The organism is Dactylosporangium sp. NPDC051541, assembly GCF_044454505.1.
Classification (GTDB): Bacteria; Actinomycetota; Actinomycetes; order Mycobacteriales; family Micromonosporaceae; genus Dactylosporangium.
In genome coordinates this window covers 112,749-226,119 of the sequence record NZ_JBITDU010000004.1, presented here as the reverse complement: position 1 = coordinate 226,119, position 113,371 = coordinate 112,749, and the positions used below count along the sequence as shown (strand labels likewise).

The window sequence follows — 113,371 nt, the reverse complement described above, 5'->3', positions numbered from 1 at the left end:
GGCCGACCCGGCGCAGCAGCAGCGCCTGCTGCATCATCGCGCGGGCCCGGCGCAGCCCGCTGAGCCCGGCAACGGCCCGGCCGATCTCGCGCAGCGCGGCCTTCGGGGCGCCGCGGTCGTCGAGGACCAGCGCGTAGCTCATCCGGCATTCGGCCTCGGCCGTCGGGTCACCGGCCCGCCGGGCCGACCGGATCGCCTGGCGCAGGTGCCCGGCGGCGGTGGTGGTGTCGTGCACGGCGTGCGCGGCCAGCCCGAGCACCCGCCGCGCGGCCGCCGCCGCCGACGGGTCGCCGCGCGCCAGCGCGTCGGCGAGGTTTGCCCCGGCCCGCGCGGCCGCCCGGTGGGGATCGTCCTGGATCGACCGGAGCAGCCGGTCGTCGTCCGGGCCGGTCACGCGGGACTCCGGCAAGTTTTCGGCCGAGCGTGTATCAGGCGGCACCGACGGCCCGTCACAACCGTGGATCCAACCACGACGACGCCAGAGGAGCCAACATGTCACACACCCCGGACCACGCCGCCGGCTGGGAGCGGCGCCGCGCCGCCCGCCTCGCGGCCCTGCCGTGGCTGCACACGGACACCTCGACCGGCCGGCCGGTCCGGCACGTGAAGGACGAGGTCCTGGTGCGCGCCGAGCAGGAGGGTGCGGCCCGGGACGCGCTCGCACGGCTGGGCGTGCCGGCGAGCCGGGTCGGCCGCCGGACCGCCGGCCACGGGTTCGTGCGGCTCAGCGCGCCCGGCGCCGACCCGGTCGCGGTGGCCGCCGCGCTGCCCGAGGGCGCCGCCGCGCCCAACCACGTCTTCGCGGCGAACCCGTTCGAGATGGGCGGCCCGTTCGGCCCGCCGGCCGCCGCCGACGCCCTGGCCCTCGACGGCGGGCCGGCCGCCGACGCGACGATGCGCCTGGCCGTGCTCGACACGGTCGTGTGGTCGGACAGCCCGCTGCCGGCCGCCTGGTACGAGACCGAGGACCTGGACCCCGACGTCGAGGCGGCGGCCGAGCTCGGCCACGCCAACTTCATCATCGGTGTGGTGATGTCCCGCACCGACAACGCGCGCATCCGGGCGATCAAGGTGCTCGACGCCGACGGCCTGTGCACCGAGTCCGACCTGGCCGACGCCCTGGACGCGCTGGGCGACGACGTCGACGTGGTCAACCTGTCGCTCGGCGCGTTCACCCGCAACAACCGGCCGCCGGCGCTGCTCACCGACGCTCTCGGCCGCACCCTGGCCGGCCGTGACCGGGTGGTCGTCGCCGCGGCCGGCAACGACGGCGTGGCCGGCCGGCCCTACTGGCCCGCCGCGTTCGCCGGCACCGCCCTGCCCTTCGCCGGGCAGGTGCTGGCCGTCGCCGCCCACGACGGCTCGGGCGTGTGCGACTGGAGCAACACCGGCGACTGGGTCGGCGTCGCCGCTCCCGGCGCGGACGTCACCAGCACCTACGTCACGCACAAGGATTTCCCGACCGGCTTCGCCAGCTGGAGCGGCACCTCGTTCGCGGCGCCCTACGCGGCCGCCGTGATCGCCGAGAACCACCGGGCCACCAAGTCGGCGACGGCCGCCCTCGCGCTCGTGCGCAAGGAGAGCGCCGACCGGCGCCTGGGCGGCCTGCCCAGCCTTGCATGATCACCATGTGACGGGATGGAGCTGTTATCGTGCCGACCGTGACCGAGTTCGATCCGGCGATCGCGCTGGCCGCCGCCGCGAAGGGCGACGAGGCCGCCTGGAAGAGCATCGTCACGGCGTACGCCGGCCTGATCTGGTCGGTGGCCCGCAGCTTCCGGCTGTCCACCACGGACGCCGGCGACGTGGTGCAGGGGACCTGGCTGCGCCTCGTCGAGCACCTCGACGAGATCCGCGACGCCCGGCGCCTTCCCGCCTGGCTGGCCACCACCACCCGGCGGGAGGCGATCAACCTGCTGCGCCGCTCCGGCCGCGACGTGCCGGTCGAGGACGTGGACGCGTTCGGCCCGGCCCGGGCTCCGGGCGAGGTCGACGAGCGGCTGCTGCACGGCGAGACGCAGCGCGCGCTCGCCCGGGCCGTCACCCAGCTCCCGCACGCCTGCCAGCGGCTGCTGCGGGTGCTGTTCGCCGACCCGCCGCCGACCTACGAGACGGTCAGCGCCGCGCTGGAGATGCCGATCGGCAGCATCGGGCCGACCCGGGCCCGCTGCCTCAGCGGCCTGCGCGCGCTGCTGGCCGACTGAGCGCCGGCCATGGACCAGACCGGGACGGAACGACGATGACCGACGAACCCGCGAACCCCACGCCCGACGAGGCGCTCGGCGCGGCCCTGCGCTCGCTGTGGCACACCGGCGACCCCGTGCCGGAAACGCTGCTGGCGGCCGGATTCGGCGCGCTCGGCTGGCGGGACGTCGACGGCGCGTTCGCCCGGCTGGTCGAGGACACCGGGGCCGAGCACACCCTCGCGCACGTCCGCGGCGGCCACAGCCCGGCCCGCCTGCTCACCTTCGCCGCCGGCGACCTGATGGTCGTGCTCGAGCTGGCCGGCCGCCGCCTGCTCGGGCAGCTCGACCCGGCCGCGCCGGCCACGGTCGCGGTCGAGTCCGCGGCCGGGCCCCACACCGTGCGGGCCGACGACCACGGCCGGTTTCGGGCCGACGACCTGCCCGCCGGCTGGCTGCGGCTGGCGGTCGCCTTCGACGGCGGCGAGCGGCTGCGCACGGCCTGGTTCGGCACCTGAAGCCCCGGTCCGGCACCTTGAGTCCGCCGCGGCGCGGGTGACGGCTTCCCGACGCATCACGGCGCGGCCGCGGCCGTCTCGTCCGGCGACCGATTGCCGGACGACGGGAAGGACACCCCGATGCCGTTCAACACCCTGCTGGACCGCGAGATCAGCTACAGCGAGCTGGTCGACGCCGGCGCTCTGGAGCTCTACCCGGAAGCGGACGTCCGCACGTGGTACGGGCCGGGCGCCCACCGCACCGTCGGCGAGCTGCTGTCCGTGCGCACCCATCCGAGCCGGGTGGTCTGGGCCGTCATGCGCGCGCGGGTCCTGCCGCCCTACGTGCTCTACCGGGTCGCCCTGGACCTGGCCGAGCGGTACCTGCGGCGGGCCCGCCACCGCGGCGTGTACATCGACTTCCGCAGCCGGCGTGGCCTGGCCGCGCTGGGGGACTGGCTGGCCGACGGGGTCAGCCTGGGCGAGCGCATGGTGGCCGCGGTCGCGGCCGGGCGGGCCCGCACCGACGTGGCCGACCTCGGCGACCACGACGCCTCGGCGACGGCCGACATCGTGTGCGCGGCGCTGCTGGACGACGCCGAGGAAGCCTTCCGGGAGACGTTCTACCTGTACATCGCCGGGTACCGCACGGCCGAGGACTTCGCCTGGGTCATCGAGCGGGCCCGCGCCCGCATCGGCGAGGTCGAGCTGGCCGCGGCCGGAGTGTCCGCGGCCGCGATGGCGGCGGGCGGTGCCCGATGAGCGCGGGCGCGCTGCCGGTCGGCACCGTGCTGGCGTTCGCCGGGCCCGTCCCGGGCGACCTGCGACCGGGCTGGCTGCCGTGCGACGGCGCCACCTATCCGGGCGCGGACTGCCCGGAGCTGTACGCGGCCATCGGGTTCGCGTTCGGCAAGACCGGGACCGACCCGGTCGTGTTCAGCGTCCCCGACCTGCGCGGGCTGTTCGTCCGGTGCACGCCGGACGCGGCCGTGCGGGACGCGCGCGACCCCGAGTGGCGCCTGCGCACGGCCCTGCTGCCCGGCGGCCACAGCCGCGAGTGGGTCGGCTCCTACCAGGTGTACGGCACGGCGCCGGCCCGCAACGGCTTCAAGTCGTCGGTCAACAACGCGAGCATCGGCACCATCCGTGACGACGCCGGCTGCGGGCCGATCGTCGCGGCGAAGCCGAACCGGGCCGAGGACGTGCGGCTGCACGGCGGGGACCGGGAGAGCCGGCCGGCGAACAAGAACGTGCACTTCGTCATCAAGGCGCAGCCGCAGGCCGAGGTGCCGATCGGCGCGGTGCTGACGATGGCCGCGAGCCGCGCCGCCCACGACGGTTCCTACCCGTGCGACGGCACCCCGCGCGAGCCGCGGGGGCCCGCGAAGCGGCTGTACGACACGATCGGCACCAGCCACGGCCGCACCGACGACGGCGACTTCCTCCTGCCCGACTATCGCGGCTGGTTCCTGCGCGGCGTGAGCGGGCTCGCCCGCCGCGACCCCGACGGGGACGCGCGCGAGCCGGCCGAGGCCGGTGGCAACGCGGGCAACCAGGTCGGCTCGGCCCAGCCGTGGGCGACCGGCCTGCCGACGAGCCGGGAACGCCCGGCTACCGTCCGGTTCGAGAACCTGCCGGACGGCGACCGGGGCAAGAGCATCGCGGGTGCGATCCGGACCGCGGTGGTGCGCAACGCCGGCGGTCAGACGGTGACCTTCGGCTTGAGCCAGGGCGACCGGGAGACGCGCCCGGCGAACGCGAGCGTCGACTTCCGCGTCGTGTTCCGCCCGCAGATCGTGTCGGCGCCGGTCGGCACGATCATCACCGTCGGCGGACCGGTCCCGGCCGACAGCGGCTGGCTGCCCTGCGACGGCCGGATCCTGCCCGCCGCGGACCACCAGGACCTGCGCGACGCGCTCGGCGGCCAGTGGGGCGGCGACGGGACGAGCACCGTCGCGCTGCCCGACCTGCGCGGGCGGTTCCTGCGCGGCGCCGACCACGGCACCGGCACCGACCCGGACGCCGGCAGCCGAACCCCGCAGGGCACCGGCGGCGCCCGGGACCCGGGCAGCATCCAGGACTACGCGACCGGCGCCCCGCGCACGCCGTTCACGGCCGCGGTGCCGTACCTGCCGACGGACAGTACCCAGATCAGCGGCGAGACCCGCGGTGATGTGGCCGGCCGGGACGGCGCCCGCACCGTCGACGTCTTCAACGGTGGCAACGCCGACAGCCGCCCGGCGAACCTGTACCTGGACGCGTACATCCGGGTCCGCTGACCGACCGCCTTGACGCCTGCCTGTACGGAATGTGATCGGGCCTCGGCGCCGGCCATCGGGCCCGCCGGCCGGGAGGGATCAGGAGCCGAGCAGCGGGGGCAGGGCGAACAGCATCACCGTCGACCAGGTGACGTGGGTCAGGATCGGGGCCAGGATGCCGCCCGACGCCCGCCGCTGCAGGCCCAGGACCGTGCCCAGCACCGCCGCCGCGAAGACCAGCATCGGGTTGGCGGTGGCGATGGTGGCCAGGGCGTAGACGACGGTCGAGATGAGGACCGGGTGGGTGCGGCCGATCGCGGCGAACAGGGCGCCGCGGAAGAAGACCTCCTCGGCCAGGCCGTTGAGCAGGGTGGTGGCGGTGATGGGGACGATCGCGCCGTACTTGGCGTGGTCGAGGACCTCGCCGGCGTAGTCGCGCAGCGGCGGGATGTGCTGGACGACGAGGGCACCGGCGACGAAGACGGCGCCGACGAGCAGGCCCGTGGCGATCGGGGTCAGGATGGGGCGGCGCAGGCGGTCACGGTACAGGATCCGGCCCAGATGCAACGGTCCGGAGAGCAGGCTGCCGGCGACCCAGGTCGCGGCCACGGCCACCGTCATGGCGTAGAACAGCGGGTCGCCGGGGCGGATCGTCAGCGACCAGCCGAGCAGCACCGCGCCGGCGACCAGCGTCGCGGCGACCACGATCCGGCGCCGGCGGACGGCCGCGGTCGTCTGCTCGTGGTCGCGGGGGACCGGCTCGATGAACGCCGCCCGGGCCAGATCCCGCAGGTGCTTCATGCCGGCACGCCGAGCTCGGCCCGCACCGCTTCGACCTCCTTGCGGGCGGCGTCGGCCCGTTCGGCGGCCTCCGCGGCCTCGCGGGTGGTGACGTCGGCCGCGCGCTCGGCCAGGGCCAGGCGGACCGCGTCGTCGTAGGCGAGGGCCGGGGCCGGGTCGAGCTCCTCGACCGGGTGCTCGCGCACGACCGTCTCGGCGCTGAGCGAGTCGACCAGGTTGCGGGCGGTCGCCATGTCGACGTCGGTGACCAGGGACAGCCACATCGACGACAGGCGCGGGGTGAGCAGGGGGACGGTGACGTTCGGCAGGAACTTGCCGCGCCGCTTCGCCACCCGCTGCAGCATGTCGGCGAAGCTGAGCACGTCGGGGCCGCCCACCTCGTAGACGCGGCCGCGCGCCTCCGCGGACTCGCCGGCGGTGACGAGGTACCGCAGCATGTCCGGCAAAGCCACGGGCTGGGTGCGGGTCGTCACCCACTGCGGCGTGATCAGGGCCGGCAGGTGGTCGACGAGCTGGCGGGTGATCTCCCACGAGATGCCGCCGTGCCCGATGATCACCGCCGCCCGCAGCGTCGTGACCGGCACCGGGCCGGCCGCCAGGATCCGCTCGACCTCGCGCCGGGAGCGCAGGTGGTCGGAGAGGGCGTCGCCGTCGGCGCCGAGCCCGCCGAGGTAGACGATCCGTTCGACGCCGGCCTCGGCCGCCGCTTCGGCGAAGTTGCGGGCGGCGACCCGGTCGCGCTCCACGAAGTCGTCCTGGCTGAGCGAGTGCACCAGGTAGTAGGCGACCCGTGTATTTTTCAGCGCCGCGCGGAGGCTGCCCAGGTCCATGACGTCCCCGGCCACCGGCTCGCCTTGTCCCTGGTACTGCTCCGGCCTCCGGGTCATCGCCCGCACCCGGTGCCCGCGTTCCAGCAGGCGGGGCACGAGCCGGGAGCCGACGAACCCGGAGGCTCCGGTCACCAGTACGTCCATGGTCATGTCTTCCTCTTACCACGCGCCGGTACCGTTCACGCCTCACTTGCCCAGGGTTTGATTGGAGGCTATGTTAGCGCTCACATGAACGTCCGTACCGCCACACGGAGGGTTCCATGCGAAAAGTACTTCTGGCCGCCGCGGCCACCGGTGCGCTCGTGGTGAGCGCGCTCGTGGCCGCCGGCACCGCACAGGCGGCGACGTCGCAGCCGTGCGACATCTACGCCTCCGGCGGCACCCCCTGCGTCGCCGCCCACAGCACCACCAGGGCGCTCTACGGCACCTACAGCGGCCCGCTGTACCAGGTCCGCCGCGCCTCCGACAACGCCACGCAGGACATCGCGCCGGTCAGCGCGGGCAGCTACGCCAACGCGGCCGCCCAGGACTCGTTCTGCGCCAACACGTCCTGCGTCATCACGATCATCTACGACCAGACGGGCCGCAACAACCGGCTCACCCAGGCCCCGCCCGGCGGGTTCAACGGCCCGGCGGCCGGCGGCTACGACAACCTCGCCAACGCCACCGCCGCGCCCGTGACGATCGGCGGGCACAAGGTCTACGGCGTGTTCGTCGCCCCCGGCACCGGCTACCGCAACAACAACACCAACGGCATCGCGAAGGGTGACGCGGCCGAGGGCATGTACGCGATCTTCGACGGCACCCACTACAACTCCGGCTGCTGCTTCGACTACGGCAACGCCGAGACGAACAGCCGCGACAACGGCAACGGCACCATGGAGGCGCTGTACTTCGGCAACAACAAGGTCTGGGGCACCGGCGCCGGCAACGGCCCGTGGATCATGGCCGACCTCGAGAACGGCCTGTTCTCCGGGGTCAACCAGAAGAACAACGCCGGTGACCCGACGATCAGCCACCGGTTCCTGACCGCCGTGCTCAAGGGCGAGCCCAACCACTGGTCGATCCGCGGCGGCAACGCCCAGTCCGGCAGCCTCGGCACCTTCTACAACGGGGCCCGGCCCAACGTCGCCGGCTACAACCCGATGAAGAAGGAAGGCGCGATCATCCTCGGCATCGGCGGCGACAACAGCGTCGGCGCCGCCGGGACGTTCTACGAGGGCGTCATGACCTCCGGCTACCCGTCGGACGCGACCGAGAACTCGGTCCAGGCCAACATCGTCGCCGCGAACTACAACACGTCCGGGTCCTCGTCCGGCGGCCTCACCGTGGGCTCCAGCATCTCCCTGCGCGCCACCACGGCGTGCTGCTCGACCCGCTACATCAGCCACTCCGGCGCGACCGTCACCACCCAGGTCGTCGCCGCGTCGAACACCGCCACCGAGAAGGCGAACGCGTCCTGGATCGTGCGGGCCGGGCTCGCCAACAGCTCGTGCTATTCGTTCGAGTCGCGCAACAGTGCCGGGCAGTACCTGCGGCACTACAACTACCAGCTCTCGCTGCAGTCCAGCGACGGCAGCGACATCTTCAAGCAGGACGCCACCTTCTGCACGGAGACCGGCAAGAACGGCCAGGGCACCTCGTTCCGGTCGCTGAACTTCTCGACCCGATACCTGCGCCACTACAACAACAACGTGTACATCGCCAGCAACGGCGGCTCCAACGCCTGGGACTCGGCGTCGCTGTGGGCCGACGACGTCAGCTGGGTTGTGTCGGGGGCCTGGACTCCCTAAGTTCGTCTATATGAGGTCTCGCATCGTCGCGATCGCCCTGGGACTGACCGTGGTGCTGAGTGCCGGGGGCTTCGCCAAGCCCCCGGCACCGTCCTGGAAGCTGCTCGACAGCGGCTCCACCGCACAACTGCGCGGCCTGTCCGCGGTGAGTGACCGGGTCGCGTGGGCGTCCGGCACCGGCGGCACCGTGCTGCGGACCGTCGACGGCGGCCGCAGCTGGCGCTCCGTGGGCCCACCGGACGCCGCCGACCTGCAATTGCGCGACATCGAGGCCTTCGACACCCTCCACGCGGTCATCCTGTCCATCGGTGAAGGGTCGGCTTCCCGGGTGTACCGCACTGAAGACGGCGGCCGCACCTGGACGGAGACGTATCGCAACGCGGACCCGGCCGCCTTCTACGACTGCCTGGCGTTCTCCGACCCCCACCACGGTCTGGCCCTCGGCGACCCCGTCAACGGTCATTTCCAGCTGCTGTCCACCATCGACGGTGGCCGGCACTGGACCGCGTCACCGGTCGCCACCGCGGCCCTCGACGGTGAGTTCGCGTTCGCCGCCAGCGGGACGTGTCTCGTCGCATCGGGCCGCGACGCCTGGTTCGCCACCGGGGGCGGCGCCCAGTCCCGGGTCTTCCACTCCGGCGACTTCGGCCGCCACTGGTCCGTCAGCGCTGCCCCGATGCCGTCGGGGCCCACGGCCGGCATCTACTCCCTGGCCTTCCGCGACCCGCACCACGGCCTGGCCGTCGGGGGCGACTACCGGACGCCGGCCGCCGCACCGGACGGTGCCGCCGTCAGCCGCGACGGTGGCCGGACCTGGACGACGGCCCGCCGGGCCCCGGGCGAATACCGCTCGGGCGTGGCCTGGGGCCCGTCCTTCGCGCTCGCGGTCGGTCCGACCGGCAGCGACATCTCCCGCGACGGCGGCCGGACCTGGACCCGCTTCGACACCGGCAGTTTCGACGCCGTCGCCTGCGCGGACGGGGCGTGCTGGGCCTCGGGGGAGCAGGGCCGCATCGCCCGCCTCCGCTGAACCCGCTGCCGTGTCGTATCCCCGCCGCGAATCTCAGGTGAACCAGAACACCGGCTCCGCCTACGATTCCACGTCGTGGGCCCCAGCGATCACCGACCGGCCGTGACCGAAGCCATCATCACCTACTACACCGACCACTACGACGAGGACGCCCGGCTGGACCGCCGCCCCCAGGCGCGGCTGGAGCGCACCCGCACCCTGGAACTCCTCGCCGCCCACCTGCCCCCGCCACCGGCCACCGTGCTGGACGTGGGTGGCGGCACCGGGTTCTACGCCCGCGTGCTGACGACCGCCGGCTACGCGGTCCGCGTGCTCGACCTGGTCCCGGCCCACGTGGAGCAGGTCCGCGCCGGCACACCCGCCGTGCCGGCCGAGGTCGGCGACGCCCGCGCGCTGCGCTTCCGGGACGCTTCGTATGACGCGACGCTGCTGCTGGGCCCGCTGTACCACCTGCACGACCGCGCCGACCGGGTCGCGGCGCTGCGGGAGGCGGCCCGGGTGACCCGCCCCGGCGGACCGGTGCTGGCCGCGGCGATCTCCCGCTTCGCGGCCCCCCTCGACCTCGGCGCCACGTCACGGCTCGACGCCCGCGCCCTGACCGAAGCCGAGTCCCTACTCACCGACGGCCGCAACGACCCGGCGGTCGGCTTCACCCACGCCTATTTCCACCGCCCCGAGGAGCTCCGCGCCGAGTGCGAGGCCGCCGGCCTGACCGGTGCGGTCCTGCACGGCCTGGAAGGTCCACTCTGGACAGCCGCCGAGGCCGCCGCCGCGGGCCCCAACGCCGAACCGGTCTACACGGCCGCCCTGGACCTGGCCCGCCTCTTCAGCACCGAACCATCACTGACCGCCGCCAGCGGCCACATCCTCGCCGCCACCATCCGCCCCTAGCTCGTCGAGGAGGGCGGAGAAGGCCTTGAAGTCCTCCCGTGGAGGATCTGTCTGGCAGGCTGGTGGGATGGACGCGCAAGCGGCGCGGGCGGTCGGTGCGGCCGCCGAGGGTGGCTCGACGGTGCTCGACCTGGCCGATCTCGGGCTGGCCACGGTGCCGGACGAGGTGTTTGCGCTGGCTGAGCTCGATCACCTCGATCTCAGCGGGAACCGGATCGGGGAGCTGCCGGAGCGGATCGGGGAGCTCGCCGGGCTGGAGTCGCTGTACCTCAACGGTAACCTGCTGACGCGGCTGCCGGACGCCATCGGGTCGCTGCGGAATCTGCGGGAGCTGCGGCTGTTCGGGAACCGGCTGACCGCGCTGCCGGCGGCGGTCGGGGAGCTGGGCGCGCTCACCGAGCTGCAACTGGGCGGGAACATGCTGCTTGCGCTGCCGGTGGAGCTGGGGCGGCTGACCGGGCTGCGCCGCCTGTATGGGCTGGAGGACGAGCCGCTCATGGACCGCGAGTTCCTCTACCGGAATCCGGGCTTCTGGTCCGCCGACGCGCAGAACCTGCTGCGCGTGTACTTCCGGTACGGCTTCAGAGCATAGGCTGCCCGGTGTGGGCTTCGAAGACGACTTCGCGGGTGATGAGCTCGACCGGGCCGTGTGGGTGCCGCATTACCTGCCGCAGTGGAGTTCGCGGGCCGAGAGCGCGGCGACCTACACGGTGGGCGGGTCGCAGCTGCGGTTGTCGATCCCGGCGGGGCAGGGGCGGTGGTGTGCCGGCGAGCACGAGGAGCCGCTGCGGGTGTCCGGGGTGCAGTCCGGTGTGTTCTCCGGGCCGGTCGGCAGCACGGTCGGGCAGCAGCCGTTCCGCGACGGGCTGCGGGTGCGGGAGGCGCAGGCCGTGCAGTGGGGGTGGACGCCGCGGTACGGCCGGCTCGAGGTCCGGGCCCGGATGGAGCTGACGGCCCGGTCGATGGCGTCGGTGTGGATGGTCGGCCTCGAGGACGAGCCGCGGCGGTGCGGGGAGATCTGCGTGTTCGAGGTGTTCGGCGCGGCGGTCGACGGGTCCGGGGCGGCGGTCGGGATGGGCGTGCACCCGTTCCGGGACCCGGCGCTGCACGACGACTTCGCCACGCCGCGGCTGCCGATCGACGTCGCCGAGCCGCACGACTACGCCGCCGACTGGCGGCCGGGGCGGGTCGACTTCTTCGTCGACGGCGCCCACGTCCGCACCGTCGAGCAGGCCCCGGACTACCCGATGCAGATGATGATCGGCGTCTTCGACTTCCCCGCGCACCCGGCCGCCGCCGCCCACGCCGGCCACGTGCCACTCCTCGCCATCGACCGGGTCCGCGGCGGCTGAGGGGGAGGCCGGCGACCTCCCCGTCAGGCCGAATGCGGGCTACTCGAAGTCGCCGAAGTCGCCGCCGCCGTCGTCCTCGAAGACCTCTTCGATGATCTCGCCGGCGACGAGGCCGCCGACGATGCCCGCCGCGCCCGCGGCCACCACCGTGCCCATGCCCATGCCGCCGCCGCGGCGGCCGTGTCCGCCGTGGCCGTAGGCGCCGTGCCCGTAACCACCGTGACCGTGTGACGCGTGGCGGGAGGCGGCCTCGGCCACCCAGCCGTCGACGACCGCGGTCCAGTTGGTGCCGGTGACCTGGTCGTGGCCGATACTGAAGCGGCTGTAGGCGTCCTGGCCGCCGCCCTGGAACGTCCCGCCGCGCTTGTCGAACTCCACGATGACCTCGACACCGTGCGGGTTGGTGAGGAAGGTGAGCTCGACCTCGTTGATCCGGCCGGCGTACTGCGGCGCGGCCCAGAATTCGATTTCCTGGTAGATCGGCAGCTGTTGCTGTACCCCCCGAATGAAGCCGTGCTCGACGTCGGCCTGCTTGAACCGGAAGCCCAGTTCGGCGAAGCCGTCGAGGATGGCCTGGTGGACCGGGAGGGGCGTGATGGAGACCGGGTCGAGGTCGCCCTTGTCGCGGCCGCCGGCGACTTCGAGCTCGGTGTGCACGCCCATCACCATGCCGCGCAGGTGCTGGCCGTAGACGCTGGTGATCGGCGTCTCCCACGGGACACTCAGCCGGAACGGGACGGATTCGGTGGCGCCGGCGCGGACCGTGAAGTGCTCGGCGGCGCTGGAGCGGCCGAGCTCGACGGCCTGGCCGTGGTCGAGCTGGGTGGCGAGGGCGAGGGTGACGCGCTCGATGCGGGCCTCTTGGTCGCCGCCCTTGATGTGGATCTGGCCGTCGATGAAGCCGCCGGGGCGGGCTTCAGGGGTGTCGAGCACCGTGTCGACACTCGGACCGCCGACCCCGAAGGCGGCGAGCATCTTCTTGAACACCATGGCATCCAACACTATCACGTGGCACTGTACGGTCTCCGTGCGAGCCACTTGAGCGACGCCCGTCCGAGGGACGCCGCGGCCGCGCTCAGGCTGGGGTCCGAGGCCCGCACCGCCAGCCGCACCAGGAACCCGGCGTGTGCGGCGAGGAACCCGTCGACCACCGGCGGCGGAAGGTCCCGGGTCAGCGCATTGCCCGCGAGCAGCGTCTCCGGCGGGACACCACCGCTGCCGGCCATCACCGTCAGCACGTCGCAGTACGCGGGCCCGACCCAGGCGTGCGCCCAGTCCACGATCCACACGCGCTGCGCCGAGACCAGCGCGTTGAACAGGTACAGGTCGCCGTGCAGCAGCGTGTCGCCGGCCCAGTCCTGGGATCGCTCCAGCTCGACCAGGTCGTCGAGGTGCGCGGCCGCCCACGGTGAGCAGCGGGCGACCTGCGGACGGCTGAGGTCCGCGAACCCGCCGAGCCGCGGTGCCGTGGCCGGGCGGGCCGGAGCCGGGGTGAGGGCCGCCGCCATCGCCGTCGCCGCGTCCAGGACCCGCGGCCGGTCGGGCTCCGTGGCCAGTTCGGCCTCGACGAACGCGAAGACCAGCACCACCCACGGGTCGAGGTCAAGGGCGAAGAGCAGCGGCGGCGACGGTACCCCCACAGCGAATGCCGAAGCGATGACGCCCTCGCGCCGATGGAAGTCGCGGACCGCCGGATCCGCGGTGGCTTTGACGAACACGTCCCGCCCGTCGGCCAGGCGCAGCCGGGCCGCCACGCCCTCCGAGAACCCTCCGGCCAGCCGCTCGGCCGCCGTGACCCGGGCCCCGAGGCGCTCCTCGACCGCGTCGCGCACCGGCGCCGGCACCGCCGCCCACGAGATCCGCCGGGTGCCGGTCCACGATTCGATCTCCCCCATGGCCGAACAGTACGTGTCCGCGTTCGCGATCGACGGCGCCGAGGAAGCCGGGTACGGCCGCCAACCGGCAACCCGCGTTATCACTCGCGCCGGGTGGGTACGCACTGGACCATGGCGGAACTGAGCTGGCTCGGTGTGGTGCGGCACGGGCAGAGCGTCGGCAACGTGCGTGCGCAGGCGGCGGAGCAGAGCGGGCTCGAGGTCATCGACCTGGCCGAGCGCGACGCCGACGTGCCGCTCACCGACCTCGGCCGAGAGCAGGCCGAAGCGGTCGGGCGCTGGATCGCCGAGCTGCCGGTGGCGGAGCGGCCCGAGTTCGCGGTCGTGTCGCCGTACCTGCGGACCCGGCAGACGGCGGCCGCCGCGCTCGGCGGGACCGGCATCCCGGTGCGCTACGACGAACGGCTCCGCGACCGCGAGCTCGGCGTGCTCGACCTGCTCACGGCCCGGGGTGTCGCCGCCCGTCGGCCGGCCGAGGCGGCCCGCCGCCGGCACCTCGGCAAGCTCTACTACCGGCCGCCGGGCGGGGAGTCCTGGTCCGACGTGCTGCTGCGGCTGCGCAGCCTGATGCGTGACGTGCGGGCCGACCACCCGGGCGGGCGCGTGCTGCTGGTCGGGCACGAGGCGATCGTGCTGCTGCTGCGGTACCTCGTCGAGGGCCTCGACGAGGAAGCGCTGATGGCCCTGGCCCGGAGCGCGGCGATGGCCAACTGCTCGGTCACCAGCTGGGCGAACGTCGGCGGGGTGCTGCGCCTGCAACAGTTCAACGCCGTCGGGCACCTGCACCGCGACGACACCCCGCCGACCCGACAGGAGGACGTCGGTGCCGAAACGGCCTGAACCCCGCGTCATCACGCCGCACCTGCTGCGCGACTGGCCCCTGCCGGCCGCGACGGGCGGTGACAAGCACGACCGCGGCACGGTCCTGGTGATCGGCGGCTCCCGCAACACGCCCGGCGGGGTCCTCCTGGCCGGCCTCGCGGCGCTGCGGGCCGGGGCCGGGCGGCTGCAGCTCGCGGTCACGGAGAGCACGGCCACGGCGCTGAGCATCGCCGTCCCCGAGGCCAAGGTGCTGGGCCTGCCGGAGACCGGCGCGGGCAGCGTCTCGGCCGCGCTCCCGCCGGAGCTCCTGGAGCTGGTTTCGCAGGCCGATGCGGTCGCGCTCGGTCCGGGCCTCGATAACATCGAAGAAACCCAGAAGATCCTGGATATGGTACTGCCGGCAGTGGGCCCCGGCACCGCCGTCGTCCTCGACGCCTACGCGCTGGGCGCCCTGAGCCGCGGCCCGGCGAAGCTCGGCGCGGCCGTGCTCACCCCCAACCGCACGGAGGCCGCCCACCTGCTCGGCCGCGACGTCGGCCCCGACCTGGCCGCGGAGGCGACGGCCCTCGCCGAGCGGTACGGTGCCGCCGTCACCCTGCACGGCCACATCGCCGACCCGTCCGGTGCGGTGTGGCGGGAGGAGAGCGGCGCCGAGGGGCTTGGCACGTCCGGCAGCGGTGACGTCCTCGCCGGTCTCGCCGCGGGCTTCCTGGCCCGGGGCGCCGAGCCGGCCCAGGCCGCCTGCTGGGCCACCTACGCCCACGCCGTCGCCGGGCAGCGCCTGGCCCCGCGGTTCGGCCGCACCGGCTACCTGGCCCGCGAACTGCTCGACGAGGTGGCGTACACGATCGGCACGGTCTCGCCGTAGCCCCTGTCTCGCTTCAGCATTTATTGACAGCCGTCACCCTTCCGGCATAGTGTCTGGCCACTTACTCGGTTCAGCTCCGCCAGCTGAACCCCGCCGGCCCGGAAGGAGTTTCCGTGCGCAAGGCCCTCACCGCCGCGGTGATCCTGCTCGCAGCGCTCATCGCCAACCCCACCCCCGCCCAGGCGTTCCCCGCATCGACGCGGTCCGCCCTCGTCGGCTACCTGTCCGGCATCTCCGGGCAGTACACGATCACCGGCCAGCACAACCGCGAACCCAACTCGGACCCGACGAAGTGGACCCGTGTCGCCCAGGGCATCACCGGGCAGACCCCGGGCCTGTGGGGCGGCGACTTCCTGTTCGCGAGCGCCGACGTCAACGCCCGCCAGACGATGATCAGCGAGGCCATCCGCCAGTGGCAGGGCGGCTCACTCGTGGCCCTGACCTGGCACATGTGCCCGCCAACGGTCGGCTCGACCTGCGGCTGGGATACCAACGGGGTGCTCAGCCACCTCTCCGACAGCCAGTGGAGCCAGCTCGTCACCGACGGTTCCGCGCTCAACACCGCCTTCAAGAACCGCCTGGCCGAGGCCACGCCCTACCTGCGGCAGCTGCAGAGCGCGGGCGTGCCGGTGCTGTTCCGGCCGGTCCACGAGATGAACGAGGGCTGGTCCTGGTGGGGCGGCCGCCCCGGCGCGAACGGCAGCCGCCGGCTGTTCCAGATCGTCCACGACTACTACGCCGGGCAGGGCCTGTCCAACCTGGTGTGGGTGTGGAACGTCAAGGACGTCAACATGGGCGCGATCGCCGACTACTGGCCGGGTGCGTCCTATGTGGACGTGGCCACCCTCGACATGTGGGTGAAGCTCGCCCCGAGCACGAGCGACTATCAGGCGATGCTCAACGTCGCCGGGGGCAAGCCGATCGCCCTGGCCGAGGTGGGCCAGGTCCCGAGCGTCGCCCTGCTGCAGGCCCAGCCGCGCTGGACCTACTTCATGGTGTGGGCCGAGTATCTGCAGGACCCGGCGTACAACACCAACGCGGCGGTGCAGAACACCTACTTCAGCAACCGGGTGCTGGTCCGCGGCGAGTTCACCGTCCCCGGCGGCACCACGGGCGGCGGCGGCAGCGGCGGCACCGGACCCGTCACCGGGCTGGCCGGGAAGTGCCTGGACGTGGCGGCCGCCGGCACCGCGAACGGGACCAGGATCCAGCTGTACACCTGCAATGGTGGCACCGCCCAGACCTGGACCGCGGGCTCCGACGGCACGTTGCGGGCGCTCGGCAAGTGCGCCGATGTCACCGGCGGTGTCAACGCGGACGGCACCAAGGTGCAGCTGTGGGACTGCAACGGCAACGGCCACCAGCAGTGGACCCGCTCCGGATCGACGCTGGTCAACCCGGAGACCGGCAAGTGCCTGGACGTGACCGGCCAGAGCAGCGCCGACGGCACGCCGATCCAGATCTGGACCTGCAACGGGCAGACCAACCAGCGCTGGACCGGGCCCGCCTGACCCTCGGGCGTGCGTGAGGCCCGGCCGTGTCCGTCGCGGCCGGGCCCGCCGCGGTTCAGCAGCCGATCTGGGCGCCGGGGACGTCGCCGTGGTACTTCTTGCCGACGACGAGGTCGTCGACGCCGGTCATCTTGCCGATCGGGGTGACGCCCTTGCACGTGAACTCGCGGGTCGTGATCTCGGCCTCGAACGACTCCGGCAGGTTCTCCGCGGTCATGGTCTTGAGGGCCTCCGGGTAGTCCTTGAACGTCTCCTGCGCCCGGCTCGCCGCCTCCTCCTTGCTGACGAGCCGCAGGGTGTCGGGGCCGAGCGCCTCCAGGGCCCGCCGGACCGCGGCCTTGTCGCCCTCGCTCACGTCCTGCTTGAAGTAGACGTGGATGGAGTACAGCTCCGCCGCCGGCCGGCCCGCGAGGTAGCCGCCCGCGAACCCGGCCGCGGCCACGATCAGCAGGACGGGGACGGCGACGGCGGTCAGGATCAGCCACCGCCGTCGCTTCGGCGGCGCCGGTGGCACCGGCGCCGCCGGTGGCTCGGCGATCAAGGCTGGCGTGAAGTCCGGTTCTGGCTCAGGCACGGTCACCCATCAGGTATAGCGAATGTCCGGCCCGCCGTGTGCCCCGTGATTCGGTACCGTGATCAGGTGGCGACCGGTGGATTCTCGATACAGCGACTGACGCGACTGCGAGCCCGGCTGGACCGGCTCGTCGAGGCCGGGTTCGTGCCCGGCGCGGTGGCCGTCCTGGCCCGCCACGGCGAGGTCCACGTCGAGGCGGCGGGCACCCTGGCGTTCGACGGGCCGGGCGCCGCCAAGCCGATGGACCCCGGCACCATCTGCCGCCTCGGGTCGATGTCGAAGCCGCTCGTCGCCGCGTGCGCGATGACGCTCGTCGAGGACGGCACCCTCCGCCTCGACGACCCCGTCGACGACCTGCTGCCGGAGCTCGCCGACATGACCGTCCTGGCCGACCCGGCCGGCCCCCTCGACGCGACCGTCCCCGCCGACCGGCCCATCGCCGTGCGGGACCTGCTGACCTACACCCTCGGCACCGGCATGGTGCCGGCCGCACCCGGCACGGTCCCGATCGCGGACGCGCTGCGCGAGGTCGGCGGCGACCTCCCGCCTGACGAGTGGCTGGGGCGCCTCGGTGCGCTGCCGCTCGTGCACCAGCCGGGGGAGCGGTGGATGTACGACACCGCCGCCGACGTGACCGGGGTCCTGATCGCCCGGGCCACCGGGCAGTCGTTCGGCGAGGCGCTGCGCGAGCGGATCTGCGCGCCGCTGCGGATGCCCGACACCGGCTTCAGCGTCCCCGCCGCGCACCTGGGCCGGCTGGCCACGGGCTACGCCGCCGCCGCCGACCGGGTCGTCGACGACCCGCCGGACGGTGCGTTCAGCCGCCCTCCGGCCTTCGAGAGCGGTGGCGGCGGCCTCGTGTCGACCGGCTCCGACTTCCTGCGGTTCGCCATGGCCATGGCCGCCGGTGGCACGCTGGACGGTCAGCGGGTGCTGTCCCGGCCCGCGGTGACGCTGATGACGACCGACCACCTGACGAGCACGCAGAAGGCCGTCTCCGGGTTCGGGCCCGGCTACTTCGACGCGATGGGCTGGGGCTTCGGCCTGTCGGTCCGCACCCGCCGCACCGGCCTGGGCCCGTCGGCCGGCAGCTACGGCTGGCCCGGCTACTGGGGCACGGTCTGGTACAACGACCCGGCCGAGGACCTCACCGCGATCTTCTGCCTGCAGCGGGCCCACGCGGGCGACCAGCGGCAGCCGCTGTGGCACGACCTGTGGACCGCCGTCTACCAGGCCATCGACGACTGACAGCCCACCGGTCAGCCCCGGTGCGGCCGCCCGCCCGCCTCCTGCGCGAGCCGGTCGCCGACCTGGAGCTCCCGCCACAGCTCCCGGTCGACCTTGACCTCGATCGACGAGCCGTCGTCGAGGCGGACCTCCAGCCGCCGATACAGGTTGGAGCCGTCGAACATGGCCCGGGACTTCTTCGCGACGGTACCGCTCCACGCCGCTTCGCTCTTGGTCATGCACTCACGGTAACCATCCGGCGACCGCGCCACCTCCGGCCGGAGACGGGTCTTGCGTCTGCGACTTCCGGATGAGACGGGCCCGGCGCGGGTGGGCAGGCCCGGGCCGGGGTCGCCGAGTGGTGGCAGAATCGCGGGCAGTGGACGAGATCGAGTCGGTGATGCATCAGGTCGGGGCCGCGTTCGCCGCCGGCCTCACCCAGCCCGGCTCGATGGAGGTGTCGCTGATCGCGCACGGTCACCAGAGCCGCACCTACGACACGGCCGGCGACGCCGCGCGCATCGGCCGGTGGGGCGCGCCGGGCGGCCCCGACCTGGACGGGGGCCTGGAGCGGCTGCGGGTGCTCGCCGGGGCCGGCGGGCGGCTCGCCGTGGAGCTCACCGGATCGCCGGGCGGCGACTACGCGGTCAGCTGCTTCGCCGGTGGCGACGGCGGCGGGCAGTTCGGGCTCGAGTCCGTCGTCGTGCTCGACGAGGACTATCGGTTCCCCGGCCATCCGCGGCCCGGTATGCCCCGGCCCGCCGGTGCCGCGCTCGACGACCGGCCCACCGACGCGGCCGTCCTCGCCGACCTGCGGGATCTCGTGGCCGAGTTCGCGGCCGAGCACACCCGCCGGCGGGGGGTGCCGCCGCGGTTCGCACCCGGCCGCTCCGAGGGCGAGATCCGCGCGGCCGAGGAGCGGCTCGGGTTCCGGCTGCCGGAGGACGTCCGGGCGCTGTACCGCACCATCGGCGACGACGACGCCGAGCACGGGCTGCTCGGATGCTGGCACCCGGCGCCCCTCGAGCAGGTCGTCGCCTGGTATCACCAGCAGAGCCCGGGCTCCTACGGCTGGGACGACGGGCTCTTCACCGACACCCCCGTCGTCTACGAGACCGACCCGGCCGGGCACGTGCGGCGAGTGTCCCGCAGCGACTGGTGGGTGACGTTCGCGCCGGACCACGGCCTGAACTACGCCGCCCTCGACCTCGATCCCGGGCCCGCCGGCGCCGCCGGGCAGGTGATCGCCTACGGCCGGGACGTGTACGGCCCCGTCGTGTATGTGGCCGCGTCGGTGCGGCAGCTCATCCGGGACAACCTCGCGTCCATGCGGGCGGCGGCCGGGGACTGGACACCGGAGTGGCCCAGCGCCCCCGAGCACCGGTGGTACGCGGACCTCGGCGACGCCGACCCGGCCGCGCTCGTCGCCGCGATGACCGACCCGGGCGCGGTGCAGTTCGCGCACCTCCGGCGGGTGGATCGGGTGCGCCTCGCCGACCTGGCCGGACTGCCGCGGCTGCGGACGATCAAGGTTCTCGACGTCCGGTCGCCGGCCGCGTACGTGGATCTGCGCCTCGCGCCCGGCCTGCCGGTCGAGCAGGTCGATGTGACCGCCGGGCACTTCGAGCCGGAGCGGCTGGCCGACGCGGCGACCCTGCGGTATGTGCGGCTGGCCGGCAACCGCGAGCCGGTGCGCGTCGCGGCGCTCGCGGGGCGGCCCGATCTGGTCGCGCTCGACCTGGCCGACGCGGTGGTCGGTGACGTCGCCGCGGTGGCCGCGTTCCCGGCGCTGCGGGTCCTCACGCTCAACGCCGGGCAGTGGCGGGAGCTGTTCGCCAGCGGGTGGGAGCCGGCGCGGCTGGCGGGGGCGCGGATGGGCGGGCGGGGTGGTGTCGCCGCGCTCGGCGACTGGCAGCGTGGGCTGCGCCCGGGCGGGGTCCGGGACACATACCGGACGGTTCGGCGGGGGCGGCCGTGATCCGGATCGAGCTGAGCACCGCGACCCTCGCCGCGGCGCGGATCGCGATCAGCCCGATCACCGAGCTCATCGGGGCCCTCGAGCTGCTGCACCGCTACGGGGGCGGGGCCGTGCCGTGGCCCTACACGCAGTGGGCGGAGCGGGCGCGGGGCGTGCTGGCGGCGCGGTCGCCGGACGCGCCGCTGCGGGTGTACGGGCGGCTCCTCGACGTGCGGGCCCGGCAGCGGACACCGGACCTGTTCCACCCGATGGCGGCCGGGCCGGCGCCGGAGCTGGGAGAGGAGCTGGAGCTGCTCCGGCGGACGCCGGCCGAGACGGTCGACGCGCAGCTGGCCGTGCACCATCCCGATGCGGTGCCGGAGTGGCTGTGGGAGTACCAGCGAAATCCGGTCGTCGCCTTTGCGGCGCTCGCCGATGACCTGGCGGCGTTCTGGGACGAGGCGATGCTCGGGGTCTGGCCGCGGATGGCCGGGGCGCTCGACGAGGAGGTGCAGCTGCGGGCCCGGGCGATCGCGACCGGCGGGGCGGCGACGCTGCTCGGCGGGCTGGCCGGGGTGGCGCGGTGGGAGCCGCCGGTGCTGAGCCTGCCGAAGACCAAAGAGTCCTTCATGGGTACCGCCGGCCGCCGCCTGCTGCTCGTGCCCGCCCTCTTCGCCGACCGCAAGGTGGCCTGCTCGACCGACAATCCGGAGGTGCTGCGGCTGACGTACCAGTGCCGGGGCGCGGCCGTGCTCGCCCCCGGCCCCGACCGGGCGCCGGCAACCGACCGGCTGGGGCTGATGCTCGGGGAGCGGCGGGCCCAGGTGCTGCGCGCGCTGACGGTCCCGGCGACGACCTCCGGGCTCGTGGCCGGCCTGGGGCTGCCCGCCAGCACCGTGTCGGAGCAGCTGACAGCGTTGCACGCGGCGGGGGTACTGCACCGGCGGCGCGTCGGCCGCCGCGTCTTCTACGGCCTGGAGCCGGCCGGTCACACGCTGCTGGAGCTGTTCGATTCGGTAGCGGCGAATCAATTCCATCCGCAGTGAGCGCGCCTTTAGCGTCCACCGCATGACGATCGACACGACCGAGGGCACGTGGCAGGCCCTCGACGACTACTTCACCGCCGGACTGCTCACCCGCGACGCCGACCTCGCCGCCGTCGAGGAGGCCGGCCTGGCCGCCGGGCTCCCGCCGATCAGCGTCTCCCCGCTGCAGGGCAAGCTCCTCGCGCTGCTGGCCCGGGCGGCCGGCGCCCGCCGGGTCCTGGAGGTCGGCACGCTCGGCGGCTACAGCGCCGCGTGGATGGCCAGGGCGATCACCGGCCACCTGGTCACCTTCGAGCTCGACCCGCACCACGCCGAGGTCGCCCGGGCCAACCTCGACCGGGCCGGTGTCGGCGACCGCGTCGACATCCGGGTCGGGCCGGCCGCCACCGGGCTGCGGGCGCTCCTGGAGGAGGGCCCGGAGCCGTTCGACTTCGTGTTCATCGACGCCGACAAGGCCTCCAACGCCGTCTACCTGGACTACGCGGTGCGCCTCGGCCGGCCCGGGACGGTCATCGTCGTCGACAACGTGGTCCGCCAGGGCCAGGTGCTGCACGGCACCGACGATGCCTCGGTGGGGGTACGCCACCTCGTCGACGTCCTCGCGGCCCGCACCGACGTCGACGCGACCGCGGTCCAGACCGTCGGCGGCCGCGGCTACGACGGGTTCATCCTGGCCATCGTGCGCTAGGAGGCCCGGCGACCGGCGGTGACCGGGGCCGGGCCGGTGCTGTCCCGCACCACCAGGGTCGCGTTGCCGTAGCGGACGCTGCGGGGCGGGCGGCCGTCGAGGAGCTCGAAGAGCAGGCGGGCGGTGCGCATCCCGTAGTCGGTGATGTTGCGCTGCAGGACCGTGAGCGCCGGGTGGACGAGCTGGCACAGGGGGGAGTCCTCCCACGCCACGATCGACACGTCACCGGGGATCGCGACGTGCATCTCGGCGGCCACGCCCAGCCCGGCCAGGGCCATGAGGTCGTTGTCGTAGATGATCGCCGTCGGCCGGTCCCGCCCGCTCAGCAGCCGGCGGGTGGCCTGGGCGGCGGCCTCGCCCGTGTAGTCGGCCTCCACCGTCACGAACGGCACGGCCGGCAGGGCCCGCAGCGCCTCGGTGCGGGCCGCGGTGTGCGCGAGGCCGGCCGGGCCGCTCACCCGGGCGATGCGCCGGTGGCCCAGCGCCGACAGCAGGCCGGTGATCTTCGTGGCGCCGGCCCGCTCGTCGGTCGACAGGTTGGCCAGGCCGGGCAGCTCGCCCGCGCCGCCGGCGACCACCGCGGGCAGGCCCAGCTCCCGCAGGAACGGCCGCCGGGGGTCCTCGACGCGCAGGTCGCAGAGGATGACGCCGTCGACGCGCCGCTCGGCGTGCCAGCGGCGGTAGAGGGCGATCTCGTCGTCGGGGTGCTCGGCGAACTGCAGGGCCAGGCCGAAGCCGCGGGCGTAGAGCTCCATCTGCAGCCCGGCGATGAACTGCCGGCGGAACACCTCGCCGCGCAGCTCGGCCGACGTGCGGCGCAGGGCCAGGCCGATCACGTCGGCGGCCGCGCCGTGCAGGGCGACCGCGGCCCGGTTGGCGGTGAAGCCCAGCTCCGCGGCGACCTCGCGGACCCGCTCGCGCAGGTCGGCGGAGACGCCGGGGCGGTCGTTGAGAGCGTAGGAGACGGCGACGCGGGACACGCCGACGCGGCGCGCGATGTCGCTCATCGTCGGTCGCCGGCCCGCCATGCACCAGAGCTTAACCGGACGAGCGTAACCGGTTCAGTGCGGCGGCGGCGCGATGCTGTCGCGCAGCAGCAGACGCGGTGTGGCGTCCTGGAAGTCCTCGGCTGAACCGCTTAAGAGCATCCGGGCCGCGTGCGCGCCGTAGGCGTGGATGTCGCGGGCCAGGGCGCTCAGGGCGGGGAAGGCCATCTCGCACAGCTGGGAGTCGTCGCCGGCCACGATCGACAGCCGGCCGGGCACGTCGACGCCCAGCTTGCGGGCCACGTGCAGGCCGGCCGTGGCCATGATGTCGTTGTCGAACAGGACCGCCGTCGGCGGGTCGGCCGCGGTCAGCAGCCGCTCGGTGGCCCAGGCCCCGGCCTCCCACGTGTAGTCGGTGTCGACGACCTCGGCCGCGGCCAGGCCGTGCCGGTCGGCCGCGGCCCGGAACGCCGCGGTGCGGATGCGGGTGTGTGAAAGCGACACGAGGCCGCCGACCCGGGCGATGCGCCGGTGCCCGATGCCGGCCAGGTAGCCGACCGCCTCGCTCAGCGCGGCCGCGTCGTCGCTCCACACGGCGGGGATGGTGGCGCCGGGCGGCCGGACCGACGGGTGCCCGACCAGCACGCCGGGCAGCCCCAGCCGGCTGAGCGCGGCCACCCGCATGTCGTCGACCCACAGGTCGGTCAGGATGGTCGCGTCGATGCGCCGGCCCGCCCACAGCGTGCGCAGCGCCTCGATCGCCCGCTCGTGGCCGCCGACGACCTGCAGGACCAGGGCGGTGCCGGTCGCCGACAGCTCGGTCTCCAGGCCGGCGATGAACTTCATGTAGAACGGCTCCACGCCCAGCGTCGCCGCGTCACGGGCGATGACCAGGCCGACCGCCTCGGCCCGGGCCGCCGACAGGTTGCGGGCGGCGGCGTTGGGCTGCCAGCCCAGCTCGTCGGCGATGGCCCGGATCCGCTCGCGGGTCCGCGCGGACACGCCGGGCCGGTCGTTGAGCGCGAACGACACCGCGCCGATCGAGACACCCGCGGCCTCGGCGATGTCGCTGATCGTCGGCCGTTTCACCAGCACCCCGGTCCGATCACTTGGTGGCTCCGGACGTGAAGCCGTTGTAGATGAAGCGTTGCAGCAGCAGGAACAGGATAAGGGTGGGCAGGATGACGAGGACGGCCCCGGCCGAGATCGTCTCCCAGTGCGCCCCGAACGGCCCCTTGAACCGGAACAGCGACGTGGAGATCGTGCCGAGCCCCTCCGACGGCATGTACAGGAACGGGATGTAGAAGTCGTTGTACACGAAGATGCCCTTGATGATGACGACCGTCGCGATCGCGGGCTTGAGCAGCGGCAGGATGACCGACCGGTAGATCTTGAACGTGGACGCCCCGTCGAGGCGGGCGGCCTCGTCGAGCGAGACCGGGATGCCCCGCATGAACTGCATGAAGATGTAGATGGCGACGATGTCGGTGCCCATGTACAGCAGGATCGGCGCCCACCGCGAGTCGAACAGCCCCAGCGAGTCGACGACCCGGAACGTCGCCACCTGCGTCGTCACCCCCGGCACGAGCGTCGCGACCAGGAACGCGGCGACGACGACGCGCTTGAACCGGAAGCGGAACCGGTCGAGCGCGTAGGCGGCCAGGGTGCCGGCCAGGACCGTACCCCCGACGGAAACCAGCAGAATGATGCCCGTGTTGAGGAACCCCGTCAGCATGTTGCCGGAGTTGAACGCGGTGACGTAATTCTGGAAATTGAACCAGTTGTGCGGCAGCGCCAGCGTGTCCCCGCCGGCCATCTCCGCCGGCGTCTTCAGCGACGTCAGAAATACGGTGACGAGGGGCAGGAGAACAACGACAGAAGCCAGGATCAGCATGGTGTACCGCATGATCTGTGCCCTCACACCAGATCGGTCCTCTCATCCGGGACGAGCCACCGCTGGACCCACGTGACCAGCAGCACGACGAGCAGCAACACGACCGCCGCGGCCGACGCGAGCCCCGTCTTGCCGAACTGGAACGCCAGCTTGACCGTCTGAATCACGAACGTCTTGCTCTCGCCCGCACCGCCCGTCATCACGAACGGGATCTCGAACACGGCGAGGGACCCGGACACGGCCAGGATCACGCTCAGGCTGATGATCGGGCGGATGCCGGGGGCCACGATGTGCCGGAAGATCTCCCAGCGCCCGGCCCCGTCGAGCTCCGCCGCCTCATAGAGTTCGCCGGGGATAGCTTGGATCGCGCCGAGGAACAACACGAACGTCAGACCCGTGAACCGCCACACCGACACCCCCGACAGGGACCAGTTGACGAGGTCGGGGTCGCCGAGCCAGAGTTTGTCGGGGTGTGCGCCGAAGAGGGCGAGGACCGAGTCGAGCGTGCCGTGCGGGCGGAAGAAGTACAGGAAAACGAACGACACGGCGACACCGTTGATGAGGTACGGGAAGAACAGAATCCCCTTGAACAGGTTGCGCAGCCGCAGCTTGAAACTGAGCATGAACGCGAAGTAGAGGGCCAGGCCGATCTGCACGGCCGCCGCGGCGAGATAATACAGACTGACGAAGAACACCTGGAACAATTCCGGCCGCGTGAACAACTCGACGTAGTTGTCCGCGCCCACGAACGCCGGATCGGTCAGCCCGTCCCAGTCCGTGAAGCTGTAGCCGACCATGCTCGCGACCGGCACGTAGGTGAACACCACGAGCAATGCGAGCGCGGGCAGCAGATACAGCCAGGGCATGGCTTTTCTGATCGGACACCTCCTGAATCCGGGCGGGCCGGCGCCAGGGTGGCCGACCCGCCGATCTCAATCCTTCGAACACTCCACGCCGCGTCCTTCTCCACGCACTCCGCGCCGCGACTTTCTCCGTGCACTCCGCGCGGGGCTTCAAAGAGCCGGAGCTCGGTGCCGCGTCTCTTTCCGTGGACCCCGCGCAGGTCCGATAAAGTCGCCCCTCCGTTTGCGCCGCGCTGTTCGTTTGCGCTGCGCTCGTCGCTCGCCTTTTACGCGGCCCACGTTGTTGACGCCCCGACTGTTGACGCGCTCCGCGACTCTCTCGGCACTCCGTGCGGATCACGAAAAGTCGGGCGCTCCGCGCCGCGACTTTTCGGACTTTTCGCCTGACAGGCGATAAATGCGGATATGTCGCGGTACGAAGTGCCCGACATATCGTTCAAAGCGCTATATGTCAGCCGATTGTTTTGGCGGCCTCGGTCCAGCGTTTGGACAGGTCGGTGAAGATGCCCTGCAGGTCGCCGGGCGCTGCGCCGCGGGCCGTGTCGACGATCTTCTGGCGGTAGTCGGGCTTGCTGATGCCGACCTCGGACGCGTTGTCGATCTTCGTCAGCTTCGCCGCCTCGGCCTGGGCCAGCTCGATGAACTGCACGCCGGCCGCGGTGAACGGCTGCAGCGCGGGCGGTAGCGGGGCGCCCTTGACCGCGGAGACGGCCTGGTTCACCGCGGCCGCGTCGGACTTGTCGATGAACCAGTCGAACCAGGCCCGGGCGGCCGCCTTGTGCTTCGAGTGGCTGTTGATCGCGTACTGGTAGTCGGGGGCCACGACCGAGCAGAACTTCCCGCCGACCTGCTTCGGGAACGGCAGGTAGCCGATGCTGTCCGGGCTCTTGCCGGCCTTCTTCGCCGCGTCCTGCATCTGCGCGATCGCCCACGAGCCGAGCCACATCGTCGCGATCTTGCCGTTGGCCAGCGCGCCCTTCGAGTCCTCCCAGTTGGTGGTGGTCGGGTCGGCCTCGGCGAGCTTGTTCTTCACGATGTCGTAGAGCAGGGTGTCGCCGACGTTGAAGTCGCTGCCGGCCGCCCACGGGTCGGTGGCCGGTAGCTTGTCGTTGGCCTTCGGGTCGCAGCTCACCGAGCCGATGACGCTGGACCAGGAGCTCAGCGGCCAGCCGTCGTGGTAGTTGGTGTAGTACGGCGTCGCGCCGGTCTTCGACTTGATCGCCTGCAGCGCGGCCAGGAACTCCTCCGGCGTCGTCGGCCACTTCGACTGGCCGGCCTGGGCCCAGACGTCCTTGTTGTAGACGAAGCCGTTGACGTACGCGAAGCCGGCGACCCCGTACACCTTGTCGCCGACCTTGGCCTTGTCGGTGAAGCTGTACTTGTTCGCCAGGTCGGTCGCGGCGCCGAGCGGTGCGAAGAACTTCGGATAGTCCTCTGTGGACACCGTGTTGGGGATGAGCAGGACGTCACCGTAGTTCTCGGTGTTCATCCGGATCTTCACTTCGCCCTCGTAGTCGGTGACGCCCTCGAACTTGACGTTCACCTTCGGGTACAGCTGCTTGAACTGGTCGGCGTAGCGCTGCATGGTCCCGTCGGTGACCAGGTCGGTGCGGTTGGTCAGCACGGTGATGTCGCCGGAGACGGCCGCGGGGTCGGCCGGTGACGTGGCCTCCTCCGACGAACCGGACTTGCTCGAACCGCCGCACGCGGCCACGGCGAGGGCGGTGGCGGCCAGCACGGCGACGAATGAACGTCTGAACATGTGGGGTGTGCTCCATTCGGCCTAAAGCGTTTTAGTGAAGCGGACGCAGCTTGGCACCGCCCCCGGCCGTCGGTAAAGGGGCTTTACTAAACCGTTATATCAGCGCAAAAGCGCTATCTCGGTCACGACAAAAGCCCCGCTCACCGGCGGGGTAAAGCGAGTCCCCGGGTCCAGGTCCGGTCGGGGTTCGAGTCTCAGTCAGGGTCGGGGACGGGTCCCCGTCCCCGTCCGCGTCCGCGTCCGCGTCCGGGGAAGGGGCCTATGGGATCAGGCGGGCGGTGCTGCCTCTGGGGCTCAGGTGGGCGGGCTCGCCCTCAGTGCTGGTGACGGGCCGACCGGCGATCGCGGCCAGCAGCAGGTGCGCGGCCCGGACCCCGTGTGCGCCGATGTCCCGGCTCAGGGCGGTCAGCGGCGGGTGCAGCAGGCGGCAGACGGGCGAGTCGTCCCAGGCGATGATGGACAGCTGCGCGGGCACCACCACCCCGAGCTCCCGAGCGACCGTCAGCCCGGCCACCGCCATGATGTCGTTGTCGTAGATGATCGCCGTCGGCCGCTCGGCGCCGGCCAGCAGCCGCCGGGTGGCCCGGGCCCCGGACTCGCCGGTGTAGTCGGCCGCGACCGTGACCCCGGTGGCCAACCCCAGCCGGGCGCAGACCCCGGTGAACGCCTCGGTGCGGATCGCGGTGTGCGCGAACTCCGCGATGCCGCCGACCCGGGCGATGCGCCGATGCCCGAGCGCGGCCAGGTACTCCACCGCCTCCACCATCGACTGCGCGTCGTCCGACCACACGCTCGGCAGCGCCCCGCTGGCCCCCGGCGGCCCGATCACGATCGCCGGCAGCCCCAGCTCCTCCAGGGCCGCCACCCGCGGGTCACCGGTGCGCACGTCGCAGACCAGCACGCCGTCGACCCGGGCCTCGCTGTGCCAGCGCCGGTAGAGGGCCAGCTCCTCGTCGCGGCCGGCCGCCAGCTGCAGCAGCAGCGCGTAGGAGTGCCGGGACAGCTCCAGCTCCAGGCCGCTGATCAGCTCCATGAAGAACGGCTCGACACCGAGCGTGCTCGGCGGTCGCTGCAGGGTCAGGCCGACGACCCGGGCCTGGGCTCCGGCCAGGGCACGGGCGTTGCTGTCGGCGTGGAAGTTGAGCCGGCCGGCCACCTCGAGGATGCGGTCCCGGGTGGCCGGTGAGACGCCCGGGCGGCCGTTGAGCGCGTAGGACACCGCGCCCTTCGAGACCCCGGCCTCGCGGGCGATGTCGGCGATGGTCGGTCGCTTCACCTCGGCCCCTTTCTCGGTTCAGGAGATGCTACTGCCAAGCCGCCCCGTTGTCGCTACCACGCCATTGACACCCGGGAGGGGTCTGGCTACGTTGAGCGTACTTACTCGGTTCACAAGCACAAATCAGGGGCCGCAGATGTACCGCACGCTGCACGAAGGCTGGACCATGAGTGCGACCGGCACCACGTCCGGTGACCACCCGCGCTGGGTCCGCCCGCCGCGCCTGGACGTCATCCCGGCCACGGTGCCCGGCAGCGTGCACACCGACCTGCTCGCCGCCGGCCTCATCCCCGACCCGTACGTGGACGACCACGAGCTCGAGCTCGGCTGGATCGGGCGCACGCACTGGCAGTACACGACGCGCTTCGACTGGCAGGACGACGGGTCCGAGCGGGTCGACCTGGTGTGCGACGGCCTCGACACGGTCGCTGTGGTCGAGGTCAATGGGCATCGAGTCGGATCGACGGCCAACATGCACCGCCGCTACCGTTTCGACGTCCGTGAGCACCTTCGTGCGGGGGTGAACGAGCTGGCCATCGCCTTCGTCGCCCCGTACGAGTACGCGGAGGAGCAGGTCCGGCGGCTCGGCGACCGGCCCGGGCCGTACGACGAGCCGTATCCGTTCATCCGCAAGATGGCCTGCAACTTCGGGTGGGACTGGGGGCCGACCCTGGTCACCGCCGGGATCTGGCGCCCGATCGGGCTGCACTCGTGGTCCGGGGCCCGCATCGCCGAGGTGCGGCCGAGCTCGCGACCCGACGGCGTCGACGTCACGGTGGTGGTGGAGCGAGCGTCGCCCGCGGCGGTCCCGGTCGAAGTCTCGGTCACCGTCGGCGACGTGTGCGTCGAGGGCAAGGCCGCCGCCGAGCGGGACGAGATCACCCTGCGCGTCGACGTGCCCGAGCCGCGGCTGTGGTGGCCGCGCGGGCACGGCGAGCAGCACCTCTACGACCTGGCCGTCACCGCCGCCGACGACACGTGGTCGGGCCGGGTCGGGCTGCGCCGCGTGGAGCTGGACCCGGACGCGTTCCGGCTGATCGTCAACGGTGAGCCGGTGTTCGTGCGCGGCTTCAACTGGATCCCCGACGACCCGTTCCCGGCCCGGACCGGCCCGGCCGAGCTGCGCGAACGCTTCGGTCAGGCGGTCGGCGCGGGGGCGAACGCGCTGCGGGTGTGGGGTGGCGGCGTGTACGAGTCCGACGCCTTCTACGACCTCGCCGACGAGCTCGGCCTGCTGGTGTGGCAGGACTTCCCGTTCGCGTGCGCGGCGTACCCGGAGGAGGGGCCGTTCCCGGCCGAGGTCGAGGCCGAGGCGCGGGACAACATCGCCCGGCTCATGGGCCATCCGAGCCTGGTCCTGTGGTGCGGCAACAACGAGAACGTCGAGGGCCACCAGCACTGGGGCTGGCCCGCCGAGCTCGACGGCCGCACGTGGGGCGCCGGCTACTACCACGACCTGCTGCCGCGGCTGGTCGCCGAGCTCGACCCGGGCCGCCCGTACTGGCCCGGCACCCCCTACTCGGGCACCCCCGACGGCGACGTCCACGACCCGTCGACCGGAACCGTGCACATCTGGACCGTGTGGGGCAGCGCCGACTACACGCACTACGCCGACTACACGCCGCGGTTCGTGGCCGAGTTCGGCTTCCAGGGCCCGCCGACCTACGCGACCCTGCGCGCCGCGGTGAGCGACGACCCGCTGACACCCGACTCGCCGGGCGTGCGCCACCACCAGAAGGCGGCCGACGGCAACCGGAAGCTGCTGACCGGCCTCGGCGACCACCTGCCGCGGCCGTCGACGTTCGACGACTGGCACTACTGGACCCAGCTCAACCAGGCCCGCGCGATGGCGTTCGGCGTCCGGCGCTTCCGCGCTTTGATGCCGTACTGCATGGGCACGGTCGTCTGGCAGCTCAACGACTGCTGGCCGGTGACGTCCTGGGCCGCCGTCGACGGCGGCCGCCGGTGCAAACCGCTGTGGTACGCCCTGCGCCGCGCCTACGCCCCGCGCCTGCTGACGTTCCACGAGGACGGGATCGCGGTCGTCAACGACACCGCCGAGCCTTGGACCGCCACCCTCACCCTGACCCTGCGCAACCTGGACGGCTCCGTGGTGGACCGCGCCGAACTGCCGCTGACCGCCGCTCCCCGCGCCGTCGCCGTCTCCGGCGTGCCGTTGCGGGGCTCACCCGCGCAGGTCCTGGAGGCGACCTTCGACGGCCACCGCGACCTGCGGTTCTTCGCCGAGGACCCGCGGGTCCCGTTTCCGCCGGCCGAGTTCGACGCCCACGTCACCGACGTCCCCGGCGGCCACGAGGTCCACATCACCGCGCGCACGATCCTGCGGGAGCTGGCCCTGTTCCCGGACCGCCTCCACCCCTCGGCCACGGTGGACGACCAGCTGGTCACGCTCCTGCCCGGGGAGTCCGTCGTGTTCACCGTCCACAGCGACGTGCCACTGCGGCCCGGCGCTCTGCTGTCGCATCCCGTGCTCCGTTGCGTCAACGAAAGGAGTCCCCATGCGTAAGACCGTGGCCGGCGCGGCGATCCTGTTCGCCGCGCTCGCCTCCACCGCCGCGCCCGCCAGTGCGGCCCCCACGCCGAGCGGCACCGCCACCGCCGCCGACGTCGTCAACTACCTGCGGTCCATCACCGGACACTCGATCATCGCCGGGCAGCAGGACGGCCCGAGCTCGGCCCCGAACACCTGGCAGCAGAAGGTGCACGACATCACCGGCGTGTATCCGGGGGAGTGGGCCGGTGACTTCGCCTTCGAGCAGGCCGACATCAACGCCCGGCCCACCGTCGTCGCCCAGGCCAAGGCGGTGTGGGCGGCCGGCACCATCCCGGCCCTGGTGTGGCACATGTGCCCGCCGACGGTCGGGCCGTCCTGCCACTGGGACTACGGCACCGGGGCCATCGAGAGCACGCTCAGCGACAGCCAGTGGAGCGAGCTCGTCACCGACGGCACCGCGCTGAACACCGCGTTCAAGCGGCGCCTGGACGAGGCGGTACCGTACCTGCAGGACCTGAGGAACAGCGGCATTCCGGTGCTGTTCCGGCCCCAGCACGAGATGAACGAGGGCTGGTCCTGGTGGGGCGGGCGGCCGGGGGCAAACGGCAGCCGGAAGCTGTACCAGATCACGCACGACTATCTCGCCGGCACGAAAGGGCTCAGCAACCTCGTCTGGGTCTGGAACCTCAAGGACGTGGCCGGCGGCGAGAGCCACGTCGCCGACTACTGGCCGGGCGCGTCCTATGTGGACGTGGCCACCCTCGACGCGTGGGTGAACCAGCAGCCGACACAGGCCTGGTACAACGCCATGCTCGGGATCGCCGGCGGCAAGCCGATCGCCCTGTCCGAAGTGGGCAGCGTTCCGACGCCGGAGACGATCACGGCGCAGCCGCGGTGGACGTTCTTCAGCGTCTGGATCGGCTGGCTCACCGACCCGGCCTGGAACACCGACGCCGCCGTCAAACGCACCTACTACGACCCCCGCGTCCTGCACCGCGGTGACATCCACTTCGGCGGCGGCACCACCCCCGGCGGCGTCGGACCCGTCACGGGCCTGGGCGGGAAGTGCCTCGACGTGGCGGCCGCGGCCGTCGCGAACGGGACCAGGATCCAGCTGTACACCTGCAACGGCTCTCCTGCTCAGTCCTGGACGGTCGGTGCCGACGGGACCCTGCGCGCGCTCGGCAAGTGCGCCGACGTGGCCGGAGGTGTCAACGCCAACGGCACCAAGGTGCAGTTGTGGGACTGCAACGGCAACGGTCACCAGCGGTGGGCGCGCACCGGAGCGACGCTGGTCAACCCGGACACCGGCAAGTGCCTCGACGTGACCGGGCAGAGCAGCGCCGACAGTACCCAGATCCAGATCTGGACCTGCAACGGCCAGACGAACCAGAGCTGGGTGCTGCCGTAACGGGGGTCCGCTCAGCGGCCCGGGCGGCGGTGCGCGATCGTGCCGCCCGCGGCCGCGAGGAGGGCGACCCCGGCGAGCAGCCCGGCGGCGACCCACGCCCCGCCGCCGCTGCCGCGGTCCTCGCCCGCCGCCCGCACCGGAGCCGCGGCCGCCGGTCCGCTGGACGCGGTGACCGGCGCGCGTGCGGCGGGCGGGTCGACGCGGCCGATGGTGCCGGTCTTGGCGTCGGCGTAGTACAGGGCGCCGCCGGCGGCGGCCAGGGCGGCGGCGCAGATCGGCGGGACCGGGCCGGTCGGGTAGCGGCGGACCGTGCAGCCGTCGCTGAGGAACAGGTCGCCGTCGGCCGCCAGGGCCCGGGCCGGGCTGGTCGCGACCTGGGTCCGGGTGCCGTCCGGGGCGATCCGCACAACCTGGGTGCCGGTGGCCACGAAGAGCGAGCCGGCCGGCCCGGGGGCGAGCGCGCTCGGGCGTGGGGCCGTCGTGAAGCGGGTGACCTCGCCGGCCGGGGTCGCCTTCCACACGGTGGTGGCGTCGGCCCAGTAGAGATCGCCGGCGGCGTCGATGGTCAGGGTCAGGACAGGGCTCTTGCCGGTGGCGAAGACCGAGCGGGCGCCGTCCGGGGTGAAACGCAGGATCCGGCCGTACTGTGTGCCGACGTACACATTGTCCAGGGCGTCCACGGCGAGCCCGGCCGGACTGGCGAGCTGCTCGGCGAACACCGCGGGCGCACCGTCCCTCACCGCGACGATGCGGTGCCGGGCGGGGTCGGTGACATAGACGGTACCGTGGCGGTCGGCGCCGATGTCGTGCGCGCCGGGGACGGTCGCGACCAGCGTGACGACGTCCGCCGCCACGGCCGGCGCGGGTGCGACCGGCAGCGCCGCCAGCAGCCCGATCCCGGCGCCGACCAGTGCCGCCCGCAGTCCGTTCATCGCCGTCGCCCCTCGTCCCGTGTGTGGCCGTACCAGGGACCAACGACTGACTGATATTTCGGACATGTCGGATACGAGGTCGGGTCGACGAGCCTCGTCGGGCTCGCCGCCGCGGGCGTGGCCGAAGCGGTGATCCGGCCGCCTATCCGGCGGCGGCCGCGGACCAGCCGGTCCAGGTCGAGACGTCGATGGCGATCAGGCCGCCGCGGAGTTCGAAGGCCGGGTAGCGGGTGCGGAGCCGGTCCAGAGCCAGGCGGCCCTCCGGGGTGTCCGGGTCGACGGTGCGAGCGGAGCCGTCGGCGCGGGCCCACCACAGGGCTGACCAGTCGTCGTCGTAGTGGTCGGCCAGGACCGCGGCCCTCGGGTTGGCGGCGAGGTTGGCCAGGCGGCGCAGGGCCGGGTGGCGCTTCGGTTTGGCGTCCACGCCGTGGTAGATGGTGTCGGCGTCCAGGGCGAAGACGATCGGGACCACGTGGGGGCGGCCGTCGGGGGTGGCGGTGGCGAGGTGGGCGACGCGCGCGTCGGCGAACCGGCGGCGGGCCTCATCCGGGTCGAGTGACGTCACGTCGCCTCCCCCGCGAAGACGGCGATGGCGTGCTCCCACCGGTCCAGGGCGCGCTCCACGGTGGAGCGGGGACCCGACGGCATCCGGCCGGCCGCCGGCCCGCCCTGCTCAACCAACCGCGCGAGCGCGCCGGGCGGGGTGGCGTTGTGCGTCGGGAAGTACCCGATTCCGAAGTCCATGACGCCATCCATACCCGGCCCGTCCCGGCACCAACGCGACCCCGCGGCCAGCACCGGGTGGTCTGCGACGCCGCCACGTTCAGGGCCCGGTGTGCGGCACATCCTGGGACAGCCGACGTCCATGGTGACCCCATGGGCTGATTGGGCGGTCCTCCCGAGTGACTTCGGCTCCTGACACCTTTGCTCGCGGTGCGGCCGGGGGTTGGGTCACTGGCGTGAGATGCGACGAACTGCTCGGAGAAAGCCGGCGTCTCGTTGATCTGTTCAGGTCGACCGGCGACCGCCGCGACATCGACCAGGCCGTCGAGCATGCGAGGGCTGCGATCGATTGTCTCCCGGCGGAGGCCCGACCTTCAGCGTACTTTCAACTCGGGGTGGCGACGGGCACCCGGCAGATGGTCGGCAACGATCCGGCCGACGCCGACGCCGCGGTGCGCGCATTCGACGCGGCGGTGTCGATCCTGCCGGCGGGCGCGCCGGAGCTGCCGAGCTACCTCTTCCAGCTGGCCATTGCCCTCATGTCGCGCTTCGAGACCACGAATCGGCCGGCCGATCGCACCGCTTCGATCGAGATGTATCGCGAAGGCATCCGGCTGGGCGCCGGTCATCCGAGGGTGAACGAATATCGCAGTCAGCTGGCCGGTGTCCTGCTTGACGCCTACAACGACACCGCTGAGCCGGCCGCATTGCGGGAGTGCGCCGAGGTCATGTGGGATGCGGCCCAGTCCATGCGCCATACTGCCGATGCCGTGCCATATCTTGAACGTGCGCTCAAAGTGGCATGGATGCGTTTCCAGCTCGACCAGACCTCCATCGACTCGATGATCGATGTGCTGCGTCCGGTGGCTCATGATGACGGCTGTTCCTCGCTCGAGCAGCAGTGGCTGGCGCGGCTTCCGGCTCTGCTGCACATGCGGTACGAGCAACGGAGATCGGCCGCCGACGCGGACGAGGGCGTGACGCTCTACCAGAAGGTCCTGGCCCGGAACATCCCCGGCCAGTTCACGAGGGTTCAGATCAGCGACAACCTATTGACGCTCGCGCTGCGCAGCTTCGTGGACGTCGAGTTGCCGGCCGGCCGCACCGAGCGGGCCGAGAACACGCTACAGCTGATCCGTCAGACCCCGCGTGAGTCCGGCAAGGCCCTGCTGTTCGCCGAGCTCGGCAGCGCTTTGTTGCGGACGTTCAACAACTCCGGCGATCTCGCGCTCGCGCCGTTGGCCGTTGCCGCACTGCAGGACGGCGCCGCGCTGCTTGCTGCCACCGATGGAAACTTCCAGAAAGTCCTTGCGCAGTTGGCGCTCGCCTACTTCCGGCGGTACGACCTGATCGGTTCGGCCGAGGACCTGGACCGTGCCCTGGATGTCGTTCACGCGGCCCTGGTGCCGGGCGCGGATACCTCGCCGCTCGAACGGATTCAGGCCATGGTCCTGGACCGGCGATTCGACCATTTCGGCGATCCGGCCGACCTTGAACAGGCCGCGGCCGCCGCCCGGCGGGCGTTCACGGCCGCCGCCGATGAGCGGGACCGCCAGGAGGCACTCGTCTGCCAGGGCACCATCGCTGAGCGCGCATACCGTGCGTGGGGGCGCGACCACGACGCCGTGGAGGCCGTCCGGCTGTACCGCCACGCGCTCGGCCTGGCCGCGACCGCCGTTGATCGGGCGAATGCGCTTGGGTACCTGGGCTGCATGCTGGTCGCGTGCGCGGATGGCCGGCCCGCGATGCTGCACGAAGGGGTCCAGCACCTCACCGAGTCGGCCGCCCGGACCCCTGCCGGTGACGAAGAGCATGCCGCTCGCGTCCGGCAGCTCGGGCTCGCCCTCTACCGCCGATTCGAGGCCGAAGGCGACCACGCGATCCTGGCGGAGGCGATCAGGTTGCTCCGCACGACTGTGGTCGACGATCCGCGCGGACGATTGGGCCATGCCGACAGCCGCAACGATCTCGCACTCGCGCTCAAAGCCCGATATCAGAGCACCGGGCGGCGCGATGATCTCGATGAGTCGATCGCCCTGCTCCGGAACAGTGCTGAACTGGCTCGAAACTACCGGGCCGCCGCGGCCACGCCGCTGTCGAACCTGGCGCTCGTCCTGCACCTGAGGTACGGACGCGACGCCGACCGGGACGCCTTGCGCGAGGAGATCGATGTCCTCGAGCACGTGCTGGCATTGCTTCCGCCGCTGGACTCCAGGCGTCCGCTCGCGCAGTCACAGCTTGGACTGGCGTTGCGTTGGCGAGCGCAGCATGAAGACTCCGAAGCTGATAGGCAGCGATCGCTGGCGCTGCAGCGTGAGGCGGCGGCGAACGCTTCGGCCGACTCATCGGCCCGGGCTGTATGCCTGACGAATCTGAGCCTGCGGCTGCTTTCGGCGGACGACGCTCTCGACGAAGCCGTCGCCGCCGCTCGCGAAGCCTTGTCAATCGCGCGGATGAGCGACGCCGAACGGACCTCGGCGTTCGGTGCTCTCGGCATGAGTCTCGAACGGCGCTATCGGCGGCTCGGCGATCAGCATGACCTCGTCGCCGCATTCGCCGCGTACCGTGACTCCACGTGCCGGGCCGGCGTCAACGGAGCCGGCCAGTTGCACGTGCTCAGGCTGGCCGGCGACCTCGCTGCGCGCGTGGGCAACTTCGCCGACGCTGTGACCGCCTACACCGCTGCGGTCGATCTGCTGCCGACGCTGTCCTGGCACGGCCTGGCCCGTCACGAACGGGAGGCACAGCTCGAAGCGGCCCGCGACCTGCCAGGTGAGGCGACCGCCGCAGCGATCGAGGCGGGCGACCAGCGACGTGCGCTGGAGCTGTTCGAGCGGGCACGGTCCGTGCTCTGGTCGGAGCGGTTCCGCTCACCCGGCCCGATCGCAACCCTGCGGGCCGGTCAGCCCGAAGTCGCAGACCGGCTCGAACGCCTTCGCGTGGCCCTCGCCTTGGCCGACGCGGGCATCGAGGTGCTGAGCACCGACGAACACGATCGGCTCGCCAGGGAGTGGGACGGCACGCTCGCCTCCGTCCGGGCGATGCCGGGCCACGAGTCCTTCCTGCGGGTGCCGACGGTCGACGAACTGCTGGCCGGGACCGGCTCCACGCCCCTGATCGTGCTCAACGTGTCCGCGTTGCGCTGTGACGCCCTCGTCGTGCGTGATGGCGCCGTGTCGGTCTGCCCGCTTTCCGGCCTCGACGCGGGCGAGGCGACGGTCCGGATGCGCACCTATCAGCTGGCACTGCTCGGTCACGTCGAGCATCGCGACAGCGCCACCGCCGGCCGCGAGGCCACCGTTCGCGATCTCTCGGCTGGCACCGGCAGGCCGACCGACGTGATCACCTCCACGATCTCGTGGGTGTGGGATGCCATCGCCGAGCCGATCCTGTCCCACCTCGGCCTGTCCGGGCCACCCCAGGCCGGCGCCGCGTGGCCGCGGCTGGTCTGGTGCGTCGGCGGGATCGCGACCCAGCTGCCCGTCCATGCGGCCGGGCGGCCGGAGGCCGGCTCCGGACACAGCGTTCTCGACCGGGTCATCAGCTCGTACGTGCCGACGGTCTCCGCCGCGGCACGCCGGATGGCGACGTCAGGCGAGCCCGGTGATGATCGGATGCTGATCGTCGATGTGGCCGGCGACGATCAGCCTCTCAAGTGGGTCGAGGATGAGGTCGCCCACGTCATCCGCTGTGTCGGTCCGGAGCGCTCCGTCCGCTTGTCGGCGCCTACCAGACAGGACGTCATGACGGCGCTCGGCGGGCACCTCCGGTTGCACTTCGCCGGGCACGGCACCCAGGACCTGCTGGCTCCCGCGGACGGCGGGCTCGAGCTGACGGACGGCCGCCTGCGGATGGCCGACCTGATCGGCCGGATCGACCGACCGGGAGGCTTCGCGTTTCTGAACGCCTGCAAGACGGCCACGGTCGGCCTCGAACTGCCCGATGAGGCGATCGGGCTTGCGCAGGCCCTGTCCTGGCTCGGATTCGACCATGTGATCGCCACCCAATGGGCGGTGCCCGACGAGGCCTGCCTGCTGCTGGCCAAGCTCTTCTACCAGAATGCCTGCGACCGCGGCCGCTTCCACCCGGACCGGTGCGCCGAAGCGCTCCACCACGCTGTGCGGAGCCTGCGAGCCACTTACCCCGACAACCCGGCTCAATGGGCGTTCTTCGTGCATATGGGCGTGTAGAACGCTCCGTGACGATCCGGCGCCGGTGACGATCCGCGCGGTACGCCGGCTGGGCGCGTTCAGGTCAGGTCGGCGTGCAGGTCGGCGGGGCATTCCCAGAGTTCGCGGGGCAGGCGGGTGTTGCTGGCGGTCCAGATCATGCGCAGGCGGGGAGCGCCGTCGTGGGTGTCCAGGGCCACCATCGGCTTCGACTGCTGGTTGAGGCCCTTCAAGCCGAACAGCGCGACCGGCTCGCGGTCGGGGCGGCGGACGGCTCGGCGCTCCTCCTGGTGGACGGCGTACGCGGCCGCCAGGCGCCACGGGGCGGAGCGTTGCAGCTGGTCGTAGAGGCGCTTCACCCACGTGTCGGTGTGCCGGGCCAGGCCGTAGCCGATCGGGTAGCCGTGCAGCAGGGCGGTCAGGTCGTCGTCGACGTGGACGCCGCAGCCGGTCAGGGCCTCGGCCACGGCGTAGGAGTCGAGGAGGTCGACCACGGCCCGGGCGCGTTCGAGGTCGTCGAGCTGCCACCGTACCGACGCCGGGGGTTGATCTTTGTTCCACAACCACGGCAGGCGGTCCCAGCGGTGGTCCTGGTTGGCGCCGATGAGGCCCTCGACCCGGACGACCAGGGCGTCGCCGTCGGCTCGGGCGGCCAGCCACGGTGCCCGGCGGCTCAGGGCCGGGCCGTCGCCGGCCAGGGCCACGACGGCGGTCTTCACATACTTGCCGCTGCGGTCGCGCGGGAAGTGAAACGCCAGGCGGGCGTCGTCCAGGCCGTCCAGGTGGGCGCGCAGCGGCGGCGGCACGTCGGCGGGGCGGCGGACCACGGGCGCGGCGGCGGCGGTGCGGCGGGCGGTGGCGAGGCGGGCCCGGGCGGATCGGCGGCGGGCCGCGGTCGGCTTCGGCGGGGTGGCGCGGAGCATCTCCCGGTACCCGTGCCAGAGTCGGACCGCGTCGACGACGGCCTCCTCCTCGCGGACCAGCCGCCGCGGGGCCCACATCGCGCCGGACGCCTCGGCCGGGCCTTCGAGGAGCGTCACCTCGAAGACGAGCGCGGCGCCGTCGGGCAGGTCGTGTTCGATGTCGACGTCGCGGGTCCACACGTGCCCGTCGGCGGACAGGCCGCCCTCGCCCGGCGGCACGAGCCGCTCGGCGGTGACGACGGTGACCTGCATGCGGCCGGTGCCGTGCGGTTCGTCGACGGTGAGGCCGGTCAGGTTGGCGGGGACTTTGCCGTAGAAGTCGTAATACTGGGTGAGCGCGCCGAACGCGGGCTCGATGCCGACCTCGCGGAGCCGGGCCGACACCCCGGCGAGCGCCCGCCGGCGCCGCGCCTCGTGCCGGTCGAGGGCCTCTGCCACGCCGTCATCTTTCCATAAAGTCGTTAGGCTTCCGCGGTGGGTGATCGCGATGTCGCAGCGTGGCTGCCCGGGGAGCGGATCGTCCACCGGTCGGTGCTCACCGGCGGCTACAGCAACCACAATGAACTCCTGGTGACCGACCCGCGCCCGCCCGGCTTCACCGCGGCCTTCACCGCCGGGTTCACGGCGGTGACCTGCCGGCGGACTGGCGCGAGCTCGGCCGGGCCTTGGACCTGTTCGCCGTCGCCGACTTCCTGACCCGCCCCGTCGAACACCGCCACTTCGGCCGCGCGGTCGCGTACATTTGCGCCCTTCACTGACCGAAAAGCTTTCGGCATTCTGGCTCGTCATCGCCCGCAATCAACCGTTGACACGTCTATAATCACGGATCAGAATTCCCGAAAAGGTTTTCGGCTTCTCCTCCATGTGAACGTTCACTTGAGAGAGGAAACAATATGCATCCCAGGAGGCCCTTGCGGGCCACGGTGGCCGCGCTGGTGGTGATGGGAGCCGTCGGTGTGCCGTCCGCCGCCTACGCCGCCGGACCCGTGCGGCCCGGCAACGAGAGCGACGTCGGGGTCTACACCAACGGGCAGAACCACTCGATGGAGATCGGCGACCCCACCTACACCAACCTCGCCGAGGTCGCCGCCAAGCTCGAGCCGGGCGTGGCCTACACGGCCGGCAACATGCACCAGTCGATCTTCGACAAGGATCTCGCGGCCGGCGGCACCGACTACTACCTGGACCGGATCCTCGGCGTCAGCGGTACCCTCGGCACCCCGATTCTGCAGACCAGGGGTCGTTCGCTCTACATGCGCGGCGTCGACAACAACAACTTCGCCGTGATGGGCTTCGCCGGCGGCGCCTTCGTCGGCGGCCCCAACAACCTGGGCAACCTCTACACCGTCACGGTGCCGGGGCAGACCGTCACCGAGGTGAGCGCCAACCGGTTCAACGCCCCCAGCCACGCCAAGGACCGCTACACCATCGGCACGACGGGTGTCACCGCCGACACCACGAAGTTCATCACTTACGACAACGTCGCCGTCACCGCCATCACGTTCACGAACCCGGGCGCCGCCGCGGCCACCTTCACCGTGCGGGCCGCCTCCCCGCTGGCGACCCAGGCCGGGAGCGGTACCGCCGAACTGACCGGCACCCGGGTCATCACCAGCGGCGCCAACAACGGGCTCGTCGACACCCCCTGGAACACCGTCAGGATCGAGCTCACCGGGGCCGGCTTCACCCGCACCGGCACCAACCTCGACCGCGCCGTCACCGTCCCGGCCGGCCAGACGGTGTCGCTGTCCGTGGTCGCCGCCGTGTCCTCGGACTCGCTGCCGCAGACGGTCGCCGGCTACCAGCAGTACGCCGGGCTGTCACCGGCCGACGCGGTCCGCACCGGCATCACCGACTTCAACCGCCGCTGGGCGCAGGACGTGCCGTACATCGACGTGCCCGACCCGGCCCTGGAGAAGGCCATCGTCTACCGGTGGTGGGGTGAGCGCTACAACACGCTCGACTCCAACACGCCGGGTTACGTCTATCAGTACCCGACAACGGTCGAAGGTTCGAACCTCTACCAGAACTCGATCGCGCTGACCCAGCCGATGCACCTGCAGGACACCAAGTGGCTGCGCACGCCGTACCTGCCGTACGGGCAGATCCTCAACATCGGAGAGCTCTCCGGCTCCTCGGCGTTCCTGGACAGCCCCGGCCACACGAGCTGGAACAACCACTACTCGCAGTACATCGGCACCGCCGGCGCCGAGGCCTACTACGTGCACGGCGGCGGCCCCGAGCTCGCGAACAAGTTCGCCGGCTACTTCGAGGGCGACGGCACCGGCCAGCTCGAGCACTACGACGGCAACGACAACAACCTCATCGCCTACGACGCCAACTACATGCCCGGCAACGACGCCGACGCGATCTCGTTCGGCTACCCGAAGGCGAACGGCACCGCGCCGGGGGCCCGCACGATCGAGCGGCCCGAGTCGGCGTACGTGTGGGGCGCGTTCGACGCCGCCGGCCGGCTGTATCAGATCGCCGGGGCCGACCCGGCCAAGGTGAGCCAGATGAACGCCTCGGCCGACGCGATCCGGGCGGCGATCCTGGGCCGGATGTGGAGCCCGGACACCCGGATGTTCCTGGCCGGCACGTCCTACGGGGCCACGTCGGCGGCGACGTCGAACGGCCGGGCCAACCCGCTGCCGGCCGGCGCGCGGGACCTGATCCCGGCGAAGGAGTCGAACCTCTACGACATCTACGCCGAGAACCTGATCCCGTTCGACCAGTGGCAGACCTATGTGGACGGTTACCGGTTCCTGACCTACGGTGACAACTTCCCGATCTTCCCGTTCTACACCGCGAACCAGTACGACCGGGCCGCGTACGGGGTCGGCGGCAGCAACAACTTCTCGAACATCAACTTCACCGTGCAGTACCGCGGCGTCCGTTCGGCATTGCGCCACTACGACCCGCAGCAGGAGTACGTCACCCCGGCCTACGCGAAGCGGCTGCTGGACTGGATGGCGTGGAGCATCTACCCGGGCGGGGACGCGCGGGTGGCCAACCAGGCCGAGTACTACTCCGGCTGGAACGCGACCACGAAGACGTACCAGCGCAACAACCCGTATCACGTGATGCTCGGCAACATGAACTACGTGTTCGTCGAGGACATGGCCGGCCTGCAGCCGCGCGCCGACGACAAGCTGGAGCTGTGGCCGATCCAGTTCGGCTACGACCACTTCATGGTCGACAACGTGCGGTACCACGACCAGGACGTCACCGTCGTATGGGACAAGGACGGCACCAAGTACGGCCTGGGTACCGGCTACAGCCTGTTCCTCAACGGGCAGAAGAAGTTCACCCTCGACAAGCCGGGCCGGGTCACCTACGACCCGAACACCAACCAGGTCACGGCCGAGGCCGGTGTGACGGTCACCTACACCGCCGCGACGGGTGCGAGCTTCCCGACCGCCGTCGACACGCGGATCCAGGACGACCGGGTGGTGAGCTACCTCAAGACCGCCGGCATCGACCTGACCTCCGCCAAGCCGAACCTGGCCACGGGGGCCACGCTCAGCTCGTCCGCCACCCAGCAGGGCCCGCGGCCGGCGCCGTGGAAGCAGTTCCACACACCCGGCTGGAGCACCAGTACCCCCAACTACACCCCCGGCGCGACGAAAGAGCTGGAGAAACCGGTCTCCCTGGCCGCGGTGACCGACGGTAACACCGCCAACGAGCCGTACTGGGGCAACTACGGCACCACCGACAAGAACGGCTACATCGAGCTCGACCTCGGCGCGGCCAAGTCGTTCGACAACGTCAAGGTGACCTTCGTCAGCGACCGTCAGGCCGGCGGCTACCACGAACCGGCCCGATGGTGGGTCCAGGTGCCGGACGGCAGCGGCGGCTGGAAGGAGGTGCCGAACCAGTTCAAGAACCCGGCGTTGCCAACCGCCAAATTCAATGAAGCCCTCTTCGGTACCGTCACCGCGAACAAGATCCGCATAGCGTTCACGAACAGCCCGACCTCCTTCACCGCGATCGCCGAGATCCAGGTGTTCGACTCGGGCCGGGCCGTGCCGCCGGTGTCCAACCAGGCACCGGTCGTCACCGCCGCCCGCGACGCCTCGGCCGACGGCAACCTGTCGACGAAGCTCACCGGGACCGCGACCGACGACGGCATCCCGTACGACAAGCAGCTCACCTTCGGCTGGGAGACCGTGTCGAAGCCGGCCGGGGCGGGGGTCATCTTCGCCGACGCCAAGGCGCTGTCCACCCGGGTGACCGGGACCGTGGCCGGTGACTACGTGTTCAAGCTCGTCGCCGACGACGGGGAGAAGCGCACCGAGGCGACCGTCGCGGTGACGCTCAGCGCCAAGGCGGTCACGGCCGAGTTCGGCTCCTCGGCGACGATCACGACCAGCGGCAGCGCGTCGTGGGAGAACCCGCTGCGGGTCAACGAGGCCACCACCCCGGCCGGCTCCAATCCGGGCGCCGGCAACGGGTGGGGCAACTGGGGCACGACCCAGAACGGCACCAGCGCCGACAAGGCGGCCTGGATCCAGTACCAGTGGGTGTCACCCGTGCGGCTCTCGTCGACGGACATCTATTGGTATGACGACAACGGCGGGACCCGCCGCCCGAACGCCGGCACCTACGTCATCGAGTCCTCCACCGACGGCACCACGTGGAACCCGGTCACTTTGAACAACGGTTCCACGTATGCAACCGGTCTCAATGTGAACTCGTACAACCATTTCAGCTTCGAACCCATCACCACGAGCCGATTGCGGATCCGGATCTTCGGGGTGCAAGGGACAGGAGCGGGCACGGGGGTACTGCGCTGGCGGGCCAACGGCGAGACGGTGAGCTCGGTGCGCCAGCCGGTCCTGGTCCGCACCACCGTCGGGAAGGTGCCGACACTGCCGGCCGAGATCGACGGCGTCTACGCCAGCGGTGAGCGTGAGCTGGTCGGCGTGCAGTGGCAGACGATCACACCGGCGATGGTGGCGGAGCCGAACGCGGACCCGTTCGTCGTCTACGGCACCAACGACGGCTACGGCCTGATCGTCGAGGCACGCGTGTATGTGCGGGCGGAGACGGGTACCGGCGGCATCTCGATCCAGAACGCCGAGACGTTCCAGCAGACGGTGGCCGTGAACGAGCTGCCGTACCTGCCGGACAAGGTCGAGGTCTCCTACAACGACGGCTCCCGGGACAACCAGGCGATCGGCGTCCAGTGGGCCTTCGACCCCAACTCGGTGCGGCAGCCGGGCCGGGTCACGGTCCAGGGCACCCTGGTCCTGCCCGACTACGTCAGCACGGCCGGCACCACGAAGACCACCCTGGCCCTCACCGTCGGCGACGGCGGCCCGGCGTGGCAGGTGCAGGCGACGGCCCGCACGCAGTGCATCGCGGGCAAGGCCTACGTCGCCGTCGACGCCCGCAACAACGACACGGCGCCGCTGACGATCGAGCTGATCACCCCGTACGGTTCGCGCACGGTCACGGCGACGGCCCCGGGCAAGAACGCGTACCAGTCGTTCCCGGCCCGCCTGGCGGCGGTCCCGGCCGGCGCGGCCACCGTGAAGGTCACGGGCACCGTGAACGGCCAGCCGGTGACGACGCAGACGGAGGTGCCGTACCCGGCGATCAGCTGTAGCTGACCGGCGATGGACCACCGCCGGGCTGTTTTCGAGCAGCCCGGCGGTGGCTTCCGCCATCCCGCTCCATGATCACCGGGGTCAGCGCTGTTCGTCCCGGAAGCTCAGCCCGGCCGCCGCCAACGCCACCCGCAGGCGCTGCAACGCGTAGGGCCCGACCCCGCGCAGCGCCCCGACCTCCCCCTCGCTGAAGGCGGCCACCTGCTCGAGCCGGACGACACCGGCCCCGGTGAGCGCCCGGGTCGCACCCGCACCGAGATGCGGCAGCGGCACACCCGGCTCCGGCGCCGCCCGCACCGCCCGCGGATGCCCCTCATGGTCCAGCACGGCGGCACCGCGCGGCGACAGCCGATACCCGATGTCGAGCGACTCGGTGAGCCCCCGCTCCTTGAGCTTGCGCACGTCCAGCTTGAACGACGGCGTATCCCGCCCCAGCCGCTGCGCGAGATCAGGTGCCCGGGTCGCCGGCAGCTCGTCGATCAGCCGCAGCGTCACCCGGGTCCAGGCCCCGACCGGCGAGGCCCGGTCGAGCCGGTCGAGGGCCGCGCCGATCGCGTCGAGCTCCGCCCCGTCCGGCACCGACGCCCGCAGCTCCTGCCGCGGATCCTCGCCCGCGAACCGCAGCCCGACCCGGTACACCGGCCGCTCCGGGTGGACCCGATCGAGGCCCTGCCGCAGCGCCACGAGGGACGCCGCCCCGGCCCGCCGAGCGTCCGCCGCCGACAACGAGCTCACCGCCACCCGCTCGACGGACGTGATCTCGACCAGCCCGACCGCGGTCCGCATCCGCGTCCCGACCTTCACCCGCGGCCGCTCCCACCGCCGGAACGCCACATCGACAGTCCCGGCCCGGATCGCCGCCAACTCCGCCGGACGCATCTGCACACACCCAGTCCACCACACCCGCCGCCCGTGCGACCCGCCGCCGCGTCGTCACGCGCGCGAAGCGCCCGGTCGGGCCGTCATGCCAGCGCTGATCGGGCCTCGGCCAGGATGGTCGGTGCGGTGGCACTGGCCAGGACGTGTTGCAGGGCCAGCCGGTAGGCGACGTCGAACGCCTCCTGAGCGGCGACGGCCACGTCGGGCTTGACGCCGGTGCCTTCCCAGTTGCCGCCGGTGACCGGGTTGACGGAGCGGGCCACCGGAACCGTGATCTCGAAGGTCGGTGTGATCGGGAAGCGGTCCGTCGGGTGGGCACCGCCCTTGGTCGTCTCGCCGACCAGGACCGCTCGTCCCTGCGCCTGTAGGTTGTAGCAGATCTCCTCACCGCCCGAGAAGGTGGCTTCGCTGGTCAGCAGGTATACGGGCCGGTCGAGGTACCGCTCGCCGGGCAGCCACGCGTGGCTCCAGAACTGCCGGGTCTGACCGGTCGCACCTTCGTAGATGTCGTTGAGGTGGGTTTCCCCGTCCGGGAAGAAGTAGCTCGTCCAGAACACGGCGCCGTCGGGTGCGCCGCCGCGGTTGCGGCGAAGGTCGATGATCAGTGCGTGCGTCTGTGACACCAGGTCCATGGCCGCGGCGATCGCGCGCCCACCGACGTCGGCCGAGGTGACGAACCGCAGATCCAGCAGCCCGACGTTGCCGTCCAGCCGCTCCACCCGGGCGATGCCGTAGCCGGACAGCCGCTGCTGCTCCCGCCAGACCGCCTCCAGCTCGGGCTTGGTGAGCGCCTCGCGCTCGTCCTCCGCTCGGGTCCGTACCCGCAAATGCTTGTCCTGACAGACTTCGAACAGCTCCGCCGTCAGGCGCTCGCCGAGGGCTTCCTCGTCCAACCCGTCATACTCACCGGCGGCCAGTCGCCGGCGGATGCCCTCAGCCGCCGCCTGGGCCCGGTCGGCAAAAATGTAATTGCCGCACAACAACTCCAGTGCCTTCTCCACAAGATGCGCCGACATCGACGCACCATATCGAAGATCCACCCCGGCCGAGGTCCCGTCCGTCCCGATGATGCCGCATGATCGCGGTACGTCGATGACGGGCTCGTGGTCGACGGGTCAAACGGGTCGATGCCCGGATCTTGTCGTATTCGGAGTGATGGCTGATGGCAACGTTGTCGGTGAGCACGGTGCTCGGTGAGTTCCGGCGCCCGGGTGAAGGCGCCGTGTTCGAAGGGCAGCTCGGTGACGTGGCGGTCGGGCTCGACGTGGACGACGAGCACGCGGCGGCGGCGCTCGCGCAGCGCGTGAGCACGACGGTCGGCGAACTCGCCGGTTTCGCCCGCCGGGTCGCGGTCGAACTGGCGGACGCCTTCGCCCCGGAGGGGCCGGACGAGGTGGAGGTCTGGGAGCACGGCGAGACCGTCATCAGCGCCGCCGAGTTCGCCCGCCGGCTCCGTCTGGATCGCATCGCAGCGGCGAGCGAAGGCGACATCGAGCTCTCCTTCGACGACGACGGCATGTTCGGCGGGCACAGCATCCGCGCCTGGGTCGATGCGGCCGGCACGGTGACCGACGCCCAGATCGCCGGCTAGAGCCCTGACCGGCGCCTTGTCCATCACCCGCGCTAGGTCGCGGCGGGGAACAGCGCGCGCAGGTCGTCGATCGGGGCGGCGCCGGCGAGGGCTCGGCCCAGCGCGGTCAGCCGCGGATCGACGACCGCGGGATTGTCGACCAGGCAGCGGGTCATGAGGGCTGACCACAGCCGGCGGGTGGTGGCGGAGTCGGTGTCGCGGCGGGTGAACAGCGGCGACCGGGGACGTCGGCGCCACGGTAGCTCCGGGTCGGTCAGGGCCGCGTCCAACTCCTCGGCCAGGAGGGCGGCCAATGCGGCCGAAGCCGCCGTCTCCGCCGACAGCAGCAGCACCGCGAGGGTCAGGAACATCGGCGACGACGGGTCGTCGCGCCAGTCGCCCGGAAGGTTGAGCCGGCACCAGGCCAGAAAGCGCACCGCGGCGTCGCGGGCCGGCTCGCCGAGCGCCCAGGCCGAGTCCACCAGCGGGGCCAGGGAGTCGACCGGGCTGCCGTCGGCGGTCACGGCCCGGACCAGCAGCGTGCACGCGAACAGCCGCTGGAGATGGCCGCCCCGGCCGGCCGGCGTCGTCCACCGGGTCAGGGCCAGGACCTCGCCGGGGTTGCCGACCAGGTTGTCGGGCAGCCAGGGGCTGTGCACCAACTCGGTCAACGCCCGCCGATACTCCGGCACGTCGACGCCGTAGTCGGCCCCGGCGATCTCCTCGATCGCGGCCGCGTCCAGCTGCGGTGCCACCCAGGCCAGCAGCGCCCGTTCGTCCGGGCCGAAGGAAGCGAACAGGTCACGGTCGGAGCCGGTCACCGGACGATGATGCGGCCTCGAACCCGTCGCCGTCCATGCCATATGCGCCGCAACGATCAGCCGGCGGGGGCATCGCGGGCAAGCTGGTGAGAGGGGATAGCCTAGCTTCCTAGGAAAGCGAACGCAACGTGCGACAGGACACGACTGAAGTGCGGCTTGCGGCGAGGCGCGCGTGCGGGAAGTGCGGCTTGCGGTGGCGCGCGGGTGCGGGTGCGGGAAGTGCGGCTTGCGGTGGGACGTGAGGCGCGGCAACGGCGCGGCGGGCGGCAGGACATAGGCGCGGCTTCGGGCGATAGGCGCGGTTAGCGGTGGTGAGAGGAGTGGGTGCGTCGACAAACGGCGGCGGTAGGACAGTGCGGGGTGTGGCGGGAGAAGGGGGGGAGCTGGTGGCGGGGAAGCGGGGCGGGGTGGCGGGTAGAACTGGGTGGCGGGGGGACGTGGTGGCGGGAGAACGGGGAACTGGTGGCGGGGAAACGGGGCTAGGCGGCCGGAGGACGGGGTGGCCGGGGGGACGTGGCGGCGGGGTGCGGTGAGGTGGAGAGCGGCCGGGTTTGGGGGGACGTAGAGTGCGGATCATGACCGACTTCTCCCCGGAGTATCAGCGGCTGGTTGACGCCGTGGTGGTGCCGGATGGTGGGCGCATTGTGGAAACCGTTGTTGCGTACGCGCATGATGGGCAGGCCTTGGAAGGGTTCTCGGTGCATGACGAGGCCGTCGGCGGGCCCAAGCCGGCGGTGTTGGTTGTGCATGACTGGACCGGGCTGCGGGAGAATCCCAAGGCGCGGGCCAACATGCTGGCGCGGCTTGGGTATTTCGCGTTCTGTGTCGACGTGTACGGGACCGGGCGGCGGTTTGACAACCATGAGGATTCCGCGGCTGAGGCGGGGAAGTACTACGGCGATCTCGAGCTGCTGCGGGGCCGGGTCCGGGCCGCCTACGACGAGCTCGTGCGGCATCCGGCGGTCGACAAAGAACGAATCGCCGTCATGGGGTACTGCTTCGGCGGCTCCGCGGCCCTGGAGTTCGCGCGGACCGGGGCGCCGCTGAAGGGCACGGTGTCGTTCCATGGGCGGCTGGTCACGCACGAGCCCGCCGACGTCGCCGACATCACCGGTTCGCTGCTGGTGCTGACCGGTGGCGCGGACCCGGTCGTGCCGGACTCGGCGGTGGCGGCGTTCCAGGACGAGCTGCGGACCCGGCCGGAGCTCGACTGGCAGGTGACCACGTACGCGGGGGCCGAGCACGGGTACACGCTGCCGGGGGAGGCCTACGACGAGACAGCCGACCGGCGCAGCTGGCTCGCGTTGACGAACTTCCTGGCCGAGATCTTCTGAACGCGACCGACAACAGGTGCGGCGCCGCGAGCGAGCCGCAACGCCGTAAGTGAGCCGCGGCGCCGCAATGCAGCTGCGACGCCGCGGTCAGAGCGGCTGAACGGTCGCTCTACGCGGCGGTGGGTAGGAGGCCCAGGCGGCCGTGGTATTCGCCGCCGATCTGGTCCGTGTCCGAGCCGACCAGGAGGCCGGCCGGGCATGTGACCAGGACGCCGACGCCGACGCCGCGGCTGTGGCCGGGGTTCCAGGGTAGGGCGGCGCCGGTGGCGGGGTCGAGGGCGGCGATGCCGGAGCGGGGTACGGCGCCGGGGCCGCGGCTCTTGTGGCCTTTCGGGTTGTCCATCCACTGCATGTGGCCGCCGACGTAGACGGCGGTGCCGGAGATGGCGACGGACCAGAGGGTGTTGCCGCCGGTGCGGTTGACCCAGACGGGTTTGTGGTTGCCGGCGCCGGTGAGGTCGAAGCGGGCGGCGCTGTCGCACATGCGGGTCGGGCCGGACATGCCGCCGGTGGCGGCGACGGCGAGCCAGGTGCCGTCGGGGGCGATGTCGACGCCGCGCAGGTAGCTGTCGTAGAGGGTGTTGCAGCGGCCGGTGTACGCGTCGCTCGACCAGTCGGTGACCCGCGCGTTCACCACGTCTGCGACGGCGAGCTGCGGGCGGGGCTGGCCGGAGACGGTGTCGAACGCGCCGACGAACGCCAGCGAGCCGGTCGAGACGGCGAGCTGTTCGACCTTGACCAGGCCGCGGTTGCGGCGGGCCAGGCGCAGGTCGAAGGCGGGGTCGGTGGTGCCGGTCGAGGCGTCGACGCGGGCCAGGCCGACCCGGGGGAGGCCGCCGAGCTGGGTGAACGTGCCGCCGAGGTACAGCCACGACCCGCCCGCGGCCAGGGTGCGGATCTGGCCCTTGCCGGCGGTGGCGGTGAACCCGGCGACGGTCGCGCCGGTGGTGGCGTCGAGCTTCACCAGGCCGCTGCGGGCCACCCCGTTGACCTTGGCGAACTTCCCGGCCACGAACACGCCGGTCCCGTCGGGCGCGGCGGCCAGCGCGGTCACGGGCCCGTCCAGGGCGGGCGCGGCGTCGAGGATGCGGCCCGTCCCGAGTTCAAAGACGAAGAGATTTTTCCGGGTGTACGGCGTGTGCGTCGACGGGTCCGCGACGCGGGTGAAGTCGCCGCCGACGACGACCGTGTTCCCGGTGACGGCCATGGCGGTGACGGTGCCGTTGAGGACGTCGGGGGTCCACGCGACGGGCTTCTCGCCGACGACCGCGGGCTGGGCGAAGCCGGCGGCGGCGGGTCCGGCGAGGCCGGCGACGGTCAGCAGCAGGAGGGTGAGGGCGAGCAGGCGGCGCACGGATGTTTAAACGAGAGGGTGTCCCGGTTCGATGTGCACCGCGTGGAGGATCTCGTCGAGCTGGGTGAGCGGGTCCTGGAGCTCGAGCCGGAGGTACTCGTCGTACCAGACCCGGAACGCGGCGATCGTGCATGCGACCAGGAGCCGGCGGTGCCGTTCGGGTGGCCGGGGGTGCAGGGGGCGGGCAGCCCCTTGCCCGGGGCGGGAGCGAAGCGGCTCCGGAATCCTCTGCTGCTGTTGCTTGTGTATGGGCTCTTCGCTTGTCGCCTTTGGGGTTTGCGTTGTTGGGATTTGCGTTCTGGCTCTGAGGAGTTCGGCAATGGCCGCCTCTTCGTCGGGGCGGACGCCGGGCTGGGTGCCGCGCAGGTGGGTGGATTCGCGGGCGACGGTGCGCAGGCCGGTGAGCAGTTCGCGGTGGTCGATGACGAACCGGCCGACGGCGAGCATGGCCCGGCGCAGGACGTCGGCGTCGGGGGTGCCGGGCGGGGCGGCGGTGATGTGGTCGTGGGCGATGGCGGTCATGCGGCGGACGGGTTCGGCGACGACGTCTTCCTTGGCGGCGAAGTATCGGTGGAAGGTCCGCGGTGCGATGTCGGCGGCGGCGCAGATGTCGTGGACGGTGACGTGGTCGTAGCCGTGCGCGATGAACAGGCGCCAGGCGGCTTCGACGGTGGCGGCGCGGTTCTGTTCGCGTTTGCGGTCGCGGAGGGTCTCGATCGGGTGGCTCCTGTCGGTCGCCGGCTGTGAGCGCGGTCTCAGGTCACCGTACGGGTCCCGGTTCGCAACCTTGTCGTGGCAGGCTCTGCCTCGTGGCAGATTGTGCCACATTCCCCCGGGTTGGAGCCCTGTACATGACCACCAACACCGCCGACGATGCCCTGGTGTCGTCGAGGAGTGCCGAGGTCCGGCCGCGCTGGACCGGCGCGCAGCTGATCGTCGTGCTCGTCATCGGCACCGCGGCCCTCATGGTGTCGCTAACCCAGGCGCTGCTGGTGCCGGTCCTGTCGGAGCTGGCCGTCGATCTCAAGGCGGGCGGCGACGGGGTGGCCTGGATCCTGACGTCGACGCTGCTCGTCGGCGCGGTCGCGGTCCCGGCGTTCGGGCGGCTCGGTGACCTGTTCGGCACCCGGCGGATGCTGCTGATCACCATCGGGGCGCTGATCGCGGGGTCGCTGATCTGCGCCCTCGCCCACACCCTGACCATGATGATCATCGGGCGGTCGGTGGTCGGGCTCGCGGTCGCCGCGGTGCCGCTGAGCATCAGCCTGATCGGCGTCACCCTCCCGAAGGCCCACGCGCCGGCCGGGATCGCCCTGATCAGCGCCATGCTCGGGGTCGGTGGCGCGCTCGGGCTGCCGCTGGCCGGGCTGGTCGCGCAGTACGCCGACTACCACTGGCTGTTCTGGATCTGCGTCGCCGGCGGGGTGCTGACCGTGCCCGGGATCGTGCTGCTGGTCAAGGAGCCGAAGCGGGTCGCGAAGGGCCGCATGGACCTCGTCGGCACCGTGCTGCTGGGCGCGGCGATGCTGGCGCTGCTGCTGCCCCTGGCGCAGGGTTCGTCGTGGGGCTGGACCGACCCGTGGACGCTCGGGCTGCTCGCCGCGGCGGTGGTGCTGCTGGTCGTGTTCGTCGTCGTCGAGCTGCGCCTGGCCTCGCCGCTGGTCGACGTGCGCACGACGGCCCGCCCGTCGCTGCTGCTGACCAATGTCGCGTCGCTGTGCGTCGGGTTCGCGCTGTTCGCGACGCTGATCGGGACGGCGTCCTATGTGCAGGCACCGGCCGCGACCGGGTACGGGTTCGGCAAGTCGATCCTCGTCGGCGGCCTGTGCATGCTCCCGGGCGGTATCGCGATGCTGCTGCTGTCGCCGTTCTCGGCCCGGCTGCGCCCGCGGACCGCGCTGATCGTCGGCTCGCTGATCATCGCCGCCGGGTTCGTCACCCGCATCGTCCTCGTCGACTCGCTGTGGCAGGTCGTGGTGGGCGCGACGATCTCCGGTGCCGGCACCGGCATCGCCTACGCGGCCATGCCGGGCCTCATCATCCACGCCGCCCCGCGCGCCGAGCTCGCCGCCGCGAACGGCCTCAACGCCCTGTTCCGCAGCGTCGGCAGCTCCCTGGCCAGCGCGATCGGCGGCGGCATCCTGGCCGCGATGACGATCAGCCTGGCCGGCCACGAACTGCCGTCCCTGACCGGGTACCGCACGCTGTTCGCGATCTGCGCGGGCGCCGCCGTCCTGGCCGCGCTCCTGGCGGTGTTCATCCCGCGGCACGCCCAGTCCACCGACGCCGCGTTCCCCGAGGACTGACGGGTCAGACGCGGAAGCGGTGGTCCGGGTCCGGGTGCGGTCATGCCTTGCGGGCCACGCCGCCGTAGAGGGCGGCCTGGGCGTCGCTCAGTTCGGCCGCCGCGTCCGGGCGCCACTGCAGGATCGGGACCACGCCCGGGTCGACGAGGTCGAGGCCGTCGAAGAAGCGGGTCACCTCGGCCCGGCCGCGCAGCTGGGTGGTGATGCCCTGGGCCCGCATGATCGCCGTGAACTTCGCCCACTCCTCGGGCTGGTAGTCGGCGGTGATGTGCGACAGCACCAGGTAGCTGCCGCTGGGCAGGGCCGCCATCAGCCGGCGGACGATGTCGTAGGGCTCGTCGTCGTCGGGCAGGAAGTGCAGGATCGCATACAGCAGCAGCGCCACCGGCCGGGTCAGGTCGATGTTGTCGCGGAACTCCGGCGCCCGCAGGAGCCCGTCGACGTCCTGCAGGGTCGAGTCGACGTAGGCGGTGCGGCCCTCGGGGGCGCTGGTCAGCAGGGCCCGGGCGTGGGCCAGGACGATCGGGTCGTTGTCGGCGTAGACGATCCGGGCCGCCGGGTCGACGGCCTGGGCGACCTCGTGGACGTTGGGTGAGGTCGGCAGGCCGGTGCCGATGTCCAGGAACTGCCGCACCCCGGCCTCGGCCAGGAACCGCACGGTCCGGGTGAGAAACGCCCGGTTCTGCCGCGGCGCGGTCGCCGCGTTGGGGTTGACCTGCAGGCCGGCCTGGGCCGCGGCCCGGTCGGGGGCGAAGTTGTCCTTGCCGCCGAGCAGGTAGTCGTAGACCCGCGCCGGGTGCGGCCGGTCGGTGTCGAAGGGCGCCGCCATGGGGCTCGCCTCCTGTGTCTGGTAGCGCCTGCTGTACCCCGGTTGGCCAGTGCGCTGCATCGTCAGCCGTCGAAGAGCACCTTAGCGTTTTCCTTGCGCGCACCGACACGGCAACCAGGGAAATGGAGACGAGCGATGACAGTCATGACCGCATCCGCCGCCGCGGTGCGCGTGGAGGGCCTGACCCGCACCTACGGCAGCGGGTCGCAGGCGGTGCACGCCCTCGCCGGCGTCGACGCCGCCTTCGCCCGCGGCACGTTCACCGCCGTGATGGGCCCGTCGGGCTCCGGCAAGAGCACCCTCCTGCAGGCCGCGGCCGGGCTGGACCGCCCCACGTCGGGCCGGGTGTTCATCGGCGACACCGAACTGTCCCGGCTGTCCGAGGCCCGCCTGACCGAGCTGCGCCGCGGCCGGATCGGGTTCGTGTTCCAGGCGTTCAACCTGATCGGCGCCCTGAACGTGGCCGAGAACATCGAACTGCCGCTCCGGATGGCCGGCACCGCCCCCGACCCGGCGTGGCTGGCCCACGTCGTCACCCGGGTCGGCCTGAGCGAGCGGCTGCGGCACCGCCCGGCCGAGCTCTCCGGCGGCCAGCAGCAGCGGGTCGCGATCGCCCGGGCCCTGGTCAGCCGGCCCGACGTGGTGTTCTGCGACGAGCCGACCGGCGCCCTGGACACGAACACGGCCGCGGACGTCCTGGCGCTGCTGCGGGCGATCGTCGACGAGCACGGGCAGACGGTGGTGATGGTGACCCACGACCCGGTCGCCGCCTCCTACGCCGACCGGGTCGTCGTCCTCGCCGACGGCCGTATCGTCCGTGACGTGCCCCAGCCGGGCGTGTCCGCGATCGCCGCGCTGCTCGCGTCGCTGGACCGGCGGGTGACCCATGCTTAGGCTCGCGCTCCGGATGCTGCGCAACCGTCCCGGGACCGCCATCGCGACCATGATCGCGCTGACCGCCGGGGCCGTGATCCTCACCGCGATGGGGGTCCTGGTCGAGTCGGGAGTGCTGTATTCGCCGCCGCCGGGGCGCTACGCCGCGGCCGACATCGTCGTGGCCCGGCCCGAGGTGGTCGTGCTGAGCCGCGACCTGGACGGGTCCGAGCTGCGCAACACCGTGGCCCTGCCGGAGGGCGGCACGGTCCCGGTGTCCCTCGCCGGGCCGCTGGCCGGGGTGCCCGGGGTCGCGTCGGTCGTCGTCGACGACACGGTGCCGGTCGGTGTCGCGGGTCGCCTGGTCGAGGGGCACGGATGGGGCAGTGCCGGGCTCATGCCGTACCCCCTGGAAAGCGGTTCGGCTCCGCGGCAGGACGACGAGGTCGTCGTCGGGGCCGGGTTCGGGGTGCCGGTCGGGTCCACTGTGGACATCGCGGTGGGCGGGGCGCCGGCGAAGTTCCGGGTCAGCGGGGTCGGGGGCGGGGCCGGTGTGTACTTCACCGACGCGCGGATGGCCGCGCTGTCCCCGCATCCCGGACGGGCGGTCGGGATCGCGGTGCGGGTCGCGCCGGGCGCCGACCGGGCCGCGGTGACGGCGGCGGTGCGGCGGCTGGCCGGGGCGGACGCGCAGGTGTACTCCGGGGCCGACCGCGGCGCCGCGCTGCGCTCGGCCGACCGGTCGGCACGGGAGCTGCTGATCGCGGCCGGAGCCGGTTTCGGGGGGTATGTGGTGATGCTGGTGGTGTTCGTGGTCGCCGGTACCGTCGGCTTGTCGGTCCGGCACCGCCGCCGCGACCTGGCGCTGCTGCGGGCGATCGCGGCGACCCCGGGCCAGGCCCGCCGCCTGATCATGGCCGAGGCCGGTGCGATCTCGGTGATCGCGGTCGTGCTGGGCGTGCCGGGCGGTCTGGGCGCGGCCCGGTGGGTGCACGGCGAGCTGGTCGGCCGCGGCTTCCTGCCCGGCTCGTTCCCGATGCGGCCCGGCGCGCTGGCGGCCGCGGCGGTCACGCTGCTGACGGTGGCCTCGGCGGTCCTGGCGGCGCTGATCGCGGCCCGGCGGATCACGCGGGTCCGCCCCGCGGAGGCCCTCGGTGAGGCCGCGGTCGAACCGGCGCGGGGCGGCCGGGCCCGGCTGATCTCGGGTTTCGTGTTCCTGGCCGGTGCGGCGACGTCGAGCTCGTTCACGGTCGCGGCGTCGGGCCCGGCCGCGCTGGCGGGGGCGACGGGGATGCTGTACCTGTTCGTGGCCGCGGTGGCCCTGCTGGCCCCGTGGATCAACGCCTATGCGGCCGGTGTCCTGGCGGGTCCGCTGCGCCGCCTGTTCGGCGCGAGCGGCCGGCTGGCCGCCGCCAACCTGCGAGCCAACGCCCGCGGCGGCGCGGCCGTCCTGACCGCGCTGGTCCTGTCGGTGGGTTTCGGGGGATCTGTCTGGTTCGTCCAGGACAATCTGGAGCGCGGCACGCTGTCGCAGGGTGAGGCGGGGATGCGCGCCGATGTGGCCGTGACCGCCCCCGCGGGCCTGCCTCCGGCCGCGGCCGACGAGATCCGCCGAATCCCCGGCGTCCAGGCCGCGACGGGCGTTTCCCACACCGCCGTGGTGGTCACGTTCATGGGCGACCCGGAGACGGCCCCGGCGCAGGTGGTCGACCCGGCCGGCCTGAGGTCCACAATGGACCTCAAGGTGACCGAGGGCAGCCTGGACGCCCTGGCCGCGGACACCGTGGCGGTCTCGTCGCTGCGCGCGTCGACGCAGGGCTGGCACGCCGGGTCCACGGCCGACATCCGGCTGGGCGACGGCACGCCGGTGAAGCTCAAGGTCGTCGCCGTGTATGACCGGGGCCTCGCATTCGGCGACTTCACCCTGGCCCGGGCCACCGTGGCCGGCCACACCGCGGCCGCCACCGACGAGGCGGTGCTCGTGCGCACCGACCCGGCGGCGGCCGCGACCCCGGCCGCGCTCGCGGCGGTCGCGGCCCGCTACCCCGGTGGCCGGGTCGCCGGCACCGCGGAACTCACCGCGAAGGTCGGCAACGACCTGGCCGTCAGTGCGTGGCTGAACCGGCTGCTGATCGGGGTCATGGTCGGGTACGCGGCGCTGGCGGCGGCCAACGTGATGGTCATGGCGGCGCTGTCGCGGCGGCGGGAGCTGGCGCTGCTGCGGCTGGTCGGGGTGACCCGGCGGCAGGCGGCGCGGATGGTGCGGGCCGAGCAGCTGGGGCTGCTCGGGACGGCGCTGCTGCTGGGGGTGGCGATCGCGGCGGTGACGCTCGTGGCGGTGGTCAGGGGGCTGACCGGGAACCTGGTGCCGTATGTGCCGGCGTTGGGCTGGGCGGTGGTGCTGGGCGGGGCGGCGCTGCTGGCCTTGACGACGACGGTGCTGCCGGTCGGGCGGCTGTTGCGGGCGCCGGTGATGGAGAACATCAGCCTCCGGGAGTGATCACGGGTTGGGGTCCGGCGTGCGGCTATCGGGCGGGCGCGGGCGGTGCCGAGCAGGCAAAGCCAAGCTCAGCCTGACAGCCGGACCCCCAAGCCCGTGCGGCCGGCGACATAGGGTCTCCGAGCTGATACGTTTTGTGTTCGGTGAGAAACCGCGCAGACCCGCGCATTGATCGTGATCGCTCCGCATTGGAGAGCGCATGACGACAGAGCTCCGCCCGGTGCGGGCGTCGACCGCGGTGAGCAAGCGCATGGCGGCATGGGCCCACATGTCCGCCGCCTTCGCCGACGAAGTGTTCGCCGAGCTCGTCGCTCCCTCCGTGCGGGCCGGCGCGCCGGCGGTAGGCGTCGACCTGCTCCTTCTGGCCCGGCACGCCGCTCTGGCCCGGCGGCGTCGTCGCCACCTCAATCTGGCCCTTACCGGGCTGCTCGCGGCAACAGTGCTGCTGCCCATCGCCGGGATCGTCGCCGGGCGTTTCGCCGACCTCTCGGGGCTGGCGCTGCTGGCGCTGGTCGCCTCGTTCGCGCTGGTGGCCTGGTTCGAGTACGGACGCCACGTGATCGTCCGGCACCTGACGAGCTTCGGATTCGACGAGCCAGCCGCCGCGCCCGCGCTCCCCGGCACAGTCGAACGCCGTATCCAGCGGCAGATGACCGCCAACGTGGTGGTGTTCAACGGTGCCGATCGATTCGCCGCGTGGGGCGGGTCCGTGGAGCGCCTCCAGTTCACTGTCGACATCACCAAAGGCGCGATCGTCGCGGGCGGCCACCGCCGGGCCGTTGCCCCGGTACGGGTCGCTGAGCTGTACGGGACCCTTGTCGGCGCGGTCGGCGCGCACGAAGTTCCGCGTCTTCGGGTGCATACGCTGCTCTTCGTCGGTGGTGAGGCGATCGATGAGGTGCCGGGACTCCGGCCCGACCGGACCGGAAGGCCGGACAGTACCGTTGATCCGGAACTGCTGGACCTGGGCGCCGACCGGCCGCGGCCGGAGGTGTGCACGTACGTCTGCATCGAGAAGTCCACGTGGGGCGGAGACATCGTCACCAGCCTCTTCGTGCGGGCCGAGCTCAGAGGCGGTTTGCTCCTCGTCACCTGCGACTTCGCACTGCTGCCGTCGCTGCGAATCGAACTGCCGGCGGTGCAGACGGCGCTGGCCCCCATGGTCGCCCGGATCGCGATCGGCTCCACGCTTCGGCGGATGCTGGTCAGTCCGGGCGTGCTGCTGCGGGAGGCGAGCAGGTGGGTACACGCCCGGCGGGTATCGCACCGGCAGCGCCGGGCTCTCCTCCGCGGGGACCGAACCGATCTGGGGGCCGGGCGGGGCCTCCGGGCGGCCGTGGCCATGGACCGTCTCAGCCCGACTGTTCTGCGCGACGCGGCGAGCGACTTCCGAACGATGCAAAGGTACGCCCGGGATACGATCCGTGGATTTCTGGTGCAACACGGCATCGACACCACTGACTTCGACGCTGGATCGTATGAGGCGAAGATCGGTCTGGCGGTTGCAGCCATCAAGACCCTGAACGCCCATGCGGTCACGTTCGGCGAGAGCAGTGTCGCTTCCCTCGGTACACCTGTGTCCGGCCCGGCACCTGCCGGGCCGGGTGCGTACCGGCCACAGCGCATCTCGTTGCCGACCGCGTCCCCAGCGCCGCCGCCGCACAGCGGTTCCCGTGCATCTCCGAAGCCGTCCGAGCACATCCGCCCGGAACTCGGGAGGCGCTCTGACTGGCGTGGCCGACTCGCGGCCTGGCTGTCCATCCCGGTCACCGATGAAGCCGCCCGGATCGTGGCGTTCGACAACTTCGAACAGAGGATGGCCGCCATCACGACGGCGCTCGGACCTCCTCCGGACGACGGTCGTGAGGAGTCCGACCATGGCTGACACCGTCCCCGGCGGCTCGGTCTGGGAAGGCCTGCCGCACTGGGAGCACGTCAAGCAATGGGATCGGGCCGTACCCGGCGCCGCGGAGACCATCCTGCGGGAGCTCGAGGCCGACGCCCGATGGATCAGGCGCGACGCCGAGCGGCGCCTGAACTTCGCGCTGCTGCTCATGGTCTTGACGATCGTGGCCACGGTGGTGCTCGCGCTGCTGGACAAGACACTGCCGGCGATCTTCTCGTCGTCGGGCGGTGCCATCGGCGTGGCCGGCACCCTCATCGGCGGGCGCTCGCCGGCGTTGCGCCGCCGGAAGCGGGGCGGGGCGCGGTGAGGCGGCTCGCCGGGCGGTGGTGGGCGGCCGCCCGCCCCGGGGGTTGGCCGGGGCGGGCGGGGTCGGTGATCAGACCGAGCAGGTGAGGCTGGGGACGGCGTTCGTGCCGTTCCAGTTGCCGGTGAAGCCGAAGCTCGTGGTGCCGCCGGCGGGGACGTTGCCGTTGTACGACGCGTTCGTCACCGTGATCGCGGAGCCGGACGCGCTCAGGGTGCCGTTCCAGAGCTGGGTGATGGTCTGGCCGTTGGCGAACGTCCACTTGACCGTCCACCGGGACAGGGCCGCGTTGCCGGCCGTCACCGTCACCGAGGCCTGGAAGCCGCCCTGCCACGAGCTGGTGATGGCGTAGCTCGCGGAGCAGGCGCCGCCGCCGGCCGGGGGCGGGCTGTTCGGGGGCTGGGACGTGCCGCCGCCCGGGGTGGTCGGCGGCGGGTTGGTGGCGCCGTCGGGGGCGACGGCCCGGCCGGTCTGCGGGGAGATCATGCCGGAGCACAGGTTCTTGCTGGCGAGGGTCTGCGCGATGCGCGGGATCGCGGCCAGGGTGTTGGCCGGCCACTCGTGCATGAGGATGATCTGGCCGTTGGTCAGCCGGCCGTTCGCGGCGACGATCGCGTCGACGCTGGCGTTGTTCCAGTCCTGGGAGTCGACGTCCCAGATGATCTCCTTCAGGCCGTACTTCGACTCGACCGACTGCAGCGTGCCGTTCGTCTCGCCGTAGGGAGGGCGGAACAGCTTGGGGGTACCGCCGCCGGCGTTCGCGATCGCCTGCTGGGTGCGGGAGATCTCGGAGTCGATCTGGGCCTGGCTCTGCTGGGTCAGGTGCGGGTGCGTGTAGCTGTGGTTGCCGACCCACATCCCGGCCGTGACCTGGGCCCGGACCTGGGCCGGGTAGCTGGCGGCGTACTGGCCCTCGTTGAACATCGTGGCCCGCAGCCCGTTCTGGCGCAGGGCGTTGAGGATGGCCGGGGTGTGGTCGTTCGACGGGCCGTCGTCGAACGTGAGCCCGACATACCCGTTGCAGGTCGCGGCGTTCGCCGGGCCGGCGGCCCCGACGATCGCGGTGGTGAGGGCCGCGGCCGCCGCGACGGCGACGGCGGCGGCGAGCAGACGACTACGCATGCAAATGTTCCCCTTCAAGGGCAGCGTGCGACGACCCGGTGGGGCGAGCCGGGGTTGACGGATGTCGATGGCGCCAGTTTGGGTGCCGCCGGTACCGATGTCAAAGATTTCCGAAATTTCCTGAGCCGGTTAAGCAGCTCCGACGTGCCCTTATGGGTCGATGCGGGCCTGAAACTTCCGGGGTTGGTTCCGGAAAACCGTGCCGTGCGAAAATATCGAAAACCGTTGAGGGGGAAGCTCGTGACGCTCGATGACGCCGGCCGGGTCACCATCACCGCGATCGCGCGGGAGGCCGGCGTGTCCGTGCCCACGGTGTCCCGGGTCCTCAACGGCCGCAGCGACGTCTCGCCGCAGACCCGTGAGCGCGTCGAGGCGATCCTGCGCGAACACGGGTACCGCCGCCGCACCGCCCGCAACAAGCCCGCCGCCAACCTCATCGACCTCGTCTTCAACGACCTCGACAGCCCCTGGGCGGTGGAGATCATCCGCGGGGTCGAGGAGGTCGCCCACGCCACCGGCATCGGCACCGTCGTCTCCGCCATCCACGACAAACCGGCCTCGGCCCGGCAGTGGCTGCAGAACCTCCGGGCCCGCGCCACCGACGGCGTCATCTTCGTGACCTCCGACGTCACCCCGCCCCTGCACGCGGAGCTGCGCCGGCTCGACATCCCCCTCGCCGTCATCGACCCGGCCGGGGTGCCCACGATCGACGTCCCCACCGTCGGCGCCACCAACTGGGCCGGCGGCCTGCGCGCCACCGAGCACCTCCTCGCGCTGGGCCACCGCCGGATCGGCTTCATCGCCGGCCCCAAGCGCCTGCTGTGCAGCCGCGCCCGCCTCGACGGCTACGGCGCCGCCCTGGCCGCGGCCGGCCTGGCCACCGACCCCGACCTGATCCAGCAGGGCGACTTCTACCACGAGTCCGGCTGCAGCGGCGCCGAAGCCCTGCTGCGCCTGCCCGACCCGCCGACCGCCATCTTCGCCTCCAGCGACCAGATGGCCTTCGGCGCCTACGAGGCCGTCCGCCTCCGCGGCCTGCGCGTCCCCGACGACGTGTCGGTGGTCGGCTTCGACGACCTGCCGGAGAGCCGCTGGACGTCACCGCCGCTGACGACGGTCCGCCAGCCCCTGGCCGAGATGGGTCTGCTGGCCGCGCGGACGGTGCTGCGGATGGCGCACGGCGAGACCATCGAGACGCCGCGGGTCGAGCTGGCGACGGAGCTGATCGTCCGCGACAGCTCGGCCCCGGCCCGCGCGGCCTGACCCGCGGCCGCCTATCGGGGCGGGGGCCAGGCGAGGGCCTTCAGGCCGTCGGGGCCGCCGTTCACCACGTCGCGGTCGTGGCTGTGCGCCTCGTCGGGGTTGCCGGGGGCGTACTGCCACAGCGCGAACGTCGTCCAGCCGGCCGGGAGTTTCGGCGGGCCCTTCGTGTAGTTGGCGATGTCCAGGGGGTAGTCGCCGTAGGAAGTGTCGTCGCCGGTGCACGGGTTCCACCAGTAGGTGTTCGTGTAGATCATCGGCTTGCGCCCGACCGCCTGCTCGATGCGGCCGATGAACGCCCCGATCCAGGCCCGCATCTGGGCCGGGGTGAGGTTGTAGCAGGGCCCGGAGTTCACCCCGGCGTAGGGCCACTCGAGGTCGACGAACGGCACCAGGGTCCGGGCGTCGCGGGTGAACCGGGCGTGGCGCAGGAAGTGCTCGGCCTGCCCGACCGGGTCGCCCTTGTCGGGCCGCGCGTAGACGTAGGCCCCGACGTAGCGCCCGGCCGCCTTGGCCGCGGTGTAGTCGGCGGCGAAGTGCGGGTTGACGTACGACGTGCCCTCGGTCGCCTTCACGTAGACGAACTGGCTGCCGGCGGCGACCTCGGTCGGCCAGTGCACGGTGAACTTGCGGTGGTCGTGGCTGGAGATGTCGATCCCGCCGACCTCGAACCCGACCGGCCGCCCGGCTTCGATCTCGGCCACCGCCTCCGGGACGGGCGGCTCCGGCGGCGGCGCCGGGACGAGTGGCACCGGCGGCGCCGAGGCCACACCCCAGACGAACCCGGTGAGCACCAGCAGCACGAACGCGACCAGTCGGCGCTCGTGGGGCGTATTGGCCATACGGCGCAGCCGCCGGCGGACGACCCGCCACACCACCCGCCACTCGACCGCCGCCACCAACCCAGTGTGCCTCGGAAGCGCGACCCCGGCAGCGCGCTGAAATTTTCATCGGCGCGGGCGGCGGGCCGGCCGATCAAGCGACCGGTTGTCGCTGGTAGCACTCACGGAGGGTGATGGGCGCAGACTCCACATCGGGTAGATGCCGCGGCGATGAGAGCGATAACATCTTTTTCGAAATGTGTTTCGACCGATGTTTCCGATGCTTTACACGCCTGGTCCGTTGTGTAAACATTCGCCTCGGCCAGGGGTGCCCGGTCGGTTGCCGACCGCCGGCGCCGGCGTTGCGGGCGAAGGGGAACAGCGGTGACGCAGGGTGAGACCGTGCCGGTGCAGGACACGACCTCGCTGGTGCTGGCCGCGCAAGGCGGCGACGAGAAGGCGCTCGACGCGCTCATCTCGGCCCACCTGCCGCTGGTCTACAACGTCATCGGGCGCGCCCTGCGCCGCCACGCCGACGCCGACGACCTCGTGCAGGAGACGATGATCCAGGTCGTCCGCGGCCTGCCGGGGCTGCGCGAGCCGGGGCGGTTCCGGTCGTGGGTGGTGGCGATCGCCTACCGGCAGATCCAGATGCACCGCCGCGGCGCGACCCGGCGGCACCTGCCGGCCCGGGAGATCCCGGAGGAGCTGGCCGATCCCGGCGGCGACTTCGAGGAGCGCAGCCTCACCGGGCTCATGCTCACCGGGCAGCGCAAGGAGCTCGCCGAGGCGACGCAGTGGCTCGACGACGCCGACCGGCACCTGCTCGCCCTGTGGTGGCAGGAGGCGACGGGGGAGCTGACCCGGGCCGAGCTCGCCGCCGCGATGGGGCTCAAGGCCAGCCACGCCGCCGTGCGGGTCCAGCGGATGCGGGCCCAGCTCGACGCCGCCCGCGGCCTCGTGCGGGCCCTGCACGCGACCCCGCGCTGCCCGGACCTGGCCGAGGTCCTGAAGCCGTGGGACGGCGAAGCCGACGCCCTCTGGCGCAAGCGGGTGACCCGGCACGTGCGCGGCTGCCGCCGCTGTTCGCAGCTCTCGGCCGACCTCCTCGCGCCGGAGAAGCTGCTGCCGGGGATCGCCGCGCTGCCGCTGCCGCTGTTCGTGTTCAAGGGCCTGAAGGTCTCCGCGGCCACCACCGGCGTGCTGACCAACCTGCAGCATTTCGTGCAGACCAAGGCGGCCGCGATCGCCGCCGTCGCGGTGGTCGCCGGGGGCGGGCTCGCGTTCGCGGTCTACGAGACACCGCTGAGCGGGGAGGACCGGCCGGCCGACGTCGCCGCGCCGCCGGCCACCGGGGGTGCGGTCGCCCCCGACCCGCCGGGCGGCACCGCCTCCGCGGCCCCGGGCGGCCAGACCGGCCCGTCGAGCACCGCGGGCCCGATCCGGGCCGAGTACTTCGTCGCCCCCGACGGCGACGACGGCGGGGACGGCAGCATCGAGCACCCGTTCGCGACCGTCACCAAGGCCGCGGCGGTGGTCCGGCCGGGCCAGACGATCGCGCTGCGCGGCGGCACCTACAAGCCGACCGTGCCGATCGTGCTCGACACCAACGGCGACGAGACGCACCGGATCACGCTCAGCGCCTACAAGGACGAGCACCCCGTCATCGACGCGAGCACGCTCCCGGCCGGGAAGTGGGCCATCACCCAGCACGGCAGCTACTGGACCGTGCGGGGCCTCGAGGTCAAGAACTCCGCCAGCCACGCCTACGTGTGCCTGTCCTGCAAACAGAACGTCTTCCAGCGGCTGTCGATGCACGACAACGTCGAGTCGGGCCTCACCCTGCGCGGCGAGGGCACCGTCGGCAACCAGGTCCTCGACAGCGACTTCTACGCCAACCGCGACCCGAGCGACCAGGGCTCGTCCGGCATCGGCATGGCCATCAAGTTCGGCTCCGGCGCCGACAACATCGTGCGCGGCTGCCGCGCGTTCAACAACGCCGACGACGGCTTCGACTTCGGCGACTTCGCCAGCCCGATCGACGTGCAGCACAACTGGGCGTTCGGCAACGGCGTCAACCGCTGGAACGTGGCCGGCTGGAAGAGCAACGGCAACGGCTTCACCTTCGGCGGTGGCAGCCCGCCGGCCGCGGCGAGCCACAGCGTGCGGCACAACGCCGCCTGGGGCAACATCCACAACGGCTTCGCCGACGGCGGCAACCCGGCCGAGCTGCGGCTGTCCAACAACACCGCGTTTCGCAACGGCGCCACCGGCTTCGGCATGCCGACCACCCCGGCGACGCTGCGCTCCAACGTGGCCATCGGCAACGACAACTCGGTGAGCATGAGCGCGGCCGGGCACACCAGCCGCAACACGTGGGACGAGGGCACCTGGGACGCGACGATGTTCCGGTCCACCGACGCCGCGGCCGCCGAGGGCCCGCGCAACGCCGACGGCACGCTGCCGGCCACGAACTTCCTGTCCACCGGCAACGGCATGGGCGCGTCGATGTCCGAGTCGTGAAATTTTCACCGGTACAGCAGCGCTTCCAACAATTGTCCGGAGTTCTCGTTATCGGCGCGGCGTCCCCGTCATCTACAGGGATGGTTCAGCCCCCGCCCTGAGAAGAGGACCACCCATGTCACCACCCCGAACTCTGATCGCGGCCGCCGTCACGGCCGCGGTCTCCGCCACGGTTCTGGCGATCACCGTCTGGCCGTCCGAGGCCGCCACCGCCCCCGTCGGCGGCGGCGTCTACACCCTCGCCGCGGGCGCGTCCGGCAAGTGCATCGACGTCACCGGCGCCTCGGCGGACAACAGCGCGCTGCTGGTCCAGGTCGCCTGCAACACGGCGGCGAAGGACCAGCAGTGGACCGCGACCGCTCGTGCGAACGGTCAGTTCAACCTGGTCAACGGCAACTCCACCCGGTGCATTGATGTACCCAGTGCATCTTCGGTCTCGGGCACGCAATTGCAGCAGTACGGCTGTGGAGACGGTACGAAGACGAACCAGCTGTGGACGTTCACCGCGTCCACCGCCGCGTCGGGCAAGTACCTGGTGAAGTCCGTCGCCACCGGGCTGTGCATCAGCGACAAGGACGGCTCGACGGCCGGCAACAACCCGATCGTCGAGGAGACCTGCTCCGACGTCTCGCGGATGCAGTGGTCGTTCAACTACGTGAGCGGCTCGACAAGTGGACCGACCACACCGGTGGCCACCACCCCGGCCGGCACCAAACCGACCGTGGCCGCCGACGGCAGTGGCACGTACAAGACGGTGCAGGCGGCGATCGACGCGGTGCCCGCGAACAACACCACCCGGCGGGTCATCACGATCAAGGCCGGCACGTACCGCGAGATCGTGACGATCCCGTCGAACAAGCCGTACGTGACGCTGCAGGGCCTCGGCTCCGGCCCGTCGAACACGGTCATCGTCAACAACCACAGCTCGGCCGGCGGCTACGGTACTTCGGGCAGCGCGACGGTCTTCGTGGAGGCGCACGACTTCGCCGCGACCAACCTCACCATGTCCAACGACTACGGCGAGGGCAGCCAGGCCGTCGCGGCCCGGCTCAGCGGCGACCGGTCCGTGTACAGCAACGTGCGGTTCCTCGGCAACCAGGACACGCTGTACATCTACAAGGCCCGCTCCTACATCGTGAACTCCTACGTCGAGGGCACCGTCGACTTCATCTTCGGCGGCGGCACCGCGGTGTTCAACAGCAGCTCGATCTACGAGCGGCGCACGTCCGGCGGCCCGATCACGGCGGCCAACACCGACGCCGGCGTCACCTACGGCCTGCTGTTCTACAAGTGCACGATCACCGGCGCCGTGAACAACACGACGCAGCTGGGCCGGCCGTGGGGCGCCGCCGCGCAGGTCCTGTACCGCGAGTCCAGCCTCAGCGCGACCATCAAGACCTCGCAGCCGTGGACGGACATGTCGGACAACTCGTGGAAGAACGCGCGGTTCTACGAGTACCGGAACACCGGCTCGGGCGCCGGGACGAACAGCAACCGGCCGCAGCTCAGTGACGCGCAGGCGCCGAACTACACCCCGCAGAAGTATCTCGCCGGCACGGACGGATGGAACCCGCTGTGAACAGTCGTCGCAAGCTCGCCCTGCTCGTGGCCGCGGCCACGGTCCCGGTGACGGTGCTGACCGTCGCCGTCTGGCCCTCGGAGGCGGCCACCGCCCCGGTCGGCGGCGGGGTCTACACCCTGGCCGCCGGCGCCAGCGGCAAGTGCATCGACGTCACCGGCGCGTCGGTGGACAACAGCGCGCTGCTGGTCCAGGTCGCCTGCAACACGGCGGCGAAGGACCAGCAGTGGACGGCGACCGCCCGGACCAGCGGCCAGTTCAACCTCGTCAACGGCAACTCCACCCGGTGCATTGATGTACCGAGTGCATCTTCGGTCTCGGGCACCCAGTTGCAGCAGTACGGCTGTGGAGACGGTACGAAAGCGAACCAGCTCTGGACGTTCACCGCGTCCACCGCGGCGTCGGGCAAGTACCTGGTGAAGTCGGTCGCGACCGGGCTCTGCATCAGTGACAAGGACGGGTCGACGGCGGGCAACAACCCGATCGTCGAGGAGACCTGCTCCGATGTCTCGCGGATGCAGTGGTCGTTCAACTATGTGACCGGGTCGACCTCCGGACCGACCACCGGCTCTGGGGGGCGCACCTGGTCGAACAACGCTGACGGGTTCGCCAGCACCGGCGGCGGCACGACCGGCGGCGCCGGCGGCACCACCGTCACCGTGACCACCTACGCGGATCTGCTGAAGTACGCGACGAGCAGCGCGGCGTACGTCATCCGGGTCAACGCCACGATCACGGTGCCGACCTACGGCTACGAGATCCCCGTGACGTCGAACAAGACCATCATCGGCGTCGGCAAGAACGGCCGGATCAAGGCCGGCGGGTTCTTCCTCGGCGCCGGCATCCACAACGTCATCATCCGCAACCTGACGATCGGCGACACCGCGGTCGCCTCCGACGACCCGGACGACAAGGACTTCGACTACGACGGCATCCAGATGGACACCGCCGACCACGTCTGGATCGACCACAACACGTTCACGAACATCAACGACGGCTACATCGACTCGCGCAAGGACACCAGCTACGTCACCGTGTCCTGGAACCAGCTCGGCAACCACAACAAGGTGTTCGGCATCGGCTGGACCGAGAACGTGACGGCCCGGATGACGATCCACCACAACTGGCTGCACGACAACAACCAGCGCAACCCCAGCGCCGACAACCTCGCCTACGCGCACCTGTACAACAACTACCTGGCCAACATCAGCAGCTACGGCAACTACAGCCGGGGCGCCACGAAGATGGTCCTGGAGAACAGCTACTTCGACCACGTCACCAACCCGTACTACCCGGACAGCACCGCACAGCTCAAGCAGTCCGGCTCGATCGTGGTCAACAGCAGTGGCAAGCAGCAGACGTCGGGCTCGGCGTTCGACCCGCACTCGTTCTACTCCTACACGCTCGACTCCGCGGCGGACGTGCCGACCCTGGTCAAGACGTACTCCGGCCCCCAGTCCAACATCGGAGTCTGACCGTGAACCGAAAGCGCAAACTGCGAGTGGCCGGCATCGCCTCCGCGGTGGTGGCGGCGCCCGGCGTGGTCCTGGCCGTGTCGATCTGGCCGTCGGAGGCGGCGGCGACACCGGTCGGCAGCGGGGTGTACACCCTGGCGTCGGGCGCGTCCGGCAAGTGCATCGACGTGACCGGTGCGTCCGTGGACAACAGCGCGCTGCTGGTCCAGGTCGCGTGCGACGCGACCGCGACCCATATGCAGTGGAAGGCGGTGACCCAGGCTGGGAATCAGTTCAACCTGGTGAACGGCAACTCCACCCGGTGCATTGATGTACCGAGTGCGTCTTCGGTCTCGGGCACGCAATTGCAGCAGTACGGTTGTGGCGACGGTACCAAAGCGAACCAGCTCTGGACGTTCACCGCGTCAACCGCGGCCGCCGGCAAGTATCTGGTGAAATCGGTGGCGACCGGGCTCTGCGTCAGTGACAAGGACGGGTCGACGGCCGGGAACAACCCGATCGTCGAGGAGACCTGCTCCGACGTCGCCCGGATGCAGTTCTCGTTCAACTACGTGTCAGGGCCGACGACCGGGCCCACCACCTCGCCCCCGCCCACGGGGACCGGGCGGCAGGCCGAGAAGCTCAACCGCGGCCTGGTCAGCGTGCGGTCCGGCAGCGCCAACTACGTGTCCTGGCGGCTGCTCGGCACCGACCCGGCCGGGGTCGCGTTCAACCTGTACCGGGCCGGCACCAAGGTGAACGCCAGCCCGATCACCAACTCCACCAACTACCTCGACTCCGGTGCCGCCTCCGGGGCCGCCTACACGGTGCGCCCCGTGGTCAACGGCACCGAGCAGAGCGACTCGGAGAACGCGTTCCAGGTCGGCGGCAACGGCTACTTCGACATCCCCATCGGCGCCCCGGCCGGCGGCACCACACCCGACGGTGTCGCCTACACCTACACCGCCAACGACGCCTCCGTCGGTGACCTCGACGGCGACGGCCAGTACGAGATCGTCCTCAAATGGGACCCCACGAACTCGAAGGACAACTCGCAGTCCGGCTACACCGGCAACGTGTTCGTCGACGCCTACCGGCTCAACGGCACCCGCCTGTGGCGCATCGACCTGGGCCGCAACATCCGGGCCGGCGCGCACTACACGCAGTTCCAGGTGTACGACTACGACGGTGACGGCAAGGCCGAGATCGCGATGAAGACGGCCGACGGCACCAAGGACGGCACCGGCGTCGTCATCGGCAGCTCGAGCGCCGACTACCGCAACTCCTCCGGCTACGTCCTGTCCGGCCCCGAGTACCTCACCATGTTCAACGGGCAGACCGGCAAGGCGATGTCGACCGTCAACTACGACGTGCCCCGCGGGACGGTCTCCTCCTGGGGCGACTCGTACGGCAACCGCGTCGACCGGTTCCTGGCCGGCACCGCCTACCTCGACGGGCAGCGGCCGTCGCTGATCGAGTCGCGCGGGTACTACACCCGGACCGTCATCACCGCGTGGGACTTCCGTAACGGCGCCCTGACCGAGCGCTGGAAGTTCGACTCCAACAGCGCCGGCAGCCAGTACGCCGGCCAGGGCAACCACCAGCTCGCCATCGCCGACCTCGACCAGGACGGCAAGGACGAGATCGCGTTCGGCGCGATGGCCGTCAACGACAACGGCACCGCGCTGTGGAACACCACCCAGGGCCACGGGGACGCCTACGACGTCGGCGACCTCGACCCGTCCCACGCCGGCCAGGAAGTCTTCAAGGTCGACGAGGACACGTCGAAGAAGGCCGGCTGGATGGCCGACGGCAAGACCGGTGCCCTGCTGTGGTCGTGGCCGACCTGCGGCTGCGACAACGGCCGCGGCCGCTCCGACGACGTCTACGCGGGCAGCCCCGGCGCCGAGTCGTGGAGCACCGGCACCTCCGGGCTCTACAACACCAAGGGCGTCCAGATCAGCACCCGCCGCCCCGGCGCGGTGAACTTCGTGGTCTGGTGGGACGCCGACCCGGTGCGGGAACTCCTCGACGCCACGCACATCGACAAGTACACGACGAGCGGCGACACCCGCCTGCTCACCGCGAGCGGCGTCCACTCCAACAACAGCACCAAGGCCACCCCGGCGCTGACCGCCGACCTGTTCGGCGACTGGCGCGAGGAGGTCATCTGGGCGACGTCCGACGACAAGGCGCTGCGGGTGTACCTCACCACGGCCGTCACGGACCGCCGGCTCGTGACGCTCATGCACGACATCCAGTACCGCGAGGGTGTCGCCTGGCAGAACACGGCGTACAACCAGCCGCCGCACCCGAGCTTCTTCCTCGGTGACGGCATGAGCACGCCGCCCGCCCCGAAAATCTACACCCCGTAGTGGTTACCGGGACCGGCGCGCGGGTCGGCTGGCACCCCCGCGCGCCGGTTCCTTACCCCGGGTGCTGTTGGCCGTCCGGCCGCGCACGATCCCGATCATCTCCTCGACCAGGTCCGAGTGCCCGTCGATCGGCCAGGCGAGGGCGACCGTCGAGGAAGGGCCGTCGGTGACCGGTTTGTACTGCACGTCCTTGCGGTGATACAGCCGCGCGAGTGACTGCGGCACGACCAGCAGCCCGACCTCGGCCGCGACCCACTCGACGGCCGCCTCCGTCGTCTGCGGCCGCTGCGCCGACGACGGCGGCGAGTCCCAGCTCAGCACGTCGTCGAGGGGCCGCAGCAGCGGCTCCCCGAGATCGGTCAACTCCTGCAGCGTCAGCTCGTCGGCCGCGTGCAGGACATGGTCACGATGGGCAAGGACAACGGCGGTTTCGGTGTACAGCGGGATCGCGTGCTGCTTGTCGCGGTCCACCGGCAGCCGCAGCAGCGCCGCGTCACCGTCGGTGCCGAGGAGTTGCTGAGCGTCGGCGGCGGCCACCTGGACGAGCGACAGGGGCACGGAAGGCCGCCGCTCCGCCCAGGTCTGCCGCCAGCGGTCGATCACGATGCCGGGCACCACGAGCAGGCGGAATGTCACGGCGTAGAACCTTACCGTCTAGCATGTCCGGGTGAGTAAGCCGAAGCAGACCCAGGTGATGAAGCCCGCAACCGCCGCGCAGAAGCTCGACGTGTATCTGCCGGCCACCCCGCGGGAGTTCCAGGACCGCCTGGTGTCCCGCGACGAGCTCGACGAGCTGCGGCGCAACCCGCCACCGTGGCTGGCCGACCTGCGCCGCGACGGCCCCCACCCGCGCAACGTGGTCGCGGCCCGGCTCCGCGTGTCCAACAGCGGCCTGGCCCGCGGCGGCGTGACCGGGGCCCTGACCACCGCCGAGATCGCCGAGCTCAACGCCGACCCGCCGGAGTGGCTGGTCCGTGAGCGCGAGAACCTGGCCGAGGTCAAGCGCGAACAGCGCCGCCTCCAGGAGCGCGGCTCCGCCCATTGACGGGGGTGTGGATGATGGCAGCGTGCGAATCTCCTGGGACCTGCGGGCCCACGATCTCCCGCTGCCGACCGCCTCGATCATCGACGGCTCGCCCGGCGCCACCCCGGTCCGGCTCAACGCGATCGCCCGCGGCGGCGTACGGTTCCGGCCGGTCGCCGTCCCGCTCACCGCCGCCCAGGCCCGCCGGATGCGCCTCTTCCACCGGCTCGTCCCGGTCAGCGCCGCGTTCAGCCTCGCGACCGGGGTCCTCGTGATCATCGCGATCGTCTCCGCGATCACCGGCCCCGCGGAGACCGTGAAGCTGATGTACCCCTTGGCGGCCGGCGGCGCCCTGGCCAACCTGGCGCTGATCGTCGGCACCGGGTTCGTGCGCCCGAAGCAGTACCCGCAGCGCTTGAAGGGCCGTATCGAGCTCGCCGACGTCCACCCGAAGACCGCCCTGGAATGGCGCCGCCTGACCGACGGCGCGGTCGCCGTCGAGCGGTAGGCCGGTGGCGGCGGGTCAGCCCTCGATGACCATGTCGTAGTCGGAGGTGGCGCCGGCCCGGCGGAGGCTGTGGCGGCTGTTCGGGTGCAGCAGGCGCAGGCCGTCGGCGTCCCGGGCGTGGTCACGGGCCCAGGCCTGGCCCAGGCCGGGGACGATGAGCATGAGCGCCCCGAGCACGGCGAAGCCGACCCGGTCGAAGCCGGAGGCCAGGTAGGCGGGCAGGAACAGCAGGGGGACGAGCGCGATCATCAGGAAGCCCACCGCCCGCCACGCCCGGGATCGGCGGCGGGCCCCGGCGGCCGAGGAGATCGAGTAGCTGACGGTGGTGCCGCACTCGGGGCAGGCGAATTCGGCGCGGGTGCGGCCGGTCGGTGGGCGCTCGGCCGGGAGCGGGTGCAGCGCGTAGTGGCTCCATGACCCGCTGGGGCTGGAGTCGGCGTCGGTCAGGTGGGCGAGCAGCCGGGTATCGGTCGCCATCGAACCACGATATGCGGTCGTCAGCAGCTGGGGTAGAACATGGACAGGACGGACAGCAGGGCCAGGACCGCCCACCCGGCGCGCAGCGCGGCCCAGTAGGCCGGTGGGGGCTTGGCCAGGTAGGACACGCCGAACGCGGCCCCGCCCAGGACCAGCTGGGCGATGCCGTAGGTCAGGATCAGCGCGGTCAGCAGCGCGAAGCGGGCGCTGGGGTCCAGCGACGAGCCGCAGCCGAGGCCGCCGCCCCCGTGCGCACGCAGCGTGATGAGCACGGCGATGTCGGCGACGAGGTTGCCGGCAATGGCGACCGCGACGCCGAGTCCGGATTGCAGGATGCGAGGCGACATCGCGCCCGATCTTAGGGGATGCACGTCATCAGCGCTGCAGGCGCTCGCAGGTATGCAGCGCCTGGGTGAGCATCCGGTGGACGGTGGCCAGGTCGCCGGTCTGCAGCACCTGGGGCAGCCGGGCCAGGCGGCGGTGCAGTTCGGTGACCTCCTGGGCCGGATCCGCGGCGCGGGTCACGCCGCCGCGGATCCGGGCCAGTGCGCCGCGCCCGGCCAGGTGGGCCAGGTCGCGGTGCACGGTCGAGGCCGAGGCGCCGGTGGCCGCCTGGATCTCGCCGATGGTGGCGTACTCGCGCTCGGCCACGAGGTCGAGGATCGCCTGGTGACGCTGCGTCGACAGGGTCATGACCGGGCTTGCGGGACGACCAGCACCGCCCGCGGCGCCAGCGCCGAGCCCGGGCCGGCGACCGCGGAGACGTCGACCTCGCGGTCGGTGCGGTTGATCAGGAACCGGTGCGGGCCGCGCACCGCCAGCTCGACCTGGCCGCGCAGCGCCGCCGGCAGCTCGCTGGTGACCCCGGCCCGGGCGGCCAGGCCGGCCAGCAGCGGGATCAGGCCGGCCGGGCCGAGCCGGGTCGACACGTAGCTGGCCGAGCCGGGGCCGGGCGCCCGGCGGGTGATGGCCGCGCGGCCCGCCATCTCGCCGGTCTTGTAGCGGGCGAGGACCTCCACCGCCGGGTCCACGACGTCGATCCGGTCGGTCCACAGGGTGCCGGTCGAGCCGTCGTCGAGCTCGGCCGTCTCGTCGTCGTGCAGCGGCGCGAACTCCTCGATGCGGATGCCGAGCAGGTCCCGCAGCGCCCCCGGATAGCCGCCCAGCCACACGTGCTCGTGCTCGTCGACGATCCCGGAGAAGTAGGTGGTGACCAGGTGCCCGCCCGCGCCGACGTACGCGTGCAGCCGCTGCGACAACGCCGCCGGCATCACGTACAGCACGGGCGCGACGACGAGCTCATAGCGTTCCCAGGCGCCGCCGGCCGGCACGACGTCGGCGCGCAGGCCCAGCTCCAGGAAGGCCGTGTACCAGTCAAGGGCCTCCTGCCGGTAGCGCAGCCGGTCGCTGGGGTGGGAGTCCTGCTCGGCCGCCCACCACGAGTCCCAGTCGAACAGGATCGCGGCCCGGGCCGGCTCCCGCGGTGTCCCGGCCACGGCGGCCAGGTCACGCAGGGTCGCGCCGAGCTCGGTGACGGACCGGAACACGGCGCTGTCCTCGCCGGCGTGCGGGATCATCGCCGAGTGGTACTTCTCGGCCCCGCCGGCCGACTGCCGCCACTGGAAGAAGCAGACCGCGTCGGCGCCGTGGGCCACGTGCGTGAGCGAGTCCCGGGCCAGTTCGCCGGGGAGCTTGGCCTTGTTCACCGGCTGCCAGTTGACGGCACTGGTCGAGTGCTCCATGAGGTACCACGGAAGCCCACCGGCGATGTTGCCTATCAGGTTGGCCGAGAACGACAGCTCGTCGCGGCCCTGCGGCCCGGGCAGGCGGTAGTGGTCGTTGGCGACGAAGTCGAGCTCGGCCGCCCACTCCGGGTAGTTGACGGTGTTGCCGTCGCCCATGAGCAGGAAGTTCGTCGTCACCGGGAGGTCGGGCGTGAGGGCCCGCAGCAGGTCGCGCTCGGCCCGCAGGTGCTCGCGCAGCGCGTCGGAGGAGAAGCGCTTGAAGTCCAGCTGCTGCGTCGGGTTGGGAAACGAGCCGGGTGCGGCCAGCCGCGGCGGGAGGACCTGCTCCCAGTCGCTGAACCGCTGGGACCAGAACGTCGTCGCCCAGGCGTCGTTGAGGCCGTCGACGGTGCCGTACCGCTGCCGCAGCCACAGCCGGAACGCGCGGGCGGCGTCGTCGGAGTAGTCGTAGGCGTTGTGGCAGCCGAGCTCGTTGTTGATGTGCCAGGCGGCCATCGCCGGGTGGGCGCCGTAGCGCTCGGCGAGGGCGCGCACCAGGGCCAGGGCGTGCTCCCGGAACACCGGCGACGTCGGCCGCCAGTGCTGGCGGGCGCCCGGCCAGCGGGTGTGCCCGTCCCGGTCGACGGGCAGGATCTCGGGGTGGGCGGCGGTGAGCCACGGCGGCGGGGACGCCGTCGCCGTGGCCAGGTCGACCGCGATGTCGTGGCCGTGCAGCAGCTCCATGACCTCGTCGAGCCAGTCGAAGTCCCACACGCCGGCGCGGGGCTGGATGCGGGCCCAGGAGAAGATCGCCAGGGAGACGATGTTCACCCCGGCGGTCCGCATGGCCCGCACGTCGTCGCGCCAGACTTCGCGCGGCCACTGCTCCGGGTTGTAGTCGGCGCCGAACGCGAGACGCGGCCGGTCGGGCTCCGACGGCCAGCGCAGCCATCGGTGACGAGGGTGGTGCGACACGACGACGACTCCTTATTTGACGGTGAAGCCCTGCTCCGAGCCGTACTTCACGGACGCGTCCTGCCAGGCCTTGAGCCCGTCCTGCAGGGTCGCCGCGCCCGTGTAGGCCTTGCCCGCGGTGTCGTTGAAGATGCTGTTGGCGTACACCTGGAACGGCAGGTACGACCAGCCGGACGCGACCTGCCCGGCGGCGTCGGAGAGCACCTGGTTGACCTTCTGGCCCCCGAAGTACGGGAACTCCTTGTCCCGGAACGCCGGCGAGTTGAGCTGCGCCGTGGTGGCCGGGAAGGCGCCGTTGTCGGCCCGGCTCTGCGCGCCCGCGTCGACGGTCGCGTACTTCATGAAGGCGTAGGCGAGGTTCTTGTTGCCGCCGAGCTTCGGCATGGCCAGCGAGCTGCCCCCGTTCTCGGAGACGGCCTTGCCGCCGGCCTCCCACTGCGGCATCGGGGCGACCTTCCACTTGCCCTTGGCCGCGGCGACGCCCGACTCCAGGTTGGCCGGCATCCACGCGCCGATGACGAGCGTGGCGATCGTGCCGTCGCCGAGGCCCTTGTACCAGCCGTCGCTCCAGCCGTTGATCGGGGCGAGGAGCTTGCCGTCGATGAGCTTCTGCCACAGGGCGGTGAACTTCTTCGTCCCGGCGTCGGCGAAGTCGACGCCGACGTTGGTGCCGTCCACCTTGTAGGGCCGCCCGCCGGCCTGCCAGATCATGCTGGTCGTGAAGCCGGCGTCACCGGTGTCGCTGGTGATGTACACCTTCGGATCGGCGGTGTGCAGTTTCTGGGCCGCCGCGAAGTATTCGTCCCAGGTCGTCGGCACGGTGACGCCCAGCCGGTCGAAGACCTCCTTGTTGTAGAACAGCGCCATCGGGCCGGAGTCCATCGGCAGGCCGTACAGCGTGCCGCCGGAGTGCACGGCGCCCCACGGCCCGGGCGTGAACGTACCGTCGAGCTTGGAAGAGCCGTAACCGCCGAGGTCGTCGAGCTGCTTGGCCAGGGCGAACTGGGGCAGGGCGTAGTACTCCACCTGGGCCAGGTCGGGCACGCCGCTGCCGGCCTTCATCGCGTTCTGCAGGGCGGTGTACTGCTTGTCGCCGGTGCCGACGTTGTTGAGGTTGACCTTGACCTTCGGGTACTTCGTCTGGAAGTCGGCGACGACCTGCTTGAGGGTCGGCTCCCAGGCCCAGACGGTGAGGGTGCCGCCGGCGTCGAGCGCGGACTGCAGGTCGGCGTCGGACGCGCCGGCGGGCTTGGAGGTGTCCCCGCCACCGTCGTCGTCACCGCAGCCGGCGAGGACGAGGGCGGCGGCGGAGGCGGCGCCGAAGAGGAGGGAACGGCGGCTGATGGCAGTCATCTGCACAATCCTTTCGGGGGTGTCATTCCTTGACGCTTCCGGCGCTCAGGCCGGACTGCCAGAACCGCTGCAGCAGCAGGAACGCCGCGATCAGCGGGACGACGGTGAGCAGGGAGCCGGTGATGACGAGGTTGAAGACCACGTCGCCGCCGACGGTGACGGCCTGCTGGTTCCAGGCGGACAGGCCCAGGGTCAGCGGGTACCAGTCCGGGTTCTTGAGCATGACCAGGGGCAGGAAGTAGTTGTTCCAGGTCGCGACGACGTTGAACAGCAGGACGGTGACGGTCCCCGGGGCCAGCAGCGGCGCCGACACCTTGAAGAACGTGCGGAACTCGCCCGCGCCGTCGACCCGGGCGCTCTCAATGAGCTCGTCCGGGACGGCGTCGGTCGCGAACGTCCACATGAGATAGAGGCCGAACGGCGACACCAGCGACGGGATGATGACCGACCACGGCGTGTTCGTGAGGCCCATTTTCGAGAACATCAGGAAGGTGGGTACCGCCAGCGCCGTCCCCGGCACCGCGACCGCGCCGATGACGACCGCGAACACCGCCCGCCGGCCGGGGAAGTCGAACTTCGCCAGCCCGTAGCCGGCCAGCGCGGCCAGGAGGGTCGCGCCGCCGGCCCCGGCGACCACGTAGAGCAGGGTGTTGAGCAGCCAGCGGGTGAAGACGCCGTCCTGGTAGGTGAACGTGTCGACGATGTTGTCCCAGAGCGCGAAGCCGTGGCCGAACCACAGGCCGAACGTGCTGAGCAGGTCCGGCTGCGTCTTGCTGGCGTTGATGAGCAGCCACACCAGGGGCAGCAGCGCGTAGATGAGCATGATGCTCGACAGGACGGTGAGCGTGATGCTCCGGCGGCTTCTCATGCCTCCGCCCGGCGTAGTCCGCGCAGCTGCACGGCGTAGGCGATGAGCATCGTCAGGACGCCCATCACGATGGCGACGGTGGCCGCGTAGTTGTACTGCTGCCCGCCGAAGGACAGGTAGTACGCGTACAGGTTCGGCGTGAAGAACGTCGTGATCGAGTTGGGGGCCAGGATGCGCAGGATGCTCGGCTCGGAGAAGAGCTGGAAACTGCCGATGATGGAGAAGATCGTGGCGATGAGCAGCGGCCCGCGCAGCGCCGGGAGCTTGATGGCGCGGATGATCCGGAACTGTCCGGCCCCGTCCAGGGCCGCGGCCTCGTAGAGCGCGGGGTTCACGACCCGCAGCGCGGAGTACAGGATCAGCATGTTGTAACCGACGAACTCCCAGGTCACGACGTTGCCGATGGAGGCGAGGATGTAGTCCGGGGCGAGCGGGTCGGGCAGCGTGACCCCGAACCGTTCGTTGATGTTGGCGACCAGGCCGAAGCGGTTGCCGTAGATGAAGCCCCACAGCAGGGTCGCGACGACGGCCGGCACCGCGTAGGGCAGGAAGACCGAGATGCGGAAGAAGCTCGCGCCGTAGAGCCGGCCGCTGTCGATGGCCAGGGCCAGGAACAGGGCCAGCAGCAGCATGATCGGCACCTGGACGGCGAGGAACAGCGCGACCCGGCCGAACGCCGACCAGAACTGCGGGTCGTCGATCGCCTTGGTGTAGTTGTCGATCCCGACGAACGCGGTGCCGCCGATGAGCTTGGTGCGGTACAGGCTCAGGTAGATCGAGTAGCCGATCGGGGCGAGGAAGACGAGCGCGAAGACCGCCATGAACGGCGCCACGAACCGCCACCCCGTCAAAGATCGCCGCTTCCGTGTCGCCACGGCCGCGCTCCTTTCGAAGGTTTGTTTACGTAAACATCTTGCGCCGCAGTTGGCACTTTGTGGGGTGTTGTGGGGATGTTTACGCAAACATTGGTTGCGGTATCGTGGCACTCCCAACATGAACCGTCAAGGAGCGACGCGGTGGATCTGGAGGCGGGCCCGGCCGACCGCGGTGGCTCCGGCGTCCCCGGCGGCCGGCGCAAGCAGCGGGTGTCCATGGCCGACGTCGCGCGCCTGGCCGGCGTCTCCTCGCAGACCGTCTCCCGCGTCTCCAACGGTCACTCGGCGGTCGTCGAGTCGACCCGCCAGCAGGTCCTGGCGGCCATGCACGAGCTCGGCTACCGGCCCAACAGCGCGGCCCGGGCCCTGCGCTACGGGCAGTTCAACACCATCGGCGTGATCCTGTTCGGGCTGTCCTCGACCGGCAACAGCCGCACCGTCGAGGCGATCGCCACGCACGCGGCGGCCGAGGGCTACGCGATCACGCTCATTCCGGTGGGGGTACCGACACAGGACAACGTGCTCGGGGCGTTCACGCGCATGGGCGAGCTGGCCGTCGACGGCGTCGTGGTCATCATCGAGGTGCACCTCCTGGACGCCAGCACCGTCGCCCTCCCGCCGGGCGTGCACGTGGTCGTCGTCGACTCCGACGCCGGCGACCGCTACCCGGTCGTCGACACCGACCAGGCCGACGGCGCCCGCCAGGCCGTCCGCCACCTCCTCGACCTGGGCCATCCGACGGTCCGCCACCTCGCCGGCCCGGCCGAGTCCTACGCCGCCGAGCGCCGCGCCAACGCCTGGCGCGAAGTCCTGCTGGCCGCCGGCCGCCCGGTCCCGCCGATCGAGCACGGCGACTGGTCGGCTCGGTCCGGCTACGAGGCCGGGCTCCGACTGGCCGCCGACCCGTCGTGCACCGCCGTGTTCGCCGCAAATGATCAAATGGCTCTGGGGGTACTGCGAGCCCTCCACGAATCCCGCCGAGCCGTCCCGGCCGAGGTGAGCGTCGTCGGCTTCGACGACATCCCGGACGCGGCCTCCTACCTGCCCCCGCTGACGACCGTCCACCAGGACTTCGCCGAGGTCGGCCGCCGCTGCGTCGCCTCACTGCTGGCCCAGATCCGCGACGAGCCGGCCGGCCCCGGCACCGACCTCGTCCCGACCCGCCTGATCACCCGCGGCAGCACGGCCCCCTACCGGTAGTACTGCTAGCTCGCTCCGCTCGCGGCGGGGAAGGCTCCGCCTCCACCCGCACCCCCGCATGATCTCCGCCATCGCGTCCAGGCCGATGGGGTTGCCCGGCACCGCCCGCTTCGCCGCGGGACTGAGTCGAAAAACGGCACCTCTCTGTGTCAAGGGGTCGGCGACAGAGAGGTTTCCGTGTCTCTGATCATGGTTCGGTAGACGACGTCGGCGAGTCAGCGTTTCAGGCAACGCAGCGCTTCCTTGTGGCTCTTGCCTGCTGTGCGTCTGCCCTGGTGGTAGATGCGTCCGGCGGTGTCGCGGCGGATCTGGGTGATGGCCATGACGTGCAGGGCGTAGTTGAGTTGCCGGTCGCCGGCGCGGGACAGCCGGTGGCGTTTCACGTCGCCGGAAGACACTTCGATCGGTGCCACGCCGGCGAAGGACGCGAACGCGGCCGGGGAGCGGAACCGGGCGATGGCGCCGGTGCGGGACAGGATCTTCGCGGCCAGGAGCTCGCCGATGCCGTAAAGATCCGTGAGGGTGGTGGCTGACGCTGCGACCGCTGCGGCGACGATGTCGGTCGCGTTGGCGATGCGCCGGTCGAGGCGGCGCAGCTCGGTAAGGAGCTCGACAGCGAGTGCCCGCAGGGTTCGGGCCAGCACGGCGCGGGGACGGACGGTGCGCAACGCCGCGGCAGCGGTGTCCGCGGTGAGCTGTCTGGCCACGCCGGCCGGGACGAGGTGCGCGAGGAGCGCATGAAGCCGGTTGACGGTCCGGGTCCGGGCGCGGACCGGGTCGTCGCGGTGCTCGGTCAAGGCTCGCAGCGCGGTGATGGTCTCGTCGGTGTGGGTGCTGTTGAGGCGAGTTGCGGTCAGAGAGGTGCCGTTTTCTTGACGGTCCCTTCGCCGCCGCGCAGTCTCGGGGCCACGGCGGCCCTCGCGGCCGCCCTGTTCGGCGCCGGTGCGTTCATCGCCACCGACCCGCCGCCGGCCGTGCGGGCCGACCCGTCCTACGCGCCGGGGCTGCCCGTCCAGGCGGACGAGGAGGACGGCGGCGGCTGCGGGGGCTGGCGCCGGGCCGGGATCACGGGACGCTGCAGCTGACGGTCAGGTCGTCGCCGTTGATGATCGGGAGGCTGGTGTTGCCGGCTAGGACGAGTCGGATGTAGACGTCGCGCTCCGTCGGGACCCAGGTGCCCGCGCGGATGAGGCGGAAGTCCGCGTGGTACGGGTCGAGCAGGCGTTCGGTGTGGGTCGCCAGGTAGGTCCAGTTCGACGCCTGGAGCACCTCGAGGCTGACCCTGACCGTGTCGAGACCGAAGTGCTCGGCCCGCACGTACATGCTCGCGCCGCACGACGTCGCGCCGGCCGGCAGGCGGATCGGGCGGCCCAGCGCGATCCAGCCGTCCGGGCTCTGTGACGGACCGGAAGTGACCGGGCCGGCCCGGTGAAAGTTACGGCCCGGCCAGCGCCCGGCCGATGGCGGCGTGCTGCGCGTAGAGGAACTCGGCCGTCTGCGGCCAGCGCGGCTCGATGACCAGCACCGGCAGCTGGTCGATCCACAGCTCGAGCAGTGCCCGGATCTCGGCGAGGGCGGCGGTCCACCGCACGCCGTCCGCGCGCCCGGCCGGTCGCGGGTGGCCGAGGACCCGCAGCATGGCCGCCGGCAGCGCCTCCACGGCGGCCCGCGGGTCGGTGAGCCCGTGCACGACCGTGCCGCGCAGCGCCGCGAGGGCCGCTTCGAGCTCGTGCGCGTCGAGGGCGCGACCGGGCACCGGCTCGGGATCGCCGACGAGGAAGACCGGCGCGGGTGTGCTCGGGGCGAAGGTCGCCGGGTCCGGCAGGGCGGCGTGCAGCCACGCGTACGGCGCCGACCGCGGCACCTCCACGCACCACCGCCAGAACGCCGGCCGCCGATCCGGGCCGAGGACCATGACGAACTCGTAGCGGCGCAGCGCCGACTCGATCAGCCGCCGGCGGCGGTGGGAGCCGGGGCCGAGCAGCGCCTGGATCTTGCGCAGGTGCCCGGCGCAGACGTCATGGCGGGCCGGGTCCCGGACGAGGTCGGGCTGCGGGTCGTGGAACAGCGTCAGCAGCTCCGCGTCGAAGGCCGCGAGCGCCGCCGGGGCGTCCGGGCGCCCGGCCTCCAGCGCCACCCGCATGCGGGCCAGGCCGCGGTCGACCTCCCGGGGGGAGAGCAGTCGCAGCTCGGGCCGGCCACGGTCGTCGTACATAGGTGTGCAGACGGAGCAGCCCCCGCCTGGAATACGCACTGTCGTGGTTGCGACACAATCCGGCTTTCGGGCGGCCGGCTCAGGGTCGCGTTAGGGGGAAAGCCCCCGGGTGGATTCGGGGGAGTTCCGGATCGTTTCCTTCGATGTCACGGCCAAGACTCATCGACATGACCGACACGCCGCGCTTCAGCATCGTCATCCCGTGCTACAACGAAGAGGGCTACCTCACCGATGCTCTGCTCTCACTGCGAAAACAGGACTACGGGGGCGACTTCGAGGTCGTGGTCGTCGACAACAACTGCACCGACGACACTGCGGGCGTGGCCCGGGACTTCGGTGCGCGGGTCGTGGTCGAGCCGACACCCGGCGTGTGCAACGCCCGGCAGGCCGGCACGCTCGCCGCCCGCGGCGAGATCATCGTCTCGGCCGACGCCGACACCGTCTACGAGAAGGACTGGCTCAGCCGGATCGACGCCGGGTTCCGCGCCGACGAGCGGATCGTCGCCGTCGTCGGGCCGTGCGCCTACGCCGACGGCCCGCGCTGGGGCCGCCACTTCGGCCGCGGCCTCTTCGGCGCCGTCAACGCCGTCTACAAGGCCACCGGCCGGGCCGTCTACGCCAGCGCCACGAACATCGCCTTCCGCCGCGACGCGTGGACGGGCTACGACACCGGCCTCACCCAGGGCGGCGACGAGCTCGACCAGCTGCGCCGGCTGCGGCAGCAGGGCCGGGTCGTCTACGACCACGCCAACCCGACCTACACCTCGGGGCGGCGCCTCGCCCGCGGCTTCATGTACAACGTGTTCGTGTCACTGGTCGTGCACTACCTGCTGACCTACACCGTCAACCGCATCGCCGGCCGGCGCGTGTTCGGTCAGGCACCGGCGTTCCGGGAGGACTTCCGATGATCGTGCTCGCCGTGCTGGCCGTCGCCGCCGCGCTCGGGGTGTCGTACTGGCTGCTGATGTCCCCGTTCTCGCCGACCTCCAAGGCCTATCCGTATCAGGCGCCCACCGAGGAAAAGGTCGTCGCCATCACGTTCGACGACGGGCCGAACGAGCCGTACACCTCCCAGATCTTGGATGTTCTGGCTTCTCACCACGTCCGGGCGACGTTCTTCCAGGTCGGTGACTGCGTCGAACGGCACCCCGAGGTCGCGCGGCGCGTGCTCGACGAGGGCCACATCATCGGCAACCACTCGATGAGCCACAAGTTCGGCACCTACCTGCGGCCGCGGGCGTTCGAACGCGAGGTCGAGCAGACCCAGCGCGTCCTGACCGGCGTCGCCGGCCGCACCCCGGCGCTGGCCCGCACGCCGTGGCTGTGGCGGCAGCCGGCGCTGCTGCGGATGCTGCACCGCAACGGGCTGAGCCCGGTGGCCGGCGAGTTCTGCCACTCCCTCGAGGTGTTCCAGATCTCCGGCGCGCGGATGGCCCGCAGCGCGATCGCCAAGACCCGCCCCGGGACCATCCTGATCTTCCACGACGGCTTCGACGGCCACGGCGGCAACCGCGCGGAGACGGTCGCGGCCGTGCGCCTGACGGTCGAGGGCCTGCTCGCCGATGGTTACCGGTTCGTCACCGTGGACGAGCTGCTCGGGGTGCCGGCCTACGCACAGACGGCCTGAGCGGTTGCTTGCTACAGCCGGCCGGAGCCGGTGCCGGTGCGGAGCGCGGATGGGAGGGTGGCCGGGCTGTCCAGGGTGTACGCGTAGAAGGTGCTCGGCTCGATGACGGTGCCGCCGGTCTGCGGGACGCCGGAGCGGACGAACACGTTGTTGCGCTGGACCGCCCGGCCCGGGCCGCTGTCCGCGTAGCCGCCGGTGGAGTAGATGGTGTAGGGCACGTCCTCGAAGTAGTTGCCTTCGACGAGTACCCCCGCGTTCTCCGTGGAGGCGACCGCATACAGCTCGTTGCCGAGGAAGTAGTTGTTGTAGACGTGCACCGGGTCGGCGAAGCGCACCCGCGGGTGGCGCTGGCGGCTGTGGTCGAAGAAGTTGTGGTGGATGCTGACCCGCAGGTGCCCGACGTCGGTGCCGGCCGCCCCGTCGGAGTGGCTGATCAGCATCGTCTTGTCGGTGTGGTCGAAGTGGTTCCACGACACCGTCACGAAGTCGGCCCCGCGTACGATGTCGACGGAGCCGTCCTGCGCGCCCGCGAACGTGTTGTGGTCGATCCAGATGTGATGCGACTGCTGCCCGATGTTGACCGAGTCGTCCTCGGCCGCGGTGAACCGCAGGTTGCGCACGATCACGTTGTACGACCGGTAGAAGTCGAACCCGCCCCCGGTGATCTCGGCCGTCGACCCGAGCCCGATGATGGTCTTGTTGGGCCGCACCCCTTGCTTGCTGGTGATGGCGATCCGCCCTTGCACCTGGATGACCAGCGTCTCCAGGCTGTCGATGGCGTCGAGGAGCCCATCGGTGGTGCTCACGGTGACGACCCGTCCCCCGGCACCCCCGGTCGTGCCGTTCTGCCCGAGCGCGTTGACGGCCGCGAACCCGGTCGGTGCCGCTTCGGCGGCAAAAGCATTGGACTGCTGCATGGGTACTGCGACGACGGCGGCGATGACCCCCAGAACGGCGACGCGTCCACCTCGCATGGCGATGCTCCTCGGATACCTGGCAGGGTTGAGGAAAGGCCTTTCCCCGACGCTACGGCCCGGTTTCGCGGATCGTCAACGACATCGATGTGCAGGAATGTTGCAGATCTTCACGGGGTCAGCGCCACCAGCCCGCCCGGTTGGCCTTCGCCGACACCGACCGGCGCCGGCACCGGCTGACGGCGTGGAGGTTGGCACGCACCGGGGTCACCTGCTGGGCTGCAGGCGACCCTGGCGACCGACATGTGCGCGCGGACCGGGCGGGACGTCGGGGTCAGCCGGCCTCCGCCTCGGCGATGGGCTAGCTGTTGGGGCAGGTCGTGCGGAACTCCTGGATCGCGGAGCCGGTGGGGGCGGGGCAGAGGAACTGCTCGTAGCGGGTGTCGTTGTCGATGAAGCGTTTGAGCCACGAGATGCTGTACTTCGCCACCGTCACGTTGGCCGAGGTGGGAGCCGAGTGGCCGGCGTTGTTGAGTTCCAGGTAGGCCTTGTCGGGGGCGGACGTCAGGCTGGTGTAGAACGGCTCGGCGTGGGAGGCGACGGGGGCGGTCGTGTCGTTCTCGGCGCCGATGATGAACGTCGGCACGCGGACCGTCGACCAGGTCTTCGTCGTGTGCCACGGAGTCATCGGGATGGCGGCCCGCAGCGACGGGCGGCTCGCGGCGGCGGCCAGGCTGCCGCCGCCGCCCATCGAGTGGCCCATGACGCCCAGGCGGGTCGCGTCGACCCTGGTGCGGACCGAGCTGGTGCCGGTCAGGTAGTCCAGGGCGGCCAGGAGCTGGCGGCCGCGGCTGGCCGGGTCGTCCAGCGTGGACAGCGTGTCGATGGTGATGACCACGAAGCCCTGTGACGCCAGCCGCGGGCCGAGCCAGGAGACGCTGGACTGGCTGGCGGTGAAGCCGGGCGAGATGGCCACGCCGCCCCAGGTGCCCGCGGCCGTGCTCGTCGGGTAGTAGATGGTGCCGCCGCCGAAGCCGGTCACCGCGCTGCGGGCGACGGTGGTCTGTGCGAAGGCGAACGGGCCGCGGGTCGCTTCGATGCTCGCGGTCGTCGGGGCGGGGCCGCGCTCGTACGGGTTGGCGGCCAGCGCCGGGCTCGCGGTGGCGGACTGGCCGGCGAAGAGGAGCATCAGGCCTAGAGCGGCTACGGACAGGCGTCTGAGCATGGGCATGGCGGGTCCCCTCGACATGGGCGCAAATGAATGCCGGTGCCAGTCTGCTCAGGGCTGCTACCGGTCGGTAATCCCGGCCGGATACGGAGCGCCGAAATATGTCAGGGGGTCGGAGTAGGCTGCGGCCATGTTCGACGAGGAGCATTCGGCGGAGGTCGTCGCGGCGAGTTTCGCCGGCACGCCCGACCCGCGGCTGCGGGAGGTTCTGACGGCGCTGGTGCGGCACGCGCACGCGTTCGTCAAGGACGTCGGGCTCACCGGTGAGGAGTGGGCGGCCGGGATCAAGTTCCTGACCGCGACCGGGCAGCAGTGCGACGACGTGCGGCAGGAGTTCATCCTGCTGTCCGACGTGCTCGGGGTGTCGATGCTCGTCGAGACCATCAACAACCGCGCGGTCGGCGGGAGCACCGAGTCGACGGTGGAGGGGCCGTTCCATCAGGTGGCGTCGCCGGCCCGGGCGCTCGGGGACACCATCGACCTCGTCGGCGACGGGGAGCCCTGCCTGGTGACCGGGCGGGTCGTCGACAGCGCACTGGAGCCGGTGCCGGGCGCGGCCGTCGACGTGTGGCAGGCCGATGCCGAGGGCTTCTACGATGTGCAGCGGCCGGGGGCAGTACCGTCGCGGAATCTTCGAGGTTTGTTCACGGCGGATGCCGAGGGGCGTTTCTGGTTCCGCAGCGTTGTGCCGCGGTTCTACCCGATCCCGACCGACGGGCCGGTGGGGGCGCTGCTCGGGGCGGCCGGCCGGCATCCGTATCGGGCGGCGCACATCCACATCCAGGTGTCGGCGCCCGGCGTGCGCACGCTGACCACGCATCTGTTCGTCGACGGATCGCCATACCTCGATTCCGACGCCGTGTTCGGGGTCAAGGACAGCCTGGTTCGCGCGTTCGCGGCGGTCGATGATCCTGGGCGGGCCGAGCGATATGGGCTGCCGAACCCGTTCCGCGAGGTCGACTTCCAGATCGTTGTGCGGCGGGACGGGGGCGGCTGACGGGCGGGCGGAGAGCGGCTTACGGCGAGGGTGCGCCGGCGGCAGCGGTCGGCGGGGAGGCGGGCACACCGGCGGCGGTCGGTGCTGAGCCGGCCACGCCGGCGGCGGTTGGCGTGAAGGTGGGCACGCTGGCGGCAGCTGGCGGGGAGATGGCGACGCCGGCGGCGGTCAGTGTCGAGCTGGCCACGGTGGCGGCGGCCGGTGGGGAGTCCGGCGTGGCGACGGGCGGGGCGGACGGGGACTCGTCGGCTCGGACCAGGGCGATGCCGGCCAGCACGATGAGGCCGCCGGTGAGCTGCCACGGACCCGGGCGCTGGGCCAGGGCCAGCCACGCGAACAGGACCGCGAAGAGGACCTCGAGCAGGCCGGTGAACGAGGCGACCTTCGCGCCGAGCAGGCGGGACGCGGCGATGCTCGTCGCGTAGGCCAGTGCGCCGGCCACAATGGACAGTCCGGCGATCGGGAGGTACCACGGCAGCGAGCGGTTCAGCAGCGTCACGTCGGCGGTGCTCGTCGCCCACGGCAGCAGGCCGGCCACGTCGAACACGGCCAGGCCGGCCGCGCCGACCGCCATCCCGGACCACGCCAGGGCGATCGGCGGTAGTGCGCCCTCGCCCCGGGCCGCCATGACGAAGTACACGGCCAGTCCGGTGCCGGCCAGGACGCCCCACATGACGCCGGCCGGGTCGACGCCGCCGCCGGCCGGGTTCAGCACCAGCCCGAGGCCGGCCAGCGCGGCCAGGGTGCCGGCCACGGTGAGCCGCCGGGGGCGCTGCCCGTGCCGGATCCAGACCCAAAAGACCACGAGCAGGATTCCGCCGTACTCCAGCAGCAGCGCGACGCCCACATCGAGCCGCTGAACCGCGTTGAAGTAGAACAGCTGGCAGCCGGCGACCGCGACCGCGCCGAACGCCAGCACCTGCCACCACGAGTCGAGCAGCAGCCGGAAGCGCCCGCGCAGCGAGAACAGCGCGAACGGGGTGAGCACGACGGTGGCGATCGCGATGCGGACCGTGACCAGGGCACCCGGCGTCCAGCCGGTGGCCATCAGCGCGTCGGCGAACACGCCGGACGTGCCGAACATGGCCGACGCCAGGACGGCGACCCCGAGACCCGTCAATCCCCGGGCTCGTCCGTCATGGGCAATCCGCGTTATGCTCATGACAGCAACGTAGGCCTTCGCTGCGTAAGGAGTCAAGGAGATTTTTGCTCATGACACCGAGGCCGCGCTGAACGCTACGGTGGCTCTCGTGAACACCGACGCGATCAACGACGGTGAACTGCTGCCCGACCTCGCGGCGCTCGACGCGTTCGTGGACCGGGAGGGGTACACCGGCAAACGACGCCACGACCGCGTGGAGCTCGACGCCGTGCGGGCCCTTCGACCACGGCTGCGGGCCGTCTGGGGGGCGAGCGAGGACGAGGCGGTCGAGCTGGTCAACGCCATGCTCCGCGAGGGGCGGGCCCTCCCGCAGCTGCTGCGCCACGACAACTGGGACTACCACCTGCACGCGACCGACGAGGACGCCGGGCTCGACGTGCGGCTGATGGTCGAGTTCGCGATGGCGATGGTCGACGTGATCCGCATGAAAGAGCTCGACCGGCTGCGCATCTGCGCCGCCCCGGACTGCGACGACGTGCTCGTCGACCTGTCCAAGAACCGTTCCCGCCGCTTCTGCCTGCAGGGCTGCGGCAACCGGCAGAACGTCGCCGCCTACCGGGCCCGCAAGGCCTCCGGCGCCGCGTAGGCCGGCCGCTGGAGCAGGACGACCGACCCGAGGACGAACGCGCCACCGATCAGCTGGAGCTGGGTGAGCGACTCGCCCAGCGTGAGCGCGGCCAACGCGGTGGTGACGACGGGCTCGAACGTGGACAGGATCGCGGCCGTCGACGGGCCGGTGCGCTTGAGGCCGGCGAAGAAGGTCAGCGCGGCCACGACGGTGGAGGCGACCGCGATGCAGGCCAGCCAGAGCCAGGCCACGGGCCGGAAGGACAGGTCCACGCCGCCGGTGAAGGCGGCCAGGAGGCCGAGCGAGCCGGCGGCGCCGGTCATCACCAGCGTCGTCATCAGCACGGGCGGCAGCTGGTGCACGACCCGGTCGGAGACCAGGATGTACCCGGTGTACACGACGGCCGAGCCGAAGCCGAGCAGGGCCCCGATCGGGTCGAAGGTCGCCCCGCCCGCGCCGAGCAGGACCAGGAGCGTGCCCGCGGACGCGGCGGCCAGGGCGGCGGCGCGGACCCGGGTAAGACGGTCGCGGCCCGACAGCACCGCCCCGACCGTCACCATGACCGGGAACGTGTACAGGATCAGCGACAGCGGCGAGGCGTCCATCCGCTGCAGAGCCAGGAAGAACAGGCCGGCCTGCGCGACGTACCCGATCGCGCCCAGCCCGACCGCCGTGAGTTTCGCCTTGGCCGGGACCGGTTCCCGCCGCTGCGAGAGCTGGATCAGGCCGAGGATGACGGCGGCCAGCGTGAACCGCACCAGCAGCAGCGCGTCGGGGGAGACACCGGCGTCGTAGGCGAGCTTGCCGAAGATGGCGAGGCTGCCGAAGCACGTCGCCGAGACCAGCACCAGGAGCGGACCCATGCCAGCAGCATCGACGAGCGGAGTGTGCAGGACAAGCGACGATTCGTGGACCTGATTCGTTAGGATTCCCGCATGGTCACGCTCGACCTGCGGCGGCTGCGCTTCCTGCGCGAGTTCGAGGAGCGCGGCACCCTGGCCGCCGTCGCCGCCGCCCTCGGCTACAGCCCGTCGACGATCTCCCAGCAGCTCGGCCTGCTCGAGAAGGAGGTCGGCACCCGGCTGCTGGAGAAGGCCGGCCGGGGCGTGCGGCTCAACGACGCCGGCCGCCTCCTCGCCCGGCACGCGGCGGTCCTGCTGGCGGCGGCCGCCGCGGCCGAGACCGACCTGGCCGCCCTCAGCGGTGACATCCGGGGCACCGTACGCGCCGGCGGCCTGCAGTCCGGAGCCCGCCGCATCCTCGTCCCGGCCCTGACCCGTACCCGGGCCGAACACCCCCACGTGCGCGTCGAAATCTCCGAACTCGAACTCGAAGAGGCCCTTCCCGGGCTGCGCCTGGGCGCGGTGGACCTGGTCATCGGCGACGAGTACGACGGCCACCCGCGCCCCCGCCCGGCCGGGATGCGTTTCACCGTCCTCCTGGAAGAGCCGCTGCGGGTGGTACTGCCGGTCACGCACCCCCTGGCCGCCCCCACCCGCCCGATCTCCATCGACCAGCTCCGCGACGAAGTCTGGACCGCATCCGCCGAGGGCACCGGCCACCACGCCATGGTCGTCGGCACCTGCCGAGCCCTCGGCGGCTACGAACCCGACCTCCGCCACCGCTCCAACGACTCCGACATCCAACTCGAACTCGTCCGAGCCGGCGCCGCCGTCGCCCTCATGCCACCCCTGGCCCTCCCACCCGACGACCCCGCCATCGCCGTACGCGCCCTCGCCGCCCCTGGCCTCCACCGCCGCCTCGTCACCGTCACCCGCGCCACCCCACCACCACCGGCCCTGACCGCCTTCCTCAAAGCCGTGACCCACGAGGCCCGCGCCGCCGCCCCAGCCCCACCACCCGACGACCGCTGACCACCCGGCACCGGAGCAGACCGGCTCCCCACCGGGGACGGCGAAAGAGCTGCGGCGGCGAAGCCCGGCCGCGAAGCCCGGCGACGATCCGGCCGGCCTGCTGACCGGGGGGCACCACCACGGTCGTCGCAGCAGGTCCGCGCGAGCGCCCCGATCGCGCCGTGGTCCTCGAGATCCTCACGCACCGCGTTCCGCACAATCGGCGACGTCCTCTCCAGTGACGCACGATCCCTGACCGCAGCCCCCGCACCCGCCGCCGGTGCCGCACCCCGTGACCGACCAGGCGAATTCGGCGTCAGGGGGGCCGATGTGGATGAACCGCAGGGTTGGCCGGTCCAGCCTCGGCGTGTCGATGTGGCGGCGCCTTCCGGGGCGGAGCCGCTCGCATAGCCTGGCCGGTGATGTGGATTCGTGACGTGGATATTCCGCCCGTTCTGGTCAACGCCCTTCGGGACGGCAACCTGGTGATCTTCGTCGGTGCCGGCGCGTCGGTTGCTGCGCCGGCGAGTCTGCCGACGTTCGTGAAGCTTGCGGAGCGCATCGCGGACGAGACGTATCAGACGTTCGACTCTGACGAGATGCGGCAGCACCCTGACGTCGTCCTCGGGCAGTTCGAGGACCGGGGCCACGATGTGCATCACCGCATCAAAACGATCATCAATGATCCCACGTCGGCGCCGAACAAGCTGCACCGGGCGATCGCGCAGCTCGCGGCGGCGGGCTCGCGCGTGCGCATCGTGACGACGAACTACGACCTGCACCTGTCCAAGGCGTTGACCGACCGTGGGATCGCGTTCGTCGACTACCGCGGCCCGGCGGTGCCGCTGGGCGACGACTTCGACGGGATCGTCTATCTGCACGGTGATCTGACGCAGGAGCCCCGGCACCTCATCGCGACCGAGGGCGATCTCGGCCGGGCCTACCTCACCGATGCCTGGGCGGCCAGGTTCGTCGAGCGAATGTTCGCCAAGTACACCGTCCTCTTCATCGGGTACAGCCACAACGACAGCGTCATGCGGCTGATTGCCCGGGGTATCGGTGCCGCGAGGCCCCGCAGATACGCATTCACGGACCAGGCGGACCTCGCCGTCTGGAAGACATACGGCGTCACCCCGATCAAATACCAAGTCGCCGGTTCTTCGCACGCCGCGCTCGACGAGGCGCTCACCGGGTGGGCCGAGCTCGCGTCGATGGGCCTGTATGACCACCGCCAGCGCATTGCCCGGCTGGTGAGCGCACCGCCGTCGCTGGTGCCCGAGGAGATCTCGTACCTCGACGATGTCCTCGACGACCCGGACCGAGCGCGGTTCTTCTGCGAGCACGCCGAGACATCGCAGTGGCTGGCGTGGGCCGCGGAGCGCCCTTCGTTCCAGGCCATGTTCAGACCCGATGCCGCATACGATCGTTGCACGGTGCATCTCGCCGACTGGTTCGTCGAGCGTTTCGTCATGGACGAGGCCAGAACGACCGAGGCTCTGGCTGTTCTCCACGCTGCCGGTGGTCGGCCGGCCCCGGTGCTGTGCGACGCGATCGGGCAGTGCCTGCATCGTCGCTCCGGGCTGCGTCCCGCCTGGCTCGGCCCGTGGCTGGCGATTTTGAACGAGCACGCGGGCGAGCAGCACACTGATGTCTCCGGTCGAGTTCGGATCGGTCGCCGAGCAGCCGCCCATGACCCCCACCGAACTGCACGAACGCATCACGGCCGATGTGGCGGCCGCGATCGCCCGACTGCGGCGATACGAGAATGTGAAGCGGCCGTTCGACGGCCCCGGCTGGGAAGACGCGCTCCGTGTCCTGACCGCCACCGTCCACGAACACCCCGCCGACGGACTCGCCGTCCTCGAACTCACCGACACCCTCTCCGCCGACATCATCGCCGCCGTCATCAACGGCTGGTCGGCCGTATCACTGGACCAGGCGACGGCTGTCGCTGTGCTGCGGCGCATCGGAGCCATGGACCTGCCATTGCTGGCCGACAGCGTCGCCGAGCTGCTGATCGGCGGTTTCGCCGAGTCGGCGAGCGCAACGAAGTGGCACCTCATGCCCGAGGCTCGCCAACTGGCGACGGTCCTGTGGGATGTGCTCGGACCAGGCGATCCACCGTCCGGCGGCACCGACTGGTTCGCACTGGCCATCAACCGGCCGGCCGGGCATATCGCCGACTTCTGGATCCGGGCGGTGCATGCGGACTGGACCGCCGCCGGGGACGCCTGGGACGGTCTTCCGCCCGAGGTTCGGCAACCGCTCGAGACCGTGCTGAGCGGCGTTGAACAGCCGACCTGGCTGGCGCAGACCGTCCTCACCAGCCGACTCTCATTCTTCTTCGCCGCCGACCGCTCGTGGTGCGAGCGGTTCCTGTTGCCGCTCATGCGCTGGACCGGTGACCAGGAGCAGGCGGTGCGGGCCTGGACGGGGTACCTCGCGATCGGCCGCATCACCGACGACCTGTTCGAGGCGGGACTCCGCGATGCCTACCTGGACACGGTCGTTCACGCCGGTCGGTTCCCGGCCAACCTCGGCCGAGTGCTGCTGGCGCACCTCGCGGCCATCGTCGTCTACAGCTCGCGTGATCCGCTCACCTGGGTGGACGTGTTCACGGCCCGAGCCGACGATGAGCAGCGGGTCGCGTGGATCGACGAAGTGGCCGACAATCTCGCGCGCCTCGAACCGGACGCCGTCGAGCAGCAGTGGCAGCGGTGGATGCGGCGGTATTGGGAGCGACGCCTCGACGGCGTGCCCACCGCGCTGACCAAGGGCGAAGCGTCCGCGCTCGTGAGCTGGGTTCCGCTTCTCACGGCCTCGCTCGAAGCGGGTGTCAACCTGGCGACGAGACATCCGGCTGGCTTCAACGAACGCCGCATGTTCGACGGCTGGAGCGATGAGCGCCTCGTGCGGCAGCCGGCGCTGTTCGCCCGGCTTCTCGCCCACGTCCTGAAGGCAACCACACGGCCGATCTGGGACCTGGAACGAGTCATCGCGGCGATCGAGGCAGGTGTGGGCCCGGCAATTTTCGTCGTCATCCGGGACGAGGCGTTGCGGCTGGGTTACAGGGGCAGGCCGGCGTAGTTCTCGGCCAGGCCGGTGGCGCCGGCGGTGCTCGAGGTGACCCAGCGGAGCTGGGAGAGTTGGAGTTGGGCTTCGAACGGGTCGGTTGCGGTGTGCAGCATTGTTGTCATCCACCAGGAGAAGTGGGTGCAGCGCCAGACTCGGGTCAGGGCCTCGTCCGAGTAGCGGTCGGCCAGTCGGGGGTTGTTGTCGCGGAGTTGGGCGGTCAGCGCGTTCGCCAGGCGGGAGACGTCGGCTATGGCCAGGTTGAGGCCCTTGGCGCCGGTCGGGGGGACGATGTGGGCGGCGTCGCCGGCCAGGAACAGGTTGCCGTGGCGCATCGGGGTCTGGACGAAGCTGCGCATCGGCAGGACCGATTTTTCCGTGATCGGGCCCGGGGTCAGGGTCCAGTCGTGTTGGCCGTGGCCCAGGCGGTTGGCCAGTTCGGACCAGATGCGCTCGTCGGGCCAGTCGGCGGGGTCGGTGCCGTTGGGGACCTGGAGGTACAGCCGGGACACCTCGGGGGAGCGCATCGAGTGCAGGGCGAATCCGTCCGGGTGCCAGGCGTAGATGAGCTCGTCGGTCGACGGTGGCACGTCGGCCAGGATGCCGAGCCAGGAGTATGGGTAGGTGCGTTCGTAGACCTGGCGGGCGGACGTGGGTACGGCGGAGCGGGAGGGGCCGAAGGAGCCGTCGCAGCCGGCGATGACCGTCGCGTCGAGGCGCTGGGCGCGGCCGTCGCGGTCGGTGAACGTGATGTGCGGGTGCGCGGTCGCCACGTCGTGCAGTGCGGCGTCGCGCACCTCGTAGAGGACCGGGCCGCGGTGGGCCTGGACGAGGTCCTTCTGCACCTCCGTCTGACCGTACACCCACACACTGCGGCCGATGAGGTCCACGAAGTCCAGGTGGTGGCGCTCGCCCGGCCACTGGAGGTACACCCCGCGATGTTCGTGGCCCTCGGCCCGCAGGCGATCGCCGAGGCCGGCCGCGGTGAGGACGTCGACGCTCGACTGCTCCAGGATGCCGGCCCGGGTCCGGGAGGCCACGTACTCCTGCGAGCGCGTCTCCACCACCACCGTGTCGATCCCGGCCCGGGCCAGCAGGTGGGCCAGGAGCATGCCGGCCGGGCCGGCGCCGACGATGGCGACCTCGGTTCGCATGCCCGCCAGCCAACCCCGCGGCGGCAACGGCGACAACCCCCGCGTTCCGTCCAGCGGAAGAGAGCCGTCGCGCGGACGGGGGCCTTGTGCTTACGGTGCCTCAGTGAGCACGACGCAGGCCGACATCGACGCCGAGATCGCCGCGGCACGTTCCAAACATGCCCATCGCCAGCCGCAGCTGGACTATCCGCCGTACCGCAGCACCCGCCTCCGGCATCCGAAGCGCCCGCCGCTGGCCGTCGACCCGGAGGGTGTGGAGCTGTGGGCGCCGGCGTTCGGGCCGCGGGACGTGGCCGCGGACGAGAGCGACCTGACGATCCAGCACGCGGGGGAGCCGCTGGGGGAGCGGATCGTGGTGACCGGGCGGGTCCTCGACGGCGCCGGCCGCCCGGTCGCGCACCAGCTCGTCGAGGTCTGGCAGGCCAACGCGGCCGGGCGCTACCGCCACCAGCGCGATCGGCACCCGGCCCCGCACGACCCGAACTTCACCGGCCAGGGCCGCTGCATCACCGGCGCCGACGGGAGCTACCGGTTCGTCACGGTGAAGCCGGGGCCATACCCCTGGCGCAATCATGTCAACGCGTGGCGGCCCGCGCACATCCACTTCTCGGTGTTCGGCACGGAGTTCACGCAGCGGCTGGTCACGCAGATGTACTTCCCCGGCGACCCCATGTTCGCCCGCGACCCGATCCTGCAGTCGATCACCGATCAGGGGGCCCGGGACCGGCTCGTGTCCACCTACGACCACGATCTGAACGTGCCGGAGTGGAGCCTCGGCTATCGCTGGGACATCGTGCTCACCGGCGCGCACCGCACCCCGTTCGAGTCCGCCGCGGAGGAGGGCGCGTGACGCCCGGGCAGACCGTCGGTCCCTTCTTCCACCTCGGACTGACCTTCCCCGGCGACAGTGAGCTCGTGCCGGCCGGGCACCCACAGGCAGTACACCTGCGAGGGTTTGTCCTTGACGGGGAAGGCGCTGCGGTGCCGGACGCGCTCGTCGAGCTGTGGCAGGCCGGCCCGGACGGGGAGGTCGTCCGCGAGACCGGGTCGCTGCGCCGGGACGGCTGGACGTTCACCGGCTGGGGGCGGGCCGGCACGGACGCGACCGGGCGATACACGTTCAGCACCCTCGTGCCCGGTGGGGCGGCACCGTTCTTCGCGCTCGTCGTCTTCGCCCGCGGGCTCACCGACCGGCTGTTCACCCGGGCCTACCTGCCCGGCGCGCCGTTGCCGCCGGGGTTGCCGGAGTCGCTGCGCGCGGTCGCGGAGGGGCGCGGGTTCCGGTTCGACATCCGGCTGCAGGGGGACAATGAGACGGTGTTCCTGACGTTTCAAGAGCAAAGACCGTGACTGCCTTCGTGGGTACTGCCAGTGCGGCGGTCGAGCCCATACGTGACGGCGACACGGTGCTCGTGGGCGGGTTCGGGATGGCCGGGATGCCGGTCGTGCTGATCGACGCCCTGATCGCCCACGGCGCCGGTGAGCTGACCGTCGTGTCCAACAACGCCGGCAACGGTGACACCGGCCTCGCCGCACTGCTCGCCGCCGGCCGGGTCCGCAAGGTGATCTGCTCGTTCCCGCGGCAGGCCGACTCCTGGGTGTTCGACGGGCTCTACCGGGCCGGGAAGATCGAGCTCGAGGTGGTACCGCAGGGCACCCTCGCCGAACGCATGCGCGCGGCGGGCGCGGGCATCGGCGCGTTCTACTGCCCGACCGGGGTCGGCACGCCGCTCGCCGAGGGCAAGGAGACCCGGGTCATCGACGGGCGCACCTACGTCCTGGAGTTTCCGATCCGCGGCGACGTCGCCCTGATCCGCGCGCACACGGGGGACCGCATGGGCAACCTGGTCTACCGCAAGACGGCCCGCAACTTCGGACCCGTCATGGCGGCCGCCGCCGGGCTGACGATCGCCGAGGTGCGGCACATCGTCGAGCCCGGCGAGCTCGACCCCGAGACGGTCGTCACCCCCGGCATCTACGTCGACCGGCTGGTGCCGGTATGAGCCTCTCCAAGGACGAGATGGCCCGGCTGGTGGCCCGGGACATCCCCGACGGCGCCTACGTGAACCTCGGCATCGGCCAGCCCACCACCGTGGCGGCACACCTGGCCCCGGAGCGCGGGATCGTGCTGCACACCGAGAACGGCATGCTCGGCATGGGCCCGGCCCCGGCCGACCCGGCCGACGAGGACCCGGATCTGATCAACGCCGGCAAGCAGCCGGTCACCGAGCTGCCGGGGGCCGCCTATTTCCATCACGCCGACTCGTTCGCGATGATGCGCGGCGGCCACCTCGACGTGTGCGTGCTCGGCGCGTTCCAGGTGGCCGCGAACGGCGACCTCGCCAACTGGCACACCGGCGAGCCGGGCGCGATCCCGGCCGTCGGCGGGGCGATGGACCTGGCGATCGGGGCGAAGCAGGTGTTCGTCATGATGACCCTGTTCGCCCGCGACGGCACCCCGAAGCTGGTCCCGGCCTGCACCTATCCGCTGACCGGCCTGGCCTGCGTGAGCCGCGTCTACACCGAGCACGCGGTGTTCCACCTGAGCGCCGGCGGCGTGCGGGTGGCCGAGACGTTCGGCACCACCGTCGACGAGCTGCGGTCCCGCCTAGCCGTGCCGCTCCTCGAGGGTGCCTAGGTCGGCGTCGGCCGCGAGGTCCGCGGAGCCGTGCAGGTAGGCGGTCGTGAGCCGCTGGATGAGCGCGACCCGGCCCGGATGCTCGTCGGTGGTCTCGGCCGATTCGTAGCCGGCGACGCCGCCCAGGGAGTGTTCGGCGCCGAACAGGGTGAGCAGGGACTTGGGGCCGGGGCTGCGGTGGTAGGCGTCGGTGAACCAGTCCGGGCCGCGCACCGACAGCTGCGACCGGTCGTTGTCGCCGGCCACGATGAGCGCGGGCGCCTTCATGTCGCCGAAGTCCGGGCTCATGAACGGGAAGTGCTCGGCCGCGAACGGTGACAGGTCGGCCCCGCCCGTCCCGGTGATGGCCAGCAGCACGCCCCGGCTCACCCGCGGGTCGCTGAAGTCCTCGCCGTCCGGGGTGCGCGCGCCGAGCAGCGTGCTCGCCGTCTGCGCGCCCCAGGAGTGCCCGGCCACGGCGATCGAGCCGGTGTCGACCCGGCCGGTCAGCCCGGGGACGGCCGCGGCCAGGGTGTCGAGGTGGTCGATGGCCAGCTTGAGGTCGGCGATGCGGATCCGCCAGATGTCCGGCGTGCGCGGGTCGTCCGGCGCGAGCCCGAGGGTCCGGGAGTCGAGGTGGGTGGGCTGCACGACGACGAGGCCGTGCGCGGCCCAGTAGCCGGCCAGGGGCTCGTAGCCGATCGCGGACTGGCCGAAGCCGTGCGAGAGCACGATGACCGGCCGGTCGTCGCCGGTGGTGGGCGCGCTCACGCGGACCGTGAAGTCGGTGCCGCGGCCGGGCGCGGGCAGGGTGATCGGGTGGACGGTGATGACGGGTGTCGGCATGACGCCTCTCTTCACGTACGCTGGACTATGCGGAACCGTGTTCCGCAACGTTAACCGGAACATGGTTCCGCATACTAGGGGTGTGATGGGGATTACCGTGCCACGCAAGCGCCGCTCCGACGCCCGGCGCAACGAGGAGGCGCTGCTCGAGGCGGCCGCGGCGGCGTTCGTCAGCGCCGGCGTCGACGCGCCCGTGCGCGACATCGCGGCCCGGGCCGGGGTCGGGGTCGGCACGATCTACCGGCACTTTCCGGCCCGGGCCGACCTGGTCGTCGCCGTCTACCGGCACCAGGTCGAGGCGTGCGCGGCCGCGGGCCCCGAGCTGCTCGCGTCCGCGAGGTCGCCGTACGCCGCGCTCACCGCGTGGATCGATCTGTTCGTCGACTTCCTGGTCACCAAGCACGGGCTGGCCGAGGCGATGCGCTCCGACGACGCCGGCTTCCACACCCTGCACGGTTACTTCCTCGACCGCCTCGTCCCGGTGTGCGCCCAGCTCCTGAACGCGGCGACGGCGGCCGGCGAGATCGAGCCGGGCCTGGAGGCGCTGCTGCTCATGCACGGCATCGGCAACCTGTGCATCGGTGCCGGCGACCCGGGCTACGACGCCCGCCGGATGGTCGCCCTGGTCGTCGCCGGCCTGCGGGCCCGCTAGCCGCTGACCGGCAGCCGGATGGTGAGCACCGTCCCGTGTGGACTGTTGGGGGTGGCCGCGACCGTGCCGCCGTGCTGGGCCGCGGTCTGGGCGACGATGGCCAGGCCCAGGCCGGAGCCGGGAAGGCCACGGGCGGCGGTCGCGCGGTAGAAGCGGTCGAAGACGTGCGGCCGGTCGGCCTCGTCGATCCCGGGTCCACGATCGGTCACGGTCAGGGTGCCGTCGGCGGTCAGACGGGCTTCGACGGTACCGCCGGCCGGGCTCCACTTCGCCGCGTTGTCCAGGACGTTCACCACCATCCGCTCGAGCTCCCCGGGCCGGCCGTGCACCGGCACCGAGGTCAGGTCGGTGGCGAACGTCAGGCCCGGCGCGCGGGTCCGGACCCGGTCCACGGCGGCCGCGACGACGTCGGCGAAGTCGACCGGCTCCGGCTCCTCCCGGGCCGTCTCCTCCCGGGACAGCTCGACCAGCTCCGTGGTGAGCGTGGCCAGCTCGGCCACCTGCGACTCCAGGTCGGCCAGGAGCTTCGCCCGCTCGTCCGGCGGCAGGCGGTGGGCCAGCTCGGGGTGGCGCTCGACGGCCAGCAGCAGCTCCACGTTGGTGCGGATGCTCGTCAGCGGTGTGCGCAGCTCGTGGCCGGCGTCCTCGACCAGGGTCCGCTGGGCGCGGCGGGACGCGTCGATCGCGCCCAGCATCGTGTTGACCGAGCGGCCCAGGCGGGCGATCTCGTCGACGCCGTGGACCGGGACCGACCCGGTCAGGTCCATCGTGACGGCGACGTCCTCGACCGCCTCGGCCAGGTTGGACACCGGGGTCAGGCCGGTCCGCGCGATCCGGCGGCCGAGCAGGGCCGCGCCGGCGATCACGACCGCGCTGCCGACGGCGAGCAGGACGGCGAGCTGGACCAGGATGCCACCGGCCGGGTCCTGGCTGATCGCGACCTGCACCACGCCGCCGCCCTGGGCCGGGATGGTCAGCATCTGGTAACGCTCCCCGTCGATCAGCACCATCTCGCGGGCCGAGGCGCGGCGCCCGCCGAGGACCTGGCGCACCGACGTGGTGATCGGCAGCGAGGTGGAGTCGCTGACGGCGACCCCGTCGGCGCCGACGATCTGCCAGCGGGTGCCGAAGTCGCGGGGCCGGTGCCAGGGCGGCCCGTGCCCGCCGGGCGGCCCGGGCCCCTTGTCGACCGCGGGGAGCTGCCCGGCCCCGGCCCGCCACTGGTCCGGCTGGGCGGCGATGGCCTGAGCGTCGGTGGTCAGCTGGGCCTGCAGCTGGCGGTGCTGGATGCCGAACACCGCGGTGAACGCGATCACGGCCACGGTGAGCACGGCGACCGTCACCGCGCCGGTGACCAGGATGGCGAGCCGGTCCCGCAGCGTCCGGCGCTCCCACCAGCCCTTCACGTCGCCACCTCCGCAAGCTCCGGTGCCGCCGCGGCAACGCTGTGCTGCCGGTGAGCGGCCACGTCGCTTCGCTCCGTACCGCTCATAGGGGGTCCTCGCGCAGGACGAAACCCACGCCGCGCACGGTGTGCAGCAGGCGTGACTCACCTTCGGACTCGAGCTTGCGGCGCAGGTAGCCGAGGTACACGTGAATGCTGTTGCTCGTCTCTCCGAAGTCGTAACCCCACACGTGCTCGAACAGCACATCCCTGGTCAGCACCTGCCGGGGGTGGCGCAGGAACACCTCGAGGATCGAGAACTCGGTGCGGGTCAGCCGCAGCGGCCGGGTGCCGCGCCACACCTCCCGGGTCTGCGGGTCGAGCCGCAGGTCGGCGAAGTGGAGCTGGCCGCCGGTGGCGCCGTTGGCGGCCGGGCGCTGGGCGCGGCGCAGCAGGGCCCGCAGCCGGGCCAGGAGCTCCTGGAGCGCGAACGGCTTGACGAGGTAGTCGTCGGCACCCGCGTCGAGGCCGGCCACCCGGTCGCCGACGCTGTCGCGGGCGGTGAGCATGAGAACCGGGACCAGCACGCCGTCCATGCGCAGCTCCCGGCACGTCTCCAGGCCGTCGAGCACCGGCATGCTGACGTCCAGGACGACGGCGTCGGGCTCCTGGCCCTTGACCGCGGCCAGGGCCTGCGCGCCGTCGGGGGCGGTCTCCACCTGGTAGCCCTCGAAGCGCAGTGTCCGCGCCAGGGAGTCCCGCACCGCCGCGTCGTCGTCGACCACCAGGATCCGCACGCCCGCCCCTCCGTCCATGCTCCGACTGTCGCCGCGGCCCGTGAGAGCAGCGCGATGTGGGTCTAAGAATTCCCTAAGAGGTCGTCTCTCACGTAATTCTTATGATCATCGGCGCACTCTCCTTAAGCGGGCGATCGACGCTGGTGTTCGTTGCACCAGTAGACCCCACTTGGAGCCAGTGATGAGCGAAGAACCCTTCACACCTGCGCGCCCGGCACCGCCGGACGAGGATGAGGCACCGGCCCCGGCCGCCCCGCCGCCCTCCGCGCCACCGCCGTACGCCCCGCCGCGGCGCCCCGCCTGGGGTCGCTGGCCGCGCGACGGCCGCCGCGGTGGCCTGCTGATCGCCCTGGTCGCCCTCGTGGTCGGCTGCTGCCTGGGCGCGGGCGTGGTCGCGGTCGGCGCCGTCGTGTTCGGCCACCACGGGCCGCCCGGGCACAGCCGGTTCGACCGAGACGGCCGCGACGGCTACTACCGCGGTGGCGACCCGCGCGACAACCGCGGCCCCGGCCCCGGCCCCGGCCCCGGATACGGCCGCCCGGGTGACCGCCGCCCGCCGGCCCCCACCAGCACCACGGCGCCCGCGCCGACCACCGCCGCGCCGACGCCGACGGCGTCGTAAACCGTCAGATCGGGACCTTCCAGGCGACTCGCGTGCCGCGGGTCTCCACCGGGGCGATCGTGCACTCGCCGCCCAGGTCGGAGGCCCGCGCTCGCATGTTCGGCAGGCCGTGCCCGGAGGACGACGACGCCGGCAGGCCCACCCCGTCGTCCTCGACGGTCAGGTCGAGGGAGCCGCCGCCGGCCGCGACGGAGACGCGGACCGACATGGCCCGGGCGTGCTTCGCGACATTGCTCAACGACTCTCGCAGTACCGCCAACAGCGCTGTTCTTGGTGCGTCTGCAACGGCGGTGTCGATCGGGCCGTCGATGCGCAGAGCCGGGCGGAAGCCGAGCGACTCCGCCGCCTCGTCGACCAGGTCGCGCAGGGCCTTGCGCAGGCTGTGCCCGCTCGCGCCGCGCAGCTCGAAGATGGCGCCGCGGATCTCCCGGATCGTCGTGTCCAGGTCGTCGGTGACCCGGCCGATGCGCTCCCGCACGTCGTCCTGAGCGCTGCGGTAGGCCGCGCCCTGCAGCTGCATCCCGGCCGCGAACAGCCGCTGGATGACCACGTCGTGCAGGTCGCGAGCGATCCGCTCGCGGTCGCCGACGACGGCCAGCATCTCCCGCTCGTCCTGGGCCCGGGCCCGCTCCAGCGCGAGGGCGGCCTGGCCGGCGAACGTCTCGACCATGGCCAGCTCGAGCCCCTCGGTGATCGCCGAGTGTTGCTTGCCGAACGCCACGACCAGCGCCCCCAGGGCCACGTTGTTCACCGCGAGCGGCACCAGCAGGGCGGTGCCGGTCGGCAGCAGGATCGGCCAGTTGGCGGCCGCGCCGAGATCGGTGACGACGGCCACGTGGCGGTGCTCGAGCACCTCGGCGAAGTCGCTGCCGGCGATCGGGATCGACCAGCCCGACGCGTCCGTGGGCCCGCCGACCGCCACTTCCACGACGAGGCGGTCGTCGTTTGCTTCGTGCTCAGGACCGGTGCGCAGCAGGACCATCGCCAGGTCGGCCTCGGCCACCTCGCGGGCCCGGGTCGCGACCAGCTCCAGGGCCTCGGTGCGGCGGACCTCGCCGAGCAGCACCGACGTGATCTCGGCGGCCGCGGCCAGCCAGCGCTGGCGCCGATCGGCCTGCGCGAAGAGCCGCGCGTTGTCCACCGCCGCCCCGGCCGCGATCGACAGGGCCACGACCAGGTCCTCGTCGTCCTGGGTGAACTGCTCGCCGCCGCGCTTCTCCGCGAGGTACAGGTTGCCGAACACCTGGTCGCGGATGCGGACCGGGACGCCGAGGAAGCTGTGCATCGGCGGATGGTTGGCCGGGAACCCGTAGGCCCGCGGGTGCTGCGTGATGTCCTCGAGGCGGATCGGCCGCGGCTCGTCGATGAGCAGGCCCAGCACGCCGTGGCCGCGGGGCAGGTCACCGATCTCGGCTCGCTCCTGCGGGGAGATGCCGTGGTTGATGAACTCGACGAGCATCCGGTCGGTGCCGATCACGCCCAGCGCACCGTAGCGGGCGTCGGCCAGCCGGCACGCCGCCGCGACGATCCGCTCGAGGGTGCTGTGCAGGTCGAGATCGGAGCCGATCGCGACGACCGCGTCGAGCAGCGCCCGCAGCTGCTCCCGGCTGGTCATCACCTCGCCGACCCGGGCCAGCAGCTCCTGCAGCAGGGCGTCCAGGTCGACGCGCTTGAGTTCCGGCAGTGGCAGCGGCGAGGTCACGGCTTCTTTTCCAGCACCTTGGTCACGGCTTCTTTTGGAGCACCTTGGTCACGGTTTCTTTTGTAGCAGCTTGGATGCGAGCACCGCCGCCTGCGTCCGCCGTTCCAGGCCGAGCTTGGCCAGCAGGCTGGACACGTAGTTCTTCACCGTCTTCTCGGCCAGGAACATCCGCTCGGCGATCTCCCGGTTGGTCAGCCCCTCGGCCACGTGCAGCAGGATCTTGCGCTCCTGGTCGGTGAGGTGCTTGAACTCGTCCGGCTCCTGCGGACCGTTGCGGATGCGCTCCAGGACCCGGGCCGTCACCGCCGGGTCGAGCAGCGACTGCCCGGCCGCGACCCGCCGCACGGCGTCGACGAGGTCGGTGCCGTGGATCTGCTTGAGCACGTAGCCGGCCGCACCCGCCATGATGGCCGCGAACAGCGCCTCGTCATCATCGTAGGACGTCAGGATCAGCGCGTTGATGGTCGGGTCGATGGACCGCACGTCCCGGCACACGTCGATCCCGCTGCCGTCGGGCAGCCGGCCGTCGAGCACGGCCACGTCGGGCCGCAGCGCGGGGATGCGGTGCGCGGCCTCGACCGCGGAGCCGGACTCGCCGATGACCTCGATGTCGCCTTCGCGCTCGAGGAGCTCCCGCAGGCCGAAGCGGACCACTTCGTGGTCGTCGAGGAGGTACACGCGGATCATCTCTCTTTTGTACCTATCGCCGTCGCGCTCCGCCAGAGAACAACGGCTCGACAAAATGTGCCGTTCGGCGGCCGGGGTCCCGCGGATTCGGGACTTTCGGCCCTGTAGCTTCTTTCGGCGACGTGGCGGGGTTGCAGCATGAAGCTCACCGCTCGCAGCCTGGGCCCTCATGAGCGCATCGCCGCCGAGGCCCTCTTCGGCGCCCTCGCGACCCGGCACCGCCTCGACGACGACCTGCGGCTGCGGGTCACCGGGGCGGCCGAGCCCGGCGGGCCGATGGTGGTGCAGGCGAACCTGCGGCTGTTCGGGGCGCCCGCGCGCATCCAGGTCGCCGGCCGGGACCCGGCGGAGGCCCTGGCCGTCGGGGCGGCCCGGCTGGACCGGCAGGTGCGCCGCCTGTCGACGGCGTGGGAGCCGTGGCCCTGGCCCGATCCGGAGCGCCGGGCCCTGGCCGTCCCCGGGCGTCCGGTGATTTCGCGCGTGAAGACTCCGCAGCTGTACCGCCGGTGCGTGTGCCAGGCCGCGGCGCACCTGGCGGCCATGGATTACGACGCCTACCTGTTCATCGACAGTGCTACCGGGGAGGACGCGGTCGTGCACCGGGCCGGCCCGACCGGATTGCAGCTGACCCGGCAGCGCAGCATGCACCCGGCCGACTTTCCCGGCGTGCCGGCGCCGACGGTCAATCCGCGGCGCCCGCCGGTGCTCTCGCCGTCCGCGGCCGCCTCGCGGATGACCGAGGGCTGGCTGCCCTTCCTGTTCTTCACGGATCCGTCGACCGGCCGGGGCAACCTGGTGTACCGGCGGTATGACGGCGGCATCGGGCTGGTGCTCGGCGGGAAGGTCCCGGCGGGAACGTGACCTTCGGCCCTCCCCGCGTTCCGCGGGTGGAAACAGAATCGCGGCATGGACAAGCTCGACCTGGCGCGGTGGCAGTTCGCGATCACCACCGTGTATCACTTCATCTTCGTGCCGATCACCATCGGCCTGTCCGCGCTCGTCGCCGGGTTGCAGACCGCGTGGGTGCGCACCGGCAAGGAGCAGTACCTGCGGGCCACGAAGTTCTGGGGCAAGCTGTTCCTGATCAACTTCGCGATGGGTGTCGTCACCGGCATCGTGCAGGAGTTCCAGTTCGGCATGAACTGGAGCGCCTACTCGCGGTTCGTCGGCGACATCTTCGGCGCGCCGCTGGCGATCGAGGGGCTGCTCGCGTTCTTCCTCGAGTCGACGTTCCTCGGGCTGTGGATCTTCGGCTGGGACCGGCTGCCGAAGCGGGTGCACCTGGCCACGATCTGGCTGGCGTCGATCGGGACGATGCTGTCGGCCTACTTCATCCTGGCCGCGAACTCGTGGATGCAGCACCCGGTGGGGTTTGTCGTCAACGCTGCTCGCGGCCGCGCCGAACTGACCGATATCGGCGCTGTCCTGACCAACAGCACGGCCCTGGTCACGTTTCCGCACACCATCGCCGCGTGTTTCCTGACCGCGGGCGCGCTGCTGCTCGCGGTGAGTGCTTGGCATCTGCGCAAGCGGAACCAGGTCGAGGTGTTCCGGCCCGGGCTGAAGCTCGGGGCCTGGGTGATCCTGGTGTCCGGTGTCGCGGTGCTCATCACCGGTGACCTGCAGGCCCGGGTCATGACCGAGCAGCAGCCGATGAAGATGGCGGCGGCCGAGGCTCTCTACGACACCAGTCAGCCGGCCTCGTTCTCCATCTTCACCATCGGCTCGCTCGACGGGCGCGACGAGGTGTACAGCGTGCGGATTCCCTCCTTGCTGTCGTTCATGGCGACCGCGGATCCGCAGGGATCGGTGGAGGGGATCAATGATCTGCAGGCGGAATACGTCTCCCGCTACGGCTCCGGGGATTACGTGCCCTACGTGCCGGTGACCTACTGGTCCTTCCGGCTGATGATCGGGTTCGGGGTGCTGGCGATGTTGGTGGCCTCGATCGCGCTGTGGAGCACCCGGAAGGGGCGCCTGCCGGGCGGGCGGTGGCTGTGGGTCGCGGCGGTGTCCACTGTGGCCATGCCGCTGCTGGCCAACTCGTTCGGCTGGATCTTCACCGAGGTCGGCCGGCAGCCGTGGACGGTCTTCGGGCTGTTCAGGACCGCCGACAGCGTGTCGCCGTCAGTGGCCACGAGTCAGGCCGCGTTCTCGGTCATCGTCCTGACGTTGCTGTACGGCGGGCTCGCCGTCATCGAGCTGATGCTGATGGTCCGCTACGCCAAAGCCGGTGCTCCGGAAACTGTCGTACCCGACGGGGAAGATGACCCCGACCGGCCCCTCGCGTTCGCGTACTGAAGGGAGGCACGCGCATGGAGCTCACCACCTTCTGGTTCATCCTCATCGCCGTGCTCTGGGCCGGATACTTCCTGCTCGAGGGCTTCGACTTCGGCGTCGGCATGCTGCTGCCGGTCCTCGGCCGCGACGACCGCGAGCGCCGGCTGCTCATCAACACCATCGGCCCGGTCTGGGACGGCAACGAGGTGTGGCTCATCGTCGCCGGCGGGGCCACGTTCGCCGCGTTCCCCGAGTGGTACGCGACCCTGTTCTCCGGCTTCTACCTGCCGCTGCTGCTCATCCTCGTCGCGCTCATCCTGCGCGGGCTGGCGTTCGAATACCGCGGCAAGTCCGACGGTCCACAGTGGAAGAAGTACTGGGACTGGGCGATCATCGGCGGGAGCTTCGTGCCCGCACTGCTGTGGGGCGTCGCGTTCGGCAACATCGTGCGGGGCGTGCCGATCGGCACCGACCACGAATACGTCGGCGGCTTCTTCACCCTCCTCAACCCCTACGCGCTGCTCGGCGGCCTCACCACGACCAGCCTGTTCCTGCTGCACGGGGCCGTGTTCCTGGCCCTGAAGACCGACGGCGAGATCCGGGCGCGGGCCGGCCGGGTGGCCGTGCGGGTCGCGCTGCCGGCCGTGGTGCTGGCCGCCGGGTTCCTGCTGTGGACGCAGCTGACCCACGACGACGCCTGGGGCTGGGCGCTGTCCGGCGCGGCCGCGGTCGCACTGGTCGCGGGCGTCCTCGCGGCCCGGGCCCGGCGCGAAGGATGGGCGTTCGTCGCCACCGGCGCGACCATCGTGCTCGCGGTCGCCGCGCTGTTCGTCACGCTCTTCCCGGACGTGATGCCGACGACCCTGCCCGGCGGCGACTCGCTGACGACGACCAACGCGGCCTCCACGCCATACACGTTGAAGGTCATGACCTGGGTCGCGGTCTGCTTCACCCCGATCGTGCTGGTCTACCAGGCCTGGACCTACTGGGTGTTCCGGCGGCGGCTGCGGGTCGAGCACATCCCGGCCGGCGGGCACTGATGCGGCCCCTGGACCCGCGGCTGCTGCGCTACGCCCGGGCGACGCGCACCTTCATGGTGCTCTCCGTCGCCCTGGGCGTGGCCCTGGCCTTGCTCGTCGTCGCGCAGGCCACCCTGCTCGCTTCGTTGATCACGTTTGTGTTTCTGGAGGACGGGACTGTCGGTTGGGCTTCGGTGGCCCCGTTGGCCGTGGTCGTGCTGCTCCGCGCGGTGGTCGCGTGGGCTCAGCAGGTGGCGGCGGCCCGGGCTTCGGCCGCGGTCAAGCGGGAGCTGCGGGCCCGGCTGCTCACCCACGCCGCCGCGCTCGGTCCGGCCCTGTCGCCGCCGAGCGGGACACTGTCGGTGCTGGCGACGCGGGGGCTCGACGCGCTCGACGCCTACTTCGCGAAGTACCTGCCGCAGCTGGTCCTGGCGGTGCTCGTGCCGGTGATCGTGCTCGTCCGGCTCGCACCGGCGGACCTGGTCGCGGCCGGGACGATCGCGCTGACCCTGCCGCTGATCCCCGTGTTCATGGCCCTCGTCGGGCGGCACACCGAGGCGGCCAACCGGCGGCAGTTCCGGCTGCTGACCCGCCTCTCGCACCACTTCCTCGATGTCGTGGCCGGTCTGCCGACCCTGCGCGTGTTCGGGCGGGCCAAGCGCCAGGCCGCGGTGATCGCCGAGATCAGCGCCGAGCAGCGCCGGGTCACCATGCGCACGCTGCGGGTCGCGCTGCTGTCGTCGCTCGTGCTGGAGCTGCTGTCGACACTGTCCGTCGCGCTGGTCGCGGTCGGCATCGGGTTGCGGCTCGTCGACGGCTCGCTGGGCCTTTCGACCGCGCTGCTGGTGCTGATCCTCGCCCCGGAGGCCTACCTGCCGCTGCGCCAGGTCGGGGCCAACTACCACGCCAGCGCCGAGGGCCTGGCCGCGGCTTCGGCCGCCTTCGCCATCCTGGAGACGCCACTCCCGCCCGCCGCCCCTGCTGCTCCTGGCTCCGCCGCCGCCCCGATCCGGTTCTCGGACGTCGTCGTCACCTACCCCGGGCGTTCACCGCTGCCCGCCTTCTCGGGTGTCGTGGCGCCGGGCGAGTTCGTGGCGTTGACCGGGCCGAGCGGCGGCGGCAAGTCGACGATCCTGTCCGTGCTCATGGGCTTCGTGACCCCCGCCGCCGGCACCGTCTCGCCGCTGCCCGCGCTGCGTGAGGTGGCCTGGCTGCCGCAGCGGCCCTGGCTCGGCGCGGGCACCATCGCCGACAACATCGGCGTGGGTGCCGCGTCCCGGGACGTGGCGGCCTTGCGGTCGGCCGCGGCTCAGGCCGGTGCGTTGTCGTTCATCGAGGCGCTGCCCGACGGGTTCGACACACCGCTCGGTGACGACGGGGCGGGGCTTTCGGCGGGGCAGCGGCAGCGGATCGCCCTCGCCCGGGTGTTCCTCCGCGACGCGCCGCTCGTGCTGCTCGACGAGCCGACCGCCGGACTCGATCCGGACACCGAGGCCGAGCTGCTGGCCGCGATCCGGGCGCACGCCGCCGGGCGGACCGTCATCATGGCCGCGCACCGGCCGTCCCTGGTGGCCATCGCCGACCGGGTCATCGCGCTGCCGGCCGTGGCCGGGGTGGCGTCATGATCGGGCGGCTCGTCATCGCGCTGGTGTCCGGGGTGGCGGCGGCGCTGTGCGCGGTCGGGCTGATGGCGACATCGGCCTGGCTCATCGCGCGGGCGGCCACGCACCCGCCGGTGCTGCACCTCATGGTCGCGATCGTGGCCGTGCGGGCGTTCGGGATCGGGCGGGGCGTGCTTCGCTACGCGGAGCGGGTGACCGGGCACGACGGTGCTTTGCGGCTGCTCGGTGTGGTGCGGGTGCGTGTGTACCGGCGGCTCGAACGGCTCGCGCCCGCCGGCCTCTCCGGGTTTCGGTGCGGCGACCTGGCCGCTCGGCTCGTCGACGACGTCGAGTCGATCGTCGACCTGGTCGTGCGGGTGGCGCTGCCGCTCGCGGTGGCCGCGGTGACCGGGGTCGCCTCCGTCCTGCTGATCTGGGCCATCCTGCCCGCGGCCGGCCTCGCCCTCGCCGCTGGGGTGCTGGTCGTCGGGGTGGGGGTTCCGGTGCTGCAGTCGGCGCTGGTCCGGCGGGCCGACGCCCGGCTGGCGCCGCTGCGGGGTGCACTGGCGGCGGGGACCGTTGATCTGGTGCAGGGGCTGCCGGACCTGATCGCCTACGGGGCGGTCGACGAGGCTCTGGCGGCGCTTGATCGGACGGATCAGAAGCTGCTGGCGGCGGCCCGGCGGTCCGCCGGAGCCACGGGGGTTTCGGCGGCGGTGACTGCGCTGTGCACCGGGCTGGCCGTGCTGGCCGCATTGGTCGCGGGCGCGCTTGCCGTCCGTGGGGGGACCCTGGACGGGAAGCTGCTTGCCGTCGTCGTGCTGACGCCGCTCGCTGTCTTCGAGATCGTCGGGGGTGTGCCGGTGGCGGCTCAGCAGTGGGCGGCTGCCCGGGCCGCGCTGCGTCGGTTGTCTGAGGTTGCGGCGACGGCTGACCCGGCGCCTGATCCTGTTGGTTCTGCTGCTGCCGCTGTCGGTGGTGCGGTGCCTTCGGTTGCTCCGGCTGGACGTTTGGTGGCCCTGGGGCTTGAAGGGGTTTCGGCCGAGTGGGTGCCGGGGCGGCCGGTTGTGCGGGATGTGTCGTTCACGTTGGAGCCGGGGGCTCGGGTCGCCCTGGTCGGGCCGAGCGGGTCCGGGAAGAGCACGATCGCGTCGCTGCTCGTGCGGTGGATCGACCCCTCGGCCGGGAGGGTCACACTCGGCGGGGTCGACCTGCGACAACTGCGGGGCGACGACCTACGGCGGACCGTCGGCTACCTCGGCGACGACGCCTACCTGTTCGACACCACGATCGAGGCCAACCTGCGGATCGGCCGGCCCGACGCCACCCCGGAGCAGTTGGCCGCGGTGCTGGAGCGCGCCCGGCTGGCCGACTGGGTCCGGGGCCTGCCGTCCGGGCCGGCCACGACGGTCGGGGAGCACGGGGTCGCCGTCTCCGGCGGGCAGCGGCGGCGGATCGCCCTGGCCCGGGCCCTGCTCGCCGACTTTCCGGTGCTGGTCCTCGACGAGCCGACCGAGCACCTGGACGAGGAGACCGCGACCGCCCTCCTGCGGGACCTGATGGAAGCGACCCGCGGGCACACCGTCCTGCTGATCACCCACAGGCCGGACGCGCGTGAGTACGTCGACACGATCATCTCCCTCGCACCCGGTTCGCCGGCCGCCGATTCGCCTTCGGCCGGTTCGCCCGCATCTGGTTCGCCCGCGGTGGGCCTGCCCGCGGTGGGTTCACCTGCGGTGGGCTCGTTTTCGGTCGGTTCGTTTTCGGCGGATTCGGAAGGTGGTGAGGTCCATGGGCACACTGCGTTCGCTGGGGCGGCGACGGTGTCTTGAACTGCTCGCATCGGTGCCGATGGGCCGGGTGGTGTTCACCGACCACGCCCTGCCGGCCATCCGCCCCGTCAACCACCTGCTCGACGGCGAGACGATCATCATCCGCAGCGCCCTCGGCCACGGCCTGGCGTCGGCCGCGACGGCCCACGGCTCGCTCGTCGTCGCCTACGAGGTCGACGAGATCGACGCAACCGCCCGGTCCGGCTGGAGCGTCGTCGTCACCGGCACCGCCCGCCTGATCCTGGCCGAGGACCGCCTCCGCTACTACGAAAGCGTCCTCCACCCCTGGGTCGACGAACCGATGAACTGCGTGATCGGCATCGACTGCGACCTGGTCAGCGGCTTCGAGCTCGTCGTCGAATTACCGATTACCGGCAATACGTCAATCCGCTAAACCGCCCCGCCCACGCCACGGTCACGCCCCCGCCCACGTCCGCGCTCACGCCCCCGCCCCGAGCACGTCCGCGCTCACGCCCACGCTCCCGGTCGCCCTCACGCCCACGCTCTCACGCCCACCGCCACCGTGCCGCTTTCGCCCCGTGCCGCGACCATGCCTGGGTCACAGCCCGCTCACGTTGACGGTCGACGCATTGTGCGATGTGGCCATTCCCGGATGTGGCTACGGCTGGTTGCCCTCGTGCGGGTCCCGGGGGTTTCGTGACCTATGGCCCTGCCGCGGTTCTCGGGCGGCCGCGATGGTTGAGAGCAGCACAGCTCAACCCGCCGAAGGAGACCGTCATGAACCACGACCTGCGTGCCGAGCTCGACCTGGTGGCCGAGGCGTCGATCGCGGCGCTCCGGGCGCCCTCGATCCTCAACAGCCAGCCCTGGCGCTGGCGGCTCAACGGCGACCAGGCCGAGCTGTGGGCGGACCGGTCCCGGCAGCTCACCGGGCTCGACCCGGACGGGCGGCTGCTGCTGCTCAGCTGCGGTGCGGCGCTGAACCACGCGGTCGTCACCCTGCGGGCGGCGGGCTACTCGGCCGCCGTCGGGCGCCGGCCCGACCCGGCGCACCCCGACCTGGTCGCCCGGTTCGGCCGCGGCGAGTGCGTCGCCGCCGATGCCCTGGCCGAGGCGATCGAGCGGCGGCACACCGACCGGCGGCCCTTCGGCGACGAGCGGCCCGGCGAGGCGGTGCTGGAGGAGCTGCGGGAGGTGGCCGGGCGGCACGGGGTACACCTGCAGATCATCCGGGACGAGCAGGTGACCGCGTTCGCGGCCGCCGTCGCCCACGCCGGTGAGATCGAGCGCGACGACGCGCGGTTCCGGACCGACCTGCGCACCTGGACAAACCGGGCACACGGCGACGGTGTCACGGGCCAGAGTGTCGTCGCGACCACGCGGCGGACCGTCGCGCCGCGGGACTTCGCGCTCAAGGCCGGGCTGGCCGCCGGCACCGGAACCGACCGCGGCACCGTCTACGCGCTCTTCGTCACCGACGGCGACGAGCCCCGGGACTGGCTGGCGGCGGGGGAGGCGCTCTCCGAGGTGTGGCTGACACTCACCGCCCGGGGACTGGCCGCCTCGCCGATCAGCGAGGTCGTCGAGGTCCCCGGCGTACGCCTCGCGCTGCGGCGCCTCCTGGGTGGCGTCGGCAACCCGGCGGTCGCGATGCGGATCGGGGTACCGGTGCAGGAAACCCGGCCACCGGCCACCCCCCGCCGCTCCCCGTCGGCCACACTCACCGCCGGCTGAACCTCGTCGCCGTCGCCGGGTAGCTTCGTGGGGTGACACTGGCGGGGCGGATGCGGCAGCGGCTCGGGGTGCGGATGCGCTCCGCGCTCGCCGCGTCGGCCGTCGTCGCCGTCGCGTCCGTGTTCACCGGGATCGCGTTCGTCGTCGCGGCCCGGGTCATCCTCACCCGCAACGTCGACCAGGACACCGGCGACCGGGCCGCGCAGGTGGCGGGCGCCCTCGACGACGACGCCGCGCTCGCCGCGATGATGCGACCCTCGCTGCGTGACCGGACCGTCGTGCAGGTCCTCGACGCCGGCGGGCACGTGCTGCGGGCCTCCGCCCTCATCACCGGTGCCCAGCCCATCTCGCCGCTGCGGCCGGATCCGGGGCAGCGGCGGCTGGAGCAGCGGGAACTGCCGGTGTCGAAGGACGTCACGTTCCGGATCACGGCGCTGGGCGTGGCCACCGCGGCCGGGCCGCGGATCGTGCTCGTGGGCCAGTCGATCGACGAGATCGACGAGGGTACCGAGGCCGCGGTCGGCGCCCTCGCCGTCGGGCTGCCGCTGCTCACGGTGATCGTGGGCGTGGCCACCTTCCTGTTCGTGGGGCGGTCCCTGCGCCCGGTGGACGCGATGCGCCGCCAGGCCGAGACGATCACCGGGCGCAACCTGCACACCCGGCTGCCCGTACCGCCGACCGCCGACGAGATCGCCGCGCTCGCCGTGACCATGAACACGATGCTCGACCGCATCGAGGCGGCCA

General features: G+C 71.9%; 103 protein-coding genes and 2 pseudogenes (2 of these 105 only partly in view). 59 read left to right on the top strand and 46 right to left on the bottom strand.

Annotated elements, in window-relative coordinates:
* Positions 1-394 carry the beginning of a CHAT domain-containing protein gene (locus ACIA8L_RS20645; protein WP_395906752.1) on the bottom strand. Its footprint begins 2,192 nt before the window's first position, so the window shows 394 of its 2,586 coding nt (coding positions 1-394); its start codon is at positions 392-394; the stop codon falls past the left edge of the window.
* Positions 395-492: 98 nt separating this feature from the next.
* Between ACIA8L_RS20645 and ACIA8L_RS20640 the strand changes: the two genes are divergently transcribed.
* The 5 genes from ACIA8L_RS20640 (at position 493) to ACIA8L_RS20620 (ending at position 4,959) form a co-directional block, all read left to right on the top strand.
* Entirely contained in the window at positions 493-1,623 is a 1,131-nt protein-coding gene (locus ACIA8L_RS20640) for a S8 family peptidase (RefSeq protein WP_395906750.1), read from the top strand.
* 38 nt (positions 1,624-1,661) lie between these two features.
* Complete coding sequence (locus ACIA8L_RS20635) at positions 1,662-2,204, top strand: RNA polymerase sigma factor (RefSeq protein ID WP_395906748.1); 543 nt, start codon at positions 1,662-1,664, stop codon at positions 2,202-2,204.
* Between the two features lie 35 nt (positions 2,205-2,239).
* Positions 2,240-2,701, top strand: coding sequence for a hypothetical protein (locus ACIA8L_RS20630; RefSeq protein ID WP_395906746.1), 462 nt, complete (start codon positions 2,240-2,242; stop codon positions 2,699-2,701).
* A gap of 120 nt (positions 2,702-2,821) precedes the next feature.
* Positions 2,822-3,442 carry a hypothetical protein gene (locus ACIA8L_RS20625; protein ID WP_395906744.1) on the top strand — a complete coding sequence of 207 codons (621 nt, stop codon included), beginning with the start codon at positions 2,822-2,824 and terminating at the stop codon, positions 3,440-3,442.
* A complete protein-coding gene (locus ACIA8L_RS20620) occupies positions 3,439-4,959 on the top strand; it encodes a phage tail protein (protein ID WP_395906742.1) in 1,521 nt (506 codons plus the stop codon). The genes ACIA8L_RS20625 and ACIA8L_RS20620 overlap by 4 nt, the downstream gene beginning before the upstream one ends.
* A 78-nt stretch (positions 4,960-5,037) precedes the next feature.
* Here ACIA8L_RS20620 and ACIA8L_RS20615 read toward each other — a convergent pair whose 3' ends face one another.
* Entirely contained in the window at positions 5,038-5,739 is a 702-nt protein-coding gene (locus tag ACIA8L_RS20615; protein ID WP_395906740.1) for a lysostaphin resistance A-like protein, read from the bottom strand.
* A complete protein-coding gene (locus ACIA8L_RS20610; protein ID WP_395906738.1) occupies positions 5,736-6,719 on the bottom strand; it encodes an NAD(P)H-binding protein in 984 nt (327 codons plus the stop codon). Before ACIA8L_RS20610 ends, ACIA8L_RS20615 begins: the two co-directional genes overlap by 4 nt.
* Positions 6,720-6,829: 110 nt before the next feature.
* On the opposite strand from ACIA8L_RS20610, the gene ACIA8L_RS20605 reads away from it, so the two are divergent.
* The 5 genes from ACIA8L_RS20605 (at position 6,830) to ACIA8L_RS20585 (ending at position 11,635) form a co-directional block, all read left to right on the top strand.
* Entirely contained in the window at positions 6,830-8,362 is a 1,533-nt protein-coding gene (locus ACIA8L_RS20605) for an alpha-L-arabinofuranosidase B (RefSeq protein ID WP_395906736.1), read from the top strand.
* Positions 8,363-8,372: 10 nt separating this feature from the next.
* On the top strand, positions 8,373-9,392 hold the full coding sequence (locus ACIA8L_RS20600) for a WD40/YVTN/BNR-like repeat-containing protein (protein ID WP_395906734.1): 1,020 nt from the start codon (positions 8,373-8,375) through the stop codon (positions 9,390-9,392).
* 102 nt (positions 9,393-9,494) lie between these two features.
* On the top strand, positions 9,495-10,283 hold the full coding sequence (locus tag ACIA8L_RS20595; RefSeq protein ID WP_395906732.1) for a class I SAM-dependent methyltransferase: 789 nt from the start codon (positions 9,495-9,497) through the stop codon (positions 10,281-10,283).
* A gap of 67 nt (positions 10,284-10,350) precedes the next feature.
* Positions 10,351-10,875, top strand: a complete 525-nt coding sequence (locus ACIA8L_RS20590) for a leucine-rich repeat domain-containing protein (RefSeq protein ID WP_395906730.1) — start codon at positions 10,351-10,353, stop codon at positions 10,873-10,875.
* 10 nt (positions 10,876-10,885) lie between these two features.
* Complete coding sequence (locus tag ACIA8L_RS20585; RefSeq protein ID WP_395906728.1) at positions 10,886-11,635, top strand: glycoside hydrolase family 16 protein; 750 nt, start codon at positions 10,886-10,888, stop codon at positions 11,633-11,635.
* A gap of 39 nt (positions 11,636-11,674) precedes the next feature.
* Here ACIA8L_RS20585 and ACIA8L_RS20580 read toward each other — a convergent pair whose 3' ends face one another.
* On the bottom strand, positions 11,675-12,625 hold the full coding sequence (locus ACIA8L_RS20580) for a sporulation protein (protein ID WP_395906726.1): 951 nt from the start codon (positions 12,623-12,625) through the stop codon (positions 11,675-11,677).
* A gap of 14 nt (positions 12,626-12,639) precedes the next feature.
* Complete coding sequence (locus ACIA8L_RS20575; protein ID WP_395906724.1) at positions 12,640-13,530, bottom strand: hypothetical protein; 891 nt, start codon at positions 13,528-13,530, stop codon at positions 12,640-12,642.
* A 111-nt stretch (positions 13,531-13,641) separates the two neighbouring features.
* Here ACIA8L_RS20575 and ACIA8L_RS20570 point away from each other — a divergent pair, with 111 nt between their 5' ends.
* The 3 genes from ACIA8L_RS20570 to ACIA8L_RS20560 all read left to right on the top strand — a co-directional run bounded on the left by ACIA8L_RS20570 (position 13,642) and on the right by ACIA8L_RS20560 (position 16,731).
* Positions 13,642-14,370: a histidine phosphatase family protein gene (locus ACIA8L_RS20570; RefSeq protein ID WP_395906722.1), complete on the top strand. Its 729-nt coding sequence runs from the start codon at positions 13,642-13,644 to the stop codon at positions 14,368-14,370.
* On the top strand, positions 14,354-15,220 hold the full coding sequence (locus tag ACIA8L_RS20565) for an NAD(P)H-hydrate dehydratase (RefSeq protein WP_395906720.1): 867 nt from the start codon (positions 14,354-14,356) through the stop codon (positions 15,218-15,220). The genes ACIA8L_RS20570 and ACIA8L_RS20565 overlap by 17 nt, the downstream gene beginning before the upstream one ends.
* 113 nt (positions 15,221-15,333) lie before the next feature.
* On the top strand, positions 15,334-16,731 hold the full coding sequence (locus tag ACIA8L_RS20560; protein ID WP_395906718.1) for a lectin: 1,398 nt from the start codon (positions 15,334-15,336) through the stop codon (positions 16,729-16,731).
* 55 nt (positions 16,732-16,786) lie between these two features.
* Here ACIA8L_RS20560 and ACIA8L_RS20555 read toward each other — a convergent pair whose 3' ends face one another.
* A complete protein-coding gene (locus ACIA8L_RS20555; protein WP_395906716.1) occupies positions 16,787-17,311 on the bottom strand; it encodes a permease-like cell division protein FtsX in 525 nt (174 codons plus the stop codon).
* Positions 17,312-17,371: 60 nt separating this feature from the next.
* Between ACIA8L_RS20555 and ACIA8L_RS20550 the strand changes: the two genes are divergently transcribed.
* Entirely contained in the window at positions 17,372-18,553 is a 1,182-nt protein-coding gene (locus ACIA8L_RS20550; protein ID WP_395906714.1) for a serine hydrolase domain-containing protein, read from the top strand.
* An 11-nt stretch (positions 18,554-18,564) separates the two neighbouring features.
* Here the strand turns inward: ACIA8L_RS20550 and ACIA8L_RS20545 are convergent, their stop codons facing one another.
* Positions 18,565-18,771, bottom strand: coding sequence for a hypothetical protein (locus ACIA8L_RS20545; RefSeq protein WP_395906712.1), 207 nt, complete (start codon positions 18,769-18,771; stop codon positions 18,565-18,567).
* Positions 18,772-18,911: 140 nt separating this feature from the next.
* Here ACIA8L_RS20545 and ACIA8L_RS20540 point away from each other — a divergent pair, with 140 nt between their 5' ends.
* From ACIA8L_RS20540 to ACIA8L_RS20530, 3 genes are read left to right on the top strand one after another with little or no spacing between them, the layout of a single operon-like run.
* The gene (locus ACIA8L_RS20540; RefSeq protein WP_395906710.1) at positions 18,912-20,510 is read left to right on the top strand and encodes an SMI1/KNR4 family protein; all 1,599 of its coding nucleotides are present in this window, start codon (positions 18,912-18,914) and stop codon (positions 20,508-20,510) included.
* Entirely contained in the window at positions 20,507-21,535 is a 1,029-nt protein-coding gene (locus ACIA8L_RS20535; RefSeq protein ID WP_395906708.1) for an ArsR/SmtB family transcription factor, read from the top strand. The genes ACIA8L_RS20540 and ACIA8L_RS20535 overlap by 4 nt, the downstream gene beginning before the upstream one ends.
* A 22-nt stretch (positions 21,536-21,557) precedes the next feature.
* Positions 21,558-22,223: an O-methyltransferase gene (locus ACIA8L_RS20530; RefSeq protein WP_395906706.1), complete on the top strand. Its 666-nt coding sequence runs from the start codon at positions 21,558-21,560 to the stop codon at positions 22,221-22,223.
* Here ACIA8L_RS20530 and ACIA8L_RS20525 read toward each other — a convergent pair.
* The 6 genes from ACIA8L_RS20525 to ACIA8L_RS20500 form a co-directional block, all read right to left on the bottom strand.
* On the bottom strand, positions 22,220-23,251 hold the full coding sequence (locus tag ACIA8L_RS20525) for a LacI family DNA-binding transcriptional regulator (RefSeq protein WP_395906704.1): 1,032 nt from the start codon (positions 23,249-23,251) through the stop codon (positions 22,220-22,222). The genes ACIA8L_RS20530 and ACIA8L_RS20525 overlap by 4 nt on opposite strands.
* 33 nt (positions 23,252-23,284) lie before the next feature.
* Positions 23,285-24,304, bottom strand: coding sequence for a LacI family DNA-binding transcriptional regulator (locus ACIA8L_RS20520; protein WP_395906702.1), 1,020 nt, complete (start codon positions 24,302-24,304; stop codon positions 23,285-23,287).
* Between the two features lie 10 nt (positions 24,305-24,314).
* Positions 24,315-25,130 (bottom strand): carbohydrate ABC transporter permease, encoded by an 816-nt coding sequence (locus ACIA8L_RS20515; protein WP_395906700.1) that lies wholly within the window; start codon positions 25,128-25,130, stop codon positions 24,315-24,317.
* Positions 25,127-25,969: a carbohydrate ABC transporter permease gene (locus ACIA8L_RS20510; protein WP_395906698.1), complete on the bottom strand. Its 843-nt coding sequence runs from the start codon at positions 25,967-25,969 to the stop codon at positions 25,127-25,129. Before ACIA8L_RS20510 ends, ACIA8L_RS20515 begins: the two co-directional genes overlap by 4 nt.
* Before the next feature lie 448 nt (positions 25,970-26,417).
* Positions 26,418-27,728 carry an ABC transporter substrate-binding protein gene (locus ACIA8L_RS20505; RefSeq protein ID WP_395906695.1) on the bottom strand — a complete coding sequence of 437 codons (1,311 nt, stop codon included), beginning with the start codon at positions 27,726-27,728 and terminating at the stop codon, positions 26,418-26,420.
* Between the two features lie 259 nt (positions 27,729-27,987).
* Entirely contained in the window at positions 27,988-29,004 is a 1,017-nt protein-coding gene (locus ACIA8L_RS20500) for a LacI family DNA-binding transcriptional regulator (protein ID WP_395906693.1), read from the bottom strand.
* Between the two features lie 136 nt (positions 29,005-29,140).
* On the opposite strand from ACIA8L_RS20500, the gene ACIA8L_RS20495 reads away from it, so the two are divergent.
* Both ACIA8L_RS20495 and ACIA8L_RS20490 read left to right on the top strand, forming a co-directional pair.
* Complete coding sequence (locus ACIA8L_RS20495; protein ID WP_395906691.1) at positions 29,141-31,531, top strand: glycosyl hydrolase 2 galactose-binding domain-containing protein; 2,391 nt, start codon at positions 29,141-29,143, stop codon at positions 31,529-31,531.
* Positions 31,524-32,930, top strand: a complete 1,407-nt coding sequence (locus tag ACIA8L_RS20490; RefSeq protein WP_395906689.1) for a glycosyl hydrolase — start codon at positions 31,524-31,526, stop codon at positions 32,928-32,930. Before ACIA8L_RS20495 ends, ACIA8L_RS20490 begins: the two co-directional genes overlap by 8 nt.
* An 11-nt stretch (positions 32,931-32,941) precedes the next feature.
* Here the strand turns inward: ACIA8L_RS20490 and ACIA8L_RS20485 are convergent, their stop codons facing one another.
* The 3 genes from ACIA8L_RS20485 to ACIA8L_RS20475 all read right to left on the bottom strand — a co-directional run bounded on the left by ACIA8L_RS20485 (position 32,942) and on the right by ACIA8L_RS20475 (position 34,606).
* Entirely contained in the window at positions 32,942-33,862 is a 921-nt protein-coding gene (locus tag ACIA8L_RS20485) for a hypothetical protein (protein WP_395906687.1), read from the bottom strand.
* A 142-nt stretch (positions 33,863-34,004) separates the two neighbouring features.
* The gene (locus ACIA8L_RS20480) at positions 34,005-34,427 is read right to left on the bottom strand and encodes a TIGR03668 family PPOX class F420-dependent oxidoreductase (RefSeq protein WP_395906685.1); all 423 of its coding nucleotides are present in this window, start codon (positions 34,425-34,427) and stop codon (positions 34,005-34,007) included.
* On the bottom strand, positions 34,424-34,606 hold the full coding sequence (locus tag ACIA8L_RS20475) for a hypothetical protein (RefSeq protein ID WP_395906683.1): 183 nt from the start codon (positions 34,604-34,606) through the stop codon (positions 34,424-34,426). Before ACIA8L_RS20475 ends, ACIA8L_RS20480 begins: the two co-directional genes overlap by 4 nt.
* 215 nt (positions 34,607-34,821) lie before the next feature.
* Here ACIA8L_RS20475 and ACIA8L_RS20470 point away from each other — a divergent pair, with 215 nt between their 5' ends.
* Positions 34,822-38,775, top strand: coding sequence for a CHAT domain-containing protein (locus ACIA8L_RS20470; protein ID WP_395906681.1), 3,954 nt, complete (start codon positions 34,822-34,824; stop codon positions 38,773-38,775).
* 59 nt (positions 38,776-38,834) lie between these two features.
* Here ACIA8L_RS20470 and ACIA8L_RS20465 read toward each other — a convergent pair whose 3' ends face one another.
* Complete coding sequence (locus ACIA8L_RS20465; protein WP_395906679.1) at positions 38,835-40,115, bottom strand: hypothetical protein; 1,281 nt, start codon at positions 40,113-40,115, stop codon at positions 38,835-38,837.
* A gap of 36 nt (positions 40,116-40,151) precedes the next feature.
* Here ACIA8L_RS20465 and ACIA8L_RS20460 point away from each other — a divergent pair, with 36 nt between their 5' ends.
* Complete coding sequence (locus tag ACIA8L_RS20460) at positions 40,152-40,373, top strand: hypothetical protein (protein WP_395906677.1); 222 nt, start codon at positions 40,152-40,154, stop codon at positions 40,371-40,373.
* Positions 40,374-40,570: 197 nt separating this feature from the next.
* Complete coding sequence (locus ACIA8L_RS20455) at positions 40,571-45,292, top strand: discoidin domain-containing protein (RefSeq protein WP_395906675.1); 4,722 nt, start codon at positions 40,571-40,573, stop codon at positions 45,290-45,292.
* Positions 45,293-45,370: 78 nt separating this feature from the next.
* On the opposite strand, the gene ACIA8L_RS20450 is transcribed toward ACIA8L_RS20455, so the two are convergent.
* Both ACIA8L_RS20450 and ACIA8L_RS20445 read right to left on the bottom strand, forming a co-directional pair.
* Positions 45,371-46,168 carry a hypothetical protein gene (locus ACIA8L_RS20450; protein ID WP_395906671.1) on the bottom strand — a complete coding sequence of 266 codons (798 nt, stop codon included), beginning with the start codon at positions 46,166-46,168 and terminating at the stop codon, positions 45,371-45,373.
* A gap of 83 nt (positions 46,169-46,251) precedes the next feature.
* On the bottom strand, positions 46,252-47,184 hold the full coding sequence (locus ACIA8L_RS20445; RefSeq protein WP_395906669.1) for a S41 family peptidase: 933 nt from the start codon (positions 47,182-47,184) through the stop codon (positions 46,252-46,254).
* Positions 47,185-47,330: 146 nt separating this feature from the next.
* Here ACIA8L_RS20445 and ACIA8L_RS20440 point away from each other — a divergent pair, with 146 nt between their 5' ends.
* On the top strand, positions 47,331-47,759 hold the full coding sequence (locus tag ACIA8L_RS20440; protein ID WP_395906667.1) for a DUF2262 domain-containing protein: 429 nt from the start codon (positions 47,331-47,333) through the stop codon (positions 47,757-47,759).
* 32 nt (positions 47,760-47,791) lie between these two features.
* Here the strand turns inward: ACIA8L_RS20440 and ACIA8L_RS20435 are convergent, their stop codons facing one another.
* Positions 47,792-48,559 (bottom strand): hypothetical protein, encoded by a 768-nt coding sequence (locus ACIA8L_RS20435; protein ID WP_395906665.1) that lies wholly within the window; start codon positions 48,557-48,559, stop codon positions 47,792-47,794.
* Positions 48,560-49,134: 575 nt separating this feature from the next.
* Here ACIA8L_RS20435 and ACIA8L_RS20430 point away from each other — a divergent pair.
* Positions 49,135-49,893 carry a dienelactone hydrolase family protein gene (locus ACIA8L_RS20430; protein WP_395906663.1) on the top strand — a complete coding sequence of 253 codons (759 nt, stop codon included), beginning with the start codon at positions 49,135-49,137 and terminating at the stop codon, positions 49,891-49,893.
* A 109-nt stretch (positions 49,894-50,002) separates the two neighbouring features.
* Here the strand turns inward: ACIA8L_RS20430 and ACIA8L_RS20425 are convergent, their stop codons facing one another.
* Both ACIA8L_RS20425 and ACIA8L_RS20420 read right to left on the bottom strand, forming a co-directional pair.
* On the bottom strand, positions 50,003-51,247 hold the full coding sequence (locus tag ACIA8L_RS20425) for a PKD domain containing protein (protein WP_395906661.1): 1,245 nt from the start codon (positions 51,245-51,247) through the stop codon (positions 50,003-50,005).
* Positions 51,248-51,253: 6 nt separating this feature from the next.
* Positions 51,254-52,075, bottom strand: coding sequence for a TetR/AcrR family transcriptional regulator (locus ACIA8L_RS20420; protein ID WP_395906659.1), 822 nt, complete (start codon positions 52,073-52,075; stop codon positions 51,254-51,256).
* A 23-nt stretch (positions 52,076-52,098) separates the two neighbouring features.
* Here ACIA8L_RS20420 and ACIA8L_RS20415 point away from each other — a divergent pair, with 23 nt between their 5' ends.
* A complete protein-coding gene (locus tag ACIA8L_RS20415) occupies positions 52,099-53,553 on the top strand; it encodes an MFS transporter (protein ID WP_395906657.1) in 1,455 nt (484 codons plus the stop codon).
* A 40-nt stretch (positions 53,554-53,593) separates the two neighbouring features.
* Here the strand turns inward: ACIA8L_RS20415 and ACIA8L_RS20410 are convergent, their stop codons facing one another.
* Complete coding sequence (locus ACIA8L_RS20410; protein ID WP_395906655.1) at positions 53,594-54,382, bottom strand: SAM-dependent methyltransferase; 789 nt, start codon at positions 54,380-54,382, stop codon at positions 53,594-53,596.
* A 135-nt stretch (positions 54,383-54,517) separates the two neighbouring features.
* Here ACIA8L_RS20410 and ACIA8L_RS20405 point away from each other — a divergent pair, with 135 nt between their 5' ends.
* From ACIA8L_RS20405 to ACIA8L_RS20390, 4 genes are all read left to right on the top strand, one after another.
* On the top strand, positions 54,518-55,276 hold the full coding sequence (locus ACIA8L_RS20405) for an ABC transporter ATP-binding protein (protein WP_395906653.1): 759 nt from the start codon (positions 54,518-54,520) through the stop codon (positions 55,274-55,276).
* Between the two features lie 13 nt (positions 55,277-55,289).
* Positions 55,290-57,755 carry an ABC transporter permease gene (locus ACIA8L_RS20400; protein ID WP_395906651.1) on the top strand — a complete coding sequence of 822 codons (2,466 nt, stop codon included), beginning with the start codon at positions 55,290-55,292 and terminating at the stop codon, positions 57,753-57,755.
* Positions 57,756-57,954: 199 nt separating this feature from the next.
* A complete protein-coding gene (locus tag ACIA8L_RS20395; RefSeq protein WP_395906650.1) occupies positions 57,955-59,640 on the top strand; it encodes a hypothetical protein in 1,686 nt (561 codons plus the stop codon).
* Positions 59,633-59,968, top strand: coding sequence for a hypothetical protein (locus tag ACIA8L_RS20390; protein ID WP_395906648.1), 336 nt, complete (start codon positions 59,633-59,635; stop codon positions 59,966-59,968). Before ACIA8L_RS20395 ends, ACIA8L_RS20390 begins: the two co-directional genes overlap by 8 nt.
* A gap of 69 nt (positions 59,969-60,037) precedes the next feature.
* On the opposite strand, the gene ACIA8L_RS20385 is transcribed toward ACIA8L_RS20390, so the two are convergent.
* Positions 60,038-61,087, bottom strand: coding sequence for a polysaccharide deacetylase family protein (locus ACIA8L_RS20385; protein ID WP_395906646.1), 1,050 nt, complete (start codon positions 61,085-61,087; stop codon positions 60,038-60,040).
* A gap of 240 nt (positions 61,088-61,327) precedes the next feature.
* Here ACIA8L_RS20385 and ACIA8L_RS20380 point away from each other — a divergent pair, with 240 nt between their 5' ends.
* On the top strand, positions 61,328-62,350 hold the full coding sequence (locus tag ACIA8L_RS20380; RefSeq protein WP_395906644.1) for a LacI family DNA-binding transcriptional regulator: 1,023 nt from the start codon (positions 61,328-61,330) through the stop codon (positions 62,348-62,350).
* A gap of 11 nt (positions 62,351-62,361) precedes the next feature.
* On the opposite strand, the gene ACIA8L_RS20375 is transcribed toward ACIA8L_RS20380, so the two are convergent.
* Positions 62,362-63,246, bottom strand: a complete 885-nt coding sequence (locus ACIA8L_RS20375) for a GH25 family lysozyme (RefSeq protein WP_395906642.1) — start codon at positions 63,244-63,246, stop codon at positions 62,362-62,364.
* A 306-nt stretch (positions 63,247-63,552) separates the two neighbouring features.
* Here ACIA8L_RS20375 and ACIA8L_RS20370 point away from each other — a divergent pair, with 306 nt between their 5' ends.
* The 4 genes from ACIA8L_RS20370 to ACIA8L_RS20355 all read left to right on the top strand — a co-directional run bounded on the left by ACIA8L_RS20370 (position 63,553) and on the right by ACIA8L_RS20355 (position 71,099).
* Positions 63,553-65,691 (top strand): sigma-70 family RNA polymerase sigma factor, encoded by a 2,139-nt coding sequence (locus tag ACIA8L_RS20370; protein ID WP_395906641.1) that lies wholly within the window; start codon positions 63,553-63,555, stop codon positions 65,689-65,691.
* Between the two features lie 115 nt (positions 65,692-65,806).
* Complete coding sequence (locus ACIA8L_RS20365; RefSeq protein ID WP_395906639.1) at positions 65,807-67,270, top strand: pectinesterase family protein; 1,464 nt, start codon at positions 65,807-65,809, stop codon at positions 67,268-67,270.
* Entirely contained in the window at positions 67,267-68,745 is a 1,479-nt protein-coding gene (locus tag ACIA8L_RS20360; RefSeq protein WP_395906637.1) for an RICIN domain-containing protein, read from the top strand. The genes ACIA8L_RS20365 and ACIA8L_RS20360 overlap by 4 nt, the downstream gene beginning before the upstream one ends.
* Positions 68,746-68,747: 2 nt before the next feature.
* On the top strand, positions 68,748-71,099 hold the full coding sequence (locus ACIA8L_RS20355) for an RICIN domain-containing protein (RefSeq protein ID WP_395906635.1): 2,352 nt from the start codon (positions 68,748-68,750) through the stop codon (positions 71,097-71,099).
* A 3-nt stretch (positions 71,100-71,102) separates the two neighbouring features.
* On the opposite strand, the gene ACIA8L_RS20350 is transcribed toward ACIA8L_RS20355, so the two are convergent.
* Entirely contained in the window at positions 71,103-71,735 is a 633-nt protein-coding gene (locus ACIA8L_RS20350) for a LysR family transcriptional regulator substrate-binding protein (RefSeq protein ID WP_395906633.1), read from the bottom strand.
* Positions 71,736-71,766: 31 nt separating this feature from the next.
* Here ACIA8L_RS20350 and ACIA8L_RS20345 point away from each other — a divergent pair, with 31 nt between their 5' ends.
* Positions 71,767-72,144, top strand: a complete 378-nt coding sequence (locus tag ACIA8L_RS20345; RefSeq protein ID WP_395906631.1) for a DUF5997 family protein — start codon at positions 71,767-71,769, stop codon at positions 72,142-72,144.
* A gap of 22 nt (positions 72,145-72,166) precedes the next feature.
* The gene (locus ACIA8L_RS20340) at positions 72,167-72,631 is read left to right on the top strand and encodes a hypothetical protein (RefSeq protein WP_395906629.1); all 465 of its coding nucleotides are present in this window, start codon (positions 72,167-72,169) and stop codon (positions 72,629-72,631) included.
* Positions 72,632-72,646: 15 nt separating this feature from the next.
* Here the strand turns inward: ACIA8L_RS20340 and ACIA8L_RS20335 are convergent, their stop codons facing one another.
* The 7 genes from ACIA8L_RS20335 to ACIA8L_RS20305 are packed head-to-tail and all read right to left on the bottom strand — an operon-like array spanning position 72,647 to position 78,903.
* Positions 72,647-73,108, bottom strand: a complete 462-nt coding sequence (locus tag ACIA8L_RS20335) for a hypothetical protein (protein WP_395906627.1) — start codon at positions 73,106-73,108, stop codon at positions 72,647-72,649.
* Between the two features lie 20 nt (positions 73,109-73,128).
* Positions 73,129-73,455: a hypothetical protein gene (locus ACIA8L_RS20330; protein ID WP_395906626.1), complete on the bottom strand. Its 327-nt coding sequence runs from the start codon at positions 73,453-73,455 to the stop codon at positions 73,129-73,131.
* A 28-nt stretch (positions 73,456-73,483) separates the two neighbouring features.
* Positions 73,484-73,801 (bottom strand): DeoR family transcriptional regulator, encoded by a 318-nt coding sequence (locus ACIA8L_RS20325; RefSeq protein ID WP_395906624.1) that lies wholly within the window; start codon positions 73,799-73,801, stop codon positions 73,484-73,486.
* Entirely contained in the window at positions 73,798-75,807 is a 2,010-nt protein-coding gene (locus ACIA8L_RS20320; protein ID WP_395906622.1) for a beta-galactosidase, read from the bottom strand. The genes ACIA8L_RS20325 and ACIA8L_RS20320 overlap by 4 nt, the downstream gene beginning before the upstream one ends.
* A 12-nt stretch (positions 75,808-75,819) precedes the next feature.
* Positions 75,820-77,160 (bottom strand): ABC transporter substrate-binding protein, encoded by a 1,341-nt coding sequence (locus ACIA8L_RS20315; protein WP_395906620.1) that lies wholly within the window; start codon positions 77,158-77,160, stop codon positions 75,820-75,822.
* Between the two features lie 22 nt (positions 77,161-77,182).
* Positions 77,183-78,028, bottom strand: coding sequence for a carbohydrate ABC transporter permease (locus ACIA8L_RS20310; RefSeq protein WP_395906618.1), 846 nt, complete (start codon positions 78,026-78,028; stop codon positions 77,183-77,185).
* Complete coding sequence (locus ACIA8L_RS20305) at positions 78,025-78,903, bottom strand: carbohydrate ABC transporter permease (RefSeq protein WP_395906616.1); 879 nt, start codon at positions 78,901-78,903, stop codon at positions 78,025-78,027. Before ACIA8L_RS20305 ends, ACIA8L_RS20310 begins: the two co-directional genes overlap by 4 nt.
* Before the next feature lie 141 nt (positions 78,904-79,044).
* On the opposite strand from ACIA8L_RS20305, the gene ACIA8L_RS20300 reads away from it, so the two are divergent.
* Positions 79,045-80,103: a LacI family DNA-binding transcriptional regulator gene (locus ACIA8L_RS20300; protein ID WP_395906614.1), complete on the top strand. Its 1,059-nt coding sequence runs from the start codon at positions 79,045-79,047 to the stop codon at positions 80,101-80,103.
* 215 nt (positions 80,104-80,318) lie between these two features.
* Here ACIA8L_RS20300 and ACIA8L_RS20295 read toward each other — a convergent pair whose 3' ends face one another.
* On the bottom strand, positions 80,319-80,900 hold the full coding sequence (locus ACIA8L_RS20295; RefSeq protein ID WP_395906612.1) for a transposase: 582 nt from the start codon (positions 80,898-80,900) through the stop codon (positions 80,319-80,321).
* A 75-nt stretch (positions 80,901-80,975) separates the two neighbouring features.
* Here ACIA8L_RS20295 and ACIA8L_RS20290 point away from each other — a divergent pair, with 75 nt between their 5' ends.
* Positions 80,976-81,188, top strand: coding sequence for a hypothetical protein (locus ACIA8L_RS20290; RefSeq protein WP_395906611.1), 213 nt, complete (start codon positions 80,976-80,978; stop codon positions 81,186-81,188).
* Here ACIA8L_RS20290 and ACIA8L_RS20285 read toward each other — a convergent pair.
* The gene (locus ACIA8L_RS20285) at positions 81,169-81,426 is read right to left on the bottom strand and encodes a hypothetical protein (protein ID WP_395906609.1); all 258 of its coding nucleotides are present in this window, start codon (positions 81,424-81,426) and stop codon (positions 81,169-81,171) included. The genes ACIA8L_RS20290 and ACIA8L_RS20285 overlap by 20 nt on opposite strands.
* Before the next feature lie 112 nt (positions 81,427-81,538).
* Entirely contained in the window at positions 81,539-82,318 is a 780-nt protein-coding gene (locus tag ACIA8L_RS20280) for a hypothetical protein (protein WP_395906607.1), read from the bottom strand.
* A gap of 167 nt (positions 82,319-82,485) precedes the next feature.
* Here ACIA8L_RS20280 and ACIA8L_RS20275 point away from each other — a divergent pair, with 167 nt between their 5' ends.
* Positions 82,486-83,226, top strand: a complete 741-nt coding sequence (locus tag ACIA8L_RS20275; RefSeq protein ID WP_395906605.1) for a glycosyltransferase — start codon at positions 82,486-82,488, stop codon at positions 83,224-83,226.
* A complete protein-coding gene (locus tag ACIA8L_RS20270; protein ID WP_395906603.1) occupies positions 83,223-83,945 on the top strand; it encodes a polysaccharide deacetylase family protein in 723 nt (240 codons plus the stop codon). The genes ACIA8L_RS20275 and ACIA8L_RS20270 overlap by 4 nt, the downstream gene beginning before the upstream one ends.
* Positions 83,946-83,956: 11 nt before the next feature.
* On the opposite strand, the gene ACIA8L_RS20265 is transcribed toward ACIA8L_RS20270, so the two are convergent.
* The gene (locus tag ACIA8L_RS20265; RefSeq protein WP_395906601.1) at positions 83,957-84,919 is read right to left on the bottom strand and encodes a polysaccharide lyase family 1 protein; all 963 of its coding nucleotides are present in this window, start codon (positions 84,917-84,919) and stop codon (positions 83,957-83,959) included.
* A 301-nt stretch (positions 84,920-85,220) separates the two neighbouring features.
* A complete protein-coding gene (locus ACIA8L_RS20260; RefSeq protein WP_395906599.1) occupies positions 85,221-86,090 on the bottom strand; it encodes a dienelactone hydrolase family protein in 870 nt (289 codons plus the stop codon).
* Positions 86,091-86,217: 127 nt separating this feature from the next.
* On the opposite strand from ACIA8L_RS20260, the gene ACIA8L_RS20255 reads away from it, so the two are divergent.
* Positions 86,218-87,084 (top strand): dioxygenase, encoded by an 867-nt coding sequence (locus ACIA8L_RS20255; protein ID WP_395906597.1) that lies wholly within the window; start codon positions 86,218-86,220, stop codon positions 87,082-87,084.
* 187 nt (positions 87,085-87,271) lie between these two features.
* On the opposite strand, the pseudogene ACIA8L_RS20250 reads toward ACIA8L_RS20255, so the two are convergent.
* Positions 87,272-88,246 (bottom strand): annotated as a pseudogene (locus ACIA8L_RS20250) (EamA family transporter); the annotation flags it as partial.
* Between the two features lie 88 nt (positions 88,247-88,334).
* Here ACIA8L_RS20250 and ACIA8L_RS20245 point away from each other — a divergent pair.
* On the top strand, positions 88,335-88,832 hold the full coding sequence (locus ACIA8L_RS20245) for a CGNR zinc finger domain-containing protein (protein WP_395906595.1): 498 nt from the start codon (positions 88,335-88,337) through the stop codon (positions 88,830-88,832).
* Here ACIA8L_RS20245 and ACIA8L_RS20240 read toward each other — a convergent pair.
* Entirely contained in the window at positions 88,799-89,677 is an 879-nt protein-coding gene (locus tag ACIA8L_RS20240) for a DMT family transporter (RefSeq protein WP_395906593.1), read from the bottom strand. The genes ACIA8L_RS20245 and ACIA8L_RS20240 overlap by 34 nt on opposite strands.
* Before the next feature lie 72 nt (positions 89,678-89,749).
* Here ACIA8L_RS20240 and ACIA8L_RS20235 point away from each other — a divergent pair, with 72 nt between their 5' ends.
* The 3 genes and pseudogenes from ACIA8L_RS20235 (at position 89,750) to ACIA8L_RS20225 (ending at position 93,754) form a co-directional block, all read left to right on the top strand.
* Positions 89,750-90,688, top strand: a complete 939-nt coding sequence (locus tag ACIA8L_RS20235) for a LysR family transcriptional regulator (protein WP_395906591.1) — start codon at positions 89,750-89,752, stop codon at positions 90,686-90,688.
* 401 nt (positions 90,689-91,089) lie between these two features.
* Positions 91,090-91,794, top strand: a pseudogene (locus ACIA8L_RS20230) (SIR2 family protein); the annotation flags it as partial.
* Between the two features lie 601 nt (positions 91,795-92,395).
* Complete coding sequence (locus tag ACIA8L_RS20225) at positions 92,396-93,754, top strand: hypothetical protein (RefSeq protein ID WP_395908073.1); 1,359 nt, start codon at positions 92,396-92,398, stop codon at positions 93,752-93,754.
* On the opposite strand, the gene ACIA8L_RS20220 is transcribed toward ACIA8L_RS20225, so the two are convergent.
* Entirely contained in the window at positions 93,733-94,893 is a 1,161-nt protein-coding gene (locus ACIA8L_RS20220; protein WP_395906589.1) for a 4-hydroxybenzoate 3-monooxygenase, read from the bottom strand. The two genes, ACIA8L_RS20225 and ACIA8L_RS20220, sit on opposite strands and share 22 nt — an antisense overlap.
* A 103-nt stretch (positions 94,894-94,996) precedes the next feature.
* Between ACIA8L_RS20220 and pcaH the strand changes: the two genes are divergently transcribed.
* The 4 genes from pcaH to ACIA8L_RS20200 are packed head-to-tail and all read left to right on the top strand — an operon-like array spanning position 94,997 to position 97,531.
* Entirely contained in the window at positions 94,997-95,743 is a 747-nt protein-coding gene (pcaH, locus tag ACIA8L_RS20215; protein ID WP_395906587.1) for a protocatechuate 3,4-dioxygenase subunit beta, read from the top strand.
* Positions 95,740-96,243 (top strand): protocatechuate 3,4-dioxygenase subunit alpha, encoded by a 504-nt coding sequence (pcaG, locus tag ACIA8L_RS20210; protein WP_395906585.1) that lies wholly within the window; start codon positions 95,740-95,742, stop codon positions 96,241-96,243. The genes pcaH and pcaG overlap by 4 nt, the downstream gene beginning before the upstream one ends.
* Positions 96,240-96,896, top strand: a complete 657-nt coding sequence (locus ACIA8L_RS20205) for a 3-oxoacid CoA-transferase subunit A (protein ID WP_395906583.1) — start codon at positions 96,240-96,242, stop codon at positions 96,894-96,896. Before pcaG ends, ACIA8L_RS20205 begins: the two co-directional genes overlap by 4 nt.
* On the top strand, positions 96,893-97,531 hold the full coding sequence (locus ACIA8L_RS20200) for a 3-oxoacid CoA-transferase subunit B (protein WP_395906581.1): 639 nt from the start codon (positions 96,893-96,895) through the stop codon (positions 97,529-97,531). Before ACIA8L_RS20205 ends, ACIA8L_RS20200 begins: the two co-directional genes overlap by 4 nt.
* On the opposite strand, the gene ACIA8L_RS20195 is transcribed toward ACIA8L_RS20200, so the two are convergent.
* The gene (locus ACIA8L_RS20195; RefSeq protein ID WP_395906579.1) at positions 97,502-98,356 is read right to left on the bottom strand and encodes an alpha/beta hydrolase family protein; all 855 of its coding nucleotides are present in this window, start codon (positions 98,354-98,356) and stop codon (positions 97,502-97,504) included. The two genes, ACIA8L_RS20200 and ACIA8L_RS20195, sit on opposite strands and share 30 nt — an antisense overlap.
* A gap of 97 nt (positions 98,357-98,453) precedes the next feature.
* Between ACIA8L_RS20195 and ACIA8L_RS20190 the strand changes: the two genes are divergently transcribed.
* Positions 98,454-99,008, top strand: coding sequence for a TetR/AcrR family transcriptional regulator (locus ACIA8L_RS20190; RefSeq protein ID WP_395906577.1), 555 nt, complete (start codon positions 98,454-98,456; stop codon positions 99,006-99,008).
* Here the strand turns inward: ACIA8L_RS20190 and ACIA8L_RS20185 are convergent.
* Together ACIA8L_RS20185 and ACIA8L_RS20180 are read right to left on the bottom strand one after the other, a co-directional pair.
* Positions 99,005-100,414, bottom strand: a complete 1,410-nt coding sequence (locus ACIA8L_RS20185) for an ATP-binding protein (protein ID WP_395906575.1) — start codon at positions 100,412-100,414, stop codon at positions 99,005-99,007. The two genes, ACIA8L_RS20190 and ACIA8L_RS20185, sit on opposite strands and share 4 nt — an antisense overlap.
* Positions 100,415-100,496: 82 nt before the next feature.
* Complete coding sequence (locus ACIA8L_RS20180) at positions 100,497-101,207, bottom strand: response regulator transcription factor (RefSeq protein ID WP_395906573.1); 711 nt, start codon at positions 101,205-101,207, stop codon at positions 100,497-100,499.
* Between the two features lie 163 nt (positions 101,208-101,370).
* On the opposite strand from ACIA8L_RS20180, the gene ACIA8L_RS20175 reads away from it, so the two are divergent.
* On the top strand, positions 101,371-101,811 hold the full coding sequence (locus tag ACIA8L_RS20175; protein WP_395906571.1) for a hypothetical protein: 441 nt from the start codon (positions 101,371-101,373) through the stop codon (positions 101,809-101,811).
* Between the two features lie 4 nt (positions 101,812-101,815).
* Here the strand turns inward: ACIA8L_RS20175 and ACIA8L_RS20170 are convergent, their stop codons facing one another.
* Both ACIA8L_RS20170 and ACIA8L_RS20165 read right to left on the bottom strand, forming a co-directional pair.
* Positions 101,816-103,495 (bottom strand): GAF domain-containing protein, encoded by a 1,680-nt coding sequence (locus ACIA8L_RS20170; RefSeq protein ID WP_395908041.1) that lies wholly within the window; start codon positions 103,493-103,495, stop codon positions 101,816-101,818.
* A gap of 66 nt (positions 103,496-103,561) precedes the next feature.
* Positions 103,562-104,200 (bottom strand): response regulator, encoded by a 639-nt coding sequence (locus ACIA8L_RS20165; RefSeq protein ID WP_395906569.1) that lies wholly within the window; start codon positions 104,198-104,200, stop codon positions 103,562-103,564.
* A 138-nt stretch (positions 104,201-104,338) separates the two neighbouring features.
* Between ACIA8L_RS20165 and ACIA8L_RS20160 the strand changes: the two genes are divergently transcribed.
* The 8 genes from ACIA8L_RS20160 to ACIA8L_RS20125 all read left to right on the top strand — a co-directional run.
* Complete coding sequence (locus ACIA8L_RS20160) at positions 104,339-105,061, top strand: sigma 54 modulation/S30EA ribosomal C-terminal domain-containing protein (RefSeq protein ID WP_395906568.1); 723 nt, start codon at positions 104,339-104,341, stop codon at positions 105,059-105,061.
* 45 nt (positions 105,062-105,106) lie between these two features.
* Positions 105,107-106,501: a cytochrome ubiquinol oxidase subunit I gene (locus ACIA8L_RS20155; RefSeq protein WP_395906566.1), complete on the top strand. Its 1,395-nt coding sequence runs from the start codon at positions 105,107-105,109 to the stop codon at positions 106,499-106,501.
* A 14-nt stretch (positions 106,502-106,515) separates the two neighbouring features.
* On the top strand, positions 106,516-107,520 hold the full coding sequence (gene cydB / locus ACIA8L_RS20150) for a cytochrome d ubiquinol oxidase subunit II (RefSeq protein WP_395906564.1): 1,005 nt from the start codon (positions 106,516-106,518) through the stop codon (positions 107,518-107,520).
* Positions 107,520-109,124: a thiol reductant ABC exporter subunit CydD gene (cydD, locus tag ACIA8L_RS20145; RefSeq protein ID WP_395906562.1), complete on the top strand. Its 1,605-nt coding sequence runs from the start codon at positions 107,520-107,522 to the stop codon at positions 109,122-109,124. Before cydB ends, cydD begins: the two co-directional genes overlap by 1 nt.
* On the top strand, positions 109,121-110,932 hold the full coding sequence (cydC, locus tag ACIA8L_RS20140; RefSeq protein ID WP_395906560.1) for a thiol reductant ABC exporter subunit CydC: 1,812 nt from the start codon (positions 109,121-109,123) through the stop codon (positions 110,930-110,932). The genes cydD and cydC overlap by 4 nt, the downstream gene beginning before the upstream one ends.
* A complete protein-coding gene (locus ACIA8L_RS20135; protein ID WP_395906559.1) occupies positions 110,892-111,326 on the top strand; it encodes a pyridoxamine 5'-phosphate oxidase family protein in 435 nt (144 codons plus the stop codon). Before cydC ends, ACIA8L_RS20135 begins: the two co-directional genes overlap by 41 nt.
* 344 nt (positions 111,327-111,670) lie before the next feature.
* Positions 111,671-112,627 carry an Acg family FMN-binding oxidoreductase gene (locus tag ACIA8L_RS20130; protein WP_395906557.1) on the top strand — a complete coding sequence of 319 codons (957 nt, stop codon included), beginning with the start codon at positions 111,671-111,673 and terminating at the stop codon, positions 112,625-112,627.
* 32 nt (positions 112,628-112,659) lie between these two features.
* A protein-coding gene (locus tag ACIA8L_RS20125) for a sensor histidine kinase (protein WP_395906555.1) crosses the window boundary here: on the top strand, positions 112,660-113,371 show its 5' portion. 689 nt of this gene lie beyond the right edge of the window; only the first 712 of its 1,401 coding nucleotides appear in the window; the start codon lies at positions 112,660-112,662; the stop codon falls past the right edge of the window.

Bases quoted from the DNA above. Each gene is read 5' to 3' on its own strand.
- ACIA8L_RS20510 (WP_395906698.1), bottom strand. From the start codon at position 25,969: ATGCCCTGGCTGTATCTGCTGCCCGCGCTCGCATTGCTCGTGGTGTTC.
- ACIA8L_RS20620 (WP_395906742.1), top strand. From the start codon at position 3,439: ATGAGCGCGGGCGCGCTGCCGGTCGGCACCGTGCTGGCGTTCGCCGGG.
- ACIA8L_RS20570 (WP_395906722.1), top strand. From the start codon at position 13,642: ATGGCGGAACTGAGCTGGCTCGGTGTGGTGCGGCACGGGCAGAGCGTC.
- ACIA8L_RS20625 (WP_395906744.1), top strand. From the start codon at position 2,822: ATGCCGTTCAACACCCTGCTGGACCGCGAGATCAGCTACAGCGAGCTG.
- ACIA8L_RS20175 (WP_395906571.1), top strand. From the start codon at position 101,371: ATGAGCGAAGAACCCTTCACACCTGCGCGCCCGGCACCGCCGGACGAG.
- ACIA8L_RS20270 (WP_395906603.1), top strand. From the start codon at position 83,223: ATGATCGTGCTCGCCGTGCTGGCCGTCGCCGCCGCGCTCGGGGTGTCG.
- ACIA8L_RS20630 (WP_395906746.1), top strand. From the start codon at position 2,240: ATGACCGACGAACCCGCGAACCCCACGCCCGACGAGGCGCTCGGCGCG.
- ACIA8L_RS20410 (WP_395906655.1), bottom strand. From the start codon at position 54,382: ATGGCGGCGCCCTTCGACACCGACCGGCCGCACCCGGCGCGGGTCTAC.
- ACIA8L_RS20275 (WP_395906605.1), top strand. From the start codon at position 82,486: ATGACCGACACGCCGCGCTTCAGCATCGTCATCCCGTGCTACAACGAA.
- ACIA8L_RS20330 (WP_395906626.1), bottom strand. From the start codon at position 73,455: ATGTCGCCTCGCATCCTGCAATCCGGACTCGGCGTCGCGGTCGCCATT.
- ACIA8L_RS20545 (WP_395906712.1), bottom strand. From the start codon at position 18,771: ATGACCAAGAGCGAAGCGGCGTGGAGCGGTACCGTCGCGAAGAAGTCC.
- ACIA8L_RS20455 (WP_395906675.1), top strand. From the start codon at position 40,571: ATGCATCCCAGGAGGCCCTTGCGGGCCACGGTGGCCGCGCTGGTGGTG.
- ACIA8L_RS20130 (WP_395906557.1), top strand. From the start codon at position 111,671: ATGAACCACGACCTGCGTGCCGAGCTCGACCTGGTGGCCGAGGCGTCG.
- ACIA8L_RS20580 (WP_395906726.1), bottom strand. From the start codon at position 12,625: ATGGTGTTCAAGAAGATGCTCGCCGCCTTCGGGGTCGGCGGTCCGAGT.
- ACIA8L_RS20280 (WP_395906607.1), bottom strand. From the start codon at position 82,318: ATGTACGACGACCGTGGCCGGCCCGAGCTGCGACTGCTCTCCCCCCGG.
- ACIA8L_RS20400 (WP_395906651.1), top strand. From the start codon at position 55,290: ATGCTGCGCAACCGTCCCGGGACCGCCATCGCGACCATGATCGCGCTG.
- ACIA8L_RS20395 (WP_395906650.1), top strand. From the start codon at position 57,955: ATGACGACAGAGCTCCGCCCGGTGCGGGCGTCGACCGCGGTGAGCAAG.
- ACIA8L_RS20525 (WP_395906704.1), bottom strand. From the start codon at position 23,251: ATGGCGGGCCGGCGACCGACGATGAGCGACATCGCGCGCCGCGTCGGC.
- ACIA8L_RS20165 (WP_395906569.1), bottom strand. From the start codon at position 104,200: ATGATCCGCGTGTACCTCCTCGACGACCACGAAGTGGTCCGCTTCGGC.
- ACIA8L_RS20505 (WP_395906695.1), bottom strand. From the start codon at position 27,728: ATGTTCAGACGTTCATTCGTCGCCGTGCTGGCCGCCACCGCCCTCGCC.
- ACIA8L_RS20445 (WP_395906669.1), bottom strand. From the start codon at position 47,184: ATGTCGGCGCATCTTGTGGAGAAGGCACTGGAGTTGTTGTGCGGCAAT.
- ACIA8L_RS20310 (WP_395906618.1), bottom strand. From the start codon at position 78,028: ATGAGAAGCCGCCGGAGCATCACGCTCACCGTCCTGTCGAGCATCATG.
- ACIA8L_RS20265 (WP_395906601.1), bottom strand. From the start codon at position 84,919: ATGCGAGGTGGACGCGTCGCCGTTCTGGGGGTCATCGCCGCCGTCGTC.
- ACIA8L_RS20485 (WP_395906687.1), bottom strand. From the start codon at position 33,862: ATGAACGGACTGCGGGCGGCACTGGTCGGCGCCGGGATCGGGCTGCTG.
- ACIA8L_RS20600 (WP_395906734.1), top strand. From the start codon at position 8,373: ATGAGGTCTCGCATCGTCGCGATCGCCCTGGGACTGACCGTGGTGCTG.
- ACIA8L_RS20255 (WP_395906597.1), top strand. From the start codon at position 86,218: ATGTTCGACGAGGAGCATTCGGCGGAGGTCGTCGCGGCGAGTTTCGCC.
- cydB (WP_395906564.1), top strand. From the start codon at position 106,516: ATGGAGCTCACCACCTTCTGGTTCATCCTCATCGCCGTGCTCTGGGCC.
- ACIA8L_RS20610 (WP_395906738.1), bottom strand. From the start codon at position 6,719: ATGACCATGGACGTACTGGTGACCGGAGCCTCCGGGTTCGTCGGCTCC.
- ACIA8L_RS20335 (WP_395906627.1), bottom strand. From the start codon at position 73,108: ATGGCGACCGATACCCGGCTGCTCGCCCACCTGACCGACGCCGACTCC.
- ACIA8L_RS20640 (WP_395906750.1), top strand. From the start codon at position 493: ATGTCACACACCCCGGACCACGCCGCCGGCTGGGAGCGGCGCCGCGCC.
- ACIA8L_RS20365 (WP_395906639.1), top strand. From the start codon at position 65,807: ATGTCACCACCCCGAACTCTGATCGCGGCCGCCGTCACGGCCGCGGTC.
- ACIA8L_RS20495 (WP_395906691.1), top strand. From the start codon at position 29,141: ATGTACCGCACGCTGCACGAAGGCTGGACCATGAGTGCGACCGGCACC.
- ACIA8L_RS20235 (WP_395906591.1), top strand. From the start codon at position 89,750: ATGGTCACGCTCGACCTGCGGCGGCTGCGCTTCCTGCGCGAGTTCGAG.
- ACIA8L_RS20420 (WP_395906659.1), bottom strand. From the start codon at position 52,075: ATGTGGCACAATCTGCCACGAGGCAGAGCCTGCCACGACAAGGTTGCG.
- ACIA8L_RS20440 (WP_395906667.1), top strand. From the start codon at position 47,331: ATGGCAACGTTGTCGGTGAGCACGGTGCTCGGTGAGTTCCGGCGCCCG.
- ACIA8L_RS20530 (WP_395906706.1), top strand. From the start codon at position 21,558: ATGACGATCGACACGACCGAGGGCACGTGGCAGGCCCTCGACGACTAC.
- ACIA8L_RS20450 (WP_395906671.1), bottom strand. From the start codon at position 46,168: ATGCGTCCGGCGGAGTTGGCGGCGATCCGGGCCGGGACTGTCGATGTG.
- ACIA8L_RS20405 (WP_395906653.1), top strand. From the start codon at position 54,518: ATGACAGTCATGACCGCATCCGCCGCCGCGGTGCGCGTGGAGGGCCTG.
- ACIA8L_RS20220 (WP_395906589.1), bottom strand. From the start codon at position 94,893: ATGCGAACCGAGGTCGCCATCGTCGGCGCCGGCCCGGCCGGCATGCTC.
- ACIA8L_RS20415 (WP_395906657.1), top strand. From the start codon at position 52,099: ATGACCACCAACACCGCCGACGATGCCCTGGTGTCGTCGAGGAGTGCC.
- cydD (WP_395906562.1), top strand. From the start codon at position 107,520: ATGCGGCCCCTGGACCCGCGGCTGCTGCGCTACGCCCGGGCGACGCGC.
- ACIA8L_RS20605 (WP_395906736.1), top strand. From the start codon at position 6,830: ATGCGAAAAGTACTTCTGGCCGCCGCGGCCACCGGTGCGCTCGTGGTG.
- ACIA8L_RS20590 (WP_395906730.1), top strand. From the start codon at position 10,351: ATGGACGCGCAAGCGGCGCGGGCGGTCGGTGCGGCCGCCGAGGGTGGC.
- ACIA8L_RS20155 (WP_395906566.1), top strand. From the start codon at position 105,107: ATGGACAAGCTCGACCTGGCGCGGTGGCAGTTCGCGATCACCACCGTG.
- ACIA8L_RS20160 (WP_395906568.1), top strand. From the start codon at position 104,339: ATGAAGCTCACCGCTCGCAGCCTGGGCCCTCATGAGCGCATCGCCGCC.
- ACIA8L_RS20195 (WP_395906579.1), bottom strand. From the start codon at position 98,356: ATGCCGACACCCGTCATCACCGTCCACCCGATCACCCTGCCCGCGCCC.
- ACIA8L_RS20475 (WP_395906683.1), bottom strand. From the start codon at position 34,606: ATGGACTTCGGAATCGGGTACTTCCCGACGCACAACGCCACCCCGCCC.
- ACIA8L_RS20390 (WP_395906648.1), top strand. From the start codon at position 59,633: ATGGCTGACACCGTCCCCGGCGGCTCGGTCTGGGAAGGCCTGCCGCAC.
- ACIA8L_RS20490 (WP_395906689.1), top strand. From the start codon at position 31,524: ATGCGTAAGACCGTGGCCGGCGCGGCGATCCTGTTCGCCGCGCTCGCC.
- ACIA8L_RS20575 (WP_395906724.1), bottom strand. From the start codon at position 13,530: ATGGGGGAGATCGAATCGTGGACCGGCACCCGGCGGATCTCGTGGGCG.
- ACIA8L_RS20260 (WP_395906599.1), bottom strand. From the start codon at position 86,090: ATGCCCATGCTCAGACGCCTGTCCGTAGCCGCTCTAGGCCTGATGCTC.
- cydC (WP_395906560.1), top strand. From the start codon at position 109,121: ATGATCGGGCGGCTCGTCATCGCGCTGGTGTCCGGGGTGGCGGCGGCG.
- ACIA8L_RS20180 (WP_395906573.1), bottom strand. From the start codon at position 101,207: ATGGACGGAGGGGCGGGCGTGCGGATCCTGGTGGTCGACGACGACGCG.
- ACIA8L_RS20200 (WP_395906581.1), top strand. From the start codon at position 96,893: ATGAGCCTCTCCAAGGACGAGATGGCCCGGCTGGTGGCCCGGGACATC.
- ACIA8L_RS20430 (WP_395906663.1), top strand. From the start codon at position 49,135: ATGACCGACTTCTCCCCGGAGTATCAGCGGCTGGTTGACGCCGTGGTG.
- ACIA8L_RS20615 (WP_395906740.1), bottom strand. From the start codon at position 5,739: ATGAAGCACCTGCGGGATCTGGCCCGGGCGGCGTTCATCGAGCCGGTC.
- ACIA8L_RS20240 (WP_395906593.1), bottom strand. From the start codon at position 89,677: ATGGGTCCGCTCCTGGTGCTGGTCTCGGCGACGTGCTTCGGCAGCCTC.
- ACIA8L_RS20135 (WP_395906559.1), top strand. From the start codon at position 110,892: ATGGGCACACTGCGTTCGCTGGGGCGGCGACGGTGTCTTGAACTGCTC.
- ACIA8L_RS20385 (WP_395906646.1), bottom strand. From the start codon at position 61,087: ATGCGTAGTCGTCTGCTCGCCGCCGCCGTCGCCGTCGCGGCGGCCGCG.
- ACIA8L_RS20315 (WP_395906620.1), bottom strand. From the start codon at position 77,160: ATGACTGCCATCAGCCGCCGTTCCCTCCTCTTCGGCGCCGCCTCCGCC.
- ACIA8L_RS20285 (WP_395906609.1), bottom strand. From the start codon at position 81,426: ATGTACGTGCGGGCCGAGCACTTCGGTCTCGACACGGTCAGGGTCAGC.
- ACIA8L_RS20325 (WP_395906624.1), bottom strand. From the start codon at position 73,801: ATGACCCTGTCGACGCAGCGTCACCAGGCGATCCTCGACCTCGTGGCC.